This window comes from Caballeronia mineralivorans PML1(12) (assembly GCF_001028175.1).
GTDB lineage: Bacteria > Pseudomonadota > Gammaproteobacteria > Burkholderiales > Burkholderiaceae > Caballeronia > Caballeronia mineralivorans.
On sequence record NZ_AEJF01000131.1, the window covers coordinates 1 to 87,704 of the forward strand.

Annotated in this window: 76 protein-coding genes and 6 pseudogenes; 43 read left to right on the top strand and 39 right to left on the bottom strand. The window is 60.4% G+C overall.

The features are described 5' to 3' along the window. Positions 1-473: pseudogene (locus EOS_RS48200) on the bottom strand (hypothetical protein); the annotation flags it as partial. A gap of 253 nt (positions 474-726) precedes the next feature. On the opposite strand from EOS_RS48200, the gene EOS_RS21015 reads away from it, so the two are divergent. After that, a complete protein-coding gene (locus EOS_RS21015) occupies positions 727-3,849 on the top strand; it encodes an autotransporter family protein (protein ID WP_047848629.1) in 3,123 nt (1,040 codons plus the stop codon). A 184-nt stretch (positions 3,850-4,033) separates the two neighbouring features. Here the strand turns inward: EOS_RS21015 and EOS_RS21020 are convergent, their stop codons facing one another. The 3 genes from EOS_RS21020 to EOS_RS21030 all read right to left on the bottom strand — a co-directional run bounded on the left by EOS_RS21020 (position 4,034) and on the right by EOS_RS21030 (position 6,806). Further along, positions 4,034-4,858 carry an SIR2 family NAD-dependent protein deacylase gene (locus tag EOS_RS21020; protein ID WP_047848630.1) on the bottom strand — a complete coding sequence of 275 codons (825 nt, stop codon included), beginning with the start codon at positions 4,856-4,858 and terminating at the stop codon, positions 4,034-4,036. Positions 4,859-5,166: 308 nt separating this feature from the next. Next, positions 5,167-5,535 carry a hypothetical protein gene (locus tag EOS_RS21025; protein ID WP_047848631.1) on the bottom strand — a complete coding sequence of 123 codons (369 nt, stop codon included), beginning with the start codon at positions 5,533-5,535 and terminating at the stop codon, positions 5,167-5,169. 395 nt (positions 5,536-5,930) lie between these two features. Further along, entirely contained in the window at positions 5,931-6,806 is an 876-nt protein-coding gene (locus EOS_RS21030; protein ID WP_047848632.1) for a LysR family transcriptional regulator, read from the bottom strand. A 128-nt stretch (positions 6,807-6,934) separates the two neighbouring features. On the opposite strand from EOS_RS21030, the gene EOS_RS21035 reads away from it, so the two are divergent. The 3 genes from EOS_RS21035 to EOS_RS21045 all read left to right on the top strand — a co-directional run bounded on the left by EOS_RS21035 (position 6,935) and on the right by EOS_RS21045 (position 10,405). Continuing rightward, complete coding sequence (locus tag EOS_RS21035) at positions 6,935-7,801, top strand: alpha/beta fold hydrolase (protein WP_047848633.1); 867 nt, start codon at positions 6,935-6,937, stop codon at positions 7,799-7,801. 126 nt (positions 7,802-7,927) lie between these two features. Further along, on the top strand, positions 7,928-9,304 hold the full coding sequence (locus tag EOS_RS21040; RefSeq protein WP_047848634.1) for an MFS transporter: 1,377 nt from the start codon (positions 7,928-7,930) through the stop codon (positions 9,302-9,304). 189 nt (positions 9,305-9,493) lie between these two features. Continuing rightward, positions 9,494-10,405: a LysR family transcriptional regulator gene (locus tag EOS_RS21045; protein WP_047848635.1), complete on the top strand. Its 912-nt coding sequence runs from the start codon at positions 9,494-9,496 to the stop codon at positions 10,403-10,405. Positions 10,406-10,425: 20 nt separating this feature from the next. On the opposite strand, the gene EOS_RS21050 is transcribed toward EOS_RS21045, so the two are convergent. Beyond that, complete coding sequence (locus EOS_RS21050) at positions 10,426-11,442, bottom strand: Ldh family oxidoreductase (RefSeq protein WP_047848636.1); 1,017 nt, start codon at positions 11,440-11,442, stop codon at positions 10,426-10,428. Between the two features lie 464 nt (positions 11,443-11,906). Here EOS_RS21050 and EOS_RS21055 point away from each other — a divergent pair, with 464 nt between their 5' ends. The 9 genes from EOS_RS21055 (at position 11,907) to EOS_RS21095 (ending at position 21,576) form a co-directional block, all read left to right on the top strand. Beyond that, a complete protein-coding gene (locus EOS_RS21055) occupies positions 11,907-13,313 on the top strand; it encodes an MFS transporter (protein WP_047848637.1) in 1,407 nt (468 codons plus the stop codon). A gap of 2 nt (positions 13,314-13,315) precedes the next feature. Next, entirely contained in the window at positions 13,316-13,855 is a 540-nt protein-coding gene (locus EOS_RS21060) for a GAF domain-containing protein (RefSeq protein WP_047848638.1), read from the top strand. A gap of 163 nt (positions 13,856-14,018) precedes the next feature. After that, positions 14,019-15,164 carry a branched-chain amino acid ABC transporter substrate-binding protein gene (locus EOS_RS21065; RefSeq protein WP_047848639.1) on the top strand — a complete coding sequence of 382 codons (1,146 nt, stop codon included), beginning with the start codon at positions 14,019-14,021 and terminating at the stop codon, positions 15,162-15,164. Between the two features lie 63 nt (positions 15,165-15,227). Then, on the top strand, positions 15,228-16,502 hold the full coding sequence (locus EOS_RS21070) for an NAD(P)/FAD-dependent oxidoreductase (RefSeq protein WP_082163449.1): 1,275 nt from the start codon (positions 15,228-15,230) through the stop codon (positions 16,500-16,502). Between the two features lie 75 nt (positions 16,503-16,577). Next, positions 16,578-17,477 (top strand): dihydrodipicolinate synthase family protein, encoded by a 900-nt coding sequence (locus EOS_RS21075; protein WP_047848640.1) that lies wholly within the window; start codon positions 16,578-16,580, stop codon positions 17,475-17,477. Positions 17,478-17,580: 103 nt separating this feature from the next. Further along, positions 17,581-18,579, top strand: coding sequence for a 4-hydroxyproline epimerase (locus tag EOS_RS21080; RefSeq protein WP_047848641.1), 999 nt, complete (start codon positions 17,581-17,583; stop codon positions 18,577-18,579). Between the two features lie 54 nt (positions 18,580-18,633). Continuing rightward, positions 18,634-19,869: a metal-dependent hydrolase family protein gene (locus tag EOS_RS21085; protein WP_047848642.1), complete on the top strand. Its 1,236-nt coding sequence runs from the start codon at positions 18,634-18,636 to the stop codon at positions 19,867-19,869. A 77-nt stretch (positions 19,870-19,946) separates the two neighbouring features. After that, positions 19,947-20,672 (top strand): GntR family transcriptional regulator, encoded by a 726-nt coding sequence (locus tag EOS_RS21090; RefSeq protein WP_082163450.1) that lies wholly within the window; start codon positions 19,947-19,949, stop codon positions 20,670-20,672. 73 nt (positions 20,673-20,745) lie between these two features. Beyond that, positions 20,746-21,576 carry a DUF72 domain-containing protein gene (locus EOS_RS21095; protein WP_047848643.1) on the top strand — a complete coding sequence of 277 codons (831 nt, stop codon included), beginning with the start codon at positions 20,746-20,748 and terminating at the stop codon, positions 21,574-21,576. Between the two features lie 30 nt (positions 21,577-21,606). On the opposite strand, the gene EOS_RS21100 is transcribed toward EOS_RS21095, so the two are convergent. Next, on the bottom strand, positions 21,607-22,488 hold the full coding sequence (locus EOS_RS21100; RefSeq protein WP_047848644.1) for a LysR family transcriptional regulator: 882 nt from the start codon (positions 22,486-22,488) through the stop codon (positions 21,607-21,609). A gap of 95 nt (positions 22,489-22,583) precedes the next feature. Between EOS_RS21100 and EOS_RS21105 the strand changes: the two genes are divergently transcribed. The 3 genes from EOS_RS21105 (at position 22,584) to EOS_RS21115 (ending at position 25,214) form a co-directional block, all read left to right on the top strand. Next, on the top strand, positions 22,584-23,084 hold the full coding sequence (locus EOS_RS21105) for a PACE efflux transporter (protein ID WP_063779098.1): 501 nt from the start codon (positions 22,584-22,586) through the stop codon (positions 23,082-23,084). A 134-nt stretch (positions 23,085-23,218) separates the two neighbouring features. After that, positions 23,219-24,274: a porin gene (locus EOS_RS21110; protein ID WP_053063996.1), complete on the top strand. Its 1,056-nt coding sequence runs from the start codon at positions 23,219-23,221 to the stop codon at positions 24,272-24,274. Between the two features lie 7 nt (positions 24,275-24,281). Next, positions 24,282-25,214, top strand: a complete 933-nt coding sequence (locus EOS_RS21115) for a glycoside hydrolase family 6 protein (RefSeq protein ID WP_053063997.1) — start codon at positions 24,282-24,284, stop codon at positions 25,212-25,214. 56 nt (positions 25,215-25,270) lie between these two features. Here the strand turns inward: EOS_RS21115 and EOS_RS21120 are convergent, their stop codons facing one another. Next, complete coding sequence (locus EOS_RS21120; RefSeq protein ID WP_053063998.1) at positions 25,271-26,137, bottom strand: intradiol ring-cleavage dioxygenase; 867 nt, start codon at positions 26,135-26,137, stop codon at positions 25,271-25,273. Between the two features lie 248 nt (positions 26,138-26,385). Between EOS_RS21120 and EOS_RS21125 the strand changes: the two genes are divergently transcribed. From EOS_RS21125 to EOS_RS21145, 5 genes are all read left to right on the top strand, one after another. Beyond that, a complete protein-coding gene (locus EOS_RS21125; protein WP_047848645.1) occupies positions 26,386-27,126 on the top strand; it encodes a response regulator in 741 nt (246 codons plus the stop codon). Then, a complete protein-coding gene (locus EOS_RS21130; RefSeq protein WP_047848646.1) occupies positions 27,119-28,426 on the top strand; it encodes an ATP-binding protein in 1,308 nt (435 codons plus the stop codon). Before EOS_RS21125 ends, EOS_RS21130 begins: the two co-directional genes overlap by 8 nt. 258 nt (positions 28,427-28,684) lie before the next feature. After that, on the top strand, positions 28,685-29,899 hold the full coding sequence (locus EOS_RS21135) for an efflux RND transporter periplasmic adaptor subunit (RefSeq protein WP_047848647.1): 1,215 nt from the start codon (positions 28,685-28,687) through the stop codon (positions 29,897-29,899). Positions 29,900-29,911: 12 nt separating this feature from the next. Then, the gene (locus EOS_RS21140) at positions 29,912-33,121 is read left to right on the top strand and encodes an efflux RND transporter permease subunit (protein ID WP_047848648.1); all 3,210 of its coding nucleotides are present in this window, start codon (positions 29,912-29,914) and stop codon (positions 33,119-33,121) included. Next, complete coding sequence (locus tag EOS_RS21145) at positions 33,118-34,551, top strand: efflux transporter outer membrane subunit (RefSeq protein WP_047848649.1); 1,434 nt, start codon at positions 33,118-33,120, stop codon at positions 34,549-34,551. Before EOS_RS21140 ends, EOS_RS21145 begins: the two co-directional genes overlap by 4 nt. Before the next feature lie 50 nt (positions 34,552-34,601). Here the strand turns inward: EOS_RS21145 and EOS_RS21150 are convergent, their stop codons facing one another. Both EOS_RS21150 and EOS_RS21155 read right to left on the bottom strand, forming a co-directional pair. Further along, a complete protein-coding gene (locus EOS_RS21150; protein ID WP_047848650.1) occupies positions 34,602-35,312 on the bottom strand; it encodes a YceH family protein in 711 nt (236 codons plus the stop codon). 184 nt (positions 35,313-35,496) lie between these two features. Beyond that, the gene (locus EOS_RS21155) at positions 35,497-35,910 is read right to left on the bottom strand and encodes a DoxX family protein (RefSeq protein ID WP_047848651.1); all 414 of its coding nucleotides are present in this window, start codon (positions 35,908-35,910) and stop codon (positions 35,497-35,499) included. A 351-nt stretch (positions 35,911-36,261) separates the two neighbouring features. On the opposite strand from EOS_RS21155, the gene EOS_RS21160 reads away from it, so the two are divergent. Both EOS_RS21160 and EOS_RS21165 read left to right on the top strand, forming a co-directional pair. Then, positions 36,262-37,029, top strand: coding sequence for a COG4705 family protein (locus EOS_RS21160; RefSeq protein WP_047848652.1), 768 nt, complete (start codon positions 36,262-36,264; stop codon positions 37,027-37,029). A gap of 57 nt (positions 37,030-37,086) precedes the next feature. Further along, positions 37,087-37,497 (top strand): hypothetical protein, encoded by a 411-nt coding sequence (locus tag EOS_RS21165; protein ID WP_047848653.1) that lies wholly within the window; start codon positions 37,087-37,089, stop codon positions 37,495-37,497. Between the two features lie 253 nt (positions 37,498-37,750). On the opposite strand, the gene EOS_RS21170 is transcribed toward EOS_RS21165, so the two are convergent. After that, positions 37,751-38,710, bottom strand: a complete 960-nt coding sequence (locus tag EOS_RS21170; protein WP_063779099.1) for an alpha/beta fold hydrolase — start codon at positions 38,708-38,710, stop codon at positions 37,751-37,753. A 131-nt stretch (positions 38,711-38,841) separates the two neighbouring features. Between EOS_RS21170 and EOS_RS21175 the strand changes: the two genes are divergently transcribed. From EOS_RS21175 to EOS_RS21185, 3 genes are all read left to right on the top strand, one after another. Beyond that, on the top strand, positions 38,842-39,750 hold the full coding sequence (locus EOS_RS21175; protein ID WP_047848654.1) for a LysR family transcriptional regulator: 909 nt from the start codon (positions 38,842-38,844) through the stop codon (positions 39,748-39,750). Positions 39,751-40,071: 321 nt separating this feature from the next. After that, positions 40,072-42,837, top strand: a complete 2,766-nt coding sequence (locus tag EOS_RS21180; protein WP_047848700.1) for an MGH1-like glycoside hydrolase domain-containing protein — start codon at positions 40,072-40,074, stop codon at positions 42,835-42,837. A gap of 76 nt (positions 42,838-42,913) precedes the next feature. Next, positions 42,914-43,465 carry a thioredoxin family protein gene (locus tag EOS_RS21185; RefSeq protein WP_047848655.1) on the top strand — a complete coding sequence of 184 codons (552 nt, stop codon included), beginning with the start codon at positions 42,914-42,916 and terminating at the stop codon, positions 43,463-43,465. A 142-nt stretch (positions 43,466-43,607) separates the two neighbouring features. Here the strand turns inward: EOS_RS21185 and EOS_RS49310 are convergent. From EOS_RS49310 to EOS_RS21195, 3 genes and pseudogenes are all read right to left on the bottom strand, one after another. Further along, positions 43,608-43,730, bottom strand: a pseudogene (locus EOS_RS49310) (IS630 family transposase); the annotation flags it as partial. 62 nt (positions 43,731-43,792) lie between these two features. Continuing rightward, positions 43,793-45,238, bottom strand: a complete 1,446-nt coding sequence (locus EOS_RS21190) for a DEAD/DEAH box helicase (RefSeq protein WP_047848656.1) — start codon at positions 45,236-45,238, stop codon at positions 43,793-43,795. Positions 45,239-45,878: 640 nt separating this feature from the next. Further along, a complete protein-coding gene (locus EOS_RS21195; protein ID WP_047848657.1) occupies positions 45,879-46,988 on the bottom strand; it encodes a TQO small subunit DoxD in 1,110 nt (369 codons plus the stop codon). A 342-nt stretch (positions 46,989-47,330) separates the two neighbouring features. Between EOS_RS21195 and EOS_RS21200 the strand changes: the two genes are divergently transcribed. The 5 genes and pseudogenes from EOS_RS21200 to EOS_RS21220 all read left to right on the top strand — a co-directional run. Next, positions 47,331-47,585, top strand: coding sequence for a DUF4148 domain-containing protein (locus EOS_RS21200; protein ID WP_047848658.1), 255 nt, complete (start codon positions 47,331-47,333; stop codon positions 47,583-47,585). Between the two features lie 177 nt (positions 47,586-47,762). Then, positions 47,763-48,533: a ferredoxin--NADP reductase gene (locus tag EOS_RS21205; RefSeq protein WP_047848659.1), complete on the top strand. Its 771-nt coding sequence runs from the start codon at positions 47,763-47,765 to the stop codon at positions 48,531-48,533. A 58-nt stretch (positions 48,534-48,591) separates the two neighbouring features. Further along, positions 48,592-49,152 (top strand): DsrE family protein, encoded by a 561-nt coding sequence (locus EOS_RS21210; RefSeq protein WP_047848660.1) that lies wholly within the window; start codon positions 48,592-48,594, stop codon positions 49,150-49,152. 48 nt (positions 49,153-49,200) lie between these two features. Then, positions 49,201-50,214 carry a substrate-binding domain-containing protein gene (locus EOS_RS21215; RefSeq protein ID WP_047848661.1) on the top strand — a complete coding sequence of 338 codons (1,014 nt, stop codon included), beginning with the start codon at positions 49,201-49,203 and terminating at the stop codon, positions 50,212-50,214. Positions 50,215-50,298: 84 nt separating this feature from the next. Next, positions 50,299-51,201 (top strand): annotated as a pseudogene (locus tag EOS_RS21220) (LysR substrate-binding domain-containing protein); the annotation flags it as partial. A 40-nt stretch (positions 51,202-51,241) separates the two neighbouring features. On the opposite strand, the gene EOS_RS21225 reads toward EOS_RS21220, so the two are convergent. Then, positions 51,242-52,141, bottom strand: coding sequence for a LysR family transcriptional regulator (locus EOS_RS21225; RefSeq protein ID WP_047848662.1), 900 nt, complete (start codon positions 52,139-52,141; stop codon positions 51,242-51,244). A 484-nt stretch (positions 52,142-52,625) separates the two neighbouring features. Between EOS_RS21225 and EOS_RS21235 the strand changes: the two genes are divergently transcribed. Both EOS_RS21235 and EOS_RS21240 read left to right on the top strand, forming a co-directional pair. Next, positions 52,626-52,985 (top strand): DUF4148 domain-containing protein, encoded by a 360-nt coding sequence (locus tag EOS_RS21235; protein ID WP_047848664.1) that lies wholly within the window; start codon positions 52,626-52,628, stop codon positions 52,983-52,985. Positions 52,986-53,055: 70 nt separating this feature from the next. Further along, entirely contained in the window at positions 53,056-53,376 is a 321-nt protein-coding gene (locus EOS_RS21240; protein ID WP_047848665.1) for a DUF4148 domain-containing protein, read from the top strand. Here EOS_RS21240 and EOS_RS21245 read toward each other — a convergent pair whose 3' ends face one another. Then, the gene (locus EOS_RS21245; protein ID WP_047848702.1) at positions 53,377-54,348 is read right to left on the bottom strand and encodes a LysR family transcriptional regulator; all 972 of its coding nucleotides are present in this window, start codon (positions 54,346-54,348) and stop codon (positions 53,377-53,379) included. Positions 54,349-55,085: 737 nt separating this feature from the next. On the opposite strand from EOS_RS21245, the gene EOS_RS21250 reads away from it, so the two are divergent. Next, the gene (locus EOS_RS21250) at positions 55,086-55,349 is read left to right on the top strand and encodes a hypothetical protein (protein WP_047848666.1); all 264 of its coding nucleotides are present in this window, start codon (positions 55,086-55,088) and stop codon (positions 55,347-55,349) included. 53 nt (positions 55,350-55,402) lie between these two features. Here the strand turns inward: EOS_RS21250 and EOS_RS46350 are convergent, their stop codons facing one another. Then, positions 55,403-55,519, bottom strand: a complete 117-nt coding sequence (locus EOS_RS46350) for a potassium ABC transporter ATPase (RefSeq protein WP_152693155.1) — start codon at positions 55,517-55,519, stop codon at positions 55,403-55,405. Positions 55,520-56,012: 493 nt separating this feature from the next. On the opposite strand from EOS_RS46350, the pseudogene EOS_RS49535 reads away from it, so the two are divergent. The 3 pseudogenes from EOS_RS49535 to EOS_RS49325 all read left to right on the top strand — a co-directional run. After that, positions 56,013-56,213: pseudogene (locus tag EOS_RS49535) on the top strand (hypothetical protein); the annotation flags it as partial. 168 nt (positions 56,214-56,381) lie between these two features. After that, positions 56,382-56,787: pseudogene (locus EOS_RS49540) on the top strand (hemagglutinin); the annotation flags it as partial. Between the two features lie 89 nt (positions 56,788-56,876). Then, positions 56,877-57,448 (top strand): annotated as a pseudogene (locus EOS_RS49325) (YadA family autotransporter adhesin); the annotation flags it as partial. A gap of 259 nt (positions 57,449-57,707) precedes the next feature. Here EOS_RS49325 and EOS_RS21260 read toward each other — a convergent pair. Genes EOS_RS21260 through EOS_RS21300 form a run of 9 tightly spaced genes read right to left on the bottom strand, consistent with a single transcriptional unit; the run spans position 57,708 to position 66,051 of the window. Beyond that, positions 57,708-58,061 carry a RidA family protein gene (locus EOS_RS21260; RefSeq protein WP_047848667.1) on the bottom strand — a complete coding sequence of 118 codons (354 nt, stop codon included), beginning with the start codon at positions 58,059-58,061 and terminating at the stop codon, positions 57,708-57,710. 48 nt (positions 58,062-58,109) lie between these two features. After that, positions 58,110-59,246 carry an NAD(P)/FAD-dependent oxidoreductase gene (locus tag EOS_RS21265; RefSeq protein WP_047848668.1) on the bottom strand — a complete coding sequence of 379 codons (1,137 nt, stop codon included), beginning with the start codon at positions 59,244-59,246 and terminating at the stop codon, positions 58,110-58,112. Then, positions 59,239-60,633, bottom strand: a complete 1,395-nt coding sequence (locus EOS_RS21270) for an FAD/NAD(P)-dependent oxidoreductase (protein WP_047848669.1) — start codon at positions 60,631-60,633, stop codon at positions 59,239-59,241. The genes EOS_RS21265 and EOS_RS21270 overlap by 8 nt, the downstream gene beginning before the upstream one ends. Next, on the bottom strand, positions 60,623-61,003 hold the full coding sequence (locus tag EOS_RS21275) for a (2Fe-2S)-binding protein (RefSeq protein ID WP_047848670.1): 381 nt from the start codon (positions 61,001-61,003) through the stop codon (positions 60,623-60,625). The genes EOS_RS21270 and EOS_RS21275 overlap by 11 nt, the downstream gene beginning before the upstream one ends. 58 nt (positions 61,004-61,061) lie before the next feature. After that, entirely contained in the window at positions 61,062-62,204 is a 1,143-nt protein-coding gene (locus EOS_RS21280; RefSeq protein WP_047848671.1) for an NAD(P)/FAD-dependent oxidoreductase, read from the bottom strand. Continuing rightward, the gene (locus tag EOS_RS21285; RefSeq protein WP_047848672.1) at positions 62,201-62,998 is read right to left on the bottom strand and encodes an ABC transporter permease; all 798 of its coding nucleotides are present in this window, start codon (positions 62,996-62,998) and stop codon (positions 62,201-62,203) included. Before EOS_RS21285 ends, EOS_RS21280 begins: the two co-directional genes overlap by 4 nt. 13 nt (positions 62,999-63,011) lie before the next feature. After that, positions 63,012-63,884: an ABC transporter permease gene (locus tag EOS_RS21290; RefSeq protein ID WP_047848673.1), complete on the bottom strand. Its 873-nt coding sequence runs from the start codon at positions 63,882-63,884 to the stop codon at positions 63,012-63,014. Beyond that, entirely contained in the window at positions 63,871-64,950 is a 1,080-nt protein-coding gene (locus EOS_RS21295) for an ABC transporter ATP-binding protein (protein ID WP_047848674.1), read from the bottom strand. Before EOS_RS21295 ends, EOS_RS21290 begins: the two co-directional genes overlap by 14 nt. A 21-nt stretch (positions 64,951-64,971) precedes the next feature. Then, on the bottom strand, positions 64,972-66,051 hold the full coding sequence (locus EOS_RS21300) for an ABC transporter substrate-binding protein (protein ID WP_047848675.1): 1,080 nt from the start codon (positions 66,049-66,051) through the stop codon (positions 64,972-64,974). A gap of 150 nt (positions 66,052-66,201) precedes the next feature. On the opposite strand from EOS_RS21300, the gene EOS_RS21305 reads away from it, so the two are divergent. Beyond that, on the top strand, positions 66,202-67,128 hold the full coding sequence (locus EOS_RS21305) for a LysR substrate-binding domain-containing protein (RefSeq protein ID WP_047848676.1): 927 nt from the start codon (positions 66,202-66,204) through the stop codon (positions 67,126-67,128). A 14-nt stretch (positions 67,129-67,142) separates the two neighbouring features. Here the strand turns inward: EOS_RS21305 and EOS_RS21310 are convergent, their stop codons facing one another. After that, the gene (locus EOS_RS21310) at positions 67,143-67,700 is read right to left on the bottom strand and encodes an ureidoglycolate lyase (RefSeq protein ID WP_047848677.1); all 558 of its coding nucleotides are present in this window, start codon (positions 67,698-67,700) and stop codon (positions 67,143-67,145) included. 39 nt (positions 67,701-67,739) lie between these two features. Beyond that, positions 67,740-68,684, bottom strand: coding sequence for a LysR family transcriptional regulator (locus tag EOS_RS21315; RefSeq protein WP_047848678.1), 945 nt, complete (start codon positions 68,682-68,684; stop codon positions 67,740-67,742). 191 nt (positions 68,685-68,875) lie between these two features. On the opposite strand from EOS_RS21315, the gene EOS_RS21320 reads away from it, so the two are divergent. Next, entirely contained in the window at positions 68,876-69,559 is a 684-nt protein-coding gene (locus EOS_RS21320) for a DUF2848 domain-containing protein (protein WP_047848679.1), read from the top strand. Between the two features lie 58 nt (positions 69,560-69,617). Here EOS_RS21320 and EOS_RS21325 read toward each other — a convergent pair whose 3' ends face one another. Further along, positions 69,618-70,487 carry an ABC transporter substrate-binding protein gene (locus tag EOS_RS21325; RefSeq protein WP_082163452.1) on the bottom strand — a complete coding sequence of 290 codons (870 nt, stop codon included), beginning with the start codon at positions 70,485-70,487 and terminating at the stop codon, positions 69,618-69,620. 255 nt (positions 70,488-70,742) lie between these two features. Between EOS_RS21325 and EOS_RS21330 the strand changes: the two genes are divergently transcribed. Further along, positions 70,743-71,654 carry an amidohydrolase family protein gene (locus tag EOS_RS21330; RefSeq protein ID WP_047848704.1) on the top strand — a complete coding sequence of 304 codons (912 nt, stop codon included), beginning with the start codon at positions 70,743-70,745 and terminating at the stop codon, positions 71,652-71,654. 607 nt (positions 71,655-72,261) lie between these two features. On the opposite strand, the gene EOS_RS21335 is transcribed toward EOS_RS21330, so the two are convergent. Beyond that, positions 72,262-73,014, bottom strand: coding sequence for a carbonic anhydrase family protein (locus EOS_RS21335; RefSeq protein ID WP_047848680.1), 753 nt, complete (start codon positions 73,012-73,014; stop codon positions 72,262-72,264). 248 nt (positions 73,015-73,262) lie between these two features. Further along, complete coding sequence (locus EOS_RS21345) at positions 73,263-73,631, bottom strand: BON domain-containing protein (protein WP_047848682.1); 369 nt, start codon at positions 73,629-73,631, stop codon at positions 73,263-73,265. A gap of 825 nt (positions 73,632-74,456) precedes the next feature. On the opposite strand from EOS_RS21345, the gene EOS_RS21350 reads away from it, so the two are divergent. Beyond that, the gene (locus EOS_RS21350) at positions 74,457-75,572 is read left to right on the top strand and encodes a branched-chain amino acid ABC transporter substrate-binding protein (RefSeq protein WP_235442904.1); all 1,116 of its coding nucleotides are present in this window, start codon (positions 74,457-74,459) and stop codon (positions 75,570-75,572) included. Between the two features lie 69 nt (positions 75,573-75,641). Here the strand turns inward: EOS_RS21350 and EOS_RS21355 are convergent, their stop codons facing one another. From EOS_RS21355 to EOS_RS21380, 6 genes are all read right to left on the bottom strand, one after another. Next, positions 75,642-76,790, bottom strand: coding sequence for a porin (locus EOS_RS21355; RefSeq protein ID WP_047848684.1), 1,149 nt, complete (start codon positions 76,788-76,790; stop codon positions 75,642-75,644). A gap of 165 nt (positions 76,791-76,955) precedes the next feature. Continuing rightward, complete coding sequence (locus tag EOS_RS21360) at positions 76,956-77,780, bottom strand: quaternary amine ABC transporter ATP-binding protein (protein ID WP_053064000.1); 825 nt, start codon at positions 77,778-77,780, stop codon at positions 76,956-76,958. Positions 77,781-77,814: 34 nt separating this feature from the next. Next, complete coding sequence (locus EOS_RS21365) at positions 77,815-78,771, bottom strand: ABC transporter permease (RefSeq protein WP_047848685.1); 957 nt, start codon at positions 78,769-78,771, stop codon at positions 77,815-77,817. A gap of 41 nt (positions 78,772-78,812) precedes the next feature. Further along, on the bottom strand, positions 78,813-79,850 hold the full coding sequence (locus EOS_RS21370) for an ABC transporter substrate-binding protein (protein ID WP_047848686.1): 1,038 nt from the start codon (positions 79,848-79,850) through the stop codon (positions 78,813-78,815). A 70-nt stretch (positions 79,851-79,920) separates the two neighbouring features. Beyond that, positions 79,921-81,147, bottom strand: coding sequence for a M24 family metallopeptidase (locus EOS_RS21375; protein WP_047848687.1), 1,227 nt, complete (start codon positions 81,145-81,147; stop codon positions 79,921-79,923). Between the two features lie 22 nt (positions 81,148-81,169). Continuing rightward, positions 81,170-82,057 carry a HalD/BesD family halogenase gene (locus tag EOS_RS21380; protein ID WP_047848688.1) on the bottom strand — a complete coding sequence of 296 codons (888 nt, stop codon included), beginning with the start codon at positions 82,055-82,057 and terminating at the stop codon, positions 81,170-81,172. Positions 82,058-82,174: 117 nt separating this feature from the next. On the opposite strand from EOS_RS21380, the gene EOS_RS21385 reads away from it, so the two are divergent. After that, positions 82,175-83,077 (top strand): LysR substrate-binding domain-containing protein, encoded by a 903-nt coding sequence (locus tag EOS_RS21385; protein ID WP_047848689.1) that lies wholly within the window; start codon positions 82,175-82,177, stop codon positions 83,075-83,077. Between the two features lie 275 nt (positions 83,078-83,352). Then, a complete protein-coding gene (locus tag EOS_RS21390; protein WP_047848690.1) occupies positions 83,353-84,288 on the top strand; it encodes a LysR family transcriptional regulator in 936 nt (311 codons plus the stop codon). A 12-nt stretch (positions 84,289-84,300) separates the two neighbouring features. On the opposite strand, the gene EOS_RS21395 is transcribed toward EOS_RS21390, so the two are convergent. From EOS_RS21395 to EOS_RS21405, 3 genes are all read right to left on the bottom strand, one after another. Further along, on the bottom strand, positions 84,301-85,362 hold the full coding sequence (locus EOS_RS21395; protein ID WP_047848691.1) for a porin: 1,062 nt from the start codon (positions 85,360-85,362) through the stop codon (positions 84,301-84,303). A gap of 31 nt (positions 85,363-85,393) precedes the next feature. Further along, the gene (locus EOS_RS21400) at positions 85,394-86,716 is read right to left on the bottom strand and encodes an MFS transporter (RefSeq protein ID WP_082163453.1); all 1,323 of its coding nucleotides are present in this window, start codon (positions 86,714-86,716) and stop codon (positions 85,394-85,396) included. A gap of 140 nt (positions 86,717-86,856) precedes the next feature. After that, a partial coding sequence (locus EOS_RS21405; protein ID WP_047848692.1) for an amidase occupies positions 86,857-87,704 on the bottom strand: 848 nt, incomplete at its 5' end.

The following is an 87,704-nucleotide window of genomic DNA, read 5'->3' on the forward strand; positions in this document are numbered from 1 at the left end:
ACCGATAAATACTCGCGCTCCGTATGCGTCCAGATCACGTCCGCTTCAAACAACGCTGCGCGGTTGCGAAACGTATGAATGAGATCACAGCCGAGAGGCGCTTTCAAGCCGCGTCGGATAGTGCGGAGAACACGTCCTTCGGGGTGATCCTGGGAATACGAAAGCGTCATCGATTCCGACTCGGCGTAGTGGTACCCGTACAAGCACCCGACGTTCTCCTCCTTGCGATACCGGCTCGGATCGACGCCGTAGTAAAGATGAACATGAACGTTAGTCGGCGCATTCGCCGTCGTGCTTTTCGCTCCCATATATCCCCCGATATCGGCGCTTGTCCAAGCGCTCAAGGCGCTGAAAAACGCATCGTACCGACGCATGGGCGCAGAGGGAATGCCTTCGAGCAGGACATTCGAACTTAAGCGATGGGTAACCCACACAACGCGTTGCACCTGCGCTGCGTGTTCGGCAGCACTCACAGGGTTTGACCGGATTCTGCTATGCCCCTTGCAAGACAACGACCTTGTTTGCCAGCCTCATTTTTATTTCCTGTGGAGTTCACAACAATTAACAAATGCCTAATGCCTTTCTGCTATTCAACGCGCGACACTGCACAAAGAAGGTATTAGTCGGTAAGGTTTCCGAGCTCTTTTGTTCGGCCAGCCACATTCACAAAGTACCCCGGTTGCTAAATTCCGCCCGCGTTTATAAATAACAACACCGGGGCGGTCCATGTCAAATCCAGTTCGTTCGCGAGCAATCTCGCTTGCACCATCACTGCTGCTGATTCCTTTTCTTCTTAGTCCGATAGCGGCAGCAGCAGCTTGTGCCGTGAACGGCCTTGACACGGTTTGCGACTCGAGTTCGCCAAACCCATGGGCCACGACCATCGGTACTGGTTATGTACCGGGCAATGACAATCAAACAGTCACTGTCCAGAGCGGCGCGACAATTAACACACCCGACGCGTCGGCGATCAGCCTCGCTAACAACGCCAACATCACAGTTCAGTCGGGCGGGACGGTCAGCAACCAGGCGGTCAACTCGCACGGCAACTATGGAACCGGCGCCAATACCATCGAGTTCCAGGACAACGGCACGCTGACCGTGCAAGCGGGCGGCAGGGTGTTGTCCAACGGCACGCAGAACATCGCCGAGGCAGTGAACATACAAGGCCAGGGCAACGTCATTATCAACAACGGCCTGATCCAGGCGATCAACGCCGGCGCCATCTGGTTCCAGAACAAGGTAGGCGGCAACACGGTCATCAATAACGAAACCGGTGTGATCCAGTCACCCGGCAGCGTGATCGGTTCAAGCGGCGACGCCCCCATCGATTTCACCAACAAGGGCAAGGTGATCGGTGACATCGTGTTCTCGGGTGGTGACGACATCATGCGCATCTCTACCGGCTCATCGGTGCAGGGCAACATTGACGGCGGTGCGGGCAACAACCAGTTGTTCCTGAGCGGACTCGGTACGGACACGCTGACCGGCAACATCGTCGGCTTCCAGACGCTCATCAAGACCGACACGGGTACGTGGACCGTCAACGGCATCCTGCCGGGCGTGCAAAGTGCGGAGGTTGCAGGGGGTACGCTGATCCTGACGGGCGATAACAGCACATACACCGGACAGATGCTCGTCGATGCCGCCGGTACGCTTCAGGCACGGGCGCAAAGCCTGCCCTCGGCGATCACCGACAACGGCCTGGTCCGCTTCGCGCAAACCGATGACGGCACCTACGCCGGACTGTTGACCGGTTCGGGCTCGATCGAGAAAACCGGTGCGGGCACCCTGGTTCTGGCGCCCACTGCAACGGGCGGCAACACGTATTCCGGCGGCACGCTGATCACGCAGGGCACGCTCAACATCGGCGCCGATAATGCGCTGGGCGCCGCTACGGGTGGGGTCACGTTCAACGGCGGCACGCTGCAACTGAACAATAGCCTCGACCTGGCCGCGACCCGTGCGATTTCGATCGGCGCGAATGGCGGGACGATCGACACGCAGCAATATTCGTCGACGCTCTCCCAAGCCGTGACGGGTACCGGCGCCTTGACAAAGCTGGGCAGTGGTTTGCTCACAATGAATGGCGCAAGCACCTATGGCGACACGAACGTGCTGGCAGGCACCCTTGCAGTCGGCGACGCGCAACACAGTTCGGCGAGCATCGGCACGGGCACGACGACGGTCGCGGCCGATGCCACGCTTGGCGGTTTCGGCACCGTGCTCGGCTCGGTGACGAACTCCGGCACGATAGCTGCGGCGAACGCCTTGCCGGCTTTCTCGGCATCGACAAACGGCACCTTCGCGATTCGCGGCGATCTCACCAACAACAACACGATTAATCTGGCCGCCGCATCGGGTACGCCGGGCAATGTGCTTAACGTCAGCGGCAACTATGTAGGCAACAACGGCCAGTTGATCGTGAACACGGTGATGAACGAGGGTGGCGCAGCAGCTAATCAGCTCACCGATCGTCTTGTCATTGGCGGCAACGCGAGCGGCAACACGACGGTGGTCGTGCGCCCGAGCGGCCTGGGCGCGCTGACTGTCGGCGATGGCATCAAGGTCGTTCAGGTGAACGGCAGCGCTGCAGCCGGTACCTTCCATATGCTTGCGCCGGTTCAGGCCGGGGCGTACCAGTATCTGCTGTATCAGGGGGGCTCGGGCCGGCCCAGCGACTTCTACTTGCGCTCGTCGCTCGAGAGCGTGCCGGTGACGCCTACGCCGCCGGTTACGCCCGTTACTCCTGTGACACCGGTTACTCCCGTTACGCCGGTCACGCCAGTTACACCCACCGCGCCCGATGCGGTCGTCACGCCGGTTACACCCATTTCTTCGGTCGCTGCCCAGCCGGCTGGTCAGGCTTCGCCCGTCGCGTACCGCCCTGCTGTGGTCGGCTACACAATGACGCCGTCGTTCAACCTCGATTACGGTTTCACGATCATGAACCGGCTGCATGAGCGTGTCGGGGATGTCGCGAGCCTCGAGAATGCGCAGGGAACGCATGGCAACGGCGTGTGGGGACGTCTCGGCGGACAGAGCCTGAACGCCAACTCGGGCGATCGTTTTTCCGGCGATGAACGCACGTTCTTTGCGCAGTTCGGCAAGGACTGGACGCTCTCGACGAATCCGGCGGGCGGCAGCACGCATGCGGGCGTCACGGTGACCATCGGCTCGTCGTCGGCGACCTTCCAGGACAGCGCGCGCAGTCTCAATCCGGCGCTCACGACCGGTACCGGCTCGGTCGAAACGCAGGCGCAATCGCTCGGCGGCTACTGGACGAAGTATCTGCATGAAGGCAGCTACTTCGACGCCGTGGCGCAACTGACCCACTATCACAACAAGTACGGCGATGTGTACGGCGGCAGCGGTTCGCAAAACGGTTTTGGCACGGGCCTGTCCGGTGAGGCAGGCAAGCCGCTGCTGATCGGATCGACGACCATTGCCATCGAGCCGCAAGCCCAGTTGATGTATCAGTACCTGCATCTGAACGGTTTCAACGACGGCGTCTCTCCGGTATCTAGCACGTCGAGCAACGCCCTGCGCGGACGAGTGGGATTCCGGATCTTCAAGGCGAACCTGACGAATGATTCGAAGTCGGGAGCAGCGACGCCTTATTTCACCGCCGACGTTCTGCACGATTTCCTGACGCCGGGCAACACGGCGGTGGATGGAACATCGTTCAACAGCGGTTTGTCGAAGACCTGGTATGAAGTAGGCGTGGGCGTTACCACGAGCATGGGCAAGGCGTCGTCGATGTACGCCAACGTCAAGTACGCCCGCAACCTTGGCGGCGATTATCGTCGCGGAGTATTTGGTCAGGTTGGATATCGATATAGCTGGTAGGCCTCAAGGACATCTTCGTAGAAGGTGCGAGGATGTGCTTCACGACAAAGCCGGCCGCAAGCCGGCTTTGTCGTTTTTAATCTTGGGCAGATGCGGATTCGAGTGCAAGCGCGGGCATCGCGCATGTCTGTCCAGCAAAAGCAGAACGATCGTAACCCCTCGCTTGCACGCTTCGTGCCGACAGTTACGAACCGCTTAGCGCTTCGTCCAGTAACTCGAGCGTGCCCAGCGCTCCGCCTGCGATTCCAACGCCCCGGTGCGGCGCGATGGCGGAATCTCGCGGATTGATCCGGATGATATGTGGACCTAAGCGCTCGCTGAAATTGCGAACGGTAGGGATGGCTTTGCCAGCACCCAGTTCTATAACGACGAGCCGGTCAACAGAAGCAAGCCAGGTATTCACGCGTGCCTCCTGGCGCTCCGTGCGCAGGGCGATCCAGTCGTAGTCCCCGAACATGACGATATTGGGACGTGCGACGGCTCCACAGTGAGGACAAAGCGGCAGGTCGCTGATCAACTGGCATGCGGCTTCGTCCACAACAGGCTGAAATGTTTCCGCCGGCCACATGGCGTCAGAGCAAACCTCCGAGCATTGCAGCACATGGATGGAGCCATGGCATTCGGCAACCCGGTCCTCTGCAAACCCGGCCTTCTGAAATTGCCCGTCTACGTTGCTGGTGAAAACTGCCGCACCAAGCGGCATGTCATTTGCCCAGCGGCGAAGTATCTGAAAACCGGCATGAGGTGTCGTGCGGCGATAAAGCCGCAGCCGCTGGCCATAGAATCCCCAATACAGCGTGGGAGACCGGACTAATGCCCGAGGGTTGGCCGTGTCCTGGAACGTCAACTGGTGGCGTTTCAAGACTGGATAGGATCGCCAGAATCCGTCTGCTCCGCGGAAGTCCGGCAGGCCCGAATCGACACCCATGCCCGCGCCTGCCGTGATCAACAGACCGTCCGCCTGACGGAGCCACGAAACAGCCCGCTTCAATTTCTCGCTTTCGTCCATCCCGTCGACTCTCGTTGGATTCGCCTGTTGCACGCATTGATCGGACTGACGCGGTTAAGCGCGCTCCGATCAATGTTAGCAACAATGATGTGCGTCTGCATCGAGTGGGCAAGTGCTGCGATTTTTGCTGCCGTTCGTTTGGTGTTTAAGGCGCGGGCGGGGGTGCTAGGTTGCGCGGGGGTTTCGTTTGCCCCCTCACCGCTAATCCCTGAACCTAGCAACCCAGCCCCCCGACCACCTGCACCGGCAGCCCCAAACCAAACCCCGAGTGCGAACGAAAAACCCGTCCACTGCCTGATGGCCGCCGTTCAAACTAATATCGAAATGAGCCCCCCGACGGCGAGTCCGGCAGCCAACCACCTCCCTGCCGTGTAGAACTCGTTGTGATTTTCTTGTGGCAAATCCGGACGCTCAAGCCCGAACACGCCGTAAGTAAGCGACTTGATCGCCGACACGTTCGCCGCCGACCCTTGACCACTGCTGGTCTCCTGATTCGCCATTGCCGCGCCCTCAGGCGAGATCGTGACCGCCGCGTCCTGTGTCGCGGGATCTGCCTGCTTCGTCGTTTGTGCCGGGTCGGCATTGTCCTCCGACAAGGACTGTTGTTCCGTCGCAGCATTCGAAGTTGAGATCGTCCGCTCCGAAGTTGGCGACGACGCGATATTGCTGATCTGCATAGCAATCTCCCCTCATCTTCTTAAACGGGCACTGCTGGAATACGACAGGCGAGCATCGAACACATTCATACATTCATTCATCAGTGGTTAAAAGGTAGCGCAATGCATCGATGGAATCGCATATGAAACGAAGACTATTGATGAAGATGTATCACTCTGCAAAGTGAGTCGAGATTAGAGCGATCCGCCGGCGAGACCGGTGCAGTCGATTCGGATGACATGTGTTCCCTTAACATACTTTCTTCGCTGTTTGACCTGTCATGGCGAGATGTGCTCACCCCCTTCCGTTCGCCTATCGGGAAACCCGTAGCCTTTCCCGTTTATCGACTGGAGAGCGTGGATCTTTAGTGTTAGTAAGGATAGGTAAGATCAGCGTTACGAAGACGCTCGATCGCTTACTCCAGCGACTGAAGCAACGTTTGTCGCACTACCGCTGTAATTTCGAGCTGACGCTCGTTTTCAAGTATTCCAATGACCCGCTTGAGCGGACCGTATGGAAGTTGTAGTGCGACCAGCGAATGGTCACGCGCCCATGCAACATGCTTGAGCAAAGGCACGATGGAGATTCCCACGTTTTGCCGGACCAGATCGATGATGGCCGCCACCGAATTGACCTCGAGAATCTCCTTGGGTTTTATCCGCATGCGTCGCAAGGTCTGTTCCACTTTTGCCCCGGTCGGAGATGTCCGGTCGAAGCGAATGAACGGATGACTCTTGAGCAAGGACGCCACATCTGCCTGTGCGGCCGCAACCCGTGTGCTCGCAATGAGCATCAGAGGTTCGTCATAAAGCGGTCTCCACTGCACATTAGCGGGCATTTCGTGCGGTATCTGCACGGTAAGCGCCGCGTCTATCTCGGACGCCCGTACCCGTTCGGCAAGCTCGCCGCTATGACCGAGAACGAGTCGAACGTCGAGACCCGGATACTGGGCTTTCAGGCTAACCAGATTCTGCGAAAGAAAGCCCATTGCCGAGACAATCGCCCCCACGGTGATGCTGCCGGCAATCTCGTGTCCGGTGTGTGCATCCGCAAGCATTGCCTCATATGCCGCAACCAGCTTGCGCGCCTGCGGGATAAGCGCGCGGGCTGCGGGCGTCAGCACGATGGCCCGGCCTGAACGAGAGAACAGCGGCCTTCGGAACTCCTCCTCGAGCGCGCGCATCTGTTGTCCGACTGCCGCCTGGGTCAGCGCGACACGACCAGCGGCGGCCGCGAAGGAGCCGTATTTTTCGATAGCAAGGAAAGTACGCAAAAACCGGATAGTGCTCATGAAAACGGTATTCCGACGTGGCGAGACTAAAGATTTAGTTTAGTTTGTGTAAATATAAATCAGTTAGTTTTTTTGAATTAGCGACTGCACAATTGTACGGTGAACCATTCCGCTACAAGGCTGCAGTCATGTCTCATGCAACTACTCTCCCACCGATAGACGAGCTCATCGGGCGCGGGAAAGCCTACTACGAACTCGGCTCGACCACCGTGTTCGCGCATCGAAACGACCCGCGCTTCGCCTATACGCTTTACGTCCCTAAAGCGATCCTCGAGTCGGGCAACGACGTCGAGCTCGTCGTGGTCATGCACGGAACAGGGCGTCAGTTCACCAACTACCGCGATGCTTTTGCGGAGTTTGGCCGCTGGAACAACTGCATTGTTTTGTGCCCGCTATTTCCGGTGGGCGTACTCGGCGATGGTAATCGGGACGGTTTCAAACATCTGATCGAGGGCGACATCCACTATGACCGCGTGCTGCTCGATATGGTCGACGAGATCGGCGAGCGTTATGGCAAGCGTTTCGACCAGTTCGCGCTATTCGGTTTTTCGGGTGGCGGACAGTTTGCGAACCGCTTCGCCTACCTGCATCCGGAAAGATTATGGGCAGTGTCGATCGGTGCACCCGGCTCGGTGACGACGCTCGACATAAACCGGGACTGGTGGGTCGGCTTGCGGGGTTTCGAACAGCGTTTCGGCAAGGCATTCGACCTTGATGCATTGCGCCGCGTGCCTGTGCACATGGTGGTCGGCAAGGCAGATCTGGAGACATGGGAGATCACGCATCGGGAAGGCGGCCGCCACTTCATGCCCGGCGCGAACGACGCTGGTGCGACCCGTCCAGAACGTCTTAGAACGCTCAAGGGAACGTTCGAGACCGCCGGGATCAGCGTTCAGCTCGATGAACTGGACAACGTTCCACACAACGGCTTGCTGGCTGTGAACGCGGTGCAGGATTTCTTTGCAGGCGTGCTGCGAGCACGCCGGCCCAGCTAGTTCAAACAACGGGCTCGCCATCCCGCGAGCCTCTCTCGCCCAGGCGCGTTGACCTCTCGGGCCGGCGGCGTATATCGCGCGTTATGTGCCCGCTCTTCAGCGGCAACGCGCAGGGGGAGAAGACACATGAATCTAACAAATCACGAAAGCGCACCGCCGCCCGCTGCACCCGAATCGCGTCAGGCCCGCCGCGCGCTTGTCGCCTCGGTGATTGGCAACGGCTTCGAGTGGTTCGATTTCATGGCGTACGTATACTTTTCGAAGATCATCGCGCAGGTGTTCTTTTCAGTAGGAAGCAGCGTTGTGTCGATGTCGCTTGCGCTCGCGACTTTCGCCCTCGGATTTCTTGTCCGGCCGGTTGGCGGCGTCCTGCTTGGTATCTATGCGGACCGCGTTGGCCGTACCCGCGCACTTTCGTTGGTTATGCTGATGATGTGTGCCGGCACGCTGCTGCTGGGTTTGGCTCCCGGTTACGCGACGTTAGGCGTCGCGGCTCCGCTGATGGTGCTGTTGGCCCGGCTGATTCAGGGACTTGCGATCGGCGGGCAATTCAGCCTCTCCTCGGTGGTTGTGGTGGAGACCGCCCCGCCCGGCAAGAAGATGTTTTACGGCAGCTTCAATATGTCGTCCCAGGCGCTCGCCATGTTGCTGTCATCCGGCTGCAGTTATCTGCTGATCAATAATCTTTCGACGAGTTCTCTCACGACCTGGGGCTGGCGCGTGCCGTTTCTGATCGGTTCACTCGTTGGACCGCTTGGTTTTTACATCCGGCATAACGTCGCCGAATCGCCGGAATTCGAGGCTCTGCGCAAGCAAGTCCGCACGGGCGCCACGCGTGCCTTCCGGCTGCGCGACTTTGTGCGCGAACAAGGCGATGCGGCTTTATGCGCGATGGGCGTGATGATCATCGGCACGGCATCGAACTATTTGTGGAACGCGTATTTGCCCGTGTATGTCGAACACCAACTTCATCTCCCGCTTAAATCGGCGTTGCTTGGAACGTTCATCGGCGGCGTCATCAACTTCCTGCTTTTCCCTGTGTCGGGCAAACTGGCGGATAAATTCGGTGCGTACCGGCTTTTCTATCCGCTGGTGATCAGTTGGTTGTTATGCACCTTCCCCTTGTTCTGGTTCATCGTTTCCGCGCCATCGCTCACTCGTCTTTTCATCGCGCAAATCATTGCATCGATCTTCCAGGTGGCGATAGCGGGTCCGCACCCCGGCATGCTGGCAACGATCTTCCCGGCGAAGGCGCGCTCAACCGGCGTGGCGCTTTCGTATAACCTCGCGGTCACATTATTCGGCGGCCTTGCTCCGCTGACCGTGGCGACCTTGACGGAAGTTACCGGCAGCCACTATGTTCCCGCGTTTTATGTCGTCTTTGCCGCGCTGGTTTCACTTGCGCTCGTAGCGTTCACTCGCACCGGGCAGACCGCTTTGGCCAGCGACCGTGCTGACAAGAAGCACTTTTTTTCGGCGCAGCGAGTTCCTCCAACAGCGTGATTCGCGAATGCGCTTTCGACACCTGCTCGAGATGCCGGATTCCTGCGGCGTATTAACGAACAAACCCTCGCTGCTGAAGGCGCAATCGGCGTAATTCGTCCTGGGTTGGTTGCGCAAAAAGCGCCATCGATCATTGACGAAATCAATGCTGAGTCACATCATTAGTGACCTTCACGCACGAGTTATAAAATGAGCTTCGACGGACGCACGCTGTCCAATATCAGCGTTCTAGCCGCGATCGTGGAAAGCGGCAGCTTTGCGCGCGCAGCAGACGCTCTGGGTTTGTCACCCTCCGGGGTGAGTCGCGCCGTTGGCCGGCTCGAATCGAGCATTGGCGTGCGCCTGCTTGACCGGACCACGCGCTCCGTGACACTGACGGACGAAGGAAGGCAGCTGTATGAGGAAATCGGCCCGCTGCTGACGGGTATCGGCGATGCAGTGACTATGGCAGCCGGGGCCTCTGCTGCCGTGCGGGGGCGCTTGCGTGTGAACGTCGATGCATTTTTTTCGCGCAGGATGCTGGCGCCTCATATCGCGAAGTTCCTGGATCGTTACCCTGAACTTTCGCTGGAGTTGGCGACACGCGAGCAACTCGGCGATCTCGTTGCCGAAGGTTTTGATATCGCGATACGCTTCGGGCAACCACCCTCATCGTCTCTCATCGCGCGCAAATTGCTCGCGACCCGTACCGTGACCGTTGCCGCGCCGGCCTACATCAGGAAGCATGGGCGACCTGAAACACCCGCGGACCTCGTCAATCACGCCTGCATCCAGATGCGAAATCCAGTGACTGGACAACCGCTGGAATGGGAGTACAAATCCGGCCGTAAAATCATCCCCGTGAAGACTTCCGGCCGCCTCCTGGTCACTGAAGCCGGCACCATGCTGGGTGCATGTCTTGCAGGCGTGGGGATTGCACGCATCAAGGCCAGCGGGCTGCGGGATCTTATCGATAAAGGCCGTCTTATCGAGCTGCTTCCGGACTATGCGGGAGAAACATTTCCGCTCTACGCGCTCTATCCTTCGCGTCATTTACCCGCTGCAAAGGTGCGAGCGTTCATCGACTTTGTGATCGAAATTCTGGATGGTGACGCGGCGTAGGTTTCGGGGCAGCGCCGGACTTACCCCGGGATGAGTGCCAAAACGTCGTCATAGAGTTTGCGGGGCACGTGAGCACCGTTCGCCTCGCTTCTTAGCCTCGCGTCGAAACGCCGTTGTGAGGGAAGGCGCGCACCTTGACTCACGATGCCGTCGAACAATGCTTCAGCACGCTGATCGTGTTCTGCTCTGTCAGGCCCGGTGAAAAGAGCAGGGTTAAAAGCCAATATGAGTTCACCATGGCACGGCGTCGCATTCGCACCCTCGTCGAAAGCTTTCGAGTCGGCCGATGTGAGGTCCCCGATCAACGGGCCAGCTAACAATTCGACCATTGCCGCCAATGCGGAGCCTTTGTGACCTCCAAACGTGAGCATGGCGCCTTTCATTGCCGCGGCAGGATCCTCAGTCGGTTGGCCCTCCGCGTCCAAGGCCCATCCAGGTGGAATTTTCTTATCCGAGCGACGATGCAACTCAATGTCGCCGCGAGCAATCGCGCTTGTAGCGAAATCAAACACGAACGGGACTCCGCCTGATCGAGGCCATGCGAAGGCGATAGGGTTGGTGCCAAATACCGGCTTCGTTCCACCCGCAGGCGCGACCCAACTGTGACTTGGTGTCATTGCGAGAGCCGCTAGTCCCTCGCTCGCCAATCGCTCGACCTCCGGCCAAAGGGCCGAGAAGTGGAAGCAGTTGTTAATGACAAGCGCGGCAATGCCTACTGTTCGAGCCTTCTCGACGAGAACCTTGCTGCCCATTTCAAAAGCGAGTTGCGAATAACCGAACCGGGCATCTACCCGAACCAATGCCGGCGAAACATCCGTTATCACGGGCTTGGCGTCGCGGACCACTTTGCCTTTGCGCAGCGTGTTGACACACACGATCAATCGATAGATTCCATGCGACTGACACTCATCGCGTTGCCCGGCGACAATTACTTTAGCGATCGCTCGCGCATGGTCGTGAGCCATGCCATTTACTGTCAACACCCTAAACGACAGGTCGAACAGTTCACTAAGGGTTAGCCTTACCACGTCGTCCATTTTTGCCTTCGCTTGTGCGCCAGAGATAATCTGCTCTAGTCTCTAGTACATTTTTGGATACAATATACCTCCAAGCGTAAGCAACTCCCGAACCTAAGTCAAGACGCGCGTGCACTGTTCGACACATCAGGCAGCCCTATCTGCGTTTGTACCTATCGAAAACGATAACAAGAAATTTCTTGACCAGTTATATTGGATCCAAGATATTGACGCCAATCTTATGCTACTGATCTCACCACGCTGGCGAAGCGTTCAATAGATCGAAAGAACATTCACCCGTCATCTCGGGACGCATCAAAACACCATCCAATCAGCGGGTTAACCCCAATCAGTCAAGATGAACCAGGGGTAACGACGGTTGACACCGTATTTTGGATCCAGGATATTGAACATATTCGAAATCAACTTCATTGAGCGCCAGGCGCGAAAGTGTCTGGGGATTCTCTCCATCATTGGAGCTTCTTATGTCACCCATAGCAGCGCGGCTTGAACGGTTGCCGTTTAGCCACTTCCATTTCAAGTTGCTCGTCATGGGCGGCCTCGGCTTCATGTTCGAGGCAGTCGATGCGGCAATCATTGCCTTCATCCTGCCGGTGCTTCGCACCAAGTGGCACCTGACCAGCTTCGAAACCGGGCTGCTTGGAAGCAGCACCTATATCGGTTTCCTGGTGGGTGCGCTGTTCGCTGGTTTACTGGGTGACCGCTTCGGCCGCAAGGTCATCATGATGTGGTCGCTCATGATTTTTTGCGTGCTTACACTGGCTAACGCCTTCGTGAACGACTGGCATACGTTCTTCGTATTGCGCGCATTGGCCGGGATCGGCATGGGTGCCGAAGGTGCGATCATTGCCCCGTTCCTCGTCGAGTTCGTGAGCAACAAGTATCGCGGCAGTTTCGCAGGCGCTCTGGCAGGGTTCTTCTCGTTCGGCTTTGTTGCGGCGGCTCTCATTGGTTTCTTCGTCATTCCGCTTAGTCCCGAGGGCTGGCGCATTGCACTCGTGATCGTGTCCCTGCCGGTTCTGGTTCTGCTCTGGTGGCGCAAGTCGCTTCATGAATCGCCACGTTGGCTCGAAAGCCGCGGGCGTCATGCTGAAGCAGGCGCGGTCGTGGCCGATATCGAAGCGCAGATCGAGCGACGGGGCGTAAAACTGGCTCCCGTGGTTGCCACCGCGGACACCCCGTTTTTACATGAGCATTCGAGCTCATTCTTCGGAAATCTAAAAACGTTGTGGATGGTGCCCTTGACCAAGACGACGTTCATGACGTGGTGCTTGTGGCTGTCCATCACGTTCTGTTCTTACGCATTTTTCGTGTGGATACCCGGACTGCTTGTTCAGCACGGAATGACCATTACAAAGAGCTTTGGCTTCTCAATCGGTATCTACGTCGCGCAGATTCCCGGCTATTACTCTGCGGCGTACTTCAACGAGAAGATCGGCCGCAAAGCCACGATCGTCACCTATATGGTGCTCGCCTGTCTCTCCGCCGTTAGTCTGGCGTTCTCCACCACGGACCTCACCATTGTCATCTTTGCGGTCGCCCTCTCCTTTTCCATGAATGGCGTCAATGCAGGCCAATACGCGTACACGCCGGAAGTATTCCCTACGCACTTGCGAGCAACGGGCATGGGCACCGCTTCCGCATTCGGGCGTATCGGCGCTATCTGTTCGCCCATGCTGGTGGGTTATATCTATCCGTTATGGGGTTTCCCGGGCGTCTTTGGAATGTGTACCGCGATGCTTGCAATGGGTGGTCTCGCCGTCCTGATCCTGGGTGTATCAACGACTGGTCGTACGCTCGAAGAAATCACTGCCGCTGAATACGGTGATGATCACGCGGGGAGTCTTCCGCCGGCAAAAGCAGGGATCTAATCATGTTCTCCGCTAGTCCGATCACAGCAATCACGTCTCTTGCGTATTCTCTGCATTGTGGCGAGGCACCTGACGTGTTCTGGAAGAACCTGGAGTGCGCCCTTCACGATGCCTTCGGTCACCGGCTGTTCACGGTACTCGCCTACGACTCGCAAAACGGATTACTCGGACGCGTATACAGCACCCGGCCGGATTTCAACCCCGTGGGCGGTCGCAAGCGCGTAACGAAAAGCATGTGGACACGACATGTCCTGGAGGACGGCAAGATCTTTCGCGGCTCGACACGTGAGGACATCAAAGCCGTGTTCTCGGACTACGAGGTGTTGTGGGCAAACGGGTGCGAAAGCGTCTTGAACATCCCGGTTCGGAAGCAGGGAGTCACCATCGGTTCTCTCAACCTTCTTGACGGCCCGGGGCAATATAACGACGCGTTGATCGAGCTCGCGTACGTGTTCGCCCAGTTGTCGGTCATACCCTTGGAAGCCAGTCGTGCCGCGCTCCCACTACTCGACAACGACAGCGGGAACCTGGAGGAGGTGTAAGGAGCCGGACCGTAAGGTCCGTCTACCTGACGCACGCATTTTTCGATAATCCAATTGACAACCCCGATCGCCGGCGGCATCATGTTTTCGATATATGGATAATGTATCCAATATAAAACAGTGCCAACTGCGGTTGGAAACTGAAGAAGTACCGGAGACTCAGATGAACACTCACTTGTCCATGGTCGCAGCAACAATTTCTGCTGTCGGCCTGACCTTCGCGGTCGCGGCGCATGCCGATACTCAGTCCGTCTTGTTGGGGCTAGCCGCACCGATGACCGGCGCGCAAGCACAGTACGGGAAGGATTTTCAGTCGGGCGTCCTTCTTGCGTTGGACGACTTCAACGCAACGAAGCCGAAGGTCGACGGAAAAGAAACCCGGTTCACGCTCGAAAGCATGGACGATCAGGCGGACCCGAAGACCGGTACGGTGGTCGCGCAAAAGCTGGTCGACGACGGTATCAAAGGGATGATCGGCCACTTCAACTCGGGCGTGACCATTCCTGCATCGGCAATCTATTCACGTGCAGGTATTGCGCAGATCTCGACGGCGACAGCCCCTCCATACACGCGGCAAGGCTTCAAGACGACGTTTCGCATGATGACCTCCGACACGCAGCAAGGCGGCGTGATGGGCAAGTACGTGGTGCAGACATTGAAAGCGAAGCGTATAGCCATCATCGACGATCGCACGGCTTATGGACAGGGTCTTGCCGAGGAGTTCGAAAAGTCGGCGAAAGCCGCCGGCGGAAATATTGTCGATCATGAGTTCACGAATGACAAGGCAGTCGACTTCAAGGCAATCCTGACCAGCGTAAAGGCCAAGAATCCGGACTTCATTTATTACGCTGGCGCTGACGCACAGTCCGCGCCGATGATCAAGCAGGCTCGCACGCTCGCCATGCAAGGTACGTTTGCATCGGGCGAAATGTCGAAGACGGATGACTTCATCAAGATCGCGGGGAGCGCGGCTAACGGCGCGATCGTGTCGCTTGCTGGTCTGCCGCTTGAAAAAATGCCCGGTGGCCCTGGCTTTACGCAGCGTTACAAGGCTAAGTTCAACACGGAGCCGACAACCTACTCGCCTTATAGCTACGATGGAGCAATGGCATTGATGAAGTCGATGGTCGCCGCCAACTCCTCGGATCCGGTCAAGTATCTTCCGGTACTCGCAAAGATCGACATGAAGGGCGTCACCACGGACCACTTTTCATATGACCAGTACGGCGATCTGAAGGACGCGATCATCACAGTCTACAAGTGTGAGAACGGTCAGTGGAAGCCGGTCGACATTCTCGGCTCCAAGTAATCGATTCACGGTGCGGGCGATGCTTCTATCGTCCGCCGTTAACCTCAACACGTAATTTTAGTCATGGCAAATCAGACCACCCGAACTTCGACAATTCCAGACGTCCTCGTGATCGGCGCTGGAATTGTCGGACTCGCGTGTGCGTGGTCAGCGTTGAAAGAAGGGCTAACGGTCACCCTCGTCGATCGCGATTTTGACGGCGATCGCACCTCGCACGGTAACGCTGGCGGAATCGCGGTGACCGAGAGCACGCCTATTTCGGTACCCGGCCTGTTCTTCAAAGCAAGCAAGTGGCTCCTCGATCCGCTAGGACCTCTGGCACTTGACTGGAAGCATGTACCGAGCGCTCTGCCGTGGTTCCTGGAATTCCAGCGGGCGAGCAGCCCTACGCGGTTCAGGCAGATATCACTCGCACTCGCGGCCTTGAACAACCGCGTCTATGACGATCTTGTGCCAATGTTCGAGGACGTTGGTGCGATGAGCACGTTCTATCGCCGGGGTGCGATTACGCTTTACGAAACCGACGAAGCATTTTATGCGGACGCGGACGAGTGGAAGCTCAAGCGAGAACTTGGTGTGCGCTGGCGTGCGCTGAACCAGCAAGAAGTGCGGGAATACGAACCCGCGCTAGCACCCGTTTTCAGGCACGGCATATTCCTTGAAGACTGGTCCCATATTGGAGACCCTAAACAACTTGTCTCGCAACTCAGGGGGCGTGTGAATGCGCTTGGCGCGCGATTAGTGGAAGACGTTGTCACCAAGCTGGATGTCTCCAAGGGCGACGCGCCGGCGGCCGTCCTGAGAAACGGTGAGTCGATACACGCTCGTCAGGTCGTGGTCGCAACGGGTGCGTGGTCTGCCGCGTTAGCAGAATCCGTCGGCGACCGCGTGCTGCTCGACAGTGAGCGGGGCTACAACACCACGTTGCCGCAACCTGGCATTGCACTGTCGAGAGAGGTCATTTTCGCCGAACGCAAATTTGTCGCGACGCCGCTCGATATCGGTATCCGCATCGGTGGGGCGGCAGAGTTCGCGGGTCTGAAAGCGGCGCCGAACTACAAGCGCAGCGATGCGTTATTGACGCTCGGAAAAAGATTTTTGCCGGGTATCAGGGACGAAGGTGCGGTTCAGTGGATGGGACACCGGCCAGCAACGCCTGACTCCTTGCCCGTGATCGGTAAGTCGCCGACTACGGCCAACGTCATCTATGCATTTGGCCACGGGCATCTAGGGCTGACGCAGTGCGCTACGACCGGTGCACTTGTCGCGGATCTATTGGTTAATCGAACACCCCGGACCTCGCTCGAGGAATATTCGATCAAGCGATTCCGGAAATAAGCGAGGCGTAGATACGCCCTCGGTTTCTCGCGGCGAAGCCCGCTCAATTATTTATTCATTCTCAGAGGTGTAGTCATGCAAGTTAATTGGAAAGGCGTTTTCCCTGCAGTCACGACGAAATTGAAGGACGACGGCTCGCTCGACACGGAAGCAATCAAGGCAGGTCTGAACCGGCTGATCGACAATGGCGTGGGTGGCGTTGTCATGATGGGTATGGTCGGGGAAAACGCTCAACTCACACCGGACGAAAAGCGCACGGTGTTGAAGATCGCGGTCGAAACCGTTGGAGGCCGCGTGCCTATCGTGTCGGGACTTGCTGAAACGAACACCGGAAGCGCTATCCAGTTTGCGAAGGATGCCGAAATAATTGGCGTGCAGGGCTTGATGGTTTTTCCGGGGCTGACGTACAAGTCGGATGACCGCGAAACGGTGGAGTTTTATCGCACCATCGCGCGCGCCACGAAGCTTGGCATCATGATCTACAACAATCCGCGTGGTTACGGCGTGGACATGCGCCCGGACCTGCTGGAACAGTTGAAGGGCGAAGCCAATATTGTTGCAGTCAAGGAAGAATCGTACGACACGACACGCGTAACGGACCTGTACAACCAGTTCGGTGATCGCTTCCTGGTGTTCTGCGGTGTCGACGATCTGGTACTGGAATCGGCAGCCCTTGGCGTAACCGGCTGGGTGTCGGGAATGGCTAACGCCGTGCCGAAGGAATCGGTTGAACTCCTCAACCTCGCCGTGAGTGGTGACTTCGAAAAGGCGCGTAAGCTTTATCGTGTGCTTACGCCGTTGTTCCATCTCGACGTCCACGTAAAGCTTGTCCAGTACATCAAGCTGGCTGAAAACATCACAGCGGGCTATTCGGAAAGCCTGAAGGCGCCGCGTCTGAAGCTAGAGGGCGAAGAGCGTCGGAAGATTGTCGCCATCGTCGAAAAGACGATGCAGGATCTCAAGGCGCTTTCGTAAGCCTCCAGCAAAAACGATCCAGGTTTCTTACGTCAGCTCCGCGTTACGTTTACGCATCGCGCGACTACCTGGGAAATCTGGTGGGTGAACCGGAGCAAGATAAATGAAAAGCACCTTCTTCTGTATCGACGGTCACACGTGCGGCAACCCTGTGCGCGTGGTGGCTGGTGGCGCCCCAGTACTCAAGGGTGCAAACATGATCGAGCGCCGTGCTCACTTCGAGCAGGAGTTCGACTGGATCCGCACTGCCCTGATGTTCGAGCCCCGCGGACACGAAGTCATGTCCGGCTCAATCCTGTATCCGTCAACTCGTGCCGACTGCGATATCTCGATTCTGTTTATCGAGGTGAGCGGTTGTCTGCCCATGTGTGGTCACGGAACCATCGGCACCGTCACCACCGCTATCGAAAACGGTCTGGTACGTCCGCGTGAGCCAGGCATCGTGCGCCTGGACACGCCAGCAGGCCTGGTCGTGGCACGGTACAAGATGACTGGCGAGCATGTCGACTCGGTTCAATTGATCAACGTCCCATCGTTCCTGCATTCATCCGATCTCAGCGTGGAAGTCGACGGCATCGGCGAGATCCGCTTTGATGTGGCCTATGGCGGCAACTTCTACGCAATCGTTGAAGCGCAAGAAAATTTCGCGGGATTGCATACGTTGAAACCCTCCGACATCCAGCGCCTGAGCCCGGTTCTTCGTCAGAAAGCCAACGAGAAGTACGACTTCGTTCACCCGGAAAAACCGGAGATTCGTGGGCTAAGCCATGTCATGTGGACCGGGGAGCCGACTGTAGCCGGTGCGACTGCGCGAAATGCAGTGTTCTACGGCGACAAGGCAATCGACCGCTCACCGTGTGGAACCGGTACGTCGGCGCGAATAGCTCACCTCGTTGCAAAAGGCAAGCTCGAGATTGGCGAGCGCTTCGTGCACGAAAGCATCATCGGTACGCTGTTCGACGGCGTTGCCACCGAAGCGACCAAGGTAGGCGAGTTCGACGCCATCATCCCGAGCATTGAAGGATGGGCTCGAGTGACCGGGTACAACACGATCTTCGTGGACGACCGTGACCCTCTCTCGAAAGGTTTCCTGCTGAAGTAATTTCCAGGCCGTCGAGCTGACGCGGTTCGACGGTCCTCTCTCAATGGAGCAGCAATGTTGATCCTCAAAAACGCACGGGTCCTGGATAAGAATCACGAACGTGACACAGCGCTGTATTCGATCGTCATCGAAGGACACAAGATCACGCGCGTCTCCCGCGAACCCGTGTCCGCCGATGACGCCGAAGTGATCGATGTAGATGGCCGGACTGTCATGCCGGGGTTGATCGATTGCCATGCTCACGTCATTGCATCGGTCGCGCATTTGGGCTCTAACAGCCGTCTGCCCAATACGTTCGCCGTCTTAAAGGCAGTCCCCATTCTCGCAGCAATGCTGAATCGCGGCTTTACAACAGTGCGAGACGCCGGCGGTGCCGACTATGCCCTGGCTAAAGCCATTGAAGAAGGCGTGATTGCCGGTCCACGGCTGTTCATAGCCGGAAAGGCGCTTTCGCAAACCGGCGGCCACGGTGATTTTCGCGATCGCTTTGATAACTCTGATCCCGATCCTTGCGGTTGTAGCCGCAACCTTGGTGCGATCGGACGAATTGTCGATGGCGTGGACGAGATGCGAAAGGCCGTGCGGGAAGAAATGCGCGCAGGCGCAAACCACGTGAAGATCATGGCGTCGGGTGGCGTGGCGTCACCAACCGACCCGATTGGAAATTTCCAGTTTTCGATCGATGAAGTCAAGGCTGCTGTCGAAGAAGCTCAGTCGCATCAGACGTATGTGATGGCGCACGCGTACACGGGTGCCGCTATTTCTCGCGTAGTCAAACTGGGGGTACGTACGATCGAGCACGGCAACCTGATTGATGACGAGGCTGCGGCGGTGATGGCGGAACATGGCGCCTACGCGGTTCCTACTTTGGTTACGTACGACGCAATGAGCAAAGTAGGCGCGAAGTCGGGTGTGTCGGAAAGCGCATTGTTGAAGAACGAAGATGTTCGAACCCAGGGATTGCGCGCGCTGGAGATCCTGCGGCGGCATGGCGTCAAGGTAGGACTAGGGACGGACCTGCTCGGCGACATGCATCAGTTTCAAAGCGATGAACTGTCGATTCGCGCCAACATCGTCGGAGCGTTCGAGACGATCTGCCAGGCCACGGCGATCGGCGCCGAGATCGTTGGCATGGAGGGCAAACTCGGCGTGGTGGCCAGTGGCGCGTTCGCCGACCTGCTCGTCGTCGATGGCGATCCGTTGGACGACATCACGGTCTTGACCGGACAAGGCGAGAGGATCGCGGCCGTCATGAAAAATGGAGCCTGGATCCGGCGTGCGTCGCTCTGAAAAGAGGTTTTAGGATTTTGGATCCGATAGCCCGTCCATGGTACGATTGATCGTCCCTTCTAATAGACACTCCCGCAATGGCTACGGCAACTCTCAAGCAACGACCACCGAAAGCAGGCGGCGCATCCGAAGTCGTTGAACGCATATCGCGAAAAATCGTGAGGCCTACGGCTGTCGATCTGGTAACGGACGAGGTACGCCAGATGATTCTGAGCGGTCGGATTGCTCCAGGCGAGGTTTTGCGTCAAGAGGCGCTGGCTGAAGAACTCGGCGTTAGCCGCGTGCCTGTGCGAGAGGCGATTACCCGGCTGCACGCGGAAGGGCTGTTGAATGTGGTGCCGCACAAGGGGGCCTACGTTCACGACCTGTCAGTGGACGAGGTTCGTGAAACATTCAATATCCGGCTTCGGCTCGAGCCATGGATATTTTCTGAAGCCATTCCCCGCATCACGGACGCGGAAATCAATAAGGCTGAAAAGCTTGTCAAAGAGATGGACAAGGCAAGCGGCGGTGAATGGGGCCACTTGAACTGGCGATTCCATGAGACGCTTTATCTGCCTGCGCATTGCGAAATTACCTTGCAGATGCTGCGCGTCTTGCATGATCGCTGCGACCGGTACTTTCGTTTCCAGGTTGTGAAGGTACCTATTCGCGAACAGTCCCACGAAGAACATATGCAACTCGTCGAGGCGTGTCGCAAGCGTGATGTGAAGCTTGGGACCAAGCTGTTGGAAAACCATGTGAAGGTGGCCAGTCAACAGATCGTCACCATTGTTGAAGCGGTTGTGAAGAAACAGGCGTAGAGCAATGAGATGAACGAAGTGCGCCGATTCGCTACACTTGAGCGCATCGAGTGCACTGGGAGGGGTCTCATTCATGGCAACCCGGAAGACGGCGGGCAAGGCTGGACAGATCAGGATCGGCATCGGCGGCTGGACCTTCGAGCCGTGGCGCCGCACGTTTTATCCGAAAGGTCTCGTGCAAAAGCGCGAACTCGAATACGCAAGCCGAAAGCTCACAACGATCGAGATCAACGGCACATTCTACGGCTCGCAGAAGCCCGCCACGTTCGCGAAGTGGCACGACGAAACGCCGGATGATTTCGTCTTCTCGCTAAAGGCGCCGCGTTTCTCCACGCATCGACGAGTGCTCGCTGAGGCCGGCGAATCTGTCGAGCGCTTCCTTGCCAGCGGCGTGCTCGAGTTGAAGAACAAGCTCGGCCCGATCAATTGGCAATTCCCCCCGACCAAACAATTCGATGCGGACGACTTCGAAGGTTTCCTGGACCTGCTGCCCAAGCGCGTAGATGGTCGTGAAATACGTCATGCGGTCGAAGTGCGGCACGAGAGTTTCCGCGACGAGGCTTTCGTTGCCCTCGCGCGCAAGCATGGTGTCGCTATTGTCATGGCGGGGGACTCGAAGTATCCGCAGATTGCCGACGTGACGGCGAAGTTCGTCTATGCGCGGATCATGGGTACGACCGAAACGTTTCCGCATGGCTACGACGACAACACGCTCGACCTGTGGACTGAGCGGGCGCATAACTGGGCGTCGGGCGGCACGCCGAAGGGACTTGAAACGCTAGGCAAGCCAGCAGCAGCAGATACCCCTCGCGACGTTTATCTGTACGTGATCAGCGGCTTCAAGGCGCACAACCCGGCGGCGGGCATCGCCATGATCGAGAGGCTGGCAGGCAGCAACGCATAGCGTTTCATAGCGCCATTTGCTTCGCGGGACCTACTTCTTACTGGTTGTGGCGCCAAGCGTTGTCAGCGCATCCATCAACCAGTTTCCCGCGACGCCTAATGTCGCTCCCTTCAGGCAAACAGCATCGACAGCAACAAACCGTGGCCATCCGCGCGCCGATACTTCCTTTAACTGCTTAGCCCCGAACCGATCGGCAATCCAGCGAGGCAGCTCGGCCCATCCAAAGCCCAACTCCGCCATTTCCAGCAGGAGCAGATAGCTGTCGGCCGACCAGACGCGCACGCTTCTCTCATACTCGCCTGCCTTCACTCCCGTGCTGATTCGCAATTCACGGTGTCTTAAGAGATTTTCCATCGTCAGATCTGGAACACCGCTCAAAGGATGTCCTGTCGCGACGAAAAGTGCGAGTTCCGACGACTCCGCCAGCCTGATTGCACGGACATCGGGAGGATAGCTGGGCTGAGACGCGACCACGCCCAGTTGCGCCCGGCGTTCCTGCACCAGCGAGACAACGTCGCCGTCCTCCTTGACCAGACACTCGAGCTCGACCGTGGGAAACCGCTTCTCGAATGCAACGAGCAGTTTCTCGTAATGAGGCGGCTGGTAGGTGTTGGATATCGCCAGGCTCAGACTCGGTTCCAACCCGGCACTTAGCCGTGCCGCCGCCTGCGTCAAACGATCATGCGCCTCGAGAATCTCGCGAGCGTTGGCGAGCAGGGCCTCGCCATGTGCGGTGAGACGGGGCTTGCGAGTCGTTCGATCAAAGAGCGTGACACCGACATCAATTTCCAGATCCGCAATGATGGTGCTGACGGTCGATTGACTACGCCCCAGCTTTCTAGCGGCGGCTGAAAAAGAGCCCGCAGCGGCGGCCTCGGAAAACACGATCAACGCGTCGATAGAAGCAGCCATGACCTATCTGATTTCCCGATAGTAAGCAATTTGGAATATTAAGCGTCGTCCTCGAAAATGACAACCGTCAATCAACAAGTGAGGTCGAGATGGCCATGCCACGCAGCTTATACGAACGAGTTTTTCAGGTGCTTCTCTTTGAAGGACTTGCCATATCAATCTTCGCCCCCGTCCTGTCATGGATAGTCGACAAACCATTGGGCCACGCCACCGCCCTCACCTTTGCGATTTCTATCATCGCCATGCTGTGGGGTCTCGTATTTAACTCTTTCTTCGGCATCCTTATTTCCCATGCGTCAAGCAGGGTTCAGAAATGGAAGCGGGTCGTTCACGCCCTCGGCTTCGAAACGGGTCTGGTCCTGATTGCCGTACCGTTGACCGCATGGTGGCTGGAGATGACTTTAGTTCAGGCGCTGTTAATGGATCTCGGGCTGTTGCTCGTTTTCCTTCCCTATACGTTCTGTTTTTACTGGGCTTACGACATGCTAAGACAACGTCTGGTTAAAGTGCCACTTAGGCTGCGGTCCTTGCCTGCTCACCGCCAGTCGCAATACGCTCCTGCAAGCCCGGTGAAAGGCGCTGAGCGGCCGCTATGAAATGCTCAAGTTAGCGTCTAAAGAACCCTTAGCCGAAGCGCCCCGCAAAGCGAGGGCGCTTAAATTTCGTTGCAACTGCGGTCCAACTTGTTAAAGTCGCGGAGTTCCATTGCCACGAACCCCATTCGACCGCGATGAATTTCCGAACCCGGCATTATGCGGCGGCCTTCTGCCGCCACACTTGCAAACATGCGCTGTTCTGCGCGCTGCCATTCCTTGCCGCCACAGGCACGGTCCGTGCGCAAGGCTCGGTCACGCTATACGGCACGCTCGACACCAGTATCGAAGTGACCAATCCCGGCAATGGCTGGACGGCGCGCATGGATTCTGGCGCATATCGCGGTTCGCGGTTCGGCCTGCGCGGGAGCGAGCCCATAGGCGACGGAACAAGCGTGATCTTCGACCTGGAGAACGGCTTTGGCTCCAACAACGGCACCCTGGACACGGCGGGAACACTGTTCAACCGGCAGGCGTGGATCGGCCTCGATGCACCGTGGGGCGAGACGCGCTTCGGGCGGCAATATTCGCCGCTCTATATCCCGTTCAAGGGTGGACTCGATGCCTTCGGCGCGGGCACGATCGGATCGGGACTGAATAACCTGTCGAAGATCACGCCCTATACGGATAACGCGCTGACCTGGATCTCCCCAACCATAGCGGGCTTCGATGTCACCGGCATGGCCGCATTGCGCGACCCGGGCGACGGCAACGGCCTCAGCGGATATTACGTGACGGCCAACTACACGCTCGATGCTTTGCAGTTGTCTTATGCACGGCAACAAACACACGGCGATACCGGCCTGCGCGCGAATTTCGCGGGGGCGTCCTACCTGTTCGGTCCCGTGCGTGCGTACGTCGCGTTCTTCAACGGCGATGGCGGCAGTCCGCGCTATCACGACGACGGCATATCACTCTCTGCCTCCTGGGCCGTCTCGCGCCAGGCTCGCGCGTCGCTGGGCTACGCGCACGCGCGCGATCGCAGCGGCCAGGGCAACAACGCCGACCAGTTCAGCGTCGCGTTCGAATACACGCTGTCGCGTTCGCTACTGCTGTATTTCACTGCCGCCGATCTGGAGAATCGCGGAAACGCAGCGTTCACGCTGCGCGGCGTCAATGTGACAGGATTACCCGTGGCCTACCCGGGTGCGCCAGTGCGTGGCGTGCAGATCGGAATGATCGAACGATTTTGAACTGAAAATGCGCGTCAAACACGGTCTCGTCATCGCGGTTCTGGCTTTTTACGGCGCGGCGCAAGCGCGTGCCGATGCTGGATTTTATGTCGATCCCGAGTCGGGTCCCGCACTATGGGCACGCGCTCATCCAGATGACCCGCGTGCAGCACGCATCACGGAATCGATTGCCAATGTGCCGATGGCGCGCTGGTTCGGCAACTGGAGCGGCGACGTTCGCACAGCCGTGAGCCGTTTCGCCGGCAAGGCGAATGCCGCGCATCGGAAACCCATTCTGGTTGCCTACAACATCCCCAATCGCGACTGCGGAGGGGCGTCGGCGGGAGGGGTTGCCGATGCCTCGGCCTATCGCGTGTGGATAGACTCGTTCTCACGCGGCGTGGGCAATCGACGGGCGCTGGTTATTGTCGAACCGGATTCGACAGCGCAACTGGACTGCTTTAAGACCGCTGACGAGCGCGACGAGCGGCTCGATCTGCTGCGTTATGCGGTCTCGCGCTTTCGCCTCAATGCGCCGGCCGCGGACGTGTATCTCGACGCCGGAAACGCATACTGGATTTCCGCGGCCGTCATGGCCACGCGGCTGAACGCTGCCGGCTTGAGCGACGCGAAAGGATTTGCCTTGAACGTGTCCAATTTCTATACGACCGAAGAATCGATGGCTTATGCGAACTCGGTGAACGCCGCTTTAGCGCAGCAGTTCGGCTACACCAAGCCGTTTGCCGTCGATACAAGTCGTAACGGGAATGGGTCGGATGGCCAGTGGTGCAATCCGCCTGGCAGGAAGATCGGCGCACGCACAGATGCCGTGTCGGACACGATGCTGCCGGTGTGGATCAAGGTCCCGGGAGATTCCGACGGCGCATGCGGGTCCGCTCCGACAACCCCCGCCGGGGCGTTCAGTCCGGAGCTGGCGGTCCGTCTTATCGATGGCGACTGAGCCGGCGCCACTTCCCGTTCCGCGAGGGGACTCCGGCTCTATCGCCGCGCACCAAGTCACCCATGAAACGCGCCGCCCGACCGTACTGCTGCTACAGGCTCCGCGTCCGGATTGACTACCGCGATAATCTGCGCGCGCAATCCGTTTGACGCCGTGGACGAATCCAAAGCCTGAACGCGTGCTATCGATGTCGCACCCTGCTGATCGAGGAACACCCCATCGTCGGCCAGCGTCGTGCGTTGGATCCGATGTTCGCGATAAGGCCGGTCCTGCATCAACTCGAGCGTCAACTTCTCTGGAAAGAAAATCTGACCGATATGCGAGACGTGCTCGCCTTTAAGCGATCCATCGCCGGCGCTTCCGGCAACTCGCACCTTGAAGTGAATGTGATTGGTCCGCCCCGGATAGAAGCCGGGAAAGATCGTCTGGAAAACGACGTTTCCGTGTGTATCCGAGCGCTGCACGCCTCGTAAAAAAGTCAGTCGATCCGTGGGTTTGCTTGGCGGTGGCGGCGGCCGTCCATGCAGGTCCCCGGCTCCGGGCGGCGGTCCAAACGCGCCGGTGGGCATTGGCCCCGGCGGTAACGCGCTCTGCGTGGTCTTAGTAAATCCGGAGTAGACGCCAAGTGCATCGCAATGCCAGATATCGACGATGGCATTGGCAAGCGGCAAACAACGGCGCGCATCGACGAGCGCTATGTTGAGGAAGAGCGGAACACCCGCCCGTCCCTCGGTAATGTCGGACCTGAGCAGTTCGTCTTCAATGTAGTATGGACCGACCTCCTGCTCTGCACTTAGCAGGCATAAGCCGCTGCTGTGCGTGCTTTCGGCCGCTTGTGCGCTAGCCGGAAATCTCAGTGCGGCCCCCAGAGCAAGGCTGGTAGAAAGAAAACGGCGACGCGCAATACGGGTCTTGCTAACCATCTGATTCACTTTTTATTGGCAGGAATAGCGCCCCGGCGGTTACAGTCCAGGCGCTCCGTCCGCACTATAAGACGCCACGGATTTTCATTGGTTACCCTTCTTTTACGGGGCCTTAGGGGTCTCAAGCTGGCAAGCGCCCATGCCTCAACGTGCTGAAAGAATCGCTAAGATGCCGTAACACGGCCCGGGCGCGCATCGTTTATAGTCGCTTCGATTACAGCTTACAAAAGCTTGTCCAGGCTCAAGCCATGTCCAACAGCGAAACCCGAATCCTTCTAGTCGACGACGACGCCGCGCTACGCGATCTGCTGCAGGCTTTTTTCGACGAACGCGGCCTCGCGGTCACGTTCCGGCAGGACGCGCACGAACTGAATCAGGTGGTGATGCGCGAGCGGCCGTCGATCATCGTGCTCGACCTGATGATGCCGGGCATCGACGGCCTGACCGCGCTCTCGAGGCTGCGCGCGGACGGCGACAATACGCCGGTCATCATGCTCACGGCGCGTGCGGACGACATCGACCGTGTTATCGGCCTGGAAATGGGCGCCGACGACTACCTCGGCAAGCCCTTCATGCCACGCGAGCTGCTTGCGCGCATCCACGCCGTGCTGCGCCGGCAGGGAGCGGGCAGATCGCCAAGCCCGACCACTCACCGCTCCGAACCGGTGCGTTTCGGGCGCTTCGAACTCGACAACGACAGCCGCACGCTCACGCGTGACGGCGAGCCGCAGCGCCTCACCAACAGCGAGCTGCGCCTCCTCAACGTGCTCGTCCGCCACCCGATGGAAACACTGTCGCGAGCGCGGCTGCTCACGCTCTGGTACGGCACGCATGCGGACGTCACGGAGCGCGGCCTCGACGTGCCGATCTGGCGCCTGCGCCAACTGATTGAAGAGGATCCTTCGCAGCCGCGCATCATCCAGACCATGCGCGGTATCGGCTATATGTTCGTGCCGCCCCGAGCCCCCGGCGACGCCCCTGATGCCTAGGTTCCTGCGTCCCCTCAACAGCATCTTCGGCCGGCTCGCGCTGCTGTCGGTGGGCCTGCTCGTCATGATGCAACTGACGTGGCTCGTGATCGTCGATCGCGAACGCGCCGTTGTAGAAGCGGATCACGTCAGCCGGCTGGTACGCCTGGTTCTGGATCCGGCGGCAAGCGCCGCCGACGGTTCGAGCGAGCGTCTCGCCGCCGCGCTCGGCCTGCGTTATGTCGATGCCGGGCCGCAATCAACACCGCCCGGCTGTCCGCCGCCGTGCGCCGATACCCACGGGCCATTCGAGACCGCCCTGCGCGCGGACCTGCCGCCGCAAAGCCGCGCGGTATTCGACCACACCGAGACGCTCATGTGGATACGCTACGGGCCGTCGTCGCGATGGCTCGTGATTCCTGCAGCTGTGCCCCCCATCAGCCGCCTGCTGAGCGCCAGTGCGCTCATGCTGTTCCTCGCGATTGCCATCGCGCTGCTCGGCGCGTGGCAGATCCAGAAGCCCGTGCTGAGACTCGCTCGGGCGGCGCGCGAATTCCGTCTGGGCCATCGTCCGCCGATGGTCCTCGCCAACGGTCCGTCCGAGGTAAAAGGGCTGATTGGTGACTTCAACGAAATGGCTCGCGAACTGAGCGACGCCGAACAGGAACGCGCGGTCATGCTGGCGGGTGTAGCGCATGATTTGCGCGCGCCGATCACGCGTATCCAGGTCCGCGCGAACCTTGTTCCGAGCGCCACCGTGCGCGACGGCTTTTTCCACGACACCGAATCGCTGGCGCAGATCGTCACGCAATTTCTCGACTTTGCCCGCGATACCGAAGCGGACACGCATGCGCCGTGGATTTCTGTCGATGCATTCTGCCGTGCGCACTACGCGGAAGCGGAAGCCGACGTCGACGGACGCGATGTGCTCGCCCGCGAGCCGCTCTTCGAACTCGACCTGCAGGCGGGCGACGACTTCCGTCTGCCGGCCGTAGAACTGGACCGGATGCTCTCGAACCTCGTAGAAAACGCCTTCACCTACGGCGCGCCACCGCTTTGCATCGCGACGTCGCGCGGCAACGGGCGTGACCGGCTGAGCGTGCGCGATCACGGTAAGGGCATGCCCGAAGCCCATTTCGCGCGGGCGCTCAGGCCCTTCGTGCGACTCGATCCAGCCCGCGGTGGCGACGCGCATTGCGGCCTCGGCCTGACCATCGTGCGGCGCCTTACGCGCCGTTACGGCGGCGACCTGTCGATGCACAATGCCGACGGCGGCGGCCTCGCCGTCGTGCTCGATTTCCCCTCGCGCACTCCCGCCTGATGACGCCGCTGCGACCTCCCGCGGCAACGTTACACCTCGTAATCAGTCACTAAGCCAGCGTAAGACGCTGCTCGTTAAGCTAGGGTTATCCCTTGCCGCTGGCATGGCGTTGCGCGGTTTTCTCCGGGCCTCGATGGCCTGGTCAAGCGCCTCTTGAGGCGACCCTCCTTCGCTTTCCCTCGCGTTTTTCGAAAGACCTGCGCATCGATGCTTGCCCGGCGGCCCTTTGTCGAACCTTGATCGAAGGATGCTCACCGCATGACCAGAATCCGTAAGGTATCCGTAGTGACTTCACGATCGCCGCGTGCGCTCATAGCCGTTGCCGCTGCCGCGTTTTCGCTCGCCGCGTGTGGCGACGGCGGCGCGCAGCGCCCTCCACAGGGCGTTCCCGAAGTGGGCGTCGAGACCATCGCCCCACATCCGATCATGGCGAGTACTGAACTGTCCGGCCGCCTTTCCGCCATCCGCGTGGCCGATGTCAGGCCGCAGGTGCAAGGCATCGTCATGAAGCGGCTCTTCACCGAAGGCTCGATGGTCGCGGCGGGCGCGGTGCTCTACCAGATCGACCCGTCCAGCTACCAGGCAAGTTATGACCAGGCCGTCGGGACGCTCGTGAAAGCGCAAGCCACGGCCGATGCCGCGCAAACGAAGGCGACGCGTTATACGGATTTATCGAAGATAGATGGCGTGAGCAAGCAGGACTACGACGACGCGATTTCGTCGCTGCAGGAAGCGAAGGCCGACGTGGTCGCCGATCGCGCGGCATTAAAGACAGCCGCGATCAACCTGGGTTACACGAAGGTCATCTCACCGATAGCCGGGCGTATCGGCAAGTCGAGTGTGACCGAAGGCGCGCTCGTCACGGCCGTGCAGACCACGGCGCTAGCCACCGTGCAGGCGACCAGTGAGATGTATCTCGATGTCACCCGTTCATCGGTGGACTGGCTGCGGTTGCAAAAGGAGTTCGCGAGCGGCCAGTTGCAGCAGGCCGGCAACGACGGCGCTGTCGTGCATCTCGTGATGGAAGACGGCAGTGAATATCCGCATGCCGGCAAGCTGCTGTTCTCGGATATTACCGTCGACGCCACCACCGGTTCGGTCACGCTACGCAGCGTGTTTCCGAATCCGGAGGGCGCGTTGCTGCCGGGCATGTTCGTGCGCGCGCGGCTCGACGAAGGCGTGAACCAGCAGGCGATCACGGTGCCGCAACTGGCGGTATCGCGTGCGTCCGACGGCTCGGCCAGCGTGCTCACAGTCGGCGCCGACAGCAAGGTCGTACAAACGCCCGTGGCCGCCAACACGGCGAACGGTGCGGACTGGGTCATCACGAGCGGCCTTAAGGCCGGCGACCGGGTGATCGTGTCGGGTTCGCAGAAAGTGCGAACGGGTGCGCTCGTCAAGGCAGTCGAAAGCCCCTCTCCTTCCGATACCCCGGCTACAGCGGCCACGGCCGCGTCGGCCATCCGCAGCTAAAGCGAGAACCTCATGGCAGGCTTTTTCATCAACCGACCGATTCTCGCGTGGGTCATCGCCATCGTCATCATGATGGTCGGTGCAGCTTCCATCCGGACGTTACCCGTCGAGCAGTATCCGAGCGTTGCACCGGTCTCCGTGCAAATCACGGCGACCTATCCAGGCGCTTCCGCCGAAACCGTGGCGACCACGGTCACGCAGGTGATCGAACAGAAACTGAGCGGCATCGACAACCTGCTGTACATGTCGTCTACCAGCAGCAACGCGGGAACGGCGACCATCACGCTGACCTTCCAGCAGGGCACCAACGCCGACATCGCGCAGGTGCAAGTGCAGAACAAGGTGCAGCAGGCAACCTCCTCGTTGCCGCAAACGGTGCAGAACCAGGGCGTGCAGGTGGCGAAGGCGGCCAACGCGTTCCTGATGATCGTCTCGCTCTCATCCTCCGACGGCAGCATGAATTCCATCGATCTCGGCAACGTCATCGCCACGCAGATCGAGGACCCGCTGACCCAGATCGACGGTGTGGGTGACGTGACGCTGTTCGGCGCACAGCACGCCATGCGCGTGTGGCTCGACCCGGTCAAGCTGCAGTCGGTGGGCCTGACGGCAAGCGATGTCACCACGGCGATCACCAACCAGAACGTGCAACTGTCGGTCGGCCAGATCGGCGGTTCACCGTCGACGAAGGTGCAGGCGATCAACGCCACCATCTCCGCGTCGAGCCTGCTCACCACGCCCGCGCAGTTCGGCTCGATCCTGCTGCGTGTGAACACGGACGGCTCGAAGGTCCTGCTAAGCGACGTCGCCCGCGTGGAAGTGGGCGGCGACGACTACAGCACGGATTCGCGGCTGAACGGCAAGCCCGCGGCGTCGCTTGCGGTCAAGCTCGCGAGCGGTGCGAACGCAATGAGCGTCGCGAAGGCCGTGCGCGCGAAGCTCGACCAACTGACTCCGCAGTTGCCGCAGAGCGTGGTGGTCGACTATCCCTACGACACCACGCCGTTCGTGCGCATCTCGATTGAAGAGGTGGTGAAGACGCTGATCGAAGCGGTGATGCTGGTGTTCGTCGTGATGTACGTGTTCCTGCAGAACCTGCGGGCGACGCTGATCCCGACCATCGTCGTGCCGGTTGCGCTGCTCGGTACGTTCGCGGTGATGTCGGTGGTCGGCTTCTCGATCAACGTGCTCTCCATGTTCGGGCTCGTGCTGGCCATCGGCCTGCTGGTGGACGACGCGATCGTGGTCGTGGAGAACGTCGAGCGCTTGATTGCGGAGGAGAAACTTTCGCCGCTGGAGGCGACCCGGAAAGCGATGAAGCAGATCACCGGGGCGCTTGTCGGCATCACGACCGTGCTGATCGCCGTGTTCATCCCGATGGCTTTCTTCTCCGGTTCCACCGGCGCGATCTACCGGCAGTTCTCGATCACCATCGTGGCGGCCATGCTGCTCTCCGTGTTCCTCGCGCTCACGCTCACCCCCGCGTTATGCGCGACGCTGCTCAAGCGTTCTGACGTGGAGCATCACGAGAAACGCGGCCTGCTCGGCTGGTTCAACCGCGTGCTTGCGCGCGGTACCGACCGCTACTCCGCGGGCGTATCGCGCGTGGTCGGCAAGCCGGTGCGTTACCTGGTGATCTACGCCTTGATCGCGGGTGTAGTCGTGCTGCTCTTCACAAAGTTGCCTTCGTCTTATCTGCCGGAGGAGGACCAGGGCATCATCATCACGTCGATCTCGACGCCGGTCGGCACGCCTTCCGCGAAGACACTCGAGACGGTGAAGCAGGTCGAAGCCTATTATCTCGGCCTGCCGCAGGTGGACAAGATCATCACGCTCACGGGCTTCAGCTTCAACGGCTCGGGCCAGAACAATGCCCTCGCGTTCGTCAAGCTCAAGGACTGGAGCACGCGCCGCGGCAAGGACGGACAGGCGTCGTCGATCATCCTGCATGCCAACATGCATTTCGCGACCGCCGCGCGCGACGCGCAGATATTCGCGCTCAATCCACCGGCCATCCAGGAACTCGGCACGCAGAGCGGGCTCGACTTCGAGCTGGAAGATCGCGCGGGCCAAGGCCACGACAAGCTGATGGCCGCGCGCCGCGAGTTGATGGCGCTGGCCGCGAACAACAGCATGCTCTCGGGCATGCGTCCCGGCGGTCTCGACGATACCCCGCAGTTCCACGTCGATATCGATCGCGAGAAGGCCAGTGCGCTCGGGCTTTCCGTCGCCGATGTGAACGACACGCTGCAGACCGCGTTCGGCTCCACCTACGTGAACAACTACGTCGATACGGGCCGCATCCAGAAGGTCTACGTGCAGGCCGACGCGCCCTACCGGATGATGCCTGCGGACATCGGGCGCTGGTATGTGAGGTCGAGTACGAGCACGAGTACATCTACGTCCAGTACGTCCAGTACGTCCAGCACATCGAGCAGCAGCACGACCACGAGCACCACCAGCTACGACGGCCAGATGGTGCCCTTCTCGACCTTCTCCTCCGGCAAGTGGAGCTTCGGCCCGCCGCAGATCGAGCGCTTCAACCGCACGCTCGCGATGGAAATCACCGCGCAGACCGGCGCGAACGCCAGCACGGGCCAGGCGATGGACGCTGTCGAAGCGCTTGTGAAGAAGCTGCCTGCGGGCTTTGGCATCGACTGGACGGGGCAGTCCTATCAGGAGCGCCTCGCGGGCTCGCAGGCGATCTATCTGTACGCGATTTCGGTGATCGTCGTGTTCCTGTGTCTCGCGGGCCTCTACGAAAGCTGGTCCATTCCTATAGCGGTGATCCTCGTCGTGCCGCTCGGCGTGCTGGGGGCGCTGCTCGGCGCGCAACTCCGCGGGCTTCCCGACGACATCTACTTCAAGGTCGGGCTGCTGGCGACCATCGGCCTCTCGACCAAGAACGCAATCCTGATCGTCGAATTCGCTAAAGACCTGCAAGCGCAAGGCCGCAGCCTGATCGACGCCACGCTCGAAGCCGCGCGCCTGCGCTTGCGGCCCATCCTGATGACCTCGCTCGCGTTCGTGTTCGGCGTGTTGCCGCTCGTCATCAGCACGGGTGCGGGATCGGCGAGCCGCCATGCCATCGGCACCGGCGTGATGGGCGGCATGATCGCCGCCACCGTCCTCGCGATCTTTTTCGTGCCGGTGTTCTTCGTTGTCGTGCGGCGTCTGTTCGGCGAGCACGGCCACACCACGCAAAACGAAGGTGAGCAATGATGAGACTCAAACTGGGCGCATGCCTGCTGTTACTGGCGCTTGCAACGATCGCGACGCTCGCCGGCTGCACGCTCGACCCGCATTACGAGCGGCCCGCCGCACCGGTGGCCGCAACCTATCCGCAAGGCGACGGTTACGAGAGCACGACGGCCGCGCAAAAGCCTGCGGCAGATACATCGCAAACACTCGCCGTCGATACCCAATGGCGCACCTTCTTTCGCGATCCACGCCTGCAGCGGCTGATCCAGATCGCCCTCGACAACAATCGCGATCTGCGCGTAGCTGCGTTGAACGTGGCCGAATACGAGGCGCAATATCGCATCGCGCGTGCGGCACTTGCGCCGTCGATATCCGCGAGCGGCAGCGTGACGCGCGAACGCACGTTAGGCGCAACGAGCGTATCGAACGATGTCAACATCGGTACGACGTCATGGGAAGTCGACTTCTTCGGGCGTCTGCGCAGCCTCAAGCGGCAAGCGCTGGAAAACTACCTCTCGACCGAGGCATCGCGTCAAAGCACGCAGATCAGCCTCATCGCAACGGTGGCGACCGACTACCTGACCTTGCTCTCGGATGAGCGCTTGCTGAAGATCACGCAGGACACGGTTGCCGCCGACCAGGCCACTTACGACGTCACGAAGCGCATACAGGAACTGGGCAATTCGTCGCTGCTCGATGTGAGGCAGGCGCAGAACACCCTAGCCAGTGCGCAGGCGAGCCTGGCGTCGTACAGGCGGGCTGTGGCTCAGGACCGCAACAACCTGGTCGCGGTGCTCGGCGCGCCGATCCCGGACGACCTGCCGCCCGCCCCCGCGTTCGACCAGGCCTCCAACACGTCGATGTTCGCCGATATCGGCGCAGGCCTGCCTTCGACCTTGCTCACGCGCCGCCCGGATATCCTGGAAGCCGAGCATGCCTTGAAGGCGGCCAACGCGAACGTTGGCGTGGCGCGTGCGGCGTTCTTCCCGAAGATCGAACTGACCACGACGGCGGGAACATCGAGTTCAACGCTGTCCGGTCTGTTCAAGGCAGGAACGGGCGCGTGGGCGTTCGCGCCGACCGTGTCCCTGCCGATCTTCGACTACGGCAGCAACAAGGCGTCGCTGGACGTTGCGAAGATCGAAAAGAACATCGAGATTGCCGACTATGAAAGCACGATCCAGACCGCGTTCAAGGAAGTATCGAATGCGTTGACGGCGCGTGCAACATACATCGATCAGGTCGTCGCGGATCGCGATTATGTGACTTCCGCGCAGAGCTATTACATGCTTGCACAGGCGCGGTATAAGGCCGGCACGGACAGCTTCCTCACGTTCCTCGATGCACAGCGCACGCTCTATACCGCCCAACAGCAGCTTGCGTCCGATACCCTGTCGCAGCAGTCGAATCTCGTTACCTTGTATAAGGTGCTGGGCGGCGGGGTGGATTGACAGCAGTGTGTATGTACGCAATGCCGTCATCCAGGCGCATTGCGTAATACTCAGGACTGGCCGGTGGTCTTGTCGATGGTGATCCCCAACTCGGCAGCCATCTGCTCCACCATCGCGCGGAGCTGGACCAGCTCCGCGTTGAGCCGCTTCTGCTCGGCCTTCAGTGTTTCGAACTCCGTGTACGACACGGAGTCGTCGAGAGCACCGCCCGCCGAACCTTCGCTCGCGCTCATACTCACTTCACCGCATAGCAAATGCGCCCAGCGACTTTCACGCTCGCCCGGCGTGCGGGGCAGTTTCACGACGCGGGCCGGCTCGTTGGCGGCGAGTTCAACGAGAAATGCTTCCACCGACGAGATATCGGCGAAACCATGCAGGCGCGCGGCGTTCAGGCGCAACTCCGCCGCTGTCTGCGGCCCGCGCAGGATCAATGTTGTGAGTAATGCAGCGGCCTGGCTGGGGATCCCTAACACGCGGTTCATGTTGTGCTCGAAGCGCGGCACGCGGCTGCTGCTGCCTTCAAACACCAGGCTCAGGCGTTTCAGGTCGTCGATGGTCGTGAGGACGTCGGCCTCGGTGACGTTCATCACCGGCGCGCGGGCGGTCTTCTGGTTGCAGCCCGAGGTCAGTGCGTTGACCGACAGCGGATACGCATCCGGGACCGTGTGCTGTTTTTCGACCAGCACCCCCAGCACGCGCGCCTCGAGAGGCGTCAGGGTGCGCAGGGCTGGGCGTGAGGGGGCATCGGGAGTGGAGTTCATGCTTGAGGTCGCTAGGTGCAGATACTTGAATTCGGACCTGGCGTGAGCCGGGCGGACGTCTATGGGCGATCAAAGAGCCCTATGATATCCGCCCTGCGTTATCCCGAGAATACGCGGTGAAGCAGCGGAGCACGTCGTGGCCCGCCACGCGCTACCGTGCAACATGCAACAGTGAGTGAAGGCGTTACTTCCGATCGATCGAATATCTGCCCGGGCCGGTCACGCATAACAGCAGCAGGCCGCCCATGATGCTGATGTTCTTGTAGAAGTTGATCATATTGGCGATATGCGCGTCGCCGGTCATCGTCCAGAAGTGGTGCCCAATGAGGGCCGTGCCCAGCGTATAGACCGCCAAGATGAGCGCGAGCGGCCGCGTGTAGAACCCGACCACGATCGCAATACCGACAAAAAACTCCATGACGACCGCGATGATGGCGGAGACCATGGGAAGCGGCGCGCCTTCCGAGGCCATGAAACCGACCGTGCCCGAGAAACTTGTCAGCTTGCTCCACCCGAAGATCAAAAACAGGATCATCAGCAGTATGCGTGCGACCAGAATCAGTTCGTCCTTACGGCGCTCGAAGAGGGTGTATCGCATGATGACTTTCCTTTGGGAAGAGGACGACCGTACACGGGAGGGCGACGCTTGATCGGCGCGCCTGTCGAACATTAGCACCGCTATGTTGTGGCCTGCAAACGACAGGATTTTTTACTGCACGAGAGACGCGCCGCCGGTCATGGCGAACCGGCGTTCTTTACGATGCGACATTGACAGGTTCGACACGGCAGCCCGAGCGTTAAGGTACCCATAAGGTTCCATTGCATATAGTGCTCCGCAACGTACTACTCAAAGGCCGGGCGCTTCACGCTCGGCAATCGGTTAACCGCAGTCGTGGGGCACAAATGGAGAAAGAGCGTGAGTAACCTTACCAGCAGACATGTTTCCGACATGCTCAACAAAGTCCCGGAGGTCACCCTCGCTTTCTGGATTATCAAAATCATGTCGACGACAGTCGGCGAAACCGGTGCCGATTATCTAGCGGTCCACGTGGGTCTCGGCACCGCCGTAACGGGCGCGATCATGGGCACGTTACTGGTCATCGCACTGGTGCTGCAGCTTCGTTCGCGCGAGTACGTGCCATGGATCTACTGGCTGTGCGTGGTACTCGTGAGCGTAGTGGGGACACAGATCACCGATGCCCTCACCGACGGACTCGGGATCAGTCTTTATGTCAGCACAACTGTTTTCGCCATCGCTCTGGCCGCGATTTTTGCGATCTGGTACCGCAGCGAGCGGACGCTGTCCATCCACACAATTGTTACCAGGCGGCGCGAGCTCTTCTACTGGGCGGCCATCCTGACCACGTTCGCGTTGGGCACGGCCGCCGGCGACCTGGCAACCGAAGCGCTCGGCCTTGGATTCAGGGTTGGCGTGGTCGCGTTCGGAGCGCTCATCGCCATCGCCATGGCTGCGTTTTATCTCGGCGCCAATGCCGTGTTGACGTTCTGGGTGGCCTACATCCTGACGCGCCCGTTGGGGGCGTCGCTGGGTGACCTGTTGTCCCAGGCACGGTCCTACGGAGGCTTGGGATTCGGCAACGTAACGACCAGCGTGGTGTTCCTGGTGGTTATCGTCGCCCTGGTCTCGCTCGTGAGCGCGGGCCGGAACCGAACGGGCCGGACAACACCGTCAGACGGTCCATTCGACGCAGCATGATTGCCAAAAACCTTTCGCTTGCAGTCTGAGTGGATCACCAGCACAGGAGAAAATCCAATGAACAGAATTACCCTTTCCCGCGCCCTTCTGGCCGCAGCGCTTGGCGTCACGGTAGTCGCAACCGGACACGTCTTCCCTTCAGCCCAGATCATTGCATCGGCTCACGCGGCGACGGCGTCGAAGCTCGGCGATCTGGCACCCTTCCGGGCGATTGTCGTCGATACCTCGACCTTGGTGAACAAGGGCAATCTTGCCGGCGCAAAGACACGCATCAAGGATCTCGAAACCTCTTGGGATGAGGCAGAGCCTTCCCTGAAGCCGCGCTCGGCAGCAGACTGGCATGTCGTCGATAAAGCAATCGATCGCGCATTGTCAGCGCTACGCGCGGGTACGCCGGACGCTGCCGAGTGCAAGCAATCGCTGGCTGATCTTCTCAAGGAAATCGACCGCGTAAGCGGAAAGGCTTAACACCCGGTTACCGCGTTCCCATTCGTTAGCGAAGGCCGTAGCGGATGGGAACAGCGGTGGTCGGTCGAGTTGCCGCGAACTTTGGAACAGGAAACAATCGGCGCCATCGTACGGTCAAGTTTTAACTCAGGGCCTGCATTGCTGTGGACCACGTAGCAATCTCTGGGGGCTGCGAGAGCATTTGACCCAGCCTTTCCATATCGCCACGCTCGGTCCGCCACGCGATGTATTTCCTGAACGCCTCTTCGCTTTCTCACTCCTCGACAAACAGGATCGCGTGTGTGTTTTCGGCGCTACGAAACGCACGAACGGACCGCGCGCCCGGTGAAGATGACGTTTCGCGTATCGTCGCCGGCAGTCCGCTAACAAACTCCTCCGCAAAACCTTCCTTCACGTTCATTAGCAACGTGACCGTGATTGCTTCACCGCTGGCACGCTCAAGCCCATCGACGAATTCGCGAATGATCCCGGCGACTTCTGCCGGCGATTCAAGCGGGGATAAGTGCCCAGTACCGGGCAGCACATGCATGACGGCATGAGGCACGCGAGTGAGCAATTCCGCTTCGAGTATCGCGATGCCGTCGATGCGATCGAGCTCGCCCGCAATGACGATGGTCGGCACTTCGATCACGGCGACATCATGCGTGAGGTCTTCCAGACTCGTAGCCTGCGGCCACGCCAGCTTCGCCTGAAGGGCGCCGCGCAGGCTGTCTTCAATGACCTGCTCCCGATGTTTCGGGCTCAGCGTTTTGGCAGTCAGCATCTGGTCTATCGCCATGCCGACAGACTCTCGCGAAAGGTAGGCGCCTTCCATTGCCGCCCGCACCTCCGGCGGTAGCGCCAAGGGTACCGGGGGCGAAGGAGCGACGAGCACAAGCCCTGCCAATCCCTGCGGGCGTCGCGACGCGAGCAACTGTGCAATCTTGCCGCCCATCGAATGACCAACTAATACGAACCGCTGCAAATTCAGCGCGGCAATCATCTGCTCTGCATCGTCGGCGAAGTCGGCGAGCGCGTATCCGGCGGCCGGCGCGTCGGAGTCACCCCAGCCGCGAAGATCGGGCGCAATCGTCCTGTACCGCGCAGGAAGCGCCGCAATGACGTCGTCCCACGTGCGCGACGAGCCTCCCCAGTAGTGCAGAAAAACGATCGGCAGCATGCCGTTGCCTTGATTCTTGACATGAATCTGTATGCCGTTCGACGCTATTTTCATCGCGGTTCTCCTTGATATCGGCGGCTTGACCGGTGCTCGGTCAAACTCACAAGGCGATGGTAGATTAGCGCACCAAAGGCGATAATCCCCGTTTTAATATCATCACCCGATCTTCTGGCTATCGAATAAAAATGGACCGCTTTGCAAGCATTGCAGTGTTCGTTGCCGCCGTTGACGAGGGCAGTCTCGTTGCCGCCGGCAGACGATTTGGCTTGTCCGCTTCGATGGCCGGCAAATACGTCAGCGCGCTCGAAGCCGAGCTGAACGTGCGTCTGCTCCATCGCAGCACGCGCAGCCTGAGTCTTACCGACGCCGGCCGCACTTACTACGTCCGGTGCCAGCGCATTCTCGAAGAGTTCGACGACGCCAACCGCGAGGCCAGCGATACGCACGGCACGGTGCGCGGCACCTTGCGCGTCGCGGCACCGGTAACGTTCGGGACCCTGCATATGGGAGAGGTCGTGGCGCGTTATCTGGACGATCACCCTCACGTCAACATTGAGGTCTCGCTCGACGATCGTTATGTCGACCTGCAAAGCGCGGGTATCGATGTCGCGATCCGCATCGGCCAGTTGCCCGACTCCGACCTTGTTGCCCGGCGTCTTGCGCCGTGCCGGATGGCAATGTGCGCATCGCCGGCGTTCCTTGAGCGCGAGGGTACGCCGCAAAACCCCGAGGACTTACGCCGCGCGCCTCGTCTGGCGTTCAATGAAGCGGTGTCGGTTCCGGAGTGGGTGCTGACCGATAAACAAAATCGCGAACACGTGATCGACGGACCGCTTCGGATGCAGGCCAACAACATGCAAATGCTGCTCTCGGCCGCGCTCGCGGGCGTCGGGATTGCGTATGGCCCCACCTTCGTTCTTGGAAAAGATATCAAGGCCGGGAACCTCGTCAAGCTGCTTCCAGACTATAGAACCGCCGAGTTGACCATCAACGCGGTTTATCCAACCGCGCGCTATGTGCCGTCGAAAGTGCGTCAGTTTATTGATTACCTGGCTAAGGCTTTTAAGGACGAGCCGCCGTGGGACCGTTATTGACGTTCGTTAATTGCTCTGCTGACGTGCCTTATAAACCGCAATGAAATATTGATAGGATTCCGGAATGTGCCTGGCAGCGGCTCGCCATATTTTCTGAAGAGCCGGGCGAGGTATGACGAAGACTCGATACCAACCTCCGAAGAGGTATTTTGCTGAGTTGGCTGAAAATGTCGATATCGATACGGTTCAATCGTTAGATGAAATTTGGACGAAGCCGACGTTCGAATGTCAGCATGAAAGCTTTGCTCACATCGCTCGGTCTGCGCACGCTCGCTCCTGTCGACCCGGAGTAGGATGGTCGATGTCGGGTCGGGAGGTTCCATGCCACCGCTACGCGCAATCAATCTGCTCCAGTCGAACGAAGGTTCCCGTCTCCATGGTCCGGAACTCGACCAATGGCGCCGCTGGGGACCTTATCTGAGCGATCGGCAATGGGGCACGGTTCGCGAAGACTACAGCGAAGACGGCACCGCTTGGGACTACTTTCCGCACGATCATGCGCGCAGCCGCATGTACCGCTGGGGTGAGGACGGCATTGCCGGATTCGGCAACGACCCGCTCGACTGGTGCGTATCGCTCGCGCTCTGGAACGGGCACGATTCGATCCTCAAGGAACGGCTCTTCGGGTTGACGAATGCGCAAGGCAATCACGGCGAGGACGTGAAGGAGCTTTACTTCTATCTCGACGGCACGCCGACGCATTCGTACATGAAGATGCTGTACAAGTATCCGCACGACGCGTACCCGTACCAGGATCTGATCGACGAAAACCTGCGGCGCGGCGCCGATCAGCCCGAATATGAAATCCTCGATACGGGCGTGTTCGACGATAACCGCTACTTCGACGTCTGCGTCGAGTATGCGAAGCACACACCCGACGATATCGTGATGCGCGTTACCGTCGAAAACCGCGCGGATCAGCGCGCGGCGCTTCATGTGTTGCCGCAATTCTGGGCGCGCAACAGATGGGCGTGGTCGGGCAAGTTCGGCAAGCCCTCGCTTACGCTGGAGCCGAATGCGGAGGAAGGCGCGCGCGTGATCGCCCACAATCCCGCGCGCAATCCCGCGCTCGGAACGATGATCGTGACGGCGTCGGCGCAACAGCCGATCGAGTGGCTCTTCTGCGAAAACGAAACGAATGTGCGCCGCATTTTCGGCATCGATGGAGCGGGGCCGTTCAAGGACGGCTTCAATGACTACCTCGTTGACGGCGACGAGCAGGCAATCCGGCGTAACCAGGGCACCCGCGCCGCCGCGCATGTGGTCCTGCAGTTCGCGCCTCATGAGCGCTCGGTGCTGTATCTGCGCTGGCGTCCAGAATCGTCTTCGGCCGCGGCTCCGGATGCGGTGCCGCTCGACATGAACGAGCTCTTCGCGCGCCGGCAAGCGGAGGCCGACGAATTCTATGCGGCGCTTCAGCACGACATCCCCGACGCCGATGCACGGCTCGTGCAGCGTCAAGCGCTCGCCGGCATGCTGTGGTCGAAGCAGTACTACCAGTTCGACGTGACGCGCTGGCACGACGGTGACCCCGGCCAACCGAAGCCACCGAGAGCACGCAGGCACGGCCGCAACGCGGACTGGCGGCACATGTGCAATGGCGACATCGTGTCCATGCCCGACAAGTGGGAGTACCCATGGTACGCGTCGTGGGACCTCGCGTTTCATGCGGTCGCGTTCGCCATGATCGATCCCGACTTCGCGAAGAAACAATTACTGCTGCTCGTGAAGGAGCGCTACATGCATCCGAACGGGCAATTGCCCGCCTACGAATGGGCGTTCGGCGATGCGAATCCGCCCGTTCATGCGTGGGCAACATGGCGTGTGTATGAACTCGACCGCGAGGTGACGGGCGTTGGCGATCACGAGTTTCTCGAAGTCATGTTCCACAAGCTGCTGCTCAATTTCTCGTGGTGGGTCAATCGCAAGGACGCCGATGACCGCAACATCTTTCAGGGCGGCTTTCTCGGGCTCGACAATGTCGGCATCTTCGACCGGTCTTCGCCGCTGCCAACCGGCGGGCGCATCGATCAGGCCGATGGCACGGCATGGATGGCCTCGTACGCGCTCGACCTGATGCAGATCGGCCTCGAACTGGCGATGACGAACAACGCGTACGTCGAAATCGCAGTGAAATTCTTCGAGCATTTTCTGTATATCGCGGAAGCAGTCAGTTGTAACGAAGGCTGCAGCACAGGGTTATGGGACGAACACGACGAATTCTTCTACGACGTACTGCACCTTCCGGACGGAACCCGTGTGCCCATGCGCATTCGTTCGATCGTCGGGCTGATTCCGCTCTTCGCCGTTCACGTGCTCGAGGAGCGGGTGTACGGCCATCTGCCGGGATTGCGCGAACGACTGGCGTGGTTCCTCGATCATCGACCGAATCTGGCAAAGCTGGTGTCGCGCTGGACCGAACCTGGCAAGGGCAACACCACGCTGCTCTCGCTGTTGCGCGGACACCGGATGAAATCGCTATTGCGCCGCGCGCTCGATGAAAACGAGTTTCTCTCGGAGCACGGCGTGCGGGCGCTGTCCCGTGTGCATCACGATGCACCGTACGTCTTCGATCATGACGGCGTGAGTCTCCGCATTAAATACCAGCCAGCCGAATCTGACTCGCGTGTGTTCGGCGGTAATTCGAACTGGCGCGGGCCGGTCTGGATACCGGTCAACTACCTGCTGATCGAATCGCTGTATGAGTTCTATCGTTACTACGGCGATGAGTTTCGCGTCGAATATCCGACGGGAACTGGCAACAGTCTTTCGCTGAGCGAGATTGCCGACGACCTTGCGCGGCGCGTCACCACGCTCTTTCTCAAAGATGCACAAGGCGTGCGGCCCGTGATGGCGGCCTATCCGATGCTGCAAGCCGACCCGCGTTCGCAGGATCTCGTGCTATTCCATGAGTACTTTCACGGTGACAACGGACGCGGCGTCGGCGCTTCGCATCAGACCGGCTGGAGCGGGCTCGTCGCGCTGCTGCTCCAGCCGCGCATGATGAAGTTGTCCCATGTAGCGCCTGATGTTGCGCCGGTGGCCGCGCCAGTGGCCGGAGACACCGCACCGGCCATGGCGCGCTAGCGTTCCGGCCGCTGGAAGCGGTATCGGAGCACAATGCAAGATGAATTGTTCGACCCCGTGATTCAAGGAGCAATCGATGGCTACCGAATCTCCCGCAGACGAACTCGGCCTTGCCGCGCCCGCCTTTTCGCTGCCCGCAACTGACGGGCGAACCTATACGCTCAACGACGTGCGCGGCATGAAGGGGCTCGTCGTGATCTTCATGTGCAACCATTGTCCGTACGTGCAGACTGCATTACCGCGAATCGTGCGCGAAGCGCGCGAGTTGGCGGCACTGGGTATTGGCACCGTGGGGATCAACTCGAACGACGCCACTGTCTATCCGGAGGATTCGTTCAAACGCATGGTGACACTCGCGGCCGAGTGGCAGTTGCCTTTCCCGTATCTGCATGACGAGACGCAGCAGGTTGCGCGGGCGTACGGCGCGGTGTGCACGCCGGAGTTCTACGGCGTCGACGCCAACTTGCTGTTGCGATACCGCGGCAGGCTGGATGCTTCACGCAAGGATCCGGTTCCCGACGCGCGCCGGGAACTGTTCGAGGCGATGCAGCAGATCGCGCAAACCAGCGTCGGCCCGGATATGCAGTATCCAGCGTTCGGATGCGCGATCAAGTGGAAGAGTGCGTGAGGCGGCGACGCACCGGGTGCCGTCTATTCCATGGCTTCGTACGCTAACGTCCGATGGGGCAATGTCCGAGAAGTCGACGACTGTGATGGCGCTGTCGCCGCGCGACTGCTTCGCCTGCGAGTGTCCAGTCGAACAGCATGGCCCCGGTCGTAGGGCGACGCGAAGACCGCCTTTGTAGCTTTGCGAGGATGGAGTCAGCGGAAGCGGTCCATGTAAAAGGTTTGCAATTCTCGTTGTAGTGGGAGACGAATTGATCGATACGCTTACCTGGCAGCGGGCCGCAAACCGCCAGCCGGTTCCAGGGCTGGCGTTACTCATTCCCTCGCATCAGGGTTGGCGTTTGCCGCTGCCACCAGCGGGTTTGCCAGCCGGCTTACGTGAACCCGCAACTGGCTTGCTGGCGGGTTTGCTGCGTGGCTTTTGCACGCTGAATGGGTTACCGCTGGAGAAGCTTGTGCCTTTACCCTCGGCCACAGCGCGCTGAACCGCAGGCTTGCGATCGTTTTCGCCACTTTGCGGGCGCAGTTTTTTGCTGAGCACCTGCATGGGGCCCGGCGCACCTTGTGGCATTTTCGGCTTCTTCGGCTTTTTGGGTTTCTTGATGATCTGGCCCGTCGCACTAGTTTGCGGCACGCGGTGTTCGGCTTCGAAACCCGCCTCTTCTTCACGGGGCAGCGTTTGCCGGATCAGCGCTTCAATCGCGGCCAGTTGCGGCGCTTCATCGGCACACACAAGGGACACTGCCACGCCGCTGGCGCCCGCGCGACCGGTACGGCCAATACGGTGCACATAGTCTTGCGCCACGATCGGCAGATCAACGTTGATCACCAGCGGCAGGTCGTCGATATCCAGCCCGCGCGCAGCTACATCGGTGGCTACCAGCATATGTACTTCGCCCGTCTTGAAGCGCTCCAGCGCACGCAGGCGCGCGGGTTGCGGTTTGTCGCCGTGGATGGTGTCGACCGCATAGCCCGCTTCATCCAGCATGGCCGCTAGGTAATCCACGCCGTTGCGGGTTTTGACGAACACCAGCGCGTGCTCCCAGTTGTTCTGAGCCACAAGGTGCATGAAGAGGTCAGGCTTGTTCTTTTTATCCACCGGCACCACCCACTGCTTGATCTTGCTGGCCGTGGCATTGGGCGAGCCGACGCTGATGTTGACCGGGCCGCGGAGAATGGCCGCCGCCATGGCGCGGATATCATCGGTAAACGTGGCAGAGAACAGCAGGGTCTGGCGCTGAGCGGGCAATGCAGCAAAGACGGCGTTGAGTTCGCGCGCAAAGCCCAGATCCAGCATGCGGTCGGCTTCATCCAGCACCAGCGTTTGTACTTGATCGAACTGCACTGCGTTCTGGCGATTGAGATCCAGCAAACGGCCCGGCGTGGCAACGAGCACATCCACGCCTTTGCGCAACGTCATCATCTGCGGGTTGATACTCACACCGCCGTAGGCGGCCAGAAATCGTAAGTCGAGGCCTTTGCCGTAATCGATAAAGCTTTGCAACACTTGTTCGGCCAGTTCACGCGTGGGCACCAGCACCAGAACACGCGCGCGGTTGCTGGACACCGCCGGGCCGTGTTCCACCAGCCGTTGCAACAACGGCAACGCAAAACCCGCCGTTTTGCCAGTGCCGGTCTGTGCCGCAGCCATGACGTCCTTGCCACTGAGCACAGCAGGAATCGCCTTGGCCTGCACCGGCGTAGGTGTCTGGTAATTGAGGTCCTGCAGATTACGCAGCAAGGGATCGATCAGGCCAAGCGAGGCAAAAGACATTGCCGTATTCCGTCCTAAAGCCGCAATTCTAGCGGTTACCGCCTGATTGCGCCGCGCGGATCAACGGTCAAAAAGGATCGACGTTGATCGCCACTGAAAAACGTAGCGGTGCCGGGCGCCGCGCCGGCAACCTGTACTACAAGGGGCCGACGAGCAGTACTGCCGCCAGGGCGAGCCCCAATTGCATCAACAGCAAACGCGCCAGTGGCCGCGCAACCAGCCACGCGCGCACCTACATCGCCGCCAACTGCCCGAAATTAGGCCAGAGTCCTGTGGCATCGCTTCTACTGGGTCGAGAGTACGCATCCGGTCTCGGTCAGACCGGTCATTCGCGACCTTCGACCTTCGAATGTCAGGAAAGCGACCCGTAGCCGCCTGACAAACGCCGATACTCGAATGACGGCAAAGGCCGATCAACAGCCGATTGCAGAAGGGTGCTCAAGCGGCAATTCGTCGGCCATCGCGGTCGTTGGTTCATCAACGCGTCAATGGCTGGTATAGGTTCCGACGACGGTCGAGCAATCTTGGTGAGCGGCTGCTTTGATCGTCGTCGAACGGCAGTGCACGACCCCACTCCGGCCGCTGGATCCCGCGCCTCTTCAGCGGCAACTTGACGACTGGTGGCGATCGATCGGTACCATCAATGCACGGCCCCTGATGCGTCTTGCAGAGATGTCGAAAAGACGCGTCCATCGACATCCGTCAATTGCAATGTCCGTGCGCTGACGGTTGCGCCCGTATGAACGGTCGGCGCCGGCAACGTGACCGTCGAAGCAGCGCCCATCGCCGCGCGCAGGCCGAACGGACCCGGGCCGAATTTGTTATAGGCATAGTCGTTGTTGAACGCAGTCTTCGGCATCTTTGAGAGTGCCTCAGCATTCCATTGCGCGACGGGCGCCCTGTTCGCATCGAGCAATTCAGCCGCGACGACGTGCACCGGCGCCTCAGCGGTCCCGGCATCGAGCGCAACATGAAAGCGCACGCTTCCATCAGCGAGAACGGCCGCGCGAGCCAATGTCAGGTGATGGGCGGTCGGGCTAATAGGGCCGCTATGAAACGGCGTCACGACGGAACCACGGTAGTAGCTGTACGTCCCAACGTTGAACACGACTACAAAGGTCAATACCGCGAGCGCGAGGTTGCGAAAGCCAGTATCCGAAAGCGGCAGCGCCCTGCTGCCCGAAGCCCATTTGAACCAGCCGCTGTCTGCCCGCTGCGGCTTGTTGCGCAGCAGGACATTGTCCAGCGACCAGGCGCCACTGCCTCCCAGCATCAACGTCGCACCCATGGCAAGATTGCAGGCCGCCATCGTCCATTCGTCGATGCACGTCGCCCCCTGCCAGCCGAACATCAGCATGAGCAATACGGAAAAACCCATTGAAGCGAGTGCCGCGGCGCGCGTAAAGAGGCCCGCCATCAGCATGAGCCCGACAATCAGTTCAGCAGCACTAAAGAGAATCACGCCGCCATACAGCAGATAGAAGTGATGCAACATGAAACTGATCACATGGTCCATACCGAGAAGCGCTCCTGGCATCGCCGTCTGGAACTTGTTGGCCATCCAGTGCGCGGCATGCGGATTGAGCTTACCGGGCGCATAAATGAATCGCCGCGAACCTCCGCCCCAATAGATAAAGCCCTGAATGACACGGACCGACATCAGGGAGATGGCCGAAATACGCCACGTACGCTGGTCCTGCTCGCTCACAGCGCGTTCGTGACTGGCAGCATGGTATGCAATTGAACTCATACAAGAACCTCTGAAGTGAATGTTCGTCATCTGACTGGAGGTTCGCGGCCCGCTCGGGCAGTGTCCCGGAATAACCAATCATCGCTGTGCAGCGTATAGAAGGCGGGGCGTCGGCAAAAATACATTAATGGCATTGGCGCCATAATTTTTTGGTATCCAACTCGACGACATCGCGTTTTTATATTTGACCCATCAAAGGGCACCTATATACGCAACGCATGGCAGAGATATCACTATTGTATTTTTCATGAATGACTCGTGTCCCTACACTGGGTCCACGCACTCCCAACGATTAATCAATCGCAACGAGCCGCACAACTCACCCAACTGTAAGGACCGGAAATGAGCAAGATCTTCTCTTCTTCCCTCCCTGTCGCATTGACACTCGCAGCATCGCTGCTCTGTTCGGCAGCACAGGCTGCTCAACAAGACGCAGGTGCATCGCAGCCGCAAGTCTCCCAGACCCAGCACCTGCCCTCCGGTGCCGCTGCCCAGCAAGCGCACGGGCTGACGCGCAAGCAGGTCTACGATCAGCTGGTTCAGGCAGAGAAGGACGGGTCGCTAGCACGCATCAACGCCCTGTACGAGGGAGGCTGAGCGTATCTGTGCACTCACTCATGAGTAGATTCGTAGTCCGTATCGATATCGAGCGATGCATCAACTTTGCGTGTCTCGCAACAGATAAACCCGCAGCGCCGGGACTGGGCGCGACGGGGCGGCCGGACAGGTCCGCCTCGCGCGATCTCCTACCTGCGCTCGCCTCACATTGCAGCCATGAGCAACCTGAATCCGCAAACCGTACTGTCCGTTCACCACTGGACGGATACGCTTTTCAGCTTTACCTGCACGCGCGATCCGTCGTTTCGCTTCGAAAACGACCAGTTCACCATGGTGGGTCTTGAAATCGACGGCAAGCCGTTGATGCGCGCCTACAGCATTGCAAGCGCGAACTACGATGAAGAACTGGAATTCTTTAGTATCAAGGTTCCGGACGGCCCGCTCACGTCGCGACTACAGCACCTGAAGAGCGGCGATCCGCTGCTGATTGGCCGCAAACCGACCGGCACGCTGATCGTCGATAACCTGCTGCCCGGCCGTGTGTTATGGCTGCTCTCCACCGGCACGGGCCTCGCGCCATTCATGAGCGTGATTCGCGACCCGGCGGTGTACGAGCGCTACGATCGCATTGTGTTGACCCACACCTGCCGGTACGTCCGTGAACTTGCCTATCGCGACTACATCATGACCGCGCTGCCTCAACACGAGTTCCTGGGCGAGCAGGCGCGTGAGCAACTGATCTATTACCCATCTGTCACTCGCGAGCCGTTTGCGAACACCGGCCGCATTACCGATCTGATCGACACCGGAGCGCTGTTCGTCGACACTGGACTGCCGCCGTTTTCGATCGAGCGCGACCGGATCATGTTGTGCGGTAGCTCCGCGATGCTGCGCGACACGCGCGTACTACTCGAAGCCCGCGGCTTCGACGAGGGTAATCAGTTGGCCCCAGGACACTATGTGGTCGAGCGGGCCTTCGTTTCATGACCAGGCCGGCAAGCCAGCGTCATTCACCTTTGAACCATCTCCGTTAAGAGAACCAGTCATGAAAAAAATCAAAACTTTTCTCGCCACCGCTTTGGTTGCGCTCGCCTCTGTGTCAGCACACGCCGCGCCGGCGGATCCAGCCGGCTTCTGGACGACACCAACGATTCAGGGCTACGGAAACATTCACTATCTGCCCGACGGTGCGTTCAAACCGCAGCCTGGCCACACCTACAAGGTAGTCTTTGCGATGACGCAAGGCACCGCAAAGCCTGACAAAGTCAACCCGGCGCTGGACCACGTGGCGCGCACGGTCAACCTCTATGTAGCCGCAGGCGTGCCATTGGGCAAACTCAAATTCGTTGCAGTTGCCTATGGCGCGGCAACGCCGCTCGCACTCGACGATGCGCACTACCGGTCAGCGTACGGCGTGCCCAACCCCAATCTCCCGCTAATCGCGGAACTCAAGAAAGCCGGCGTGACAATCGCGGAATGCGGGCAGGCGGTGGCTGAACATCATTTCCAGTATGGCTGGATCGATCCGGATGTAACGCTCGCGCTGTCCGGCCTGACCACCGTCACCACCCTTGAGCAGCAGGGTTACGCGTTGATGCCGCTGTAAGCGCCCATTCGGCGCGCGTGCCATCTTTGATCATCCGGAGTCCACAGCATGTTCACCATTAACCGAAAAACTCTCGCCGCATGCATGATGAGCGCCATCGGCGCCATCGTCATCGGGTCCGTCCATGCCGAGGGCGCGCCGGCCACCGGCATCACCGGCATCACGCATAGCCAGAGCGTCTATCCGCCGTGGCAACACGGCGCGAACAACGACAGTCCGGCACGCGGCTTGTCGTTCACCGAACCCGACGCGGACAATCTTGCCGATTTCCATGGGGACCCCATTCATCCTTCGCTGGTGCTCTACGTCGGCGGCAACTACTTCTTTGCGATGGCGCCACTCGTGCAGGCGTTCGAGACGCATTACCCGCAGTACAAAGGCCATGTCTACTGGGAGACGATTCCGCCGGGCCTTCTAGTGAGGCAGATGGAAAACGGTGGCACCGTCACGGTCGGCAACATGACCTGGACTGTCCCGGCTGATGTGTATCTTGCAGGGCTCAAGGCCGTGCAGAAGCAGATTGACGCGGGGCGTTTGCAGGCGCCGGCGGAGCCGTATGTGACGAATACACTGACCATCATGGTGCCAGCGGACAACCCAGCTCATATCACCAGACTCGCCGATCTCGGCCGGCCCGAGGTCCGGCTGGCGATGCCGAATCCCAAATTCGAGGGGATCGCACGGCAGATCAAGACGTCGCTCGAACATGCGGGGGGCGACACGCTGCTCAACGGCGTGTACGGCACCAAAGTCGCCGACGGGTCAACCGTGCTGACGCACATCCATCACCGGCAGACGCCGCTGTGGATTATGCAGGGCAAGGCGCAGGCAGGTGTCACCTGGCAATCCGAAGCGATGTTCGAGGAACGGGCCGGCCATCCCATCAGTCATGTGGACATTCCTGCTGCCGACAACACGACGGCAATCTATGCGGGGGCCATGACAACGCATGCGCCTCACGCCGAGGCTGCTCAACGTTGGCTGGACTTCATCCGCTCGCCCGCAGGGCTCGCGATCTTCGAACGGTACGGGTTCAAGCCCTACCAGGCTAACGCCGGATGAACGCGCCTGCCACCAGCTTGCATCTCGTGCCGGGTTGCCCTCGGTAACCCGGCATCCACTCATCGTCCAGTCCGGGATCGCTCCGTGAACCTCCATCAATTCCGTTTCGTACGCGAGGCGGTTCGTCAGAAGCTCAATCTGACTGCTGTCGCCAAAACCCTCTATACGTCACAGCCTGGCATCTCGAAGTCGATCATCGAACTCGAAGACGAACTGAGCATCGAGATTTTTACGCGCCATGGCAAGCGGCTGAGCGCCGTTACCGACCGCGGCAAACTCGTCGTTGCGGCAGCAGAGAGGATTCTTCGCGAGGTCGAAGCCCTGAAGCGCCTCGGTGCGGATTATCTGGCTGACGATCAGGGGGAACTGATCATCGCCGCCACCCATACGTGCGCTCGCTATCTGCTGCCCAACGCGATCGCACTGTTCAGGTCGAGCTTTCCAAAGGTCCTGGTTTCGATCCTGCAAGGCTCGTCCAGCCAGGTATCAGCGATGATCCGCAACGGCGAAGCCGACCTCGTGCTGACGCCAGGGGACCTGTCTGGAGACGACACGCTGCTGACGCAACCTTGCATGATCTCGCGTCCCGTCGCGGTGGTGCCGGCCGGTCATCCTCTTGCCGGACGAGCCTGGCTCGAGTCTGACGATCTCTCGCGGTTCCCGCTGATCGTCGAGGACGACATGTTCAGGCAGCGGGAGATATTCAGGCAGGGCAGCCGTGCGCCCAATGTCGTGCTGCGCGCCGCCGACGCGGAAATGGTAAAGACCTACGTCGCACTGGGGCTGGGCGTCGGTATCGTCGAGGACATGGCTTTCGATAGGGAACGCGATTGCAGCTTGCGCGCGTTACCCTTCGAACACGTGCCCGGCTCACATACTGCCTATGTCGCGTTCAGGAGCGATGTTTCCATGCGAGGTTACGTGCGTACGCTAGTCGAACTGCTGTCGCCGGCGTCTTCGCGGGAACACGTCGGGCAGGCCATGCGAAACGCTGATGCCAACGTGGCAGATCTCGCGACGAACAACGTTACCCCGCTGCGGCATCCGACGCGACCCGCGCCAGCACCAGGTCGAAAAACGCCTGTGTACTCGGCGACAGCGACCGCCCCTTGAGCCACACCATGTGCAGCGGGCGCTCGATGCGAAGATCATCCACTTCGAGCACCGTCAGCTCGCCGCGGCGCAACTCATCCTTCACGCTGAGCAGGGAAACGTAAGCGATGGCGTTCTGCGCGAGCAGCATCCGCTTGATGGCTTCGGTGTCGCTGACGGACATCAGCGGGTCGACTTGCAAACCGATATGCCCGTAAGCCTCCTCGACAACCGCGCGCGTGCCCGAACCAGGTTCACGCAGAATGACCGTATGCGCAGTCAGGTCGGGCGGCGATAACTTCTGTCCGGCACGCGGATGTCCGGCCGCGGCGACCGCGACAATTTCGTCGGCCCCGATCGGACGGGAATGCAGAATCGTGTTGTCGAATGGTCCCTCGATGAAGCCAAGCGCAAATGCATGGTCACGCAAACCGGCTTCGACTTGCTCGGTGTTGGTGACCGTCAGGTCGATCGCGACCTGAGGGTGGCTGGCGTTAAATTGCGCAATCATGCCCGGCACGAGATACACGCCGACCGTCGCGCTTGCACCTATCTTCACATGCCCGGCGCTGAGACCAGCCAGCTCCCTCAGTTCCCACTCCGCAGCGTCGGCGAGCGAGAAAATCTGCTCGGCATAGCGAAATAGTGTCGACCCCGCGTCAGTGAGCGCAACGCCTCGCGGCAGCCGGTCGAACAGCACAAGTCCGAGCCGGTCCTCCAGCTCCCTGATTTCCCGCGTGACCGCTGGCTGGCTGACGTGCAGGCGCTCGGCCCCCGCGCTGACGCTGCCGGCGCGCGCAACCTCGAAAAACGCGAATAGATGAGTAAAGTTCATTAGAGCTGCAATTCCCGCAAACAGCGCATGCACTGGGCCATGCCACAACGGCTGTACCTGTCGCGAAGCTTTCCGAAGCGACGGGGACAAAGCCGTCGCCGACAGGCAATGTTCTCCGTCGACCGGCGAGCCGTGGTTCCTCCTGGTCGCGATGCAGTGCAGTCAGGTCTGCCGGCGCCCGTGGAGTCGACCCGCGTCGCGTTTGCTGGTGCAAGCCCACATTCAGCTTTCGGCGGCATGCGTTACAGATATGGATCGTATCGCAACAATATATTTTATTTCTCTCTCCCCGGTGAATACGATGTGGACCTGGAGGCGCTAAACAAGATCTGCACGTGCAATCACTGGTTCACGCAGATTTGCGCCACGAACGCGGAAGACGAACGTCGCGCCGGGAGTTCCTGCCGCGCATAGAGTCAGGTTCTCTGCGTTCACCAAGATGTAGTCGATGTTTATTTATTTATCGTCAATTTAGGAGTTCGAAATGAATAAGTCTTATGTGTTTGGCCTTTCCATGATGCTGCTCGCGTCGACAGGCATCGCTTCTACCGCATCCGCCCAGGAGAAGACGCGCGCGGAAGTCCGTCAGGAACTGATCCAGGCAGAAAACAACGGCCTGCGTTTCGTGACCGACACGTCGTACCCCGACGTCAACCCGATCTTTGCGCAACAGGCAGCCCAACTCAAGCAGCAAAGCGAAAGCGGCACGGGTGCCGACATGTCGGGTTCGAGCGCCGCCGGCCAAAGCGAAGCGGCAGGCAAAGTCGGCACCGGTCAAAGTCGTTCGGCCATTCCTGCCTGCGTCGGACCCGTCAGCTTCTGCACGCCGTACTTCGGCAGCTGACGCAGCAACATATCGCGCACGCCGATCGATTACGCAGCAACACCCATCATTCACTGAAGGAGAGCCAGTCATGAAGACGCTCATTTGCCTTACCCTCGCCGTCAGCGCGCTCGCAAGCCCGGCACTGACCTTCGCGCAAACTCCATCTGGCCAGCTGACCCGTGCTCAGGTGCGCGCGGATATCATCCGTGTCGAGCAGGCCGGCTACCGTCCAGGAGGTGGCGACAATGACTATCCAGTCGAGATCCAGGCCGCCGAAGCAAAAATTGCTGAACAGGACGGAGCGCGGCGCGCGACCGATGCCGTGGGTGGTGTAGCGCAGGCCAGATCCTCGCAGACCGGCATGGCGGCAAATGCAATTTCGCCCCGTTCCCTGTTTGCCGGGCGTTGACTACACTCCGGCGGGTTCATTCGCCTCCATCCCACGCAGAATCCGGCTTACGTCTGGCAGCTCATGACTCACATGCCGCGCTGTTTCGAACAGTTCCGCGAGCCAGTTGACGAAGGCGAGCACGTGCAGCGGAACGCGGCGATGACGCAGATACGCGACTGATACCGGCATCGGTGCAGGCCTGTAATGCGGCAGCACTTCACGCAGCCGCCCAGAGTCGAGGTAGGGCTGTGCAAGCGCCCGCGGCGGCTGGATCAGCCCGAATCCACGCACTCCACATTCGAGATACGCATGTTCGTCGCTGACCTGCACGAAGCCTCCGAGTGGCACGTTGACCGTATCGTCATTAACCTGAAAATCGAAGTCCACCGCGCGCCCGGTCTGCGCGCGCATGCAATTCACCGCAACGTGATCGGTCAGCTCTTCGAACTGCAGCGGCGTGCCGTACCGCGCGAGATAAAGCGGGCTCGCACAGGTCACACGCTCAAGCGCGCCGAGTCGGCGGGCAGCGAGGCCCGACCCCGGCAGCGCTCCAGTCAGGATGCAGCAATCGATCGCTTCGCCAACCAGATCGACCTGCCGGTTACTGACGCCGAACGCGAGCAGGATATGCTCATGGCGCGCGTGAAAGTCGTCGAGCGCCGGAAATATGATCGCGTTCGCGACCACCGCCGGCATCTCGACGCGTAGCCGCCCGCGCGGCCGGTCGTCGGGATGCCGCAGGCTCGCCTCGATGTCGTCGATGTCAGCGAGAATCTGCACGCAACGCTCGTAATATGCGGCCCCCTCGGCAGTCAGGTTGAGCCGGCGCGTGGTGCGCACGAGCAACTGGATGCCGAGCATTGCCTCGAGGCTCTGCACTAGCGTTGTCGCGGTTGCGCGCGGAATTCCGAGCGACTGCGCGGCGCGGGTAAAGCTGTTGGTGTCGACGATGCGTACGAAGGTCTGCATCGCCATGATGCGATCCATCACGGGCATTTCTCCTATGGATTTCGGGGCACCGCGATGTCATTCATCTCAAGGTCGTAGCACACCTTATCTTTTTCCCACTGTCCGCCTCGAGCAGGTCAAGCCGCGCTGTTATCCATTCTTCAGTGTCCCGATCATGCGCGTCATCATGCGTGCCTCCCTGGGTGTGCTTCCTCGTCCGCTCAGTTCTCGATACGACGTCCGGGTTGGTGGTGATAGATTAGTGCCGGGCATCGAACGGTGGGAGTGACAAGTGTGGCGGGATTCAAATGGACCATAGACTCGCTAGTCACCGCAGCGGCGCATTGAATCGGGTCGCCTTGCCCGACGACGCGCGTGCACGCGTGTTCACAATGGCGGGGCCGGCTCGCATGGAATGCGCGCTCAGAATTTAGAAGACTTACAATATGGAGCTTATTGCGGTCAGCGCTGCATCAATGCTGGTCTGCGTGAGGCTCGAACAATAAGGCAGGCAGGGAGACGCTGAAGGACCGGGCAACCGTTCCGCGTGTTCGAGACGACCGGATTCTGCTGGTTCTTTTTCGCTGGTGTAGCGCATCACACAACCGCACAGCCAACAACGAAATCGCAGAGTACAGGTGGTTCATTCCCGTCAAGATAGCGACGCTTTCCGCCAGCGTGCCAACTGGTGGAATCGTGCAGCACTTCTTGCGACATATTGGCATCCTGGCGCCTGACGACGTACGGCGGCCATAGCGAAACGCGAACCGGGAGGCCCCATGAATCGCATTTATCAGTATCACGGGTTCGAGATTGCCGTGGCCGTTGAGACCGACTTCGGCTGGAAGGGTGCGCGCGGTGTGCCAGCCAGCGTTGGATACGTGGCGATCGTGAAAATCAGCAAGGCGGACGGCTCTGTCAGCGTCTTTTCCCCACTGCGCCTCGGCGAATTACAAGGCAAGCGATTTACCAGCGAAAGCGACGCGCTCATGAGCGGCTACAGCGCTGGTCGACGTCTTGTCGACGACTTGCTGGCTTCGTAACACGGCGCGCAGTTGCGGAACGTGGATATCGAGCGCGTCTTGCTTCCCGAACCTTACAATCCGCGCGATCCTCGATCCCGTGATCTGCGGCGCAGCTTGTCACAACCCATGGCCATTGCCATCGAAAGCGCCCAAAAGGCGATTATCCCGCCGATGAAAAGCAGGTCCATGGTTTGTCTCCGATATTACATTTTTATGTCTTTAATCTTAGGCACGAACCCGTAAATGCCGCGTTAAAAGATTGAGGAGACTTATAAAAGAAACAAAAACAGGTCGAAGGTCCGCACCTGCACGGAACCGCATCGCCTGATGTTTGACAGTAGTTAACAATTTGGCCCTAAAGCGCTCGAAATCCGCGTCGACAATATAGCTACATAAAAGCACCTCCAACCGCTCTTGAGCGCGATTGCGGGTCGCTGACATTTCGGGCGGAGGGGCCATGAGCAAATTTGTCAGTACGGAAGGGGGTAAATCACGCGCGCGCGGTGTCTTCGCGTCTGAATCGGACAGAGGCCCGATTCAACGAGCCCACGATCAGCAACTCGACATGCGGTTGCCGCCGCGATACTGAGTTCGCTGACGGGCTTTGTATCGCCGGCGCACGCGCAATTCACCGGCGGTAGCGGCGTCGCGACGGGCAGCAACAGCGTGGCTATCGATGGCGTGCTGGCCGGTGGCACAGGGGCGACCGCCAGCGCGACTGACGCAATTGCCATCGGCACGAGCGCGCAGGCCACCAATACCGAGGACGTCGCGATCGGACCCGGCGCTATCGCAGGCGTTTCAGGCGGCGACATCCGTAATACGGCCATTGGCAGCCACGCGACAGCGACCGGCGGCCAATCCACCGCAATCGGCGATTTCAGCAGCGCGACCGGCAACTTCGGCGTAGCCAGCGGCGAAGGCAGCGTGGCATCGGGCTTAGGCAGCAGTGCATATGGCGCGGGTAGCACGGCGAGCGGCGTGCTTAGCACTGCGATCGGCGAAGGGTCCACCGCTTCAGGCGCTAGCGCCTATGCCGGCGGCAACTTCGCCACCGCTTCGGGAGCCTCATCGGTTGCGCTTGGCGTGTCCTCGACGGCGCAAGGGGGCGGCAGCATTGCCCTCGGCAACGGCGCGGTAGCCGGTCTCGCGGGTTCGGGGACGACCCTGACAAACGACGTTGCGATCGGCTCGGGTGCGGGTGCTACAGCGGGGTCGTCCATGGCCCTAGGCGCAAACGCCGCCGCGACGGCCGCCGGCGGGGTGGCACTAGGCGCGAATTCGATCGCGAATCGCGCGGCCGGGACCTTTGTCGACCCGATCTCGGGGACGAGCTTTACGACCCTGATGGGTGCGATGTCGGTCGGCTCGTCTGGATCACTACGCCAGATTATCAATGTCGCGCCCGGCACGCAGTTAACGGACGCGGTCAACCTCGGTCAGTTGGACAGCGCGGTGGTCTCGATGAACCACGCGATCGCGGCGCAAGCCGCCGCCGCGGCGCCTCCGGCTGCGAACCCGGGGATTGGCTCCGCTCCAACCTTGATCTCCGGCAACCCAACCACCTATTCGGCGCCGGTCGCGAGCGGCTCGAATGCCACGGCCGCGGGTAGCGGCAGCACGGCGTCTGCCGCCACTAGCACGGCCGTGGGAACCGGTGCGCAGGCTGCGGCAGCCAATTCCGTGGCACTGGGAGCGAACTCGGTCGCGTCCACGACGAATTCAATTTCCATCGGTTCGGTGGGCAACGAGCGCACGATCGGGAATCTCGCGCCCGGGATCACCGCGACGGACGCGGTGAACGTCAATCAACTGAACGCCAGTGTCGGTAGCGCGGTGACGCAGGCCAATCAATACACCAACAGCCAGGTACAGAGCGTGCGCAACGATGCCAATGGGGGAACCGCATCGGCGATGGCCGTGGCGGGCTTGCCGCACCCAGCGCGCCGGGGAAGAGCATGGTGTCGATTGCCAGCAGTGTCTATCAAGGACAGACCGGGTACGCACTCGGCGTATCGACCATCACCGCCAGCGGCCGATGGGTGTACAAGGCGTCGTTGACCTCCAACAGCCGAGGCGCGACGGGAGGCGTGGTCGGCGCGGGCTATGAATGGTAAAGGTGCAACACGTTAGCCGGTCCGATAGAGCGGTTGGTGACCTCCCCGGAGGGAGGCTGGACGAGTTCACTCCTGCCGCAGCACCGGTGGCGGCGTCCATGCTCCCGGGAAAGGGTATTTCATCATCCTGAGGCTATATGGGCCGACCAAGGCGTTCTTCGAGAAAGACTGGAAGCCGGGTGATGTGAAGAGGATCGGCTAGTGACAGGTGACCAACGTTCTGCGTCAGGCGCGAACGGGTCGTCTTCCTGGCTGCGAATCAAGCCAGCGCAGTCACCATGATCTCGACCAGCAGATCCGGCGCGGCTAGCTTCGATTCGACCGTCGCGCGCGTAGGCGCGTTTCCCGGTGCGACCCATGCGTCCCACACTTCGTTCATGCCCGCGAAGTCGCGGCCAATATCCGCCAGCCATACTTGAGCCGACAGCAGCCGCGTTTTATCGATACCTGCCTGCGCAAGGTACCCGTCAATCTTGGCAAGAACCTGCTGCGTCTGCCCTTTCACGTCGAGCGTCCGATCATTCGACGTCTGGCCGCCGACGAACACCAGTCCTGCTGCCTTCACCACACGGCTCATCCGTTGATTCGTTTCAAACCTGACGATATCGTTCATACGTATTCCTCGTTAATTTAAAATAGCCGTCCACAAACGCCGTTACTTCTATGCCGCCGCAACACCGCTGAACCGGTCGATGGCAAACGCATCGAGCGGTAGGGATGCCACACCGTCCAGCACCAGCTCCGATACCAACTTCCCGCATCCCGGTCCAAGCTGAAACCCGCTGCCGCAATACCCGAACGAATAGGTCAGGTTCGACGCCCGCCGGCTGGGCGAAATCACGGGCAACGAGTCGTCGGTGAATGCTTCCACGCCGGCCCATGCGCGATTGATCCCGAGATTGCGCAGATGCGGAAACAGGTCGACGACTGTATTTGCGCTCTTCACGAGCCGCGCAAAATCGACTTCGCCATGACGTCCGGGCAGATCCGCGATCCCGATCAGCTTGCCGCCGATAACAACCGTGCCGTTATCGAATTGCTTGAACGAGAGCGGCCGCCCCGTTGCGCCGAGCGTCGCGCGGCAGAACGGCGCAGCGCGATGCGTGACCATCAGCATGAGCCCTTCAGGATGAACCGGCACCGGCTCGCCGACTTGTTGCGCGAGCTCGCCCGACCATGCCCCGGCCGTGACAACCAGCTTCGCGGCAGAGAATACCCCCGCCGGCGTGTGCGCGAGCCAGCGCTCGCCCTTCTGTTCGATGCGTGTCACCGGTGTGCCTTCGTGGAACACCGCACCATGCCGCTCTGCTGCAAGGCGAAACGCCGTCGTCGTCCGAAACGGCAGCGCGTAACCATCGCGCTCGACCCAAATACCGCCGGTCACATGCGGCGTAATCGCCGGTTCCAGCTCAAGCAAAGTCTCACGGTCGATGATCTTCTCATGCGTAAAACCATGCGCCTCGAGCAGCGCCACGCGTTCGCGGCACTCATCGAGTTCGGCTTCGGTCTCGGCAATCTTCAACTGTCCCGACGCCACGAAACCCGCATCGTCACCGATTGTATCGACGATGTTGTGCCAGATCTCCCGCGACATCAACGCCAGCGGAATCTCCGGCAATGGCCGGCCGAGCGTACGCACGCCACCTGCATTAACGCCCGATGCATGGCGGCCGACATAATCGGCTTCCAGCACAGTCACGCTCACACCGCGGCGCGCGAGATGGAACGCGCTGCTCGATCCATGCAGCCCGCCGCCGATGACCAGCACGTCGGACTCGTTGGCTACGGGCTTATTCACCGGCCAGTTCTCCCAGCGTAAGCGGTTTAATCGGCGGCCGGATGCGGTAGTAGCCGACTGTAGCGGGAGCCACATCGCGGGCATCGGCAATCACTTCCGTCACGGTCAATCCGCAGAGGCGGCCTTGACACGGACCCATGCCGCATCGGCCGAAGGACTTCGCCTGGTTCGGTCCGAGACAGCCAAGCTTCACGAAATGCCGGAGTTCGCCGGCCGTGACTTCCTCGCAGCGGCACACAATCACCTCGTCCTTCGGCACGCGATTTTCATCGCGTGGCCGATAGAGGCTGTCGAGGAAAGGGCGAATGCGCATGACGTCGCTCAAGCGCCGAAGCAGCGGCGCGGCGCTGCGATTGCGCGCGGCGGTATCGATCGCGCCAAGCTGCGTGGCAATCGCCAGCGCTGTCACTTCGCCTTGCGTTTCCGCCGCCTGCGCGCCGCCAATGCCGCCGCCATCGCCTGCAACGAAGATGCCGGGGACATCGAGTTCGCCCCATTGATCGGTGACGGGCGTGAAGCATAACTGCGCTTCATCCCACTTATGCGATGCCCGCAGCGACTGCGTGAACTGCGTATTCGGCACCACGCCCTGGTGCAGCAGGATGACATTGGCTTCAATCCGATGCGACACGCCCCGCACCGAGAAATGCAACGCGCGTGCGCGCTCGCTTCCGTCTTCGTCGATACCGCTCTCCACGCGCAGATCGTCGGCGGCTTCGTGCATCGGCACGCCGGCTTCGCGCAAGGTCCGCATCAACTGCAAGCCCTTGCTCAGGTAAGGCCACGCGCGCAATGCGGACAGCATGTGCCGCTTGGCGCGCCAGCGGTCGTCGTGGCGAGTCGTATCGACGAGCGCGCGGATCGGTACGCCAGCGCTTACGTACTGCCATCCGAGGAGATAAAGCAGTGGTCCGCAGCCGACCAGTATCGGCGGCTCGGTGGGCACTTCGCCCGCGCTTTTCAGCAGGATCTGCGCGGCGCCGGCGGTCATCACGCCGGGCAAGGTCCAGCCGGGAATCGGAAAGGGCCGCTCGAGCGCGCCGGTCGCGAGCACCACGCGCCTGGCCTCGAAGCTGCCCACTTTGCCGTCCTTGAGGTAGTGCACCGAGCGCTCGCGCGTGACTTGCCAGACCGATGCGTTCGGCACATAACGCGCGCGGGAGCGGGCGAATGCGCTGGCCAGCGCCGAACCGGCGGCATAGTCGGGACCGAGGATGTTACGGCGTTGCGCGTCGCTGCGTTCGATCGCGCGATAGATCTGCCCACCCACCGCTTCCTGTTCATCGAGCAGCACCACCGACAACCCTGCTCTCGCAGCCTGAGTCGCAGCGGCAAGCCCGGCAGGTCCAGCGCCGATCACGGCGACATCGACGGATTCAGCGGCCATGAACGTTCTCCCTGGATGCCTGCGACAAGTCCAGATCCGACTGCGGCGGCAGATCGCGTGCGCCCTCTTGCGAATGAATACGCATGCCGTCTTGCACCGTGACCATGCAGCTCTGCCGGCTCGGCATGCCATCGATCTCGACCAGGCATTCGAAGCACGCGCCCATCATGCAATACGGCGCGCGCGGTGCGCCCGATACCGGCGTCGCGCGAAAACGCTGGACTCCGGCGGCCAACAATGCGGCGGCAACCGAACGGCCCCCCGCTACGCTGAAAGGCTGGTCGTTGAACCAGATCTGGATGGCGGTTTCAGTCTTGGCGTCGGTGCCGGCGGCCGGCTGGAGCACTCTGAATAGCGGTTTGGAAGTCATAGCGGAATGTCGGTGTTCAAGGGGCGCCGCGTGGCGCGCAAGCGAGACGTTGAAGCGGCTAGTGAGCATGGCTGGCCGGGTGATCGGCGGCGAGGAAACGGCCGCCCCGGAACGCGGGGAGTTCATCGGGGATCGGACCACCGGTTATCCAGGGTGCGATGCGCAAGGCATGTGCTGCCGCCAGCGTCACACCGCTGTGACAGGTCACGACGAATGAGCCCGGGTACTGCAGCGACTGTTCGTAGATCGGAAAACTGTCAGGGCTATAGACACGCAGCGCGGCCCACGTGCGCACCAGCCGCACGTTCTTCAACAGGGGGAAGCTACGCACCCCGCGTCGCGCGATGGTCGAGAGCACGTCGGTGGTGGTGAAGTCGTTGTAGCCGGCCTCTTCCATCGAATCGCCGAACTGCACCGAGCCTTCGTCGGTCTGGCGCACATTGATGGTCGGGTAATGCAGGAACGGTGCGACCCGTTCACTGACCAGCACCTGTCCGCGATTCGGCGCGACCGGCGCATGCAGACCCACCTGGGCGCTGAGCGCACGGTTACCAAGGCCCGCTGACAGCACGACCTTCGGCGCGCGCCACACAGCGTTCCTGCCGTGCACGGCGAAGCCGTTCGTCTCGGGAACGATGCGACCGATCTCTTCGCCGTTGACGAGCTTCACCCCGCGCCGCTGCATGGCGTCGTGCAGCGCACGTAGCAGCTTGAGCGGATTCACGTGACCGTCCATGGGCGTATAACTCGCGCCGATCACTTCAGGTCCCACGGCCGGCAGACGTTCGCGCAACTCCTGCGCGTCGAGCAACTGATAGGGATACTCGCCACCGAGTTCCGCCTGCAGCGTCGATAGACGTTTCTCGCGCTCGGCCATCTCGTCGTCGGAGAAACACAGGTGGAAACCGCCCGGCTGCTTAAGCGATACATCGATACCGGTGTCCTCCAGCAACGCAGCTGCGAGTCCCGGCCATAGTCGCGCCGAGCTACGCGACCAGCGCGCGTAGGGCGACAAACCGTAACCCTTGCCCTGCACCCACACCAGGCCGAAATTGCCGCGCGAGGCGCGAAAACCGCCGTCGCCCTGGTCCAGCACTGTCACCTTCGCCCCCTCGCGCGCCAGCCCGTAGGCCACCGCGGTTCCCACCAGCCCGCCTCCGACCACCAGCACGTCGGGACTGTCGACTGAATGACCTCTCATCGTGTTTCTCCAATCAGGACGCGGTCCAGACCCACCATACGGTCGAGCACCAGCATCAGGACGACCGTGCCGACGATCAACACGGTCGACACGGAGGCGACCAGTGGATCGATCGTCTGCGCGATCTGGTTGTACATCGCGACGGGCAGCGTGGTCGTGCCGGGCGTCGCGACGAAAATGGTCATGGTGAGCTCGTCGAAGCTCTGGATGAACGACAGCACCCAGCCACCCGCTACACCCGTGCGTATCATCGGCAGGACCACGCGGCGAAAGGCCGTGAAGCGGCTGGCGCCGCACGACAGCGCCGCCCGTTCCGCATCGCGATCAAGGCCTATAGCCGATGACAAAGCAAGCCGCAACGCATACGGCAACACGATGATCACATGCGTCGCGCAAAGCGCCCAGAACGAGCCGCCGAGCCCGAGCAAGCTAAGAAAACGCAGGAACGCGATGCCGAGTACGACGGCGGGAATCATCATCGGCGAGAGGAAAAAGCCGGTGAGCGCAGCGCGGCCGGGGAAGCGGTAGCGTGCGATGGCAAGCGCCGCCGGCAACGCCAGCGCGACGCCTATCGTGGCCGCCACCAGCGCGAGGCGCACCGAGAGCCAGAACGCCCCGACGATCTGATCGTTGTCCAGGATCGCCCTGAACCAGCGCAGCGACGCGCCGTCGAACGGCAGCGAGATGAATCCCTTGTCGGTGAAAGCGACCAGGATGACGACGACCAGCGGCGCGGCGATAAAGGTCAGGAAGAGCGCATTGAACAGCAGGCCGAGGAATCCGTTTTGTTTCATGACGTCCCCCGGTTCAGTCGAAGATGTGCTTGAAACGGCGCTCGGCCAGCCGGCTGCAGCCCAGCACGATCACCACATTGGCAATAAGCAGCAGCACCGCGATCGTCGCGCCCAGCGGCCAGTTCAGCGTGCCGAGGAACTCATCGTAAGCGGCGGTCGCAACCACTTTCAGACGCCGCCCGCCGATCAACGCAGGTGTCGCGAAAGCCGATGCGGACAGCGCGAACACAATGATCGAACCCGACAGCACGCCCGGCAGGATCTGCGGCAGCACCACACGCCGGAACACCCGGAACGGTGAAGCGCCGAGTGAGCGGCCGGCCCATTCCACCTGCGGGTCGAGTTTCTGCAGCGTCGCCCAAACCGACATCACCATGAAGGGCACCAGCACGTGCGTCAGCGCGATCACCACGCCGGTCATCGTGAAGACGAGACGAATGGGTTCAGAGGTGATGTGAAGCGCCTGTAACGCGTTGTTCAGCACGCCGTTGTTGCCAAGCAGGATCTGCCAGCCGAGCGTACGGACAACGACCGATATCAGCAACGGACCGAGCACGACAAGCAGGCAGATGGATTGCCAGGGACGTTTCATCCGCGCGAGCACGATGGTCTCCGGCACGCCGAGCAGAATGCAGAGCAAGGTCACGGCAAACGCGAGACCGGCGGTGCGGCCGAAGATCGAACCGTAGTAGGGGTCGGTAATAACTTCGATGTAGTTGCGCAGCGTGTAGGTGGCGAGCGTGCCCTGGCTGCTGCTGAAGACGTGGAAGGACAGCATGAGCGTCAACACAAGCGGCACCAGCAGCAGGCCGCAGAACAACAGCAACGCGGGGGCGGACAGGAGCCACGGCGCGGCGCCCGCGCGATCGTTGTCAAGCGTGGCCATCGAGTCCCTCCTTCTGGAGCACGCGCAAGTCGTCGTCCGACCACGCCACGCCGACCTGCGCGCCTTCGTCCGGTGGCGGCGCGCCGTCATTGGGCTGGGCTACGCTGAGTTGTCCAAGACCGGTATCGATGAGAAGCAGCCACTGGTTGCCGGTGAAAACGCGTGTGGTGATGCGGCCAGTGGTGCGAATAGCTGCCGTATCGATGGTCGCGAGATGCACCTTCTCCGGCCGGATATAGACATTCACCTGACCCTGCACATGGCGGCCTTCGTGCGGCACCTTCAGCGTGGTGCCGGCGACATCGACTTCCGCGCAGCGTCCATTGCGGCGCAACACCTCGCCGGGCAGCAGATTGGTCTTGCCAAGAAATGCTGATGCAAACAGCGTCGTCGGCCGCTCGTAGGCTTCGAACGGCGTGCTCAATTGCGCGATCGTGCCGCGATGCATCACCGCGATGCGATCGCTCATCGTCATGGCTTCGACCTGATCGTGCGTGACAAGAATGGTCGTGATGCCGAGACGCTTTTGAATCGCCCTCAGCTCGATGTGCATTTCCTCGCGCAGCTTGGCGTCGAGATTGGACATCGGTTCGTCGAGCAGCAGCAGTTCAGGACGCATGGCGAGCGCGCGAGCGATGGCGACGCGTTGCCGCTGGCCGCCCGACAGCTCTTTCGGATAACGGCCGCCTAGTCCGCTCAGCCGCACGAGATCCAGCGCTTCGGCGACACGTTCGGCACGCGCCGCGCGTTTCATGTTGCGCATCTCAAGACCGAAGCCGACGTTGCCATCCACGGTCATATGCGGAAACAACGCATAGCTCTGGAACACGACACCCATGCCGCGCTTCTCGGGCCGTTCATATGTGATATCGCGACCATCGAGCAGGATGGTGCCGGTAGTCGGCGTGACAAAACCCGCGACCATCTGCAAGGTCGTGGTCTTGCCGCAACCGGATGGACCGAGCAGCGACAGGAACTCACCACGTTCGACGTCAAGGTCGATCTGTTCGATCGCGGTGAAGTCGCCGTAGCGCTTCGAAATGCCTTTGAGTGTCAGGAAGCTCATGTGCGGTCGGTCCGTCCCGGTTCAGCGTTCTACGCTGCGATTCCAGCGCTCGGTCCATTCTGTCCGATGCTGGTTGATCGTCGCCCAGTCCATGGCGACGAGCTTCGAGATTTGCTCAGGACCATAAGGCACGCGCGCCGCCACTTCCGGAGTCAGTTGCACGGTCTTGTTGACCGGGCCAAGGCCGATCGCCTGGGCCTGGATCATCTGCACTTCCGGGCTTAGCAGGTACTGGATGAACTGCTGCGACAACGCCGGCTGCGCATTCTCCGCCACCACGCAGGCGCCAACCTGCAGCGCGACTCCGCCCTCTTTCGGGTAGAAAAACTTCAGCGGAAAACCCGTGTTCTGCAGCGCAACGGCGCGACCGCTTCCATATGGCGCAAGGATCACGTCGCCGCTTTGCATCAGGCCGTCCATCTCGCCCGGCGTCGGCGCCCAGGACAGCACGTCCGGCGCAACCTGCGTGGTCATTGCGGTAAAACCCGGGTCGATGTTCTTCTCGCCGCCGCCATTCAAACGCGCCAGCATGACAAGCGTATGCAGGCCGTAAGTGTTCGTGATCGGCGGCATGCCGAGCTTGCCTTTCAGGCGTTTGTCGTACAGCACGTTCCAGGAATCCGGCGCGGGCAGGCCCATCTTCTTGAACGCATCGGCGTTATAACCAATCCCCGTTGCGACCATGCCGACACCCACCGAGGTCGGGCCAAGATGCGCAAGCGGATACAGGTCCTTCATTACCGGCGCGTCGTCGATCTTCGCGCACAAACCCATCTGCATCGCCTGGTACATCGGGCCGTCGTCCATCACCGCGACATTGATCTGCTGATGTCCTTTTTGCGCCTGCAATTTTGCCAGCGTGTCGCTGGAATTACCCGCCACGTAGACTATCTTGACGTCGTGCGCTTTCTCGAACGGCGGGATGATCTTTTGCCGGTACATGGTCTCGTTCGAACCGCCGACGTTCGCCACATACAGCGTGGTTTCAGCGTGCGCGAGCAGCGACCCCGACAACGCCCCGGCGCAGCCGAGCGCGGCAAGCAGTGGCCGCAGATACGAACGAGAAGACGACGAGCAACGGCTTTGCTGCAGTTGTTTCATGTGCGATTCTCCAGACTGTGCAGGGTCGGACGCTTGAGGGTTTGGCTTAAGAGTCGGGTTAAACGGCGAAATTATTCTGTTCGTCGCAGGGCATATCGTCCAATAAGAATAAAATAACTATCCATACAAGGATGATATGGGTTTCGTTCAATGAATCTTAAGCACATAGAGGCGTTCCGGGCGGTGATGCTGGCGGGTTCCATGACCGCGGCGGCCAGGGAATTGTTCACATCGCAGCCCAATATCAGCCGCCTGATCACGCAACTGGAACGCGAAACCGGGCTGCTGCTGTTCCAGCGCAGCGGCGTGCGGCTGATTCCCACCAGCGAGGGCAATGCGTTTTTTCGTGAGGTGGAACGCGCGTATGTAGGCCTGCAGGGGCTGACCAATGCCGCGGCTCAGATCAAGAATCTGGGGACGGGGCGATTGCGCATTGCAGCAATGCCGTCGGCGGGATTGACGCTCGTGCCGCATGCAATCCAGCGCTTTCAGGCCCTGCACCCGGAAGTCACCATTTCGCTGCACGTGAACACCTCAGGCACCGTCAACCACTGGACGAGCTCGCAGTTCTGCGATCTTGGCGTCGCGGTTTATACCAGCGAAGCGTCCAATTGCGAGATCGAGTTGTTATCGAAGGTGGCGGCGGTGTGTGTATTACCGGAAGGGCATCGGCTGGCGAAAAAAGCAACGCTCAAGCCCAAGGATCTTCAAGGCGAGCGATTCATCTCCTTGTGCCACGGCGACGGCACGCGCGCGCAGATGGACGAGGTATTCGAACGCGAGGGAGTCGAACGGGTGCTCGCGATCGAAGGGCAGTATTCGGCAATCTGCTGCGAGATGGTTCGCTGCGGCATGGGCGTGACGCTGGCTCATCCGATTGTCGCGCAGGACTTCGCCGGTCCCGGCATCGCGATCCGGCCGTTCACGCCAGCGGTCTTGTTCCCGACTTATTTGCTTTTTCCCCCGCATCAGCCGCGGGCGCGTCTGACGGTGGAATTCGTCGATGTGCTGCGTAAAACGCATGAGGACCGGCTCGCGGCGATGCTGGTTAAACCGGAGCGGCTGAAGCGGGCTTGAACGGGGTGGCGACGCTAGCGGTCGGCCTGCGTACCCGGTAAATCCACGAGTCGATGCGTGCTAATGGACCTGATTGCGCTCTCGCATGCCGGCGCTCCCGTCTCCAGATGGACCACCAGGTCGTAGGTGGTCGAGCGCCGCGTGAGCATCAGGCAAGTCACCTCGCCTTGAACCACTCGCGTCGAATGCCAGCAATGTGGCCGCATGCAGACGCCCTCGCCCGTTGGCACCCAAAACGCGCGCAACGATCTCATATCCGGAAGGCCGCCATCCGTGCTCGTTGCAACGATCTGGATCACCGGTCCCGTCAGCGGCACGATGGCCTGCTGTGTCAGCCAATGCGCTTCGAGGCTTGCGACCGTATCGTCGGCGTTCCTGTACTTCACCCACAAGACTTCGGTTTCGCCGGCCACGCCGGTATCGAAGAGATGCTCGCGCCAGAAATCCGAGGACGGACTGGTGTATGCGGGAACGCTGCCGTCTGCTTTGAGCGGCTTGCCCAGCATCCAGCCGTAAGCACTGAAGGCCTCGGCGCTTAGCGGCTGAATCGTGAGAGAAGGTTCAATCTGCATTTTTCGGCAAGTCTTCTGAATTGAAAGGGAATCGACGCTTCATGGCGAAAGCGACGCGTCGCCCGAGTTGGGAAACAACGCGAACTCAGGACCGTTGGCCAGGCTGAAATCGCGTACGACCTGCAACGCAAGGCGCGTGATGGATTCGCACAGCAGGCTGTCCGGGCTGCGCCTGAACGATGCAACGAGCGCAAGTGCCGGGACCCGATGTGTCACCTGCAGCAATTGCAGGCGTCCGGACTCCAGCTCGCGCGTGACGAACGCGGTTGGCAGCACCGCTATGCCGAAACCATCGAGAACGAGACGGATGATCGCGGCAACGGAGCTCACGCAGTTGATCTGCACGTGCGTCTCGCCGCTGGCCGCGAACAACTCGGTGAGAAAACCATGCGGCGCCGAGTGCCGCGCGAAACTGACGATGGGAAACGCGGCGAGTTCGGCTTCCGAGAGCGCTTCAGCGGAGAGATTGAGTGAAGGGCTCGCCACCCAGCGCATGGGAAGTGTTCCAAGCGGAACGTTCACGGCGTCGCTGCCGGTGACGTTCGTGGTCAGCAAAGCGACATCGACGTTACCGTTGATGAGATGCCCGGAAAGATTTGCCGTGGTGTCCGACGTGAGTTCGATCGTCAGGTTCGGGTATTCCTCCCGCACGCGCTTGAGCAGTTCCGGCAGCCACGTATGCACGACCGACTCGATCACGCCCAGGCGAAGCAGCCCCGCGACCTTGGAGCGGTCGCTGACACTCGCGAGCATCTCCCGGTTCAGCTTCAGGATTTGCTCCGCAAACGCAAGCGCCTTGGTGCCTTCCTGGGTAAGCGTCACATCGCGCGGGCCGCGCTCGAACAGGCGTACGCCGAACTCCTGCTCGAGCGCGGAAATCCGGCTGGAGATGGCGGCTTGCGTAGCGTGCAGGTGTTCAGCCGTCATCCGGAAGTTACGCAGCTTGGCGAGCCATACAAACGTTTCGAGAAAACGGACATTCATGGCGCACCCCGGATAATGCGTTGAGTGGTGAAGCAACGTGCGTCGACGGAAGCATTCCCGTGAGTTTATCGCCGGATGATTTTATCGCTGATAAGAAAAAGTGAGGACAGGGGCCAACATTTACTTGTTGGACATCGCAGCATGCTTCTTCAAGACTGTCATTCATCGAGTCAACCCGGTGAAAGGTTTTGATGAAGACACTTGAATGCAGGATCGACGGTGGTGCGGGCATTGAAATAATCGTGAGGCGCCTGGTCATTGCCGGCTGGGCGGGACGCGATGCGCGCGACGTCGAGCACCATATCCGCGAACTGGAAGCGCTGGGCGTCAAACGGCCGGCGTCGGTGCCGACGTTCTATCGAATCACAGCAGACTTGCTGACGACATCGGAGCGAATCGATGTCGTCGGCACGCACTCATCCGGCGAGGTGGAAGTCGTGCTGATCCAGACCGCGAGCAATGGCTTGCTCGTGGGTATCGGGTCCGATCACACGGATCGCCGGGTTGAGAGCTACGACGTCGCTGTGTCGAAGCAGATGTGCGCCAAGCCGGTGAGCGCCACGCTCTGGCGTTACGCCGATGTCGCCTCGCACTGGGATTCGCTGATCGCGCGCAGTTGGCGGATCGACGGCGATGCTGACCGCGTGTTGTATCAGGAAGGCACGCTCGCACGCCTGCTGCGTCCGGAAGAGCTGATTGAACGCGGTTTCGGTGCGGGCGGCATGCCGCCCGGCTCGGCGATGTTCTGTGGCACGCAAGGCGTGCTCGGACACTTAAGCGCGAGTGCGGGCTATGAACTGGAATTGCATGATCCGGTGCTCGGACGCAGCCTTCGGCACCGTTACCTGGTCGACGCGCTGGCCCATGTGGAATGATGGGCAGGACGGCTATCCGCGCACCGCGTAGGGGGTATGAGCACGCACTCACAGCCTGCTAGTCGTTGTCTTTCGCAACGTCCGCGCCTGCAATTTGATGGCGCGCCAGGGACGCCGCGACAAAGCCCGATGCTTTCATGTCCTCGACAAACTTCGACAGATACGCGGCCGCTTCATCGCCCTTTGCTTTTGGGACCCCCATCGCCTGACGGATCACCATGAAACGTTGATCGAGCATCCGCAATCCGCCTGCCTTCGCGGCATCTCTTTCGAGCTGTTGCTTGACGCCTGCGGCCACGTCCAGATGCTGATCCAGAAAACCTTGCACCACAGCGGGGGACGTCGGAATCCGCACAATCTTCGCGCGATGCAATTCGCGCGTGAGGAACAGATCGTACGCGCTGTCCTTGCCAACTGCGACAGTCACTCCCGGTTGATCGACCTGATCGTTGGCGGTAATCGGCGACGCGTCGCGCACCAGATAAAAGCCTTCAATCAACACATACGGTTTCGTGAAACTGATTTCTTGTCCGCGCTTCGGATCGACGGCGAAGAAGCCGATGTCGGCCTTGTCCTGATTGACGTTATCCACGGACGCGCCCGCCGACCTGACCACGACCAGTTGCAGCGGCACACCGAGACGGCTGGCGAGTTCGGTGGCGAGATCGACCGATACGCCAACCGCCTTGCCGGTTGCTGGATCGATGTTCGCCAGTACCGGATTCCCGAGATTGATAGAAGCGCGCAGCGTGCCGCCCGGCGCAAATACTTTCACCATGGATTCGCCTGCCTGCTTCGCGGATTGCGAAGCGGTTGGTGGTGGGAGGTTCGCGCCTTGGGTCTGCGCGAACGCGGAAACGGATAGGGCGGCGCTGATTGGCAGCACGACCGATAGCGTTGCAACGAGACCCGTCGAAAGCTTCGTCATCTTGGGATGCCCTTGATTTAGCGGACCAGCACTGCCTTAACGGACTGCCCGGCAGAGATTGGAGGCCGCTGCGCATTGCTTCGAACCCATCGCGAACGACATTCGCTCCTTGTTTTCGGCTTGACAGCCCGAATGTCAGCGCCGATGCTCATTGTCGACGATCCATGCAAGGGTGTCGAACGACTGAAAGTGCCGGAGCAAGTGCGGCGGCAGGTGCGATGCAAGCGCAACCCTTCTCAACATGGAACACGAGTCATGAACAGCGACGGACTCCCCATCATTGATTGCCACCAGCATTTCTACGACGCCCGACGTTTGCACTACCCTATGTTCGCACAACGCAGTGCAGGGTTCGAGGATCTCGTAGGCGATTACAGCGCGCTGCCGAGCACGTATCTTCCCGAAGACTATGCGCGCGACACCCAGGGGTTGAACGTCGTCGGGACGGTTTGGGCGGAGTTCATTTCAGACAATCCGGTCGACGAAGTGCGATGGGCGGATGAGTTGATGCACGCGGCCACCCGCCCCACTGGCATGATTGCTCTGGTCGATTTTCTCGGTCCCGATTTGAAACACACGCTGGATGCTTATGCTTCTACCCAACACGTCCGGTGCGTGCGTCAGCATATGGGCTGGCATCCGGAGAACCCGCTGTTGCGTTACGCGCAAAGGCCCGATCTTCTGTCCGATCTCGCTTGGCGCCGAGGGATTGACTTGCTTCGCGGTCGCGGCTTGCTCTGCGAGATCGAGATATTCGCGCCCCAACTGCGCGAGTTCGCATCGGTGGCCGCTGCGTATCCGGATATCCAGTTTGTCCTGCCCGTAATGGGCTGGCCCGTCGACCTGACGAGAGCGGGCCAGGCAACGTGGAAGCGCGAACTCGCAGCCGTCGGCAAGTGCCCCAATGTCGCAATCAAGATCTTCGGGCTGGAATGCATCTTCGGTATCCACTGGACGGTCGCCCAGGTGCGCCCGTGGATCCTTCAGGCCATCGAGATTTTTGGCCCTGCGCGCAGTATGTTCGCGAGTCACATGCCAATCTGCAAGCTCGCTTGCAGCTTTCAACATCTCTATGGTGCCTATCTTGAGGTGATAGCGGACTTCAGCGCGTCGGAAAAGCGCCAGGTGCTACACGACACGGCTGCCGGGATCTACAAGATGGCGTGAGAAATGTTGGCAGGAGCCGCTGACTGAGCTGACTCGCGGCATGTCGCGAGCCCTGCGCGCAGACGCCCGAATTGGCGGCTGCTCGCGAATGACCGGGATTGGCGGGTCCCGCCCGATGAGCGATCCTGACGCCGTTCGAGCCGCGTGTGGCTCAAGTCGGCCGCACGCGACCCTGATCGGTCAGCCATCAACGCGATAGCAAACGTTCGACCTTTACCTCGACGGTACATGAGCGTCTTGGAATCGCTTTGCTTGCATCCTCAGTCAAACTTGTTTTTTGCGGAAGTACTTATCGTGAAACTACTTATAGTTCGGGTCACGCGTGCTGTGCTCCGGGCGGATGACCAAGTTGAATTTCAATGGAAAGGTGGCCCCGTTTGTTCGGTCAGACTTCGCGCCATTTAAAGCGGAAACTGCTCGCCAAATGTCCGGCCGCGCATTGCCAGACGCATGAGGAATGCCTCACGCGGCAACTTGGGGTGCCGCGAGGATATGGAGATTTCCATACATCAGAGTTCCTTGCCGCGACAAAACCGTGCGCAGTAGCATGTGGCATCCAGTAATTCCACCTATCGAACGGCCTGGATTGCCTGCGCCACGTCCATTTTCAGACAAAGAATTCGACAACCCCGCCGTTCAAGTGGTACATCGCTCCGACAATTTTGATTTTCCCGTCCGTTTCCATCGGCGCTAGCACCGTACTGCCATTTCGTATTGCGTCGATCGTGCGTCGAACATTGGTTTTCGCTACCGCGTCGACAAATTCATTGTTCTTACTGCTTTTGTCACCAGCGTACTGCGTTTCATCCACAGCCGGTCTGATCTTGGCTAGGAGACCCGTCAGGTTTCCCAGTTCAACGTGATCAATGGCCCCCTTGATTGCCCCGCATCCGGTGTGTCCCATAACCAATATGACTTTAGCGCCAGCCGCCGCACAAGCAAACTCCAGGCTTCCAATGAGATCCTCATTAGCGATATTGCCCGCGATACGTGCGTTAAAAGTATCTCCAATCCTCGTATCAAGGATGATCTCGGCCGGAGCCCGGGAGTCAATGCAACTCAAGATCACCGCCGCCGGATATTGCCCGCCGGCAGTAGCTCTTTTTTGCGCCAAATAATCGTGAGGCAGCATCTTCCCCAAACGGAAACGTCTATTTCCCTGCTTAAGGCTCTCGATAATCTGGTCCGGTGTCAACTTGTCTCGCTCAGACTTCGATAGCGCCGCCGCGTAAGCCGATTCAACGCCCCCCATGCCTCCCGCCAGCCCAACCGCTGCGACGCTCAGCGCAGTCTTCAGTACGGTACGTCTACCAACGCCGTTGGAGGAGTCCACCGGACAACAGTCAGTTTGCTTGTGCATGTCATTCTCCGTGAACAACCGCAAAACGATCATTGTTATGACAGGTGGCCAAGTTCAGACTCAAGCAACCGTGGAGCGATCGCCCTCGATCGAAGAGACGACGGAACGTTTTGCACACGGCGTCGTCCATGTATTCGCCGTTTGGCACGTGCGCGACGGGATCTGGCGGGAAGACGACATGTTGCACGCTCCCGGTTTTCCAGGGAGTGATCCGGCAGGCGCGAGCCGGTCGACCTGATCAAGAAAGATTACTGACCCACTTCTTTAAGTGTCAGAGAATTCTTCACGGACGTCACGCCAGGCACACCCTTCGCTACCTCGCTCGCCTTGTCGCTCTGGGTCGGGTCAGTGACGGATCCCGCAAGCGCCACTGCGCCGCCTTTTGCAATTACGTTGATTCTGGAAGTGTTGACGCCGCCCTTCGAGAGCGCGCGAAGCACTTTCTTGCTGAGTGCGCGATTCCCCTGTCTGGCGGCTTTCGCACTTCCCCCGTCTGCAGGAGCCATGCTGGATTGAGTCGACGTCACAGCGGATTCGCTAGTCTGCGACCACGCATTGATGGATACCACAACGATCAATACGCCACCTATCAGCTTGAATGTCTTGATTGCTTTCATTGCTCACTCCAGTTGGGCCGCAATAAATTCCCACAAAGATCGCGGGTCTGCCACTACGGTGCAGCCTGATCACGCTGGGTCGCAGTAGGTTGCTCCCTGCCTTAGCCCTCCACAAATCGAACCCGCCGACCCTCGGCCGAGTTTTGGGGAGCACGCGCAAGGGTATGCAATCGCTCACGGGCAATCTGCTCCTGTTTTTCCAGCGAAACAATTGGACCTTGGTCCAATAGATCGGTAGCGCGAAGCTTCCGAGATGGCGCCTCGATAGGTTCCCGGAGGGCCGCACGTTATCCGCTCAAGTTCACAGGGAAGTGGACAGTTACAAATGTTCATCGAATGGCGGCACATGGCCGGCCTCCGCCTCATGCAAGCGGCATACGCAGCCTGAAACTCGCGAGCCGGCGATAGGCTGTTCGGCCCAACGTCGCGACAAAGGCCGCTGTCAGAGTACAACAGTCGTTCTAACCCCGGTCCGGACAGGAAGGTGTGAACGACACTTATTCAAAGATGGACTTTTCAGGAATCGTGGCAACTGACACTGCGGTCCGGCACTCTCCTAAGCCGCGATCTTATCGGTCCGGCGCAGCCTCGAAGCGCTGCCCGGCAGTCCCGCGCTGTTGAGCCGAACACAAGATTTGTTTATTGCCGGCCAACACAATTAGTCGTTGGACGCGACAAATTGGCCTTCGAATACTGAGCCTTATCCGCAGCCCGTGTACGCCGCACAAGCACACGCCTGTTTTCCGCTCACCCTAGACACCGAAGGATCCGCTCGTGACCTCCTCTTCCCGCACGCTTCGTCTCTCGCTTCCCGCTTGCTCCGCCTTGACTGCCGCGGTTCTCCTGACGATAAGCGCACGCAGCTTCGCCGCCGATCCCGCCGTGGTGCTGATCGGCCACGCCGCACCACTGACCGGGCAGCTTTCCCACATGGGCAAGGACAGCGAGAATGCGGCCCGACTGGCTATCGACGAGATCAACGGCCAGCATCCCGTGATCGCCGGAAAGCCAGTCAGGTTCCAGCTAGACTCCCAGGACGACGCCGCCGATCCACGCACCGGCACGCAGGTCGCGCAGAAGCTCGTTGACGACGGCGTAGTGGCCGTCGTGGGAGACATCAATTCGGGCGTCTCCATTCCTGCATCGAAGATCTATAGCGAAGCGGGCATCGTGCAGATTTCGCAAGGGTCGACCAACCCCACGTACACCCTGCAGGGATACAAGACCGCGTTTCGCGTAGTCGCTACCGACGCGCTACAGGGACCGGCGCTCGCCCATTACGCGCTCGACTCGCTGCATGCGAAGCGGATTGCGATCGTCGACGATTCCACGGCCTACGGTCAGGGACTCGCCGATGAATTCGAAAAAGCCGCGAAGGCGAAGGGCAGCACGATCGTCACGCGGGAAGCAACCAACGACAAGGCAACTGACTTTCGCGCGATCCTGACGAAGATCAAGGGCCTGCGTCCCGACGTCATCATGTACGGCGGCTCGGACGCAACTGCGGGACCTCTGGCCAAGCAAGCGGGCAATCTCGGGATCACAGCGAAGGTGCTTGGCGGCGATGGCGCCTGCACGGACAAGATGATCGATCTGGCCGGCGATGCTATCGGCAATGTGACGTGTTCGGAAGCGGGGCTCGCACTCTCGAAGATGCCTAAGGGACAGGATTTCGAAAAGCGTTATATGACTCGTTTCAAGACGCCTGTCGATGCTTACGCGCCGTTCACCTACGACGCCGTCTACGTCATCTACAACGCGATGAAACGCGCGGACTCGACCGAGCGGACCAAGATTCTTGCCGCGATGCCATCGACTCAGTATGACGGCGTGATCGGCCGCATCGCCTTCGATCCGCATGGCGATCTGAAGGACGCAGCCATCACGATTTACGAATTCAAGGACAAGAAGAAAACGGTGATGGACGTCATCAAGATGTGAGGTTTGCGCCGTGAGCCGAGATTGACCGTGTTCCCGGGCGAACCGCCGTTACCCGGGAACACCTCACACTCAGAACTTGTGCCGTATCGCGAGCCGCACGACAACCTGCTTCGACGTAGACGACGCATCCGCCGCACCTGGAACGTAGGCCTGATCCAGCGCGGTCCCGGTTTTGTCTCCGCCGACCGACTGGAACGCAGCCTGAGCGTAGAAATCGGTCCGCTTGGACAGCAGGTAGTCGGCCATCAACCCCACCGATTGATAGTTCGGATGGCTGGTGCCAGTGCTCGCGTTATCGGTAGCGCGTGTATAGACATACTGTGCGCCGACAAAAAACGCTGGGGTGAATTGATACTTGCCGTTGATCTCGAAGTTATTAAACTTGAGCGACGATATGGACCCGCCCACCGGCACGATCGATCCCGAGATGTAGGTGGTGGAAGTCGGATCGGACAGGTTCGTGTTGGTGTACGCAAAGCCGACCGTGGCGTTGCCCATGGTGTAGTTGATACCCGCCCCGAAGATGCGCAGACGCTGCGCGAGGAAGTTCTGGTCGGTCGTCGGGATGGCGCCGTTCGCCGTGCCCGAGGGATTGTCCGAGTTCAAATACGCGGCCGCGATCAGCAAACCGCCGTAGGTATATTGCGCGCCCACACTCATTAAACGATTGTTGGCAAAACCTCCGGCCACGTTACTGAAGCCATACATACCGCCGAATTGAAAACCGGCCCACGTCGGACTCGTGTATTTCACCGTGTTATTCACGCGGAATGAATTATCGGTATTGTCGTTATCGTACGGATGCGCGAACAGATAACCCGCCCAATTTCCGTTCGCCGTTGTCTGCGCGAGAAAGTCGACTACTGAATCGTATTGGCGGCCCAGCGTGACCGTTCCGTAAGTGGCATCGCTCAGGCCCACAAATGCTTGCCGGCCAAACTCCAGCCCGCCCTGGCCCAACCGTCCGTTGTTCACGTTGAAACCATTTTCGAGTGTGAAGATCGCCTTGACGCCACCGCCCAGATCTTCCGCTCCCTTCAATCCCCAGCGGCTGCCCTGCGCGTAACCGCTCTGCAATTCATAATCCTTTTTACCATTGACGTTATTCGTATAGTCGAACCCCTCGTCGATTACGCCATAGAGCGTCACGCTGTTTTGAGCATGCGCGCCCGCGACGAACAGGCATGACAAAGTCATGCAGATTGCTTGCTTTTTCATTGATGGCTCCGAAACCGTAAACCCGGCGTGTCGCCGGTGTGGACCTGCTTTTTTTATGACGCTTTTATTGATGCTTTTTATTCATCGCCCGGTATGGGCGTGTGTATCCAGGACCCGTGATATGGGCCCTGTCCTGCTCTCAGTCAAACCTGCTAACTGACCGGGTTACGCGACGCGTTCGGCGCGTCGCTCGACGAAACGGCGGACATAGTCGTTCGCGGGGAAACGCACGATGTCCTCGGGAGTGCCTTGCTGCACCAGTTCGCCATCGCGCAGGATCGCGATCTGCGTGCCCAGCCGCAATGCTTCGTCCAGGTCGTGCGTGATGAAGACAATCGTCTTGTTCAACGTCCTCTGCAACTCGAGCAACTGATCCTGCATTTCGGTTCGGATCAGCGGATCGAGTGCCGAGAATGCTTCGTCCATCAGCAGCACTTCCGTGTCCGCTGCGAGCGCACGGGCGAGCCCCACGCGCTGGCGCATCCCGCCCGATAGCTCGTCGGGAAACTTGTCGGCATAACCGTCCAGGCCCACTTTGCCGAGCCAGATACGGGCCTTCTCGTTCGCTGCGTCGTGACGCTCACCACGTATACGCAGTGCATACGACGCATTCTCCAGAACCGTTGCATGAGGCAGCAGCCCGAAGTTCTGGAACACCATGCTCACCCGGTGACGCCGGAACTCGCGCAGCCCCGCCGCGTTGAGCGACAGGATGTTCTTCCCGTCGATCACGATCTCGCCCGCGCTTGGATCGATCAGCCGGTTGAAGTGGCGCACGAGCGTGGACTTGCCCGAACCGGACAAGCCCATGATCACGAAGATCTGCCCAGCTTCAATATTCAGGTTGATGTTATTGAGGCCGACATTGCAGCCGTTGTCGGCGAGCACGTCCGCCTTCGAGGCGCCGTGGCGGAGCATGTCGATGACGCGTGCATGGGTCATCGACGGCCCGAAGATCTTGTAGACATTGCTGACTCGGATAGCTGTCATGTTCGCGCTCCACGCAAGAAGATTGGGCTGATGGTCAGACGTGGCGCGATGCTGCTTCGCCCGCTGCCTCGGGATCGCCAAGATCGGCGCTGCGCGCGCTCTGGCGAGCCTGCACACGCGCCCTTCTATTCGCGGTAAGCGCCATCCGCGCGCGCCGCTCCTGACCGTAACCCTGCGAGATCCGGTCGATCACGATCGCCAGGATCACGATAGCTATGCCCGCCTGCATGCCCTTGCCGACATCGAGCGTCTGGATGCCGGCCAGCACGTCTTCGCCCAGGCCGCGTGAACCGATCATCGATGCGATCACGACCATGGAGAGCGACATCATGGTGGTCTGGTTGATGCCGGCCATGATGCTCGGCCGCGCCAGCGGCAACTGCACGCCTATCAGCATCTGCCAGCGTGTCGTCCCAAAGGAGCGCGCGGCCTCCACCACGTCGCCGTCCACCTGACGAATGCCGAGGTCCGTGAGCCGGATCAGCGGCGGCAGCGAATAGATCACCGTCGCGAAGATGGCCGGCACCTTGCCGAGTCCGAAGAGCATCAGCACCGGTATCAGGTAGACAAAGCTGGGCAGCGTCTGCATCACGTCGAGCACGGGCAACAGCGTGCGGCGCACCCAGCGGTTTTGCGAGCACAGGATACCGAGCGGCACACCCAGTATGATCGACAGCACGGTCGCCACGAGCATCAGCGCGAGCGTCTGCATCAGCTTGTCCCAGAGCCCGAATGCGCCGATCGCGTAGAGCAGCAGCACGAACAATGCGGCAACCGAAAGCCTGCGGGTGGCGTGCCATGCAAGCACGCCAGCGAAGATCAGCAGCAGCCACGGCGGTGTGATCCGCAAGCCGCTTTCCAGCGGCACCAGCAGATATTTCAATACGACCAGACTGAACGAGTGGAAGGCATCGCCATAGTTCTGGACCAGCAATGCGACCTTGTCGTTAATCGGGTCGGCAAGCGATAGATGCGGAAAGATGGACGTCATGGCTCACTCGTCTAGAGAAGGGTCGCGTGGGCTTCCCGTTTTCAACTGCCCAGCTTGGCCTGCACCTTGGCCGCGACATCGGCCGGCACCCAGGCCTTCCACATCTCGGGGTGCGTGCGCAGGAACGTGGTGGCCATGGCCGAGCCATCGAGTTTCTTCGAACTCATTTCAAGGATCGTGTTGTTCAGGAAGTCCATCGGGAAGCTGACTTTCGAGAACAGCGCCATGGCTTGCGGTTCGGCTTCGCTGAACGGCGTCGACACACCCACCGTCACGTGCGACACCATGTACGACGATGCACATTGCTGCGTGCTGCTTTCGTCGCGCAAGGTCTTCCAGCAAGCGTCGTTATACGGCGGCATCTTGAGTTCGACGAACTTGTATTTCGCCATCAGCGCAGCCGGGCCCCAGTAATAAAACACCAGCGGCTTGCCGCGCTGATACGCCGATTCGATCGAGGCATCCAGCGCCGCGCCGGTGCCCGGATGGAAGTTGGTATAGGACGCGTCGAGGCCAAGCACCTTGAGCAAGCGCGTGTTTACGCGTTCGCAGTCCCAGCCGGTCGGGCAGTTCAGGAAACGGCCCTTTTCCGGTTCTTCGTCGTCGGCGAACAGGGACTTGTATTTGGGCAGGTCCGTGACGGAAACGAGGCCCGGCGCGCTCGCCTTGATGTTGCGCGAAGCGTCGCCCTTGATCACGTATTCAGGCACGAACCAACCCTCCTTCGTGCCGCCCGGCAGCGTGTCGCCCACCAGTTTGACCTTGCCGGCGGCGACCGCCTTGGAGGTGATCTCGCTGCGGCCGGTCCATTGTTCGGCCCAGACCTGGACGTCGTTGCTGGCCAGCGCGGTCTCAGTGGCGGCCGTGCTGCCGGGCACGACGTCGGTGCTGCAGCCGTAGCCCTTTTCAAGTATCTGGCGCAGCACTTCAGTCGCGAATGCGCCGCTCTCCCACGTAATGCCCGCAAAGTGCACGGTCTTTCCCGAGCTGCAGAAGGTTCCAGCGGCGTGCGCAGTGCCGGCGGTGGCCGCAACCACGACCAGCGCAGACAGGCTTGCTTTGAAGAATCGTTTGAGCATCGTCTTGCACCTATGGGGAGTTGGTTTGTTGTGGATGTTTACGACGCGCGGCTAGCCGATCGTATCGGATTCAGGCCAGCAGCCGCGCTTCGAACGGATAATCGGAGAGCAGTTCCACCCGGCCGTCGTCGCGAATGTAGACCTGCTCTTCAAGCTTCACACCTTCGCCGCCGGCCTCGTGTCCAATATAACTCTCGATGCACAACGTCATGCCCGGCTCGATCACGCCGTCGTAGCCCTTGGCCTCGTTGTCCTCTCTATGCACGATGTACGGATACTCGCCGGTCATGCCAACGCCATGTGCAAGCGCGAAATAGCGGCGTGCGCGATACGGCTCGGGAATCTTCCACGCCTTCGCGATGAATTCCTGGAAGGTCGTGCCGGCGCGCACGTTCTCCATGTTCGAATGAATCTGCTCATAAGCGAGCCGGTAAAGATTCTTTTGCGCGTCGGTCGCCGGCACATCGCCGCAAAGGAACGTGCGCGAAAAATCCGCGTAGTAACCAAAGCGGCCGACCACGTCCGTGTCGAGTCCGACCAGCTCGCCCGACTGGATCTTGCGCGGGCTGCTTTCCTGGAACCACGGATTCGTGCGCGGCCCTGAACTGATCAGGCGCGTTTCAATGTAGTCGCCATCGGTCGCAATGATGTGCTGATGAAGATGCGACCACAGCTCGTTCTCACTGATACCCGGTACGAGCGCCGCTTCCAGCTTGTGCACGCCTTCTTCGGCCGCGCGCAGCGACGCGCGAATCATCTTGATCTCGTTCGGCACTTTGATGGCGCGTGCGCGTTCGAGCGGCTCCTGTGCGTCGAAGACCTGATAGCCGCGCGCCTGCAACGCGAACGCCGCAGCGGACGTCGCACTTTCGATAGCGATGCGCTTGCCGCCGCCGCTCTGTTTCACCAGCTCATCGATCTCGTCAGCCCAGCGCTCGGTGACCTGGCGAAGCATGTCGTCGCAAAAGTAATAGGAAATGGCCGTGGCGGGGCGGATTTCATCGACGGTGTCCAGTCCTTCGGCCAGGAAATCGCAGCCCGCGTATTCGAACAGCACGACCTTGCCTTCGGCCGGCACGAACGCGTAGCGCGCGGGGTTGCGCATCGAATAGACCTGCATGTTGCGCGAGCCGGTGGCGTAGCGCATATGCGTCGGGTCGAACAAAACAGCCGCGGTGAGATCGCGTTTCTTCAACTCGCGACGCACGGCGGCAAGCCGGTCGCGTTGGATCTGTGCAATTTCTACCTGCGTGGGTTCGCAATCTTCAGGGAGATGAGTGGGGCGAATAATCGACATGTGGGGTTCTTTTCTTATGGAGTTAATCGACCAGGCTATCGGCGCGAACCAGACGTTGCTCGGCTTCCAGATGCGCTTCCGAAACACGGCCGTATAACTGCCGCGTGCGTTCGAGCCGTCCAATCACGCCAGGCTTTTGCGAGTACGCGAAGATCGCCGTGTGACGCTCGACTTCACCCGCCACCTGCGTGACGCGGTGCAGCGAAAAGCGGCCCTTGAACAACTGCAGGTCACCTGGACGCAGGGTGATGACGTTGATGGCTTCGCGTGTCTCGCCGCGCACCACGCGGCCAACGCCTTCGTAGTTTTCGCCCTGCGGCGAGCGGATGTTCGGGCAGTATTCGAAGTCGCCGCCGGCGGTGGGCTGCTGCGTCATCATCGAAACAATGAATTCGTTCGTGTCGTAGTGCCACGGCTGCTCGGTGCCGGGCGGCATCACGTTCTGCACCAGGCCCGCGTACGGATCGGCGTATTCCCATACCCGTGTTTCCCCCAGGCAGGCCGCGACGAAACGTTTCATCGCCTGGGCGACGTAGATGCGGTGCACGATGGCATCCGCCGGAATCAGGTCGCGTGTCACAAAGCCGCTGGTGCGGTCCATGAAGATGCGGCGCGGGTCGGTTTCGGACAGCGCGGGGTCATCGGCGGTAAAGTAAGCGTTGACCTTACGAGTTGAAAAGTAGGTTTTAGCGGCAAGGGCGCGACCCTCGTTGCGGGCCCGCTCCAGTGCCTCCGGGCGCAGGAAGTCGTGCAGGACCGCGCTGCCGCTCGCTGCCAGCTCCGCGCGGCAGGCCGCCACCAGATCGTTCAGGCGGGGGCTGTCCGGGTCGTGCAGGGGATAGCGGTCGGTGTTGACGATATCGCTGAGGTCAAGGCATTCAGCATCGGCAAGTGAAACGGAGAGAACCACGGCAGGCTCCAAATCGATATTTTGGCGAGTGGATTTACGAGTCGACTTCAACAACAATCTGCGAACGACGGCCCGATCTTTTGGCGGCCAATTTCTTTTGGAAAGCGAGTATTTCCGATGGATTCCATTAGCGAACCCGATTGGTCGAAGATCGCTTCACTCGATGCAGAACTGGTGCGCGCGTTTGTCGTTGTCGCTGAAAGCGGCGGTTTTACGGCGGCGGCACGGCAGCTTCATCGCACGCAATCGACCATCAGCCTGCGTATCCGGACGCTCGAAGAACGGCTTGGCGCGCATCTCTTCATGCGAAATAGCCGCCATTTCGCGCTCTCCAGCGACGGCGAGAATTTCCTGATTCACGCGCGGCGGATATTGCAGGTGCAAAACGAGGCGATCGCCGCGCTAACGCGAGGCAGCCGAGGCAACGTGATTCGTTTCGGGCTGCCGGAGGATTATGCGGAGCTGTGGCTGCCGGAATTGTTGCGGGCGTTTTATGCGTTACGCCCGGGGGCTCGGCCGCATATTCATTGCCGGACGTCGCTGGAGTTGCTGGAACGGCTGGGTGCGGGGGAACTCGATCTGGCGCTCGTGGTGCGGCACGGCGAGCGTGCCGGGGGAAAACCCCTAGCACGTCAGGAACTGGTGTGGGCGGCGCATCGCGATTTTGTATTGCCTGTGGATGCGCCCGTGCCGCTCGCGCTCTTCGATGAAAGTTGTACTTACCGGCAGCGCGGATTGCAGGCGCTGACTGCGATCGGGCGCGATTATCAACTCGTGTACACGAGCCAGAGCCCGACGGGCATCCGCATTGCGGTGAATCATGGTGCGGCGGTAACGATTATTGATCGTCGTACGTTGCCCGCATGCTGGCGCACGTTCGACGAGACGCACGGGCTGCCGGCCTTGCCACCCGCGGAACTGGAGCTGCATGTGGCGCCGACCATGCGCAATGAGGCAACGCGCGATCTGAGCGAGTTGATCGAGATGCTGGTGTCGGAGCATAGCGGTGTGATGGCTTGAGCGTCGGGCCTGGACCAACGTTGCGAGCATCACCCCGACCTTCGTCAAAACCGCACTTGCCGCAGGGTCTGAAACACTGCACGGAACGACAACTTCGGAATGCTGAATCATTTCGCTTCGGGCGTTAGCTAGCCGGTTGCGGCACCTCATCCCCCCGAAACATCTCCCGCATCAATCCAGCGAAACTGCTCGCGACTGCTTTATTGGCGGTCGAAACTACGAGACGGCGAATTTTCGCCGCATCGAAACCGCTCACCGTTGCAAAGGACCACTCAATGCAACTTCGCACGCTACGTTACTTTCAGGAACTCGCCCACAGCTCGTCGTTACGCAAGGCGTCCGAGCGGCTGCACGTCGCGCCGAGCGCGATCAGCCGGCAGATCGAACAACTCGAGCACTACTTCGGAGTCGCGCTGCTGGAACGCGGGCCACGCGGTATCAGCCTGACGATCGAAGGGGAGTTTCTCGCGGAACGCGTGGAGTTCATGCTGCGGGAGTTCGATCAGGTACGCACGCTGATTGCCGACCGGCACAAGCTCGAAGTCGGCTCGGTGTCGGTGTATGCATCCGAGGGCGTGGTGTCGGGATTGCTCGCGCCCGTGCTTGCCGAGTTCGCGCGCCACTACCCCAAGATCCGCTTCAATATCGTCATCGCGAGCGCGCAACGCACGCTGGAAGCGCTATGCAGCGGTGAGGCCGACATCGGTCTCGGCTTCTATCTGCCCAAACGCGCCGACGTCGAGGTGCATGCGCATTGCGAGCTTTGGCATCGCGTGCTGGTGTCGCCGCATCATGCGTTCAGCCAGCGCGAGAGTGTCACGCTCGCCGATCTCGTCGACCAGCCCCTCGCGATTCCCGACTCCGCGTTTGGCGTGCGGCAAGCACTCGATCGCGTGGCGAAAGCGAGCGGCATTACATTGAATCCGTCCTTCACCACCTGCTCGCTGGAGACTCAAAAAGCGCTCGCGCGACAAGGCGCGGCGCTGCTGATCCTGCCGCAATTCGCTCTCGACGAAACCGGCTGCGAGGACGGCCTGCACGCCGTCACCATCACAGATCCCGACCTGCGCCAGATCCGCGTCGAATTGTGCGTGTACCGTTACCGTCCCACATCGATTGCTGTACGCAAGTGCCTCGACATGCTGCAAACAGCGATGGCGCGATACGCGTCCGCGGTCCATCCCGAGGCCGAAGCTGCGCCATCGCCGTAAGTGAAACGTGACTCAGAACCGGACGATCAGACCCGTTCCCAGGGCCAGTTGAGTCTGGCCGGGCGCGGTGGTCGTATAGTTGTTGACGCCGAAATCGCTGCCGCCGCCGTTGATCATGTAACCGCCGGTGAGGTAGACGGTCGTGCGTTTCGACAGCCAGTAAAGCGCGGTGGCGTTGAAAAGCGTCGGACGTCCCGCCTCGTGCTGGTAGTAATAACGCCCCCCTTCGAGCACGAGCTTGAGCGCAGGGTTCGGCATGTAGGAAGCGGCGAGCCAGTAGAGGTTGCCGTCCGGCGATGCCTGCAACGAACCGCGCACCGCCACCGCGCCGCCCGAGACCACGACCGTGTTGAAGCCGTAGCGCGCCACCGCGCTCGCCCGTCGATCGACGAGGTTCGACTGGTCGGCGGTTGCGGTCACCGTGCCGCGGACCTCTTCATACCCAACCCGCGCCGAGAAATTGCCGATCACATATTCCGTTGCCGCGCCCCAGTAACGCCCCGCTGCCGAGTTGCCCGCGATCTGCTGGCCGAAGCTGTACATCGCCTCGACGTTCAGTCCGCTCATGTCCGGCGACAGGTACTTGACCGAGTTGTTGAGCCGCACTGTCGCCGAGGGAATCATGTTCAGCGAGAAGATGGAGTAGTTGTTGAAGAGCGTCGGCTCATAGAACACCGTCTTGTCGTACTGCACGCTGTATTGGCGCCCGGCCGTGAACGTACCGTAACGCCCATTGAGCCCGACTAGCGCAACCCGGTTGAACAACGTGTCCGACGACGCCAGCGTCCCGTTGCTCAGCGAAAACCCGTTCTCCAGGTTGAAGATCGCACGCCAGCCGCCACCCAGATCCTCGCTGCCGCGCAGCCCGAAGCGCGACGGATAAGACGTGCCCGCGTTAGTCGAAGTGACCGTCGAATCGCCCGCTGCATTCGCGTGCGTCTTGTACTGCAGGCCGGCGTCCAGCAGCCCGTACAGCGTCACGGAACTCTGCGCGTGCACAGCCCCGCTGCCAAGTCCGCCAGCCAGCGCGGCGAGTCCCAGACGCGTGAATTTCCCCTTGCGTTTCAGTTTCATGTCGATGCCTTAGCGTGTGGTGATGTAACCGTTATTGCCCGGCGCGAGCCGGTTTCGTCTCGGCGGCCATGAAACCCGCGCCGATGCAGATAGCGTTCGCCGCAAGCAGATACGCGACAGGAGACATGGGGTTCCCGGTGGTCCCGATAAGCCAGGTGATGATCAGTTGCGCCGTGCCACCGAACACCGACACCGCGACGGCATAGACGATCGAGAAACCGGTGGAGCGCACGCGCGAAGGAAAGCTCTCGACGATCAACACGATCAGCGCCGCGCCGCTCATGCCGTGCAGCGCCGAGAGGACCGTGATGGTGGAGAGGAAGACCAGCGGCGTCGGATGAGACACGATCAGGTTCAGCGCAGGAAAGATCAGCGCGAGCAGCAGGACGCGCGGCCAGATCAGCACGGCGCGACGGCCCAAGCGGTCGCACAGCCGTCCTCCGATGACGGCGAACACCGCGAGTGCAGCGCCGGTGACAAGCGTCGCGAGCATCGCCACGCGACCCGGCAGATGCAGCTGGGTGAGCGCGAAGGTCGTCATGTAGTTGAGGAAGTACTGCGTGATCGTGCTGCCGAGCAGGATCAGCAAGCCGATGACAATCGGCCGCCGATGCGACGTGTTGAGTTCGCGGAGAATCTCGCGCGTGGAGGTGGGTGCGTCGTGTTCCTGGATCGTGTCGGCGAGCCGCCTGCGGATATAGATGCCGACCGGCAGGACCAGCAGGCCGAACACGAAGGGCACGCGCCAGCCCCACGCGTTGAGTGCCTGCTCGGGCAGCGCTACGGCGAGCCCGTAACCCGTCAGACCGGCTGCCACTGCCGCGAAACCTTGTGTCGCGACCTGCCAGCACGCATAGGAGCCACGCCGGTCCAGCGGCGCGGACTCGAGAATGTACGTGGTCGCGGGACCGGCCTCGCCGCCCCACGCGAGCCCCTGCACCAGCCGCGTCACGACCAGCAGGATGGGCGCGGCGATCCCAAGCGTTTCATAACCCGGCAACACCGCGATCGCACCGGTGCCTACCGCCATCAGTACGAGCGTGAGCATCATCGCGGGCTTGCGTCCCGCGCGGTCGGCATAAGCGCCGATCAGCACGGCACCGAGCGGCCTGACGACAAATCCAAGCCCGAACACCGACACCGAAAGCAGCAGGCTGATGAACGGGCTCTTCGCCGGAAAGAACGTGTGGCCGATCATTACGGCGAAGGTCGCGTAAGTGCCGAAGTCGAAGAACTCGACGGCGTTGCCCAGCGCAACCGCCACCACATTGCGGCGTGCGCTCGCGGCATCGGGGCGCGCGCCGGCAGGGCGGACGTCGTCGCCGGTATAGGTTGTCTGGATCGAATCTGACATGACATGTCCTTCGTTAAGAGCAAACATGGCCAGCCAGCCGCACGCAGCGAAGCGCTGCGGCCGGAGGGGCGCATCGGGCGAACACCGAAACGGAATGCGAGGTGCTTTACAGGGCGCTGCGTGAGCCCATCAAGAGCGCGTCAATGGGGCGGCGCGGGCCAGTGCGGCGCAGCGGGCCGCCAGCCCTCATAGGCCTTGCCAAGCTGAAGCACGCGGCGATCGGAAAAGCGCGGGCCGACAATCTGCAAACCGATCGGCATGCCGCCCGCCGTGAAGCCGCAATTGACCGACAACGCCGGCTGCTCGCCCATGTTCCAGGGGACCGTGAACGCAATGTGCTCGAACGGACGGCACGGGTCGTTGGTGGGGCTTGCCCACTCGGCTGAATAACCGCCGATGGGATTGACGGGCGATAACACCGCGTCGACGTGCTGGAAAAGACGCGCGGTCGTCGCGCGCATCTCGAAGGTCCGACCGAAACCGCGTACCGCCTCCACGCCCGACACGTTCACGCCCTGCCCCGCCCATTCGACGATATAAGGCAGCACGCGCGCCCGCTCGGTCTCGGTCAGGCGCTCCAGTTCGCTCCAGAGCCGCGCTTGCCAGAAGCGGTCGAGGCCATCGAGCATCGCGCGGTCGAGCACCGGGGCCACCGGCACGATCTCCGCACCGTGCGCCGCGAACAGATCCGCTGCCGCGCGCACCGCTGCCACGATCTCGGGCTCAGGGTCGAGGCCGCAACCGGCATCGAGCATCAGGCCGATGCGCAAGCCACGCACATCGGCGGGCTCGATCGTCCAGTTGACGGGCTCGGGCGGCAGGCTCGTCGCGTCACGCCAGTCGGGCAGCGAGAGGAATTGCATGAGAAGCGCGGCGTCGTCGACGGTGCGCGTCATCGGACCGGCGCAGCGGCCGGTGTAATACGGATCGATCGGAATGCGTCCATGCGATGGTTTGAATCCCGCCAGCCCGCACCAGCCGGCCGGCA

What these genes read in the sequence shown, in the direction of transcription:
- EOS_RS21305 (WP_047848676.1), top strand. Translation starts at nt 66,202, where the DNA reads ATGAATCTTAAGCACATAGAGGCGTTCCGGGCGGTGATGCTGGCGGGT.
- EOS_RS21160 (WP_047848652.1), top strand. Translation starts at nt 36,262, where the DNA reads ATGCTCAACAAAGTCCCGGAGGTCACCCTCGCTTTCTGGATTATCAAA.
- EOS_RS21270 (WP_047848669.1), bottom strand. Translation starts at nt 60,633, where the DNA reads ATGGCCGCTGAATCCGTCGATGTCGCCGTGATCGGCGCTGGACCTGCC.
- EOS_RS21030 (WP_047848632.1), bottom strand. Translation starts at nt 6,806, where the DNA reads ATGAGCACTATCCGGTTTTTGCGTACTTTCCTTGCTATCGAAAAATAC.
- EOS_RS21080 (WP_047848641.1), top strand. Translation starts at nt 17,581, where the DNA reads ATGAAAAGCACCTTCTTCTGTATCGACGGTCACACGTGCGGCAACCCT.
- EOS_RS21330 (WP_047848704.1), top strand. Translation starts at nt 70,743, where the DNA reads ATGAACAGCGACGGACTCCCCATCATTGATTGCCACCAGCATTTCTAC.
- EOS_RS21115 (WP_053063997.1), top strand. Translation starts at nt 24,282, where the DNA reads ATGCGCGTCAAACACGGTCTCGTCATCGCGGTTCTGGCTTTTTACGGC.
- EOS_RS21320 (WP_047848679.1), top strand. Translation starts at nt 68,876, where the DNA reads ATGAAGACACTTGAATGCAGGATCGACGGTGGTGCGGGCATTGAAATA.
- EOS_RS21195 (WP_047848657.1), bottom strand. Translation starts at nt 46,988, where the DNA reads ATGAGTTCAATTGCATACCATGCTGCCAGTCACGAACGCGCTGTGAGC.
- EOS_RS21045 (WP_047848635.1), top strand. Translation starts at nt 9,494, where the DNA reads ATGAGCTTCGACGGACGCACGCTGTCCAATATCAGCGTTCTAGCCGCG.
- EOS_RS21225 (WP_047848662.1), bottom strand. Translation starts at nt 52,141, where the DNA reads ATGAACTTTACTCATCTATTCGCGTTTTTCGAGGTTGCGCGCGCCGGC.
- EOS_RS21370 (WP_047848686.1), bottom strand. Translation starts at nt 79,850, where the DNA reads ATGCTCAAACGATTCTTCAAAGCAAGCCTGTCTGCGCTGGTCGTGGTT.
- EOS_RS21375 (WP_047848687.1), bottom strand. Translation starts at nt 81,147, where the DNA reads ATGTCGATTATTCGCCCCACTCATCTCCCTGAAGATTGCGAACCCACG.
- EOS_RS21360 (WP_053064000.1), bottom strand. Translation starts at nt 77,780, where the DNA reads ATGACAGCTATCCGAGTCAGCAATGTCTACAAGATCTTCGGGCCGTCG.
- EOS_RS21280 (WP_047848671.1), bottom strand. Translation starts at nt 62,204, where the DNA reads ATGAGAGGTCATTCAGTCGACAGTCCCGACGTGCTGGTGGTCGGAGGC.
- EOS_RS21300 (WP_047848675.1), bottom strand. Translation starts at nt 66,051, where the DNA reads ATGAAACAACTGCAGCAAAGCCGTTGCTCGTCGTCTTCTCGTTCGTAT.
- EOS_RS21025 (WP_047848631.1), bottom strand. Translation starts at nt 5,535, where the DNA reads ATGCAGATCAGCAATATCGCGTCGTCGCCAACTTCGGAGCGGACGATC.
- EOS_RS21135 (WP_047848647.1), top strand. Translation starts at nt 28,685, where the DNA reads ATGACCAGAATCCGTAAGGTATCCGTAGTGACTTCACGATCGCCGCGT.
- EOS_RS21235 (WP_047848664.1), top strand. Translation starts at nt 52,626, where the DNA reads ATGAATAAGTCTTATGTGTTTGGCCTTTCCATGATGCTGCTCGCGTCG.
- EOS_RS21355 (WP_047848684.1), bottom strand. Translation starts at nt 76,790, where the DNA reads ATGAAAAAGCAAGCAATCTGCATGACTTTGTCATGCCTGTTCGTCGCG.
- EOS_RS21275 (WP_047848670.1), bottom strand. Translation starts at nt 61,003, where the DNA reads ATGACTTCCAAACCGCTATTCAGAGTGCTCCAGCCGGCCGCCGGCACC.
- EOS_RS21345 (WP_047848682.1), bottom strand. Translation starts at nt 73,631, where the DNA reads ATGAAAGCAATCAAGACATTCAAGCTGATAGGTGGCGTATTGATCGTT.
- EOS_RS21285 (WP_047848672.1), bottom strand. Translation starts at nt 62,998, where the DNA reads ATGAAACAAAACGGATTCCTCGGCCTGCTGTTCAATGCGCTCTTCCTG.
- EOS_RS21190 (WP_047848656.1), bottom strand. Translation starts at nt 45,238, where the DNA reads ATGTCTTTTGCCTCGCTTGGCCTGATCGATCCCTTGCTGCGTAATCTG.
- EOS_RS21065 (WP_047848639.1), top strand. Translation starts at nt 14,019, where the DNA reads ATGAACACTCACTTGTCCATGGTCGCAGCAACAATTTCTGCTGTCGGC.
- EOS_RS21260 (WP_047848667.1), bottom strand. Translation starts at nt 58,061, where the DNA reads ATGAACGATATCGTCAGGTTTGAAACGAATCAACGGATGAGCCGTGTG.
- EOS_RS21290 (WP_047848673.1), bottom strand. Translation starts at nt 63,884, where the DNA reads ATGGCCACGCTTGACAACGATCGCGCGGGCGCCGCGCCGTGGCTCCTG.
- EOS_RS21020 (WP_047848630.1), bottom strand. Translation starts at nt 4,858, where the DNA reads ATGGACGAAAGCGAGAAATTGAAGCGGGCTGTTTCGTGGCTCCGTCAG.
- EOS_RS21035 (WP_047848633.1), top strand. Translation starts at nt 6,935, where the DNA reads ATGTCTCATGCAACTACTCTCCCACCGATAGACGAGCTCATCGGGCGC.
- EOS_RS21170 (WP_063779099.1), bottom strand. Translation starts at nt 38,710, where the DNA reads ATGAAAATAGCGTCGAACGGCATACAGATTCATGTCAAGAATCAAGGC.
- EOS_RS21325 (WP_082163452.1), bottom strand. Translation starts at nt 70,487, where the DNA reads ATGACGAAGCTTTCGACGGGTCTCGTTGCAACGCTATCGGTCGTGCTG.
- EOS_RS21165 (WP_047848653.1), top strand. Translation starts at nt 37,087, where the DNA reads ATGAACAGAATTACCCTTTCCCGCGCCCTTCTGGCCGCAGCGCTTGGC.
- EOS_RS21315 (WP_047848678.1), bottom strand. Translation starts at nt 68,684, where the DNA reads ATGAATGTCCGTTTTCTCGAAACGTTTGTATGGCTCGCCAAGCTGCGT.
- EOS_RS21155 (WP_047848651.1), bottom strand. Translation starts at nt 35,910, where the DNA reads ATGCGATACACCCTCTTCGAGCGCCGTAAGGACGAACTGATTCTGGTC.
- EOS_RS21140 (WP_047848648.1), top strand. Translation starts at nt 29,912, where the DNA reads ATGGCAGGCTTTTTCATCAACCGACCGATTCTCGCGTGGGTCATCGCC.
- EOS_RS21085 (WP_047848642.1), top strand. Translation starts at nt 18,634, where the DNA reads ATGTTGATCCTCAAAAACGCACGGGTCCTGGATAAGAATCACGAACGT.
- EOS_RS21200 (WP_047848658.1), top strand. Translation starts at nt 47,331, where the DNA reads ATGAGCAAGATCTTCTCTTCTTCCCTCCCTGTCGCATTGACACTCGCA.
- EOS_RS21130 (WP_047848646.1), top strand. Translation starts at nt 27,119, where the DNA reads ATGCCTAGGTTCCTGCGTCCCCTCAACAGCATCTTCGGCCGGCTCGCG.
- EOS_RS21095 (WP_047848643.1), top strand. Translation starts at nt 20,746, where the DNA reads ATGGCAACCCGGAAGACGGCGGGCAAGGCTGGACAGATCAGGATCGGC.
- EOS_RS21070 (WP_082163449.1), top strand. Translation starts at nt 15,228, where the DNA reads ATGGCAAATCAGACCACCCGAACTTCGACAATTCCAGACGTCCTCGTG.
- EOS_RS21390 (WP_047848690.1), top strand. Translation starts at nt 83,353, where the DNA reads ATGCAACTTCGCACGCTACGTTACTTTCAGGAACTCGCCCACAGCTCG.
- EOS_RS21050 (WP_047848636.1), bottom strand. Translation starts at nt 11,442, where the DNA reads ATGGACGACGTGGTAAGGCTAACCCTTAGTGAACTGTTCGACCTGTCG.
- EOS_RS21090 (WP_082163450.1), top strand. Translation starts at nt 19,947, where the DNA reads ATGGCTACGGCAACTCTCAAGCAACGACCACCGAAAGCAGGCGGCGCA.
- EOS_RS21295 (WP_047848674.1), bottom strand. Translation starts at nt 64,950, where the DNA reads ATGAGCTTCCTGACACTCAAAGGCATTTCGAAGCGCTACGGCGACTTC.
- EOS_RS46350 (WP_152693155.1), bottom strand. Translation starts at nt 55,519, where the DNA reads ATGGACCTGCTTTTCATCGGCGGGATAATCGCCTTTTGGGCGCTTTCG.
- EOS_RS21310 (WP_047848677.1), bottom strand. Translation starts at nt 67,700, where the DNA reads ATGCAGATTGAACCTTCTCTCACGATTCAGCCGCTAAGCGCCGAGGCC.
- EOS_RS21150 (WP_047848650.1), bottom strand. Translation starts at nt 35,312, where the DNA reads ATGAACTCCACTCCCGATGCCCCCTCACGCCCAGCCCTGCGCACCCTG.
- EOS_RS21075 (WP_047848640.1), top strand. Translation starts at nt 16,578, where the DNA reads ATGCAAGTTAATTGGAAAGGCGTTTTCCCTGCAGTCACGACGAAATTG.
- EOS_RS21215 (WP_047848661.1), top strand. Translation starts at nt 49,201, where the DNA reads ATGTTCACCATTAACCGAAAAACTCTCGCCGCATGCATGATGAGCGCC.
- EOS_RS21120 (WP_053063998.1), bottom strand. Translation starts at nt 26,137, where the DNA reads ATGGTTAGCAAGACCCGTATTGCGCGTCGCCGTTTTCTTTCTACCAGC.
- EOS_RS21205 (WP_047848659.1), top strand. Translation starts at nt 47,763, where the DNA reads ATGAGCAACCTGAATCCGCAAACCGTACTGTCCGTTCACCACTGGACG.
- EOS_RS21055 (WP_047848637.1), top strand. Translation starts at nt 11,907, where the DNA reads ATGTCACCCATAGCAGCGCGGCTTGAACGGTTGCCGTTTAGCCACTTC.
- EOS_RS21060 (WP_047848638.1), top strand. Translation starts at nt 13,316, where the DNA reads ATGTTCTCCGCTAGTCCGATCACAGCAATCACGTCTCTTGCGTATTCT.
- EOS_RS21185 (WP_047848655.1), top strand. Translation starts at nt 42,914, where the DNA reads ATGGCTACCGAATCTCCCGCAGACGAACTCGGCCTTGCCGCGCCCGCC.
- EOS_RS21015 (WP_047848629.1), top strand. Translation starts at nt 727, where the DNA reads ATGTCAAATCCAGTTCGTTCGCGAGCAATCTCGCTTGCACCATCACTG.
- EOS_RS21105 (WP_063779098.1), top strand. Translation starts at nt 22,584, where the DNA reads ATGCCACGCAGCTTATACGAACGAGTTTTTCAGGTGCTTCTCTTTGAA.
- EOS_RS21250 (WP_047848666.1), top strand. Translation starts at nt 55,086, where the DNA reads ATGAATCGCATTTATCAGTATCACGGGTTCGAGATTGCCGTGGCCGTT.
- EOS_RS21040 (WP_047848634.1), top strand. Translation starts at nt 7,928, where the DNA reads ATGAATCTAACAAATCACGAAAGCGCACCGCCGCCCGCTGCACCCGAA.
- EOS_RS21240 (WP_047848665.1), top strand. Translation starts at nt 53,056, where the DNA reads ATGAAGACGCTCATTTGCCTTACCCTCGCCGTCAGCGCGCTCGCAAGC.
- EOS_RS21110 (WP_053063996.1), top strand. Translation starts at nt 23,219, where the DNA reads ATGAATTTCCGAACCCGGCATTATGCGGCGGCCTTCTGCCGCCACACT.
- EOS_RS21335 (WP_047848680.1), bottom strand. Translation starts at nt 73,014, where the DNA reads ATGCACAAGCAAACTGACTGTTGTCCGGTGGACTCCTCCAACGGCGTT.
- EOS_RS21210 (WP_047848660.1), top strand. Translation starts at nt 48,592, where the DNA reads ATGAAAAAAATCAAAACTTTTCTCGCCACCGCTTTGGTTGCGCTCGCC.
- EOS_RS21395 (WP_047848691.1), bottom strand. Translation starts at nt 85,362, where the DNA reads ATGAAACTGAAACGCAAGGGGAAATTCACGCGTCTGGGACTCGCCGCG.
- EOS_RS21175 (WP_047848654.1), top strand. Translation starts at nt 38,842, where the DNA reads ATGGACCGCTTTGCAAGCATTGCAGTGTTCGTTGCCGCCGTTGACGAG.
- EOS_RS21125 (WP_047848645.1), top strand. Translation starts at nt 26,386, where the DNA reads ATGTCCAACAGCGAAACCCGAATCCTTCTAGTCGACGACGACGCCGCG.
- EOS_RS21145 (WP_047848649.1), top strand. Translation starts at nt 33,118, where the DNA reads ATGATGAGACTCAAACTGGGCGCATGCCTGCTGTTACTGGCGCTTGCA.
- EOS_RS21385 (WP_047848689.1), top strand. Translation starts at nt 82,175, where the DNA reads ATGGATTCCATTAGCGAACCCGATTGGTCGAAGATCGCTTCACTCGAT.
- EOS_RS21365 (WP_047848685.1), bottom strand. Translation starts at nt 78,771, where the DNA reads ATGACGTCCATCTTTCCGCATCTATCGCTTGCCGACCCGATTAACGAC.
- EOS_RS21180 (WP_047848700.1), top strand. Translation starts at nt 40,072, where the DNA reads ATGCCACCGCTACGCGCAATCAATCTGCTCCAGTCGAACGAAGGTTCC.
- EOS_RS21100 (WP_047848644.1), bottom strand. Translation starts at nt 22,488, where the DNA reads ATGGCTGCTTCTATCGACGCGTTGATCGTGTTTTCCGAGGCCGCCGCT.
- EOS_RS21400 (WP_082163453.1), bottom strand. Translation starts at nt 86,716, where the DNA reads ATGTCAGATTCGATCCAGACAACCTATACCGGCGACGACGTCCGCCCT.